We start from the raw sequence: 111,311 nt of genomic DNA, 5'->3' as shown, positions 1-111,311 counted from the left end.
CAATCTCGGCTCGCTCAACGGCGTCAACGCCCACATGTTCACCGCCGGCTACAACGCCAGCAAGGAAGCGCTGCGCGCGCTGACCCGCACCGCCGCCGTGGAATGGGGGCCGCACGGGATCACCTGCAACGTGATCTGCCCTTCCGCCACCAGCCCCCATGCGCGCGCCTATTTGGAAAGCAATCCCGACATGGCAGCAACGATCCTGACGCAAGTGCCGGTGGGCCGCTTCGGCCATGCCGAGGGTGACATCGGCCCCGTTGCCGTGTTCCTGGCAAGCGAGGGCGGTGGCTATACCACCGGCAACACCCTGTTCGTGGATGGCGGCGGGCACATCAACGGCGTGGCCTGGCGACCGGAGGTCGAAGCATGAACGCGGCCGGAGGTCGAAGCATGAAAACGAACGGGCGCGCTTCGACGGCAAGGCCCGCAATCGGCGTCCTGGGCCGCGCAGCGCTGATCGCCTTCGCGACGATGAGCGGCGTTGCCAACAGCACCCTCTCCCCCATCCTGCCCCAGATCGAACGTGAATTCGGCGCCGCGCAGGGGCACGTCACCGTGACCATGGTGCTGACCGTGCTGGGCCTGGGCGTGCTGATCGGCTCGCCCCTTGGCGGCTGGCTGGCAGACCGGTTGGGCCATCGCCGGGTAATGGTCGCATCCGCCCTCCTCTATGGCTTGGCCGGTTGCGCCGTGATGTTCGCGGGAACGCTGGAGCAGGCGGTGCTGGGCCGCCTTGTCGTCGGCATCGCGCTGGGATCGATGGGGGCGGCGGCATTCTCCGTGATCGGGGACTATTGGGATGAGGCCGGACGTAACTTCTGGTCGGGCATGATCCCCTCCGTCGGGGCGCTGGCGGGAATGGCGCTGTCGATCGTGGCCGGTGAGATGGCGGACGCGGCATGGCGGTCCTCCTTCCTGATCTACGGCGTGGGCTTCATCGCCGCATTGCTGGCGCTGGTCGGGATACCCGGGCGGGCGGCCACCACGCGCGAACGCTCCGCCACGGCGACGGGCATTCCCCTGCACGTGTTGCCCTCCATCCTCGGCTTCGGGCTGATCGTCGGCAGCATAGCCACCGGAACGTCCGCCTATCTGCCGCACCGGCTGGTCGACGTGGGCATCGTCAGCAGTTCGGGCCGCGCGATCGCCGCGCTGTCCGGCGCGGCAACGGTCGTGCTGACCGGCTTCGCCTATGGCCGGATCCGGCGGCTCATTTCGCTGGATCTGGCCTTCGTCTTCGGCGCCGCCTGCAGCGGGTTCGGACTGCTGATCATGGCTTACGCCCCCACCGCACCGATGGTTTCCTTCGGCATGGCGATCGAAGGCGTGGGGATCGGCGTGCTGATGCCCAGCCTGATGGTCTATGCCATCGGCCTGTCGGACGAGAGCAATCGCGGGCGCGTGATCGGCCTGATGAAAGGGGCGATTTTCGGCGGACCGTTCCTGGTCCAGTTCGCGCTCGATCCGATCCGCCTCCACGCCGGGGCATCGGCGGCGCTGGCGATCCTTTCCGCATCGGGCGGCGTACTGGCGCTCTGGTTCGCGGTGCGCTGGCTGGGTCGCCGGCCCAAACTCGCCTGAAACAGACCCTCAGCCCAGCCCGGCTGCCGCGTCGGCAATGCCGCTGGTGTCGAACGGGCGCAGCGCGCAGAGCATCGTGATCCATCGGCCCGGCCGCAGGCTGGTTTCCCGATCGTGGTCGCCCAGCGCCTGCACGTCGCGGCGCAACCGCTCCAGCAGTTCGGCCAATTGCCCCGCGCCCGCTTCGGACAGCTTGAGCAGTTCGGAGGTGTAGACCGCGTCGGGCGCGCCGAAATCCATCGCCATGAACTGCTGTTTCAGGTGCGTTTCGAACAGCTTGCGCAGCGGCAGCTTGCGAAAGATCAGCGCCCGGTCCACGCGCGGGCGCACTTTGTCCCCACGCAGCCGGTCAATCAGGGCCAGTCGCTCCAGCTTCAGCAATGCCGCGTCCAGCGTGGCGCGCGGCAGAGCGAAATCCTCCCCGATCTCATGCGGGCTGGCCCCCGCCAGAATCGCCATGAACAGGGTGGAGAGGAACACGTCGGCAGACAGCGCCCGTTCCTGCGCCAAGGTCAGTTCGCGGGCAAGGCCGGTGCGGGCCTGCTCCGCCTCTCGCGCCAGTTCGGCGATGCTGGTTCCACACAGTTCGGCCATGCGTTCCAGCCGGTCCAGCGTGAGCCCCTTGCCCACGATCCAGCGCTTCGCGGTGGCTTCGGAGACGCCCAGCGTTTCGGCCAGACGCGGCGCCGTCCAGCCCTCTTGCCGCAAGTGGCGGCGCAGCACGCCCAGCATGGCGTCGCTTGTGGAATCGTATCGCATTTCGATACGAAGGAGCGCAGATCATGACACGATTTTCAAGCCGTTTCTTCGGCCAAAAGGCACCTCATTCTATCATCCTTCCTGCGACAACGATCGCCCGGCGGCCTTCAGGGCCGGGACAAGAAACATCGTGGGAGATGCCCGAAAAATGGAAGACATCCTGATCCGGAACGGCACCGTCGTGGACGGCACCGGCGCCCCCGCCTTCGCAGCCGACGTGCGCGTGACCGGCGGCACGATTGCCGAAGTCGGCACCAGCCTTGAACCGCGCGGAGAGCGCGTGGTCGATGCCACCGGCTGCTACGTCACCCCCGGTTTCATCGAAAGCCACACCCACTATGACGGCACCATGTGGTGGCAGCCCGATCTCGATCCCCTGCCCGGCTATGGCGCGACGACGATGATCCTGGGCAACTGCGGCTTTTCCACCGCGCCGCTCCATCGCTATATGCCGGCGCAGAAGGAGATGATCGGCATCTTCTCCTTCTTCGAGGATATTCCCGAAGGCCCGTTCCTCCAGCACTTGCCGTGGGACTGGAACACATGGTCCGAATACCGCGCATCGGTGGAGCGCAACGTCACGGTGCCGCTGAACTATGCCGCCTATGTCGGCCATATCGCCATCCGCCTTGCCGCGATGGGCGTGGAGGCGTGGGACCGCGAGGCGACGCCCGAGGAAATCGAACGGATGTGCGAACTGCTGGACGATGCGCTGGCAGCCGGCGCGCTGGGCATGTCGGACAACCTGCACGATCATGACGGGCAGGACCGCCCGGTGCCTACGCTGAAGGCCAGCGATGCGGAATTCGCCGCGCTGTTCGACGTGATGGAGCGCTATCCCAACTGCTGCTACCAGGTGATCGTCGATACCTTCATGCGGATGACCGGCCCGGCCGACCTGGAACGACTGGCCAAGCTGCTGGGCGGTCGGAAGATCCGCGTGCAGATCGCGGGCGCGGTGCCGACGCTGGAATTCCAGAAGGCGATCCTGCCCGCCATGCAGGAAAGCCTGCGCACGATGCGGGAGGCGGATGTCGACATCTGGCCCGGGTTCGCCCACGTTTCGCCCACCAATGTGCTTTCCATCGTCAAGTCGCTGATCTTCGCGCAGTCCAACGACTATGTCTGGCACGAAATCGTCATGGCGGAAGATCATGGCGAGAAGGCCCGCCTGCTGGCCGATCCGGATTGGCGCGCCCGGGCGCGCAAGAGCTGGGACGAGAACGCCTGGGACCATTCGCCGCTGAAGAACCCGCAGGCACTGCACCTGATCGATAGCGAGAACGGAACCGGCCCGGTCAACGTCACGCTCAAGGCCTATGCCGACGAGCGCGGGCTGCACCGATCCGACGCGATGGCGGAGTGGATTCTGGCCAACGGCACCCGCTCCACCGTGCACATGGCGCCCTTCCCCAAGGACGAGGCGCTGACCATCGAACTGATGCGTGACCCGAAGACGGTGGGAAACATCTCCGACGCCGGGGCCCACTTGCAGATGCTCTGCGGCGGGGGCGAGAATGCGCTGCTGCTGACCCAATACGTGCGTGAGGAAGGCTCGCTTTCCATCGAGGAGGCGGTCCATGTGATGACCGGCAAGCTGGCCGGCCACTTCAACCTCGCCGACCGGGGCGTGATCGCCGAGGGCAAGCGCGCGGACATCGCCGTGTTCGATCTTGCCGAAGTGGAACGGCGCGAGATGGAAAAGGCGCATGACGTGCCGGATGGGCGCGGCGGCCATTCCTGGCGCTTCACCCGCAAGGCCATGCCCACGCGCCTGACGCTGGTGAACGGCGTGCCGACGTTCGAAAACGGCGCCTACACCGGCGCCAAGCCGGGGCATTTCCTGTCCCCCGCGATCCAGCCGCTGGGCAACATGGCGGAAGCTGCCGAATGACCTGATGACACCAACCGGGGCAGCGCTTCCGAAACAGAGAAGCGCGCCCCATCCAGGAAAGGATGTCCCGATGAACGAAGCCACGATCGGCGATGCCGACCGCGCCTATTTCAACGGCGCGATCAAGGCGATCGCCACGCAAAGCTCTGTGCTGGTCAGCTCCTCCCGCTATCTCAACCACGCGCCGCTGCGCGCGCTGATCGCGCAGGAAATGCTGCGCCGGAACGGCCCGGATCTTCCCAACACCGCCTATATCCCCGAAGTCGCGCAGATCTTCCACGATCTGGAAGACATGCCCCGCGTGATCCAGCTGTTCGAGATGGAGAAGGCCCGCCTGCCCGAATTCCGCCGCTGGCTGGAGGAAAAGCGGCTGGCGGATTTCACCATCGCCGAACTGGAACACTGCGCCCCCGGCACGCTGGGCGCGGCGATCCGCGATTTCATGGTGAATTCCGGCTATCAGTTGGACCTGTTCTTCCAGGAAGTGCAGGTGGTGAACGATTTCACCTACTACCTGCGGCAGACCGCGCTGACGCACGATATCGAGCATATGGTGACCGGCTTCGGCCCCAACCACGGCGGTGAAATCGCGCTGCTGACCGCCAACATGCATGCCAAGGCGCGTTACTTCCATCCGGAACTCTCCGCCTTCTTCTCGCGCATCGCCTTCTACCTGAAGGCCAAGACGATCCTGAAGGACGGGCTGCACTATCCCGAAGCGATGGTGGTCAATCTGGAAGCCGAATTCCGCGGCGCCGAGCAGGGGCGGAACTGGAAAATGCCGCTTATGCTGGTGAACTGGCGGGCACGTGTGGACCAGCAGATCGTCGATATCCGCCGCGAACTGGGCGTGACGCCTGCCGAGGAAGGCCTCTGGCTCGATACCAATCGCCTCTGCAACGAGGACGATCCAGACTACAGACCAGCTCTCCAGGCCGCCGAATAAGGCGGCCTCCTCCCAGGCCGGTCCCGTCTCCCGCGGGGCCGGCCGCCTTTGCGGACCTTCATCACCGAAGAACCGTGCGCTGCCTCTGCCTACCTCATGAAGGGGCCGGTGGGCGGAGGCGCGGGCCGCAGGGCAGCACGATTTCCCGAAATGTAATCCCACCAGGCAACGATCGGAACGATCGTCGGGCCGCGACCCGACAGGACCACGACACCAGAACAAAAAGCATCAAAAGCAAACTAGGGGAGGCACTTGCATGAAGAACCTGAACTTCGCCCGTTTCGCGGGCGGTTCGACGGGCTGTTCGACTTTGGCCCTGGCCGTGGCGCTGACGATCGCGACGCTGACGATCGCCGGACCCGCAACCGCCCAGACCACGCCCGCCTCCCCCGATGCTTCCGGCCCGCAACCGGTAACCACCATTCAGGAGATCATCGTCACCGCGCAGAAGCGGTCCGAAAACCTGCAAAGCGTGCCGGTCGCGGTCACCGCGATCACGTCCGACCAGATCGCCAATGCCCGGATCGAGAACATTGCCGATCTGCGCTCGGTCGCGCCGAACCTCTACGTCGTCACCCAACCGGGCGGCAACAACATCCCCTCCACCATGATGCGCGGGCAGGTTTCCGGCGCGGCGTCCAACCCCACGGTGGACAACGGCATCTCCTACTACATCGACGGGGTCTATCTCGGCTCGCTCAGCGGCATCATCTTCGACGTTGCCGATATCGAGCGGATCGAGGTCATTCGCGGCCCGGCCGGCACGCTGTTCGGCACCAACTCCACCGGCGGCGCGATCAACTACATCACCTCCGGCCCGCGCGGCGTGCTCTCCGCGAAGCAGGATTTCAGCTACGCGCGTTTCGGATCGTTCCGCAGCAAGACTCGCATCGACCTGCCCGAATGGCACGGCATCAGCGCCGCCGTCAGCTACCTGCACAATGAAAAGCGTAACAACGTCAAGAATTATGACCAGATCACGCTGGACTACACCAATGAAACCTCCGGCGAAGTCGGCCCGCTCACTTCGGTCAAACGGTTGGGCGAAAGCACCACCGATGCCGTCCATGCCACGGTGCGCTGGAAGCCGCTGGATGACTTGACGCTGGACTACAAGTTCGACTGGTCGCGGCAGGAATTCGCGCCACCGCCGGTCTACCTGCTGGGCTTCCCCGATACGCCGGGCGGGCTTGCGGCCTATCAGTTGGTCGCCTCGCAAGTCTATTTCGGCGGACCGACGCTGGACGACTATATCCAGACCGAGCGCGGGCGCGTAGCCTATAACGACACGACGACGAAAAGCGTGACCAAGACGATCTCTCACCTGATCGTCGGCACCTACCGCGCGAACGATCACCTGACGATCAAGAACACCACCAGCTGGCGATCGCTGGACCGCAACGCCTTCACCTCCAACCTGGACGGCACCGGCACGTTGACCATACCGATCGCCTATGGACCGGACGGCACGCCCGCCGCCTTCGCGCCGCTGTCACCGCTTTCCGTGCGTTGCTGCAACCAGTTGCGCCAGTTCAGCAACGAATTGCAGTTCAACGTCGATACCCGGCCGATCACGGCAACGGCCGGCCTGTTCTATTACGACCGGCACACGCCACCGGGCGAAAATCCATTCGGGCTGCCCGTGGTCGATACCTTCCAGGTCTTCCCCGGCAATGCCCATCCCGGCACGCCGATCACCGATTTCGATCGCAGCTTCTACTACAAGGTGCGGCAGGTGGCGGGCTATGGGCAGGCGACCTGGCACGCGACCGACCAGATCGATGTGACCGGCGGCATTCGCTACACGCAGGACGACAAGACGTTCTTCGACACGTCCGCCGGCGAACCGGGCACGACCTACACGTATTCCAAGGGCAATTTCAGCTATCTGGCGAACCTGACCTGGAAGCCCTCCAGCCAGATCCTGCTCTACGCCAAGTATGTCACCAGTGTCATTGCGCCGAACCGTTCAACCGATGCGGCAAGGCGATTTTTCGGTACTTTTCCGCCATTTTTTCCGAACGTGCGACGCGCACAATCTCGGCCGCAGTTTGGCTAGGAGCCAAATAAGAGCCATGCGAAAGAAAACCCAGGCGTGGTCTTGCGCAAAGGACCAAGGCACCTGCATTTGGCGCTCATCGCTGGCTCAGGCCGTCCCGCAATCGCCGGCTCTGGAGAGATGACCAAACTCTTTCCACCCCTCGTCCATGAATTCCATGCCCTGCATCGCGCTGGCACGAGTTTTGGGCTCGCCTAGGCATTTGCTCGCCTGGACACACCAAAATCCCGATCTTGTCGAGCTGACTGCATCGGAAAGGCGGCTTGGTGCACTCGAACGTATATTTCCCAAGTGCCTGTCCGGTGACAGCTTATCGGTTGATCCTGTTACGCGGAAGAAGGCTCTTGAACTATGACGAAACCAGCCAACGTGCATCTGACAAATTCCGAGGCCGCCGAGTATCTACGCCTTTCACCGCGCACGCTTGAAAAGCTGCGGGTTGTCGGTGGCGGCCCACCCTATCGGAAATTCGGACGGCGTGTCGTCTATACCTTCTCCGAACTTGAAGCATGGGCGAACGACCGATCATTTGACAATACGAGCCAAGTGCATCGACTCTTGAGCTCGCCCGGAGTGACGTGACCCCCGGATTTTCCTCCAAGCTTGATTAGAGTCTGGCCCGATGGAAGGACGGACGAATGAAGCGAGCAAGGTTCACAGAAGAGCAGATCATCGGCGTGCTGAAGGAGCAGGAGGCTGGCGCGAAGACTGCCGACCTAGCGCGTCGCCATGGGGTATCGGAAGCGACGATCTACAACTGGAAGGCCAAGTATGGCGGTCTGGAGGTCTCGGAGACCAAGCGGTTACGGTCGCTCGAGGACGAGAACGCCAAGCTGAAGCGACTGCTGGCGGAGGCGATGTTGGATAACGCCGGCCTGAAGGATCTTCTCGCAAAAAATTGGTAACGCCCGCTGCCAAGCGAGAGGCGATCGCTCGCCTCCAGGCAGTTCTGGGGATGAGCGAGCGGCGGGCGTGCCGTGTTATCGGCGCAGACCGGAAGAGCATGCGCTACCGGTCACAGCAGGAAGATGATGCCGACCTTCGGGCGAAGCTGCGCGAGCTTGCGCAACAGCGCCGCCGGTTTGGCTATCGTCGGCTGCACATTCTGCTGCGACGTGAGGGCGTGGTTATCAACCGCAAGAAGACGCAGCGGCTCTATAGCGAGGAGAAGCTGGCGGTCCGACGCAGGCGAAACCGGCGACGTGCCATCGGTGCACGGGCACCGGCTCCCGTGCTGGCGCTGCCCAACCAGCGATGGAGCCTGGACTTCGTCCATGATCAGCTGGCTACGGGACGCCGGTTCCGGGTGCTCAACATCGTAGACGATGTAACCCGCGAGTGTCTGCGCGCGGTGCCGGACACTTCGATCTCGGGGCGTCGGGTGGTGCGCGAGCTCACCGATCTAATCGCGGAGCGCGGCAAGCCCAGGATGATTGTCAGCGACAACGGCACCGAGCTAACCTCGAACGCCATCCTCGCCTGGTGCGGGGAGATCGGCGTGGAGTGGCACTATATCGCCCCGGGCAAACCGATGCAAAATGGCTACGTCGAGAGCTTCAACGGTCGCATGCGCGACGAACTGCTCAACGAGACCCTGTTCCTGAGCTTGGACCATGCCCGGGTGGTGATCTCCGCCTGGGCAGAGGATTACAATCCTGTTTCATAACACCCATCTGTCTATGTTGTTGTAGGGAATAAGGAATTCTGATCGGGATGCGATCCCGCGGGGTGTCTGGGGTTCTGCCGCGCCCGACAGAGAAGGTTTTGGACTTCAGGTTCTGCAAGATCTGACCGGCTGAATATCCAGGGACCGTCAGGCAATGGGTGCTGGCCCTTGATTTCCCCAGCCTCAGCAGCGAGGCGCAATGTCTTCGGGGCAACACCGATGAACCGTGCGGCTTTGTTCAGGTTGAGCCATGGCTCGTTTCCATCCGCTGCGGGCCGGAAGACCGGGATCTTGTGATGTGACCTGTGCGCTGTAACGCGCTCCCTGGTCCAGCGATTGCCATGACCGGTCAATAATCCATTGCGGTTGAGTACCCCGGCAATCAGATCGTCGCTGGCAATCAACACGAGTTGCCGGATGGCCGCGACAATGTCGCCAGAAGTGCTGTTGCGTTGGCCTCGCCGTCGCTTCGGCAGGCGCATTTCGGTATGGATGCCACCAATCCAATGAACCATCAGGACGATCTCGGAAGTCGAGTCGTCGATATCCGCGACGACTTCCTGAATGACGGTGCGCACGATGCGCTTCTTGAGCCGGGCATCTGTCGTGGGAGCCGCCCAAACCGTACGTAGATCCTGGGCGAGTGAAGCGATGCCGGTTTGCATCAGCAGTGACGGTTTCGGTGCCGTCCTATCGTGCGCGCTGATTTTGGCTTCAATTTCACCCACCAGTTCAAGAGCACGATTCCAACGCCCCTCAAGTTCCGCTGCAACAAGCCGGTTCTCAGGGTCTGCAGCATCAAATTGCTTGAAGGCTCGATTGGCAGCGTAACGAGCAGCTTCCAGATCACGGCCAAGCGCGTCACGCACCTGATCACGACGACTTGAGGCCTGGGCTTCAGCTTCGGCCGCTGCCGCGATCGCCCCCGGTTCGACGACGCGCAGTATTGCTCCCTCGATTGCATCATCTACGCGCAGCCCGCCAAAGGCGATGCATCGCGGCTCGCCATTGTCCAAATGGCCTCTCCAGCAAGAGTAGCGCGGAATGTTGTGCTTTGCCCCTGAGTAGCGAACCGTGAGCTTGCGCCCGCAGCGCCGACAACGGAAAAGCCCGGAGAGAAGGGCATCGCCATGCTTGGGGGCGCCGTGAAGGCGGCTCGTGACTGCGTTGTCGCTTACCATCTTGCGAATAGCCTCGGCCCGCTCCCAAGTGACATAGCCTTCATGCACGCCGGGAATGAGTGCCAACCATTCCTCCCTCGCATTGCGCCGGATCGTGGCGGATTGGCCAAATCCAGGCGTCGCGCTCGTCTTACCATAAGCATAGGCGCCGCCGTAAACCGGGTTCTCGATCATTCGGTGGATCGTCGCATAGGTTGGCCTGCGCCAGACCGTATCGCCGCCGTTGCGCTTGGCAGGCAAATCCAATTCGTGCTCCAGAAACCACATGAGGGCCTGACGAGCGCTGCCAAGTTCAACGACCTTATCGAATACCAGCGTGATGGCTTCCTGCACACGGCGGTCAGGATCCTTCTCGAGCCGATCTCCAGCCTTCACAAAACCGACAGGGGCGGCAACTACCAGTTCACCGCGCCGAGCTTTCTCGTAACGGGCCGAGAGTGAGCGCTGGCGCAGCAGGTCCAGTTCATATTCGTTGAGGCTACCCTTCAGGCCGAGCAGGAGGCGGTCGTTACCTTGTCGAGGAGCGTAGACGGTCTCCTGATCGATCAAAACGGTATCGATGACGCGGCACATCTCGATGAGCTGCTGCCAGTCCCGGCTGTTGCGGGCAAATCGAGACACCTCCCGTGCGGCTACAGCGCCAATCTTGCCAAGGCAAACCTCGGCAACCATCCGTTCGAAGCCGGCGCGTGTTACCGTGCCGGCTGCCGAGCGACCGAGATCGTCATCGATGATCTCGACGCAGGACCAACCCAGTGAGGTCAGGCGATCGCGCATGGCATATTGCAGAGCGCTGCTCTCCCGGTTGTGTAGAACCTGGTGGGCGGATGACTGCCTGACATACAGGATTGCCTTGCGCTCGAGATGATGCGGCCTGATCTTTTCATGCATCATGATCCGCGCCCTCCTGTGATTTTGTCGGTTCTCCCGCGACGTGATCGAGGATCAAGCGCGCCATCAGTTGCTTCAGCTTCCGGCGTGTCTCGTCCGGCAAGGCCTGCCACGGCGGCACGGGCGCCGTCTGTCCTTCGTTTGAAATTTGGAACAGGTCGAACTGGTAGGCTGTGGGCTGGCGAGGCATCGGCATCTCCCCGAATCGTGTCCTGAGAGTCCGATGCTGCGCCGATTTTCTCTGATTGCGATGTCGCTCCGCCGTCGATCAACAACGCTGAGAGGGCATCGATGGCAGCCAAAGAAACCTGGGGTGCGGAGGCGAGAAGCCAGCCTCCACTTGCCGCCCGGTCGAACATCCAACCGGGTACCTCCAGCAAACGGTCGCAATCACCGCCCGACTGGCTGCAGCGAAAGACCGCCACGCCATTCTTCTCAATCACTTCATGAACGTAAATCCGGCATCCGGTCCAAGGATGCCAAGGGTAAAGGAGCTCGCGCTCACAGGTCCCGTGGGTGTTTTGTCGTCGAGTTGTACAACACCGTCAGGCCGCACAGCTCGCTGGGCTACCGGCCGCCGGCCCCGGAAGTAGCGACGCCGCCATGGCCGCCCTCCGGTTCCGCTTCGCTCCACCTGCGGCCGGCCATGGCGCCGGAGGCAATCTTACACTAACAAATAACCCGGACCACTCGGCGGGGGCCGATCACTAATTTCCGCTTGCCAAGCTTGAGATGCAACTCAACCGCCCGGATCCTGTCTGCGTAGGAATTCATGAACTACCTCCATAGTAGTCCAAGATTTCATCCGCCCTCCCCCCGGGTCACCTCTCAGCGGCAATAAACATCTTCGCCTTGACGTGAGCCGGCGGCCTTTCCATCTGACTGGCGGAAATCTGAACCATGCGAGCGAAAGATACGATGACGACCGATTCCGCTATCGCCTCTGAATCCCGCGCCTTCGAGGCGGATGTCTCCAAACTGCTTCATATGATGGTCCACTCAGTCTATTCGGACCGGGACGTATTCCTGCGCGAGCTAATCTCGAATGCTGCCGACGCGTGCGAGAAACTGCGCTATGAAGCGATCGCCGACCCGTCGCTGCTGGTCGACGACCCGCAGCCAAAGATCACCATCACACTGGACAAGGACGCCGGCACGCTAACCGTGGCGGACAACGGCATCGGCATGACCGCTGTCGACATGGGCGAGACGCTCGGCACCATAGCCCGCTCCGGGACCAAGGCCTTCATGGACAGGCTCTCCGCGGACAAGAAAGGAGAAGGCCAGCAGCTAATTGGTCAGTTCGGCGTTGGTTTCTATTCTGCATTCATGGTGGCGCGCAAAGTGGACGTCGTGTCGCGACGAGCGGGCGAAATCGGCGCAGCCAGCTGGTCGTCCGATGGACTTGGCACTTATACTATTGCGCCCGTCGATCCGGCGCAGGCACCTGCACGTGGGACCAAAGTCACTCTCCATCTTCTTGATGATGCCAAATCCTATGCGGAGCGCTTCAACGTCGAGCGCATCGTCAAGGCCCAGTCGGGCCATGTCCCGGTCCCCATTTTCACCGAGGAATCTGGAGGCGACGAGGAAGCTCGGCAGCTCTCGGACGGCGCAGCGCTGTGGGCCAAACCAAAGTCCGAAATCAGCGAGGAAGACTACACCGACTTCTACCGCAGCGTGGCGGGACAATTCGATAAGCCCGCGCTGACGCTTCATTACCGAGCAGAGGGACGGCATGAGTATTCCGTGCTGACCTTCATTCCGGAGAGCAAGCCGTTCGACCTGTTCGATCCCGATCGTAGCGGGCGCATCAAGCTTTACGTCCGGCGCGTGTTTATCACCGATGAGGCGGAGATCCTGCCGCGCTACCTGCGCTTCGTGCGCGGCCTGGTCGATTCCGCCGACCTGCCGCTCAACATGTCGCGCGAGATGATCCAGGATAGCCCCGTCCTGTCCGCAATTCAGAAAGGCGTCAGCAACCGCGTACTTTCCGAGCTGGAAAGGCTCGCCGAGGCCGAGCCTGAACGCTATGCGGCGATCTGGGAAAACTTCGGGGCCGTGTTGAAGGAAGGGCTCTACGAAGAATATGCGCGGCGCGAGACCCTGCTCGGCCTTGCTCGCTTCAAGACCACCACGTCGAACGGTGAGTGGCGCTCGCTCAAGGATTACGTCTCTGCATTGAAGGAAAACCAGACGGCGATCTACTATGCGACCGGAACCGACCTCGAACGAATCGCAGGTTCGCCGCAGCTTGAGGGTTTCAAGGCACGCGGCATCGAAGTGCTGCTGCTGCCCGACCAGATCGACAACTTCTGGACCTCGATGGGCGCGGACTACGAAGGTAAGCCTTTCAAATCTGTCACGCAGGGTGCGGCAGATCTCAGTCTCATTCCCCTGGCCGAGGGTCGCGAGCCAACCAAGGCCGCCGAGGATGTGACGGGGTTCATCGATTTTGCAAGGAATGCCCTTGCAGACCATGTCTGCGACGTTCGGGTTTCGGACCGCCTGACCACGAGCGCCGTTTGCATTGTCGCCCCCGACAACGCGATGGACCTTCAGCTCGAGAAGATGCTGGCGTCTGCGGGCCGCGCACCGGAGCGCGCAAAGCCCATCTTGGAAGTCAACGCCGGGCACATGCTGATCGGGAAGCTGGCGCAATGCAGTGCCACGGACGATGAACGGCGCGACCTTTCGTTTCTTCTCCTCGACGAGGCCCGGATTTCCGAGGGCGAAGCGCCGGCCGACCCACGGGCATTCGTAGAGCGCCTTGAGCGGTTGATGGCAAAAAGTCTTTGAGGCCAGCGAGGGGAGCCATTTGGCTCCCCTCTTATCGCGCTCATTTACCGAGAAGCCAGGTGGCTGGCGGTACTGCGAGCGCGAAGTCACTCCCGCGTCTTCGTCAACCGCATAAAACTGCGTCATACTCATGGGGCGAGGATCGACTGGACATTGACGCCCCGGCATCAGGTAACGCCTCTCGCATGCATACCGTCAATGACGGTTCTGCGCGTCCCGAAAATCCAATGGCCGACGGATTGCGCCCCTCTAGGCCTGACGTCAGGCCTAGAGGGGCGGCCAAGCACCCCAAAAATCGGGTGATCGAGGTGCGCGGCCCCCTGAGCGACCATTCGTGCCCCTTTGCGCTACCCGTGCCGAGCAATCTGAGCGCTAGGAAATGTACTTTCTCGTTCGATCCGCTTCGCGGTGGGAACGAAATCGGACGCTAATTTCGGTGTCGGATCGACGGATCACGGAACATGGCGGTTCGAGCAGCCCCAGGGCAACGCCGCGTGAGAACCGCGTGAGTTCGTTGCTCGTCAGCGCATAGAGCGTCAGGTCCGAGGGATCAATCTGTCTCATCCTCTTTGTCTCCACCCTGCCCCCAAAAACGTCCGAAAAGCATGCGGAGCCGGCTCGGTCGGCTCTTACCCCAAGAATTGCCAATCCATTTGCACCATCGGCGGGACTGCTTCTCCTTAAGCACATCTGCGACAAAACCAGGCGTTTTCGGACACCGAGGCCCCAGAGCCTCCCTGGCGTTCGTGCGTTCAGCGACGGTAGCGATCACGTATGGCTTGCCGGCGCCGCGCGAAGGGTATTGGCAGAGATGCGGCACCGACAAGCCAGCAGACAGGCTCAGGCAGCTTTACTTACCTGATCCTTCGCCTCGCCAAGCGGGGCAGCGAGGGGGGCACCACGTCCGATCTCGATGCGCCGCGGCTTCATCGCCTCGGGCACGACGCGCTTCAGATCAACGGAAAGCAGGCCATTTTCGAACGTGGCATTTCCGGCTTCGACGAAATCAGCAAGCTGGAACCGCCGCTCGAAGGCGCGCGCCGCGATGCCGCGATGCAGATACTCGCATTCGCCGTCGTCTTCGGCGCGCTTGCCGGTGACAGTGAGCAAGTTCTGCTGCGCGACCAGTTCGATATCTTCGGCCCTGAACCCCGCTACCGCGAGCGTGATGCGGTAGCTGTCCTCGGCGAGCTTCAGAATATCGAAGGGCGGATATCCGTCCTCTTCACGTGCACCCGCCTCAAGCAAGTTGAACAATCGATCGAAACCGACGGTCGAGCGCCGGTAAGGCGCAAAGTCAAAGTTGGTTCTCATTTTTCCAAATCCTCTGTTGAGCGATCTGGGCATGAGCTACGCCGGTGACAAAAAGAGCCGGCGTCGTCCATGTCCCGCCGGGCCCGAACGCGGCGCCCGGCAATCGCTAGCTAATGTAGTCGAACTCCGCTTCAAGATGGGGCTCGAAGATTTTTTGCAGAACGGGATGCATCGGCGGCGGCGACGCTTCATCCCCGGCGCGACGGAATATCATTCCAACTGCAGGACATGGTTCACCGGCCGCCATTCGGTAGGTCGGATCAGACGGTCATGGCCGATCCGGACTGAATGGAGAGCGCCCTCGATCTCGCGCCGCCAATGGTCGAGAAAGTCGAACAGCACCGGAAAATCAGGCGCAAGATCGTATTCCTGCCAGATGAACAGTTGCAGGATCGAAGGCGCATCCGGAAGGTAGAAATGGATTTCCGCAGTCGTCAGCCCGTAACCTTCCAACTGCGCCAGAAAGCCGCGGTCCATCATTGTCGCGAGCGCATCGTGTCCTCGCCTCGATCAAGATCGCGCTTTGCGGCAAGGATGTCATCGATCGATACGACGCGTTTCGCACCTGGGGGTTTACGCAAGGCGGGTTCGTTTCGGACCGCGGACTGATCGGAAGCCCATGATGCGAGGATGGCACGCTTCACTTCCGGCTCCAGGCTCGGCCGATGTGCAACATCGAAGGGGTGAAGAAAACGCGAGAATGGCTGCGACATGGCCGTCTCTCCTTTCCTTGAGTCGCGATTTATCAAGTGCGCGGTGACGGCGCACACGAGATATTTTGTTGGTTCGTTGAGTCGCGTCAAGATGCAATGCAGCGGCTGCATGCCGCTCGAATCCGCGCCTTTGGCACTCGACGGGCGGGACTGCCAAAATTTTTTCGACACCCTCTTGAAGCCCAAAAGCGGTTTTCATAATTTGCCCGCACCTGTCGCGCAGAAGAGCGACAGGCCCATCACATCTTGTTTTGCATCTGGAGGTTTTGCCATGCATTTCCGCCCCTTGCACGACCGTGTGGTCGTCCGCCGCATTGAAGCCGCGGAGAAGACTTCAGGCGGCATCATCATCCCGGATACCGCCAAGGAAAAGCCGCAAGAAGGCGAAGTCCTCGCCGTTGGCCCAGGCACGCGCGACGATAGCGGGCAGCTCGCTGAGCTGGCCGTCAAGGTCGGAGACCGAATCCTGTTCGGCAAATGGTCGGGGACCGAGGTCAAGATCGATGACGAGGATCTGCTCATCATGAAAGAGAGTGATATCCTCGGCGTTGTTGAGACCCAGGCTCAGCTGAAGCAGGCGGCCTGAGCGCGCCTGCCGTCCCTCTAACCGTTCAGGAAGGAAAACCGGAAAGGAGTTTGGCAATGGCTGCCAAAGAAGTAAAGTTTGCGTCCGATGCGCGTGATCGCATGCTGCGCGGCGTGGATACGCTGGCCAACGCAGTGAAGGTGACGCTGGGGCCCAAGGGCCGCAACGTCGTGATCGAGAAGTCGTTCGGCGCGCCGCGCATCACCAAGGACGGCGTTACCGTCGCCAAGGAAATCGAACTCAAGGACAAGTTCGAGAACATGGGGGCGCAGATGCTGCGCGAGGTCGCCAACAAGCAGAACGACAAGGCCGGTGACGGCACCACCACCGCCACCGTTCTGGCGCAGGCGATTGTGCGCGAGGGCTCCAAGGCGGTCGCCGCCGGTATGAACCCGATGGACGTCAAGCGCGGCATCGATCTCGCCGTAAACGCCGTCGTCAAGGATCTCGAAAGCCACGCCAGGAAGGTAAGCGCCAACAGTGAAATCGCGCAGGTCGCAACCATCTCAGCTAATGGCGACGAGGAAGTCGGCCGCATCCTCGCTGAGGCGATGGAGAAGGTCGGCAACGAAGGCGTCATCACCGTCGAGGAGGCCAAGAGCCTTGCGACCGAACTCGAAACGGTCGAGGGCATGCAGTTCGACCGCGGCTATCTCTCGCCCTACTTCGTCACCGATGCCGAGAAGCTCAAGGTTGAGTTCGACGATCCCTATATCCTCATTCACGAGAAGAAGCTCTCAAACCTGCAAGCGCTTATCCCGCTGCTCGAGAAGGTAGTGCAGTCGGGGAAGCCGCTGCTCATCATCGCCGAGGACGTCGAAGGCGAGGCCTTGGCGACGCTCGTGGTCAACAGGCTGCGCGGCGGCCTCAAGGTCGCGGCAGTCAAGGCACCGGGCTTCGGCGATCGCCGCAAGGCGATGCTCGAGGACATCGCCGTCCTCACTGGCGGCAATCTGGTCAGTGAGGATCTCGGGATCAAGCTCGAGACTGTCACCGTCTCGATGCTGGGCCGTGCGAAGAAGATCATCATCGATAAGGATAACACGACCGTCGTCGATGGCGCTGGTTCGAGTTCCGACATCGATGCACGCGTCGCCCAAATCCGCGCGCAGATCGAGACCACCACCAGCGATTACGACCGCGAGAAACTGCAGGAGCGTGTGGCCAAGCTCGCGGGTGGTGTTGCAGTGATCCGCGTTGGCGGCGCTACAGAGGTCGAAGTCAAGGAGCGCAAGGACCGGGTCGACGACGCCCTTCATGCGACCAGAGCTGCCGTTGTTGATTGCCACTGAGATGTGACCCGGGGTTTCCATTAAGAATTGACCCGGGTGGGTGTGGGTTATGTGCTGCCGTTGAGGGGCAGGTTCAAGATGCTGGCTTCTCCTTTCTGGCTTTGGGGGCAGCGGTGCTGGCGCGGAAGCGGAAGCTGTCGTTCCCAGTTTCCAGGATGTGGCAGTGGTGGGTAAGCCGATCGAGCAGCGCGGTGGTCATCTTGGCATCGCCGAACACGCCAGCCCATTCGCTGAAGCTGAGGTTCGTGGTGATGATGACGCTGGTGCGCTCGTACAGCTTGCTGAGCAGGTGGAAGAGCATGGCTCCGCCCGATGGGCTGAAGGGCAGATAACCCAGCTCGTCGAGGATTAGCAGGTCGAGACGTAGCAGGCGTTCTGCCAGCTGGCCGGATCGGTTCATGGTCTTTTCCTGCTCAAGCGCATTGACCAGATCGACCGTGGAGAAGAAGCGGACCTTCTTGCGGTGATGCTCGACGGCCTGGACGCCCAGTGCAGTTGCGATATGGCTCTTGCCGGTTCCGGGCCCGCCAATCAGCACGACATTGTCGGCGTTTTCCATGAAGTCGCCTTGGTGAAGCTGGCGCACGAGGGCTTCGTTGATCTCGCTGGCGGCAAAGTCGAAGCCAGCCAGATCCTTGTAGGCCGGGAAGCGGGCCGCCTTGATCTGATAGGCGATGGACCTGACCTCGCGTTCGGCCATCTCTGCCTTCAGGAGTCCAGCGAGCATCGGCACGGCAGCATCGAAGGCAGGCGCGCCCTGCTCGATCAGTTCGTCGGCGGCCTGAGCCATGCCGAACATCTTGAGGCTGCGCAGCATGACGACGACCGCGGCACTGGCGGGGTCATGACGCATGGCGGATATCCCTCAGCCTGTCATAGCGAACGACATTGGCCTCGGGCTCCTGCGTTAGGCGCAGGGCCTGAGGCGCATCGATTGGCGACGCTGGAGGCGCCTTGCCGTCGATGAGACGATGCAACACGTTTAGAACGTGGGTCTTGGTGGCGACACCGGCCTCCAGAGCCAACTCGACCGCGCTCAACACAGCCTGTTCGTCGTGATGCAGAACGAGAGAAAGTATCTCGACCATCTCCCTGTCGCCACCAGAGCGCTTGAGCAGATGGCCTTGTAACTGCCGGAAGGCTTCGGGCATCTCGAGGAAGGGGGCGCCATTACGCAAGGCGCCGGGCTTGCGCTGGATCACCGCTAGATAATGCCGCCAGTCATAGATTGTGCGTCCCGGCTTGTGATGAGAGCGCTCGATGAGCCGGGCATGTTCGCACACGATCTGGCCTTCGGCCGCTATGACCAGACGATCTGGGTAGATCCGCAGGCTGACCGGGCGGTTCGCGAAGGAAGCGGGTACCGAATAGCGGTTGCGGTCAAAGGCGATGAGGCAGGTCGGCGACACGCGCTTGATCTGCTCGACAAAGCCATCGAAGGGCCGGCCCAGCGGCATCAGGCAGGAAACTTCCTCGGCATGCACATCGGCCACGGTGCCGGGCATGACACTATGCTGGATATCGCTCCATTGGGTGATGCATTGCTCTTCCAGCCAGGCGTTCAACTCAGCCAAGCCCGGAAAACTTGGCATCGGTTGCCACAACCGGCGCCGAGCGTCCTGGACGTTCTTCTCGACTTGCCCCTTCTCCCAGCCTGAAGCCGGATTGCAGAAATCCGTCTCGAACAGATAGTGGCTGGCCATGGCGGCAAATCTTGCGTTGATCTGCCGCGCCTTCCCGGTCCCGATCTTGTCGACAGCGGTCCTCATATTATCGAAGATCCCACGCTGGGGCACGCCGCCCAGCACTCGGAACGCCTGCGTCAGCGCGTCGAACAGCATCTCATGGGTCTGGAGCAGATAGGCGCGGACGATGAAGGCGCGGCTATGCGCCAGTTTGGTATGAGCGACCTGCAGCTTCGTGGGCTTGCCATCCAGCACGGCATAGTCCTCGCTCCAGTCGAACTGGAACGCCTCGCCAGGCTGGAAAACCAGGGGCACGAATGTTCCACGCCCGCTGGTCTGCTGCTCATATTGCAGCTCGGTCCGCCATCGTCGGGCAAAAGCGGCAACCCGGTTATAAGAGCCATCGTATCCCAGCTCGACCAGATCAGCATGCAACTGCTTGGCAGTCCGCCTTTGTTTACGGGACTTCTTGGATTCCACTCGCAACCAGGCCGTCAGCTTCTCGGCGTAAGGGTCGAGCTTGCTCGGCCGGATCGGAGCCTTGAAGCTCGGCTCAATCGCGTCAGAACGCAGATATTTGCGGATGGTATTGCGGGACAGGCCGGTCCGCCTCTTGATCTCCCGAATGGAGATCTTCTGCCGGAAATGCCACCGGCGGATCACACTGAGTAAGTCCATGTCGATCACTCCACGACCCTCCGACTGGCAGCCGGAGGCGAGGGAAACATGGGTCAATTCTCAATGGTAATTTATACGCCCACCGGGTCACATCTCAGTGGCAATCAACAGCTCGGGCCTCCCGCGCGTTCCCGCAACTTGACGAGCCTGCAAACGCGGCACCCATGGGTTAGGCCGTTGCGGGTGCCAAAGGCGAACCGCGCAGGTCGGACCATCGCAATCGGCGCCGTCTTTATCGGCCTCAGAGGTTGGGATTGATGCCCGCCCACGGCTGCGATGAGTACAAACCCGGGCAATCACGACTACTCACCGAGCGGGACGAGCGTTCCTCGCAGACCATCTGGATCGATGCGCCGGTTCGACCGACCAGCTGACTGCGTCCCCACTCAGACAGTCTGGATTTGCCATGACTTTGTACACGCTCAGATTTTCCGAACAGGGCCCCGTGCCTGCAAAAGTGGTGCCGTTCGAGGCAAGCACCCCCTCTGCGGCGCTGCCCATAGCCGCTCAGGAAAGACCTGACCGCCGTGCGGAAATTTGGGAGGGGAGGGGAGCGCAAGCTCTGCTCAATATGGAAGACTTTTGGCGATGTGGGGTAGGTCGACACGCATTAGTCTGCGCCGCCCCTCGTTCACGGGAAGCTCCGGCGGCACCAGGCTCAGTCTGCGGCGTTGACGGGCTGCCGCCAAATTGAATGCGGGAACCATTGAACGCAGACGCGCATTCACAGGCGGCAAATCACACAACCTAGGCCTGGAGGAGAATGATGAAGATCTATTCGCTGAGGTTTTCGGATGATGGGCACGGAGTGGCCAAGCGCCTGGAATTCAAAGCTGAAGATCTCACCGCCGCGCTGATCATCGCGCACCGGGAAGCCGCAAGAAGAAGCGCCGAGCTTTGGGAAGGAGCTAAAAAACTCTGTACCATCCGTAAGCCAAGGGAGCCTGCTCCAAGCCTCACGGCATTCGCCTTCTGAGGTCAGCGGAACTTTGCATGCCGCGCGGTGCAATACCAATTAGGCCCTATGGGGCCAGTCAGACAGATGCGGGCACAGTGCGCGGTTCCGTTACCGATCCCATGGACGCGGCTTTCGCGAGGTTCATTGAACCGGTGAAGGCTGCAGTCCCGTTGATGGGGCAACCACTTCGAAGTTACTGATGATGCAGGATGGGGATCGAACCTGTTCCAATCCGCTTGTCTTGTAATCCAGGCAGCTTATGGCTTCCTCGCCTACAACCGGCCTTGCCTCGTCCGTCACCATCTGGAGGGCCGCCCGGTTTGAAACCCCGACCGGCGGCCCTCCAATTTCTATTCAGCCATGGATCATGGAACGTTTAGCCTCCCTCCTGTGATAGCTTGGCATTGCATCTGTCGGCTGCGCAGCAAAATATCACTCGGCATCTGGCTCGTCTCGATCGAAGTCTTCGGACATCTCGTCTTCGAAATATTCGCCTGAAAGAAATTGAAGGGGGTCCAGATCGAGATAGGTGACCACTTCCTGACGGGTCGCCAGCACGGCTATTTCATCGCCGTCCTCCATTTCCAGGATCGTCACCTGATCGTCCCTGCCCTCGCTCAAGTCGACGACATCTACGGAGTTCACTGCAATCTCTTCGCCCTCTGGCGTCTCAAACGTGTACTTGGGCATGCGCTTGCTCCTTAGAGGATTCCCGCGCGCAACCCTCGATAGGCAGGTTCGGTTCCGTTCTCCGACAGACGTTAGCGATATAAGAGCGGCGCCGGAATGATGTCACCGCCGCACGACGGCAGTCTTTTGCAAAGCCGAGAACTACGGGCGCTGCGCTCACTAGAGCGTTTCTAATCAGGTGGAGTTACCTGATGGCGATGAAAACACGACAAACCAAGAGCTTAGAGCAGTTGATCCGATGCAATCGATTCTGAAACTGCTCCAGCCCCGGCGCGTGGCTCTGTAGATGAGGTTGCGATGGTGAACGGGAAGTCAATGTCGATAGAAAAGGACAATGTTCTTTTCTATAAGTAGGCTGCAGCAAACAAATCGCGAATTAATGTTTAAAGATGCACACATAACCAAAGTTATAAAATCATCAAGAATCGCCAACCCGAAAATAATTCCCGGAAACCACCGGGCCGCTTCTCTGTTTTCCCTTACAACGCGCAGCAATCCGTCGGACCGACGAGGACAACCGCAAGCGACAGGAGGCAAGCCTTGGCTAAGAAACCCGCTACCGAAAATTCTCGTAAACCCAACGACATCGCGCCGGACAAGCCGCTGCCCGGAGAATCCCCCGCCAAGGCATCTCCGATCCCGGCCGATGCGCAGATTTCCAACAGTTATGCGCAGCCCCAAGGCACCGGAGGCGAAACGCAGCAAGTCGCTGCGGAGGGCGAGACGGTCCTGACTTCCCAGCAGGGCGTGCCGATCGCCGATGACCAGAACAGCCTCAAACAGGGTCAGCGTGGACCCACGTTGCTCGAAGACTTTCATTTCCGCGAAAAGATCTTCCATTTCGATCATGAACGAATTCCCGAGCGGGTCGTCCACGCTCGCGGCTACGGCGCGCACGGCTTTTTCGAACTGACCGACAGCCTCGCCGACATCACCCGGGCCGACATCTTTCAGCGTGTCGGTGAGCGCACCCCTGCCTTCGTTCGTTTCTCGACCGTCGCCGGTTCGAAAGGCTCCTTCGACCTCGCGCGCGATGTCCGCGGCTTCGCGGTCAAACTCTACACGCGGGAAGGCAATTGGGATCTGGTGGGCAACAACATCCCGGTGTTCTTCATCCAGGACGCGATCAAGTTTCCTGATCTCATCCACGCCGCGAAGCCCGCGCCAGACCGGGCATTCCCGCAAGCGCAGACGGCGCACGACAATTTCTGGGACTTCATCAGCCTCACCCCGGAATCGATGCACATGGTCATGTGGATCATGTCCGATCGCGCAATTCCCCGATCCTTCCGCACGATGGAAGGCTTTGGCGTCCACACGTTCCGGTTGGTGAACGAAGCAGGCGTCTCGACGTTCGTCAAATTCCACTGGAAGCCGAAGCAAGGCTTGCAGTCCGTGGTCTGGAACGAGGCGGTTAAGATCAATGGCGCCGATCCCGACTTTCACCGACGCGATCTATGGGATGCTATCAATGGCGGCGACTTCCCGGAATGGGAACTGGGTGTCCAGATTTTCGATCAGGTTTTTGCGGACAGCTTCGACTTCGATGTCCTGGATGCGACCAAGATCATCCCGGAGGAAATCCTTCCCGTGCGGACGGTTGGTCGCCTTGTGCTGGACCGCGTCGTCGATAACTTCTTCGCTGAAACCGAACAAGTGGCGTTCTGCACGCAAAACATCGTCCCCGGAATCGACTTCACGAACGATCCGCTGCTGCAGGGACGCAATTTCTCCTATCTCGACACTCAACTGAAACGGCTGGGAGGCCCTAATTTCACGCATATTCCGATCAACGCGCCGAAGTGCCCGGTCGCTCATTTCCAGCAGGACGGTCACATGGCGATGGTCAATCCCGTCGGCCGCGTGAACTACGAGCCGAACTCATGGGGGCCCACGATCGGCGGCCCTCGCACCGATCCCTTGCGTGGTTTTGGCAGCTTTGCAGCTGAACCCGAAGGTGAGAAGCTGAGAATCCGGCCGGAAAGCTTTGCCGACCATTACAGTCAGGCCCGGCAATTCTACATCAGCCAACTGCCGATCGAGCAGAAACACGTCGCCGACGCCCTGGTTTTCGAGCTCTCCAAGGTAGAACGCCCGGACATCCGAGCTCGGATGGTCTCGCATCTTCGCAACATAGACGAGGAACTGGCGGCGAAGGTAGCTGAAGGCCTGGGATTGCCCGAGCTGCCCGAACCCGCGCAGGCCGCCAAACCGACCAGGACCGACCTCCCGCCTTCCGATGCGCTATCGATCGTCAAGAACGGACCCGCTACGTTCAAGGGGCGCAAGCTTGGCATCCTCCTGAGCGACGGCGCCGACGCAGCCGTTTACAATGCATTGGTGAAGGCGGTCGAGAAGGCAGGCGCGGTTTACGAGGTGATCGCGGCAAGGGTTGGCGGAGTCACCCTTGGCGATGGCACGCGGGTCGCGGCCAAGCAGAAAATCGACGGTGGCCCCTCTGTGCTGTACGATGCGGTTGCAATTCTCGTGTCGGAAGACGGCGGCCTGCTTTTGAGCACCGACGCTACCGCCCAGGACTTCGTTCGAGATGCCTTCAGGCATGGCAAGTTCATTGCCCTGTCGCCCGGAGCAGAACCTATCTTCATGAAGGGCGGCATCGCCGAGGACCTCGACGAAGCCTGCTTGAAACTGGGCTCCGCCAAGGACGCGGCCGCGTTCGTGGATGCCATCGCAGCGCTGCGTCACTGGCCCAGGGAATTGAAGGTGGATCTGGATGCGAAATGACCCGCAAAACCCGGCAACCGATGGAAGCCGGCTGCCGCCTCTCCCACTGCCCGAGCGCCTCCAGGAGTTGTTGTTCGAGGCGGCTCGCATCGGGCGAGCCGACATGATCGCGCCTCTGGTCGGCGCCGGAGCAAAGATCGACAGCTGCGATCCGAAGGGGTATACTCCTTTCATTCTGGCGTCGTACCATGGACACCGAGAAGCGAGTGGCGCGATCCTCCAATGTGGCGCCGGCGTCGACCTGCCCGACGGCTCGCGCGGCAATACAGCGCTGATGGGCGTGACCTTTAAAGGCCATTTGGCGATTGCCGGGATGCTGCTCGAGGAAGGAGCGAATCCCAACGCAACGAACTTCGCCGGGCAGACCGCGCTCATGATGGCGGCATTGTTTGGCCGCGAGGATTTCGTGGACCTCCTGCTCGCTCGAGGCGCCCTCGTCGATATGCTCGATCTGGCGGCAAACTCGGCGGCGAGCCTCGCGCTCCAACAAGGGAACGAGGGAATGGCGCGTCGATTGTCCCGTTCATGCCGCTGTAGTGCCCCGGCTCCGCTTCGACCCATGGTGAATCGAGGATCGCACGCAGAGAGTGCCGGCCTGCCATGAGAAAGAACTCGGACAAGCCTGATTCCCGCCGCCTTGGCCGTGCCGGCATCATGGTCGCGGTCATTATTCTCGTGGTCATGGTCGTGGTGTTTGCCGGCAGGAACCTTTGGCATGCCGAAAAGCTTGAGAAGGAAGAGCAGACAGGCGCCAAGGAACGCAGCGGTCTGAACTGAATCAATCGATCACGATAACCGGTACAAAGCGGAGAAGGAGGGCATGCGTGTTTTCCGAAGCTGAAGCTGCGCTCTGGAAAAAGCGCTTCATTGAATTCGTTTCGTCACCAGCGTTCCCCTGCGTCGGCGCCAAATCCGCGCTGGGGCGAGGAACGCTGGCGATAGAAATATGCCATTCGATCGGCAGCAGTTGGGACGATCTCATGATCTACGACCGTCTATACGACTGGTCGGCGGATTACCGGGAAGATCCATCGCTTTTTCGCAGCCTCGCCTTCGTGTTCGCGAATGATGAGCCGCTGAGCGAAAAGGATTACGAGCGGGCGCTCTGGGAGCGCGTGCAATCTCTTACGGAAAAGGACGCGTGGCTAGGCCTACCTTACGACGAGCGCGTCAGCAGCGATCCCTCTGATCCGCACTTCTCGCTGAGCTTTGGCGGTGAGGCCTTTTTCGTGGTCGGCATGCACCCACGCGCCAGCCGCCCTGCCCGCCGCTTCGCTAGGCCAGTGATGGTTTTCAATCTGCACGATCAATTTGAAAAATTGCGCGAACAGGGCCGATACGAGAAGATCCGAGAGACCATACTGGAACGAGACGTGAAGATCGCCGGCTCGATCAACCCCATGCTCGCGCGCCATGGCGACGCGAGCGAGGCCTCGCAATACAGCGGCAGGCACGTCGGGACCGATTGGCGCTGTCCATTCCATGACCCCAGAAATCCGGAGCATTCGACATCTTGAACGAACCACATCGCATCGGCCCGCGCTCGGGCGTTGCATTCCGTTTGGCGAAAGGTCAGCTCCTTTCCGTCATCGACGCAATGGGAACGCAGGTTTCGGATCTACTGGCGTTTTCCGCTCAAGACGTGCGCGAGGTGATCAGCAACGGCCGTACATTCGACTACGAGGAGACGTTGCGCCTGACACGGGGCAACCGCCTCTGGTCCAACAGGTCTAATGTGTTGCTGACAATCGAGGAGGACAGCGTGGGCTGCCACGATTTCCTCCTAACGCCCTGCAGTGTCGAGACGTTCCGGCATTTCTATCCAGACAAGCCGGAGCATCGCGGGTGCTTTGGCAACTTGCTCGAGGCGCTAACACCGTTCGGTGTCGCCGCGGACAATATTCCTGTTGCCTTCAATTGCTTCATGAATGTACCTGTCGGTGCCGATGGTTCGATTTCTGTGCTGCCACCCCCAAGCCGCGCCGGCGACCACATTGCCTTCCGCGCAGAGCAGGACCTGATCATTGGCCTGACGGCATGCTCGGCTTACGCGAGCAACGGCGGCAGCTTCAAACCGATTGACTATCGCATTGACGACTGAAACTTCACCCGCGAGCCATTGCGCTCCCGGATCCAATTTGCGGTATGGAACGGGTGCGGTGGCTTGCCAGCAGCTGGCAGATTTATTGTCTAATTCAATTTTGCATTGCTCATCCTTTTTCCCGTTCGCCAATGGTTGTCTTCGAGGTCATCGGACAGCTGAGGCACGCGGTGCTAGAGCGCGGAGTTACGGTGTGATTACTTCCTCCGCTTACGAATACCAATTTCCTCAAGTGTCCGGAACGTTACCGACCAGCGAGGGCTGTCCAGCTCAGCAATACTATGTTGCCAGTGATGGCGAGCCTCCCCGCTGAGAAGATAGCGACCGCGTTGCCGCGCTTCATGGGTGAAGCGCTCGAATCCCGTCTCGGTCCTGCGGCGAAACCGCAGCAGCGCGGATCGGCCCAGCGACAGCCCCGCGACAAGCTCGAACATCGGCCGGTCCTTGTGCCAGCCGATTACGGCACCCGGACCATAGCGGATCACAAGCGCCTGCTCGAAGCGCTCCGGGGAAAGACCGAGAAGGCCCGCGACGAGCGAACGCATCGGGATCAGCCAGTCCGGAATGGGCGGCCCCTGCTCCGCGCGTCCAGTATCGTGATCGTAGGTCCATCCGAACGAGCGGGTAAGCCTTTTGCCAAGCCATCCCTGGAAGCGAAACGGTTCGAGCTGCGATGCGTCGATCTGTGCTATGAGGCGTCTTTCCTCGGAAGGAGGAATGACCTCGTCCCAACTATCAAGGCCTTTGGGCATCAGGGCAGGTTCGACAGCCAATGCGCCGAACAGGTCAGCTTGCGCTGGCAGCCCGACCTCCTTGGCGGATCTTGCCATTGTTCCTCGACCTGTCACCTCAGCTGGCTGTCCTTGCTGCCCCGGCGATTGATGCTCGAGAAGACCGGACGCTGTTCGCGCCCCGACTTGCAACTCACGCAGGTGCGCACGCCCGGAATTGCCCGCCGCCTGCCGTCAGGAATTCGGTCGCCACAAACCTCGCATTCCGTCAGACCCTCGCCGCGAGGCATAGAGGCCCGGGCCGCTGCCACCGCATCCTTGAGACTGTCCTCGATCTGATCCTGTACCGCGCCGTCTGGCGCCCAGCCATTGGCCATGCCGTTTCTCCTCGTTCCTGAAAGTAGGAAGCGAAGATATCGATTTCACCCCCTGTATGTTCTTTTCGACGAGCTTGGGGGTGCTCGATTTTCCGCGTTCGCCGCATCCCCACCCAGAGACAGAGTGGGATAGCCAAGGAATCGGGAACGCGAAGGCAGATCTGTGATTTTAGAAGCAGAAACCGAGAAGGAGGACCCCATGGCAGAATCCTTTACCGATGCCATTGCACTACTGAAGGCAGACCATCGCAAGGTCGAAGACCTATTCGAGAAATTCGAGGGGGCGAGATCTTCCGATCAGAAGCAAAAGCTCGCGAAGGAAATCTGCACCGAGCTGAAAATCCATACGTTGATCGAAGAAGAGATCTTCTATCCCGCCTATCGAGGCAAGATAGAGGACGATACGCTCGACGAGGCTTACGTCGAGCACGACGGTGCCAAGATCCTGATCAACGACATCGAGGCAGCGTCGCCGGATGACGATTTCTTCGATGCCAAGGTCAAGGTGCTGTCCGAGGAAATCAAGCACCACGTGCACGAGGAGGAGATGCCGTCCGAAGGGATGTTCGCGCAATGCCGCAAGGCTGATGTCGATCTCGTCGAGCTGCGCGACCGCATGCTCGCCCGCAAGAGCGAACTACTTTCGCAGGCCAAGGCGTCCGGCCTCCCGCCGGCCCAGCCCAAGACAATCAATCTGTTGGCTGCTTGAGGATACGACCATGGATCAAGAGACGCAAAATACCGAGACCAAGCGCGGCCGGCTGGGTGATGCAAGGCCTGACGCTTTCGATGAGCACCAGCAGAACGAGGGCCCGCAAAAGCCTGAAGATATCGAGAACCGTCCAGGCGTCGGCGAGGTGATGCCCGAAGACTATCCAGATGACCAACGGGCAAAAACACCGGACTGATCGACCACGCGAGGCTCCGGGCAGATGAGCGCGGAGCCTCGGTGCAGACGGCGGGCCCACCGCCGCGACCTCATCGTGATCGGGGTGCCATCCCGCCGCCGAACAGGCGGGAACTGCGCCAAGAGCTTGCCGACTTGTTTCTCCACCTTTTCGAGATTGAGCCTAGTACACACATCGTGAACCGCCTGGCGCGAGACGCGGGTCTAAGTGTCCGTCGTCAGAACATTTGGCGCAACTCGCGGCGTAAATTATCGGAGTGCGGGCCTCGTCTGGGGGTTGATGTTAGGCGGCGAGCTTGCGGTGAAGCAAGCGCCGATGTTCGATGGTCTGCCGTTTGATCCTTTCGCGCTGTTGGATGATGGCGCTGGCCCTGCCGAAGTAGGCGTCGGCGGGCGTCACGTTGTTCAGGCTCTCGTGGTAACGCTGGTGGTTGTAGTGCTCGACGAAGGCCTCGATCTGGGCCTCGAGGTCACCGGGCAAGAAGTAGTTTTCCAGCAGGATGCGGTTTTTCAGCGTCTGGTGCCAACGCTCGATTTTGCCCTGGGTCTGCGGGTGCATCGGGGCGCCGCGCACGCGGCTCATCTTGTTGGCCTCGATGTATTCCGCCAGTTCGCCCGCGATGTAGCTGGGGCCGTTGTCGCTGAGCAGCCTTGGCTTGTGCAGCACCGTGGCGCTGTCGCAGCCAGACGCCGCAAGCGCGAGGTCCAGCGTGTCAGTCACGTCCTCGGCGCGCATGTTGGTGCACAACTTCCAGGCGATGATGTAGCGCGAGAAGTCGTCGAGCACGGTCGACAGATACATCCAGCCCCACCCGATGATCTTGAAGTAGGTAAAATCGGTCTGCCACATCTCGTTTGGCCGGGTAGTCCTGGTGTGGAACTGATCGGCGGCCTTGATCACAACATAGGCCGGGCTGGTGATCAGATCGTGGGCCTTGAGCAGGCGGTAAACCGTGGCTTCCGACACGAAGTAGCGCTTCTCGTCGGTGAACCGCACAGCCAGCTCGCGCGGTGATAACTCGCTGTAATCCAGCGCCATCTCGACGATCTGGTCCTGCACCTCGGGCGCGATGCGGTTCCACACCCCGGCTCGGCGCCGCCCCAGAGCTTGCCGAACAGTAGGAACAGGCCGAGCAGGACGAGACCGCCGCCAATCACCATCGCCATGTGCATCGATCAATCCCCCCTCAGGAAAACACGCTCAGGTTCTTCGCGATGTCCTTGCCCTCATAGGGCGGGAAGACATCCAGCTCGACATCGGGATTGCCGATCAGCATGGCCTTGGTGTTGCTCAGCGCGTCGAAGCCAGCCTTGCCATAGTATTTGCCGATGCCGCTGTTGCCGACGCCGCCGAAGGGCAGATTGTCGATCCAGCAATCCAGGTTGGTCTGATTGATACAGCCGCCGCCGAAGGAGAGGCTTGCCAGAACCAGGTCGATCGTCCTCTGATCCTTGCTGAAGATATAAGCCGCCAGCGGCTTGGCCTTGCGCTTGATGATGTCGATCGTCGCCCTGAGGTCGGAATAGACCAGCACCGACAGGACGGGGCCGAAAACCTCCTGTTGCAGAGCCGGGTCAGCCCAATCGGAGGGATAGAGGATGGTGGGCTCGACATAGCGCGCCTCAACATCGAAGCGGCCGCCATGCACCACCTTTTCGGGCAGGATGTAGGAGGCGACCCGCTCCGCATCATGCGCGCTGATCATCCGCGCGAAATCCGGGCTTCGGCTTGGATCATCGCCATACATCTTCACGATCGCAGTCTTGAGCTTGGCGATGAAGGCATCGGCGACGCTTTCATGCACGCAGACATAGCCCGGCGCGATGCACCATTGGCCGGAGATCGCGTTGTGCCCCCAAGCGATGCGGTCGGCGGCGATGTCGAGATTGGCGGTGGCATCGACGATGGTCGGGTTCTGTCCGCCGAGTTCGAGCAGGACCGGCGTCAGATGCTCGGCGGCGGCGCGCATCACCACCTTGCCGACCGCCGAGGAGCCAGTGAAGAAGATGAAGTCGAACGGCAGCTCCAGCAGCGCCGAAATCTGTTCGCGCCCGCCCGTGACGATGCTGACGTTCTCCAGAGTGAAATAGCGCGGCACGAGATCGGCCAGCAGCGCGGCCGTGCGCGGCGTGGTGTTGGCGGGCTTGAGGATCACGGTGTTGCCGGCGGCGAGCGCGGCGATGGCCGGGTCGAGCAGCAGCAGGATCGGCGCGTTGAACGGCCCGATCACCAGCGTGACGCCGTAAGGCTCCTTGTAGATGATGCCGCGATTGCCGGTTGCTTCGAGGCCGTCCGGAATCTTCACCGGCTCCGGCGCCATCAGCGCCTTCAGGTTCTCGCGATAATAGCGGATCACGCCCATCGGGACAGTGATCTCGAACAGTTGCTCGAAGGGAGGCTTGCCGAAATCCTCGTGCAGCGCCGCGCAGAGCGCATCCTTGTTGTCGGTGAGCATCCTCTCCATGCGATCGAGCTGGTCGATGCGCCATTCATAGCTCTTGGTCGCATTGCTCAGGAAATGTTCGCGCTGGGCGTCGAGCATGGACTGGAACGGATTGGTCATCGTGACCTCCCTTCAATTCCGACGTGAAGAGAAGCGCCCCAGCAATGGCAGGTCTGCCGGGGTGCTGCAGCTTCATTTCGTGGTGTAACCGCCGTTGACGAGGATGGTCTGACCGGTCATCCACCAGCCTTCGGAAACCATGAAGCGGATGTAGGGGACGATGTCCTCGATGTCGGTCAGCCCGGTCTTGGAGAACTTCGACAAGGCTGCCGCCGTCTTGTGATAGGCGACAGCATCTGCGCCTTCGGCCGGATAGAAGAAAGGTGTGTCCATCGGCCCGGGACCGATCGCCGTCACCGAGATGCCGCGCTCGCCGAACTCCTTGGACGCCGCCCGCGTGAAATGCTCGACCGGCGCCTTGGTGCCGGCATAAGCGGCGTAGAAAGGCGTGAAAGCGCCGAGCAGCGAGGTGACCACGGTCAAGACCTTGCCATTGTCGTTGACGTGCTTGCCGGCCTCCTTGAGGAAGAAAAAAGCCGCCTTGGAATTGACCGCACTCATCTCGTCATATTCGGCTTCCGAGATCTCGACCATCGGCTTCTTCAGCACCTTGCCGACGGTGTTGATGGCGATATCCGGTCGGCCGATCGCCGCGACGGCATCGGCGAACAGCTTCTCGGTCGCGCCGGCCGTCGTCAGGTTCGCTTGAAAAGCCACGGCCTCGGCTCCGGCTGCCTTCACCGCGGCGACAGTCGCGTCGGCATCGGCTTTGCTGGCTGCGCTGTTGTAGTGGATCGCGATCGCCTTTGCGCCGTGCGCGGCGAGGTCGCGGGCGATCAGTCCGCCAAGATTCTTCGCCCCGCCGGCGATGATGACGGTTTTGCCTTTGATGCTGTGATCGGTCATGGGCGGCCTCCTTTTGCCGGCTGCGCGACCTCATCGATGTCGGGGCCGCTTCCTGAAGACGACAATACCGTCTAGGATTACACGATAAAGACGATCATTCTGACATCACTTGTCAGAAAATCCGTGCAATTGGGGTGACGACCACTTGGATCGCATAGACCTGTTCCGCATCTTCTCCCGCGTCGTCGAATGCGCGAGCTTTACCCGTGCTGCCGACACGCTCGGCATTCCTCGATCATCGGTCTCGGCGGCGGTTCAGGAACTGGAAGGCCGTGTCGGTGCACGGCTGCTTCATCGCACGACGCGCAAAGTGTCTCCAACCCAGGACGGAGCAGCCTTCTATGCGCGATGTCAGCAGGTTATCGCTGATGTCGAGGACACGGAGAACCTGTTCCGCCAGACGGCGGCACAGCCATCGGGCCGGCTCAGGATCGATGTCCCCGGCCGGATCGGGCGGCTCATCATTGCCCCGGCGTTGCCTGAGTTCCTGGATCACTATCCGCAGATCGACATCGATCTCGGCGTGACCGATCGGGCCGTCAACCTGGTCGAGGACAGCGTCGACTGCGTGCTGCGCGTCGGCCCCTTAAGCGATTCCGGTCTGATCGCGCGGCCCATCGGCAAACTGGCATTGATCAATGTTGCAAGCCCTGCCTATCTGAAGCGGAACGGAACGCCACAATCGCCGGATGATCTGGGCGACCATTGCGCCGTCAACTATGCGTCACCCTCCAGCGGCCGGGTCGAGGATTGGGAGTGGATCGAAGACGGCGCTCTGCGCACTCTGCCGCTAAGAGGCCGCGTCACGGTCAACAGCGCCGAAGCCTACATCGCCTGCTGCCTCGCCGGCTTTGGCCTGATCCAAATCCCGGCTTACGACGTGCGACGACATCTCGATGCGGGGGAATTGGTCGAGATCATGCCGAAACATCGCGCCGAATCCATGCCAATGACGGTGCTCTACCCGCACAGGCAGCACCTCTCGCGCCGATTGCAGGTCTTCGCTGACTGGCTTGAGGAACTGCTCAAGCGGCAGCTTCTGGAACTGTAACGCTATAACCCAAGGGACATCCCCCACCGGTTCAGTGCGCGGCTTCATGGGGCCAAGGTTGCTACGCCCATTTGCGAGAGCAGCGTCAGATTGTCCTCGATGTGCCAGTTGTCAGTGATGCGCCCATCCGTCACCTTGAGCAGGTCAGTCGCGATGAAGTCTATAGCCTGTCCTTGGCCCTTCGTGGTGCCGAAGGTGCCGGTGAAATGACCTTTGAACTCCATGTGCACCGTTACATAATCGCCTGCGACGATCATCTTTTTCACCTCGACGCCGAGATCGGGAACCGCGGTGCGGAAATTCTTTGAGGCGAAGGACGGGCCCTCTGGTCCTTGGGGGCGGCCTGGCGGCAGCGTGTGATCGGTGAAGGTCGGCGCGATCGCGGCCTTAAGCACGGTTTCATCGCCGGTGTTCCAGAACTTATAGAAGGCTTTTGTAGCCTTCATCGTCGCTTCGTTCTGCGCGGTCGAGACGGTCTTTCCGATGACGGGATCTTCGCCCCTCACCTCTGCGGCATCCACTGGTGTCGAAAACAGCGCGCCGATGATGGTGGCTGTAGCAAGCAGGTGACGCACGATATTCAATCCTTTCAGGGTTGGTCGCTCCGTTGTCGTCGCGAGGACGTCTGGCCGGCAGCCGGGTTTCAGGTCGAGCGGGGTGCGTCTCAAGCGATGGTGCCTCCGCCGTCGACTACAATGGTGCTGCCGGTAGCGAAGGGGTTGGTCGCTGCGAAGAGGATCGCCTGCGCGACATCCTCAGGTTGACCGACCCGGCGTGCCGGCAGCCGTTCCCTCGTGCGGGCGAACATGGCCTCGCGCTCGGCTTTGCCCATGCCACCCCAGAGTGGCGTGTCGATCAGGCCGGGCGACACAGTGTTGACCCGGATGGGAGCCCGTTCCAGCGCCAGGCCGCGCCCGAGGGCTTCCAGGGCCGCATTAATCGCGCCCTGCAGCACCGAACTCGCGCTCGGCCGGCGGGAGAGAAAGCCCGAGACGAACGTGATCGAACCGCGATCCGCGATTCTGCAGGCTCGCGCGATGCGATAAGCGCCCCAGAACTTGCTTTCCATGGAGGCCTTGGCATCCTCAAGCGACAAGGCGTCGACGGTGCCGCCCTTGGTCGCGGCCGCTGTGATCACCACGTGATCGAAGGGCGATGCCTTATCGAAGAAGGCTTCGATTGCAGGGTTGTCAAGAATGTCGAGGGCGACGGGCTCGGCCGCGATCCGGGTTCCGAGCGCTTCCAGCTTGGGACCGGGCCGGCCAGCGGCAAGGACTGAGGCCCCCGCCGAGGCGAAGGCCTCAGCCGTCGCGGCGCCGATGCCACCGGCTGCGCCGACAATAAGGACGCGTTTGCCTTTCAGGGAAGGAGTCATGATTGAAGTTCTTCCTGCTGGGGTAAATAGACGGCTTTGTCAGGGATCAGGTGGCTGAGCCGGGCAACCCACTGACCGTCGGCGCGCCGCGGTCGAAAATGGGGGTTATCGTGCGCTGCTCGGTCGCCCATTTCGCGATCTCGTCTTTGCGAGCGAACCACACTCCGGGCTTTGATCTGGCATAAGCTAGAAAGCGATCGAGCGCGCGCACCCGGTTGGCGTGGCCGGAGATGCGATCGTGTAGCGACACAACCATCATCCGACGCCGGTGCGCACCTTCTTCGTAGAGTTGATCGAATTCGTCCTTTAGCGCCTGCTCATAGGCTGCAGGGTTGTAGTTTTCGAAGGGGAACGAAACAATGTCGTTCATGTGGAAGGTATATGGCACGGTGACGAAGTCACCGCCCTTGAGCCTGACGATGAACGGTTCGTCCATGCTTGGCTCATCAATATGGTACTGGAAGCCGAGTGACTGTAGGATATCGAGCGTGCGCGGCGAGTTGCGCATCCAGTAAGCGTTCCAGCCAATCGGTTGCTGGCCAGTGATCTTCTGAATACTTTCCACACTGTCGGCGATGAAACGCCGTTCGGCATCAGGGGCGAGGAAGTAGCTGTTTTCCCAGGTCCTTCCGTGGGCGGCAACCTCATGGCCGCGCCGAACGATTTCTCGCGCCAGGTCCGGCGCTTTTTCGACCGCCTGGCCGATCATGAAGGACGACAGCTTGATCCGATGCTTGTCCATCAAATCAAGAATGCGCGGTACGCCCTCATAGACGCCGTACTGGAAAAAGGCGTTGGTCGGCAAATCCGGCAGCCCCTTCTCAATGCGATCAGGGATGACGCCGCCCGCTCCGGAGATCGGTTGGCCGCCGGCCTCGAACATGAGCGAGAAGCTGACAGCAAGGCGCGCCTTGTCGGGCCAGAATGACTCAACGGCACTCATGGCGATCTCCTTTGCGTTCATGGGGGTGCCCATCGCGGATCCAGCCATTGCGGCAAGGCTGCTGCCGAGAAGCGTTCGACGGGTGATGGTGATGGCTTCATTCGTCATGAGCCCAATATCGACCATCGCGCATAAACTGATAATATATCCAGAAAGCGATGATTTATTGCACGAGGGTTGATAATTGATGCTGGACGACCTCAATGAATTGAAGACGTTTCGCGCCATCCTTGCGGAGGGGAGCCTGTCGGCCGCAGCGCGGCGGCTCGGTGTCACGCTGGCAGTGGTCAGCAAGCGGCTTGCGACTCTCGAAAGCCGCGTCGGCATTCGGCTGATACATCGCACCACGCGGGCACTCAGCCCAACGGACGAAGGCGTGCGTCTGTTGGCCGATGTTATGCAAGCTCTCGAAGCCCTGGAAGGGGCGGAAGGGCGACTGGCCGGGGCGCGCACCGAGCCGGCAGGAACCTTGCGGGTTAGTGCCCCGATCGCCTTCGGTCGGCGCTTCGTCGCGCCTGTCCTTGGACAACTTGCCGGGCGCTATCCGCGCCTTGCTGTCACGCTGGAACTCGATGACCGGGTAGTCGATCTCGTCGGCGAAGGGCTGGATGTCGCGATCCGCATCGGAGCGCTCGCCGACAGTTCGGCTATGATGCGAAAGCTTGCCAACAACCGGCGTATCCTGGTTGCGGCGCCCGCCTATCTTGATCATTTCGGTCGTCCGGCCACGCCGGAAGCGGTGAAGGCGCACACTTTCTTACGCTACGGCACATTGATGGAACCCTGGCGCCTGCATGGGCATAACGGAGCGACCGCAAATCTAACCGCCTTCGCCAGGCTACAGGTCGATGACGGCGATGTCGCGCATGGCTGGGCACGGGACGGCCTTGGCATCATGCTGAAATCGGAAGTTGATGTCGCTGAGGATATCGCGGCAGGCCGGCTCGAGCGAGTGCTACCGGATTGGGATGGCGGCGAAGCGCCTATTGTCGCCCTTTATCCAAGCGCTCAACATTTGTCGCTCAAAGTACGGATCCTGCTGGATGAGCTTGCAGATCATATCGACGCCGCGCTTAATGCGAATCCGTAATTGGCGACGAGGGAGGGCGATGGCGTGGAAAGGGCGATCATCGGCGGTAAGTCGTTCATAAATATTGAAAATTGATCAATGTGGCGGACCGCAGCCGATAGTGATGAGCACTACGTTTTCGCCATAGCCCTACGATGAACAATACTGCGCCATTTTCTTCCGGAAAGCCGGAAAGCACTTCCGGCAGAAATTGATCTGCCCCCTTCTGAGTGGTCCAAAATCTCTGTTATTTTGGATCATGAAGGAGTTTGGAAATGGGCAAGAGGCACAAGCCGGAATAGATTATCGGCAAGCTGCGTGAGGCGGAGATCGTTTTGGCGCAGGGCGGGACGACAGCGGATGCGTGTCGGCGGATCGCGGTTACCGAACAAACCTATTATCGCTGGCGCAAGGAATATGGCGGTCTGAAGACCGACCAGGCGCGGCGGATGAAGGATCTGGAGAAGGAGAATCTCCGGCTCAGGCGGGCGATCTCTGACCTGACGCTCGACAAGTTGATCTTGCAGGAGGCGGCCCGGGGAAACTTCTGAGCCCTGCGCGCCGGCGGCGCTGTATCGATCATGTGCGTGGCGAACTGCCGGTATCCGAGCGCAGGATATGCCGGGTGCTTGGCCAGCACCGATCAACGCAGCGCAAGGTCCCGCGCGGGGCAGATGACGAGGAAGCGCTCACCGACGACATCGTCGCACTGGCACGACAATATGGTCGCTACGGCTATCGCCGGGTTACGGCTTTGCTGCGTGATGCGGGCTGGGCGGTGAACCGCAAGCGGGTCGAGCGTATCTGGCGGCGTGAGGGCCTGAAGGTGCCGCAGAAGCAACCCAAGCGGGGCCGGTTATGGCTCAACGATGGTTCGTGTATCCGGCTGCGGCCTGAGTATCCGGGGCACGTCTGGGCATACGACTTCGTCGACCGGAAGCTATTAGCTGATAGGAGTGGCGCAGTTGTCTGCCCAAATTACCTTCTGCGGTCTGCCGGACCATGCGGTCATATTTCGAGTCCAAACTGGTGTGGTCCCAGTGGACGGCGCAATATTTCACGGCCTTGATTATATACAGGAAAGGAATTTTTCGACGCTCGCATTCGTAGAACCATGCATCTCTACCGGCGACGTCCCGCTTTTTGAACAATCTCCAGGCAGGCTCCGGCCACTCGATTGCCTTGTATAGGAACCGCAGGTACTCGGCCGATGTTCGATCGTAGCCAAGATGTATGGCGCGCTTCTCGAACGCATCGAAATTGGCCTCATAGACCGTCACTTCCGGCAAAGACTTGGATATCTTCAAGAACGATGTGTTTGACGCAAATCCAATGAGCGCGGCAATTGCTTCGGTCGCGTGCGCCGAGCGCATTTCAAAATCATCCATCAGGATCGATTTGAGCAAACGAACGTTCTGAGGTGTGGGCAACAAGATAGCCATTCCGAACTCCAGGGGGTCGTGTCGGTCGCCATTTAATCGATCTGACCGCTGGGTTCGCGGAAAAGCCGAGTTAACTCAACCTGTTTAGCTTGGCGACAGGCTTGGAGGTAAGGCCGTCAATGGAATGGCGGAATGTCACCCGGCTGTCAACGGCCGGTGCTGCGCGTCAGAATTGGGCCTCTCGGGAAGCCGGCCGCGACAACTCCACTGTGATCCTGTGACTTGGTGGGAAGCGGGCGCTCCGCTCAATGAAAGCCCTGTTCCTGAAACGTCGTTGACACGAGCGATGCGATGTCCACTTCCCTATGGCAGGCTTTGCGGCAATTGCCCGGCATCGCGACCCGTCATGATCGCGCATTGTGACCTGGATTTCGGCGCTGCCCACCGACTGCCCGTATCCGCGCCTTGCGGAACAGCATAGACAATGAGCCGAACGGGTCCGCCTCGAGCTTGAGGTCTCGAGTAACCGCAGGGGCTAGCGAACCGGGGGTGGGGGCCATTCAAATCCGGTTGGACAAGGCAGATACACCCCTTACCTGCCCGCAAGGTTATTTTAGATACACAATGTGTATCTAAAAAGCTATGAGATTGCTCGTAGGAGTAACCATGCCATCAATCAGCCCCTCACCCGACAGGGAAACCAAAGCCGTCAATTTGCGAGTCCGCAGTGACACGCGGGCGATCATCGATCGGGGCGCGGCCCTCCTGGGTCGCACGCGTTCGGATTTCATGATCGAAGCTGCTAGAGTCGCTGCTGAAAATGTCATTCTCGATCAGACCCTGATTTCAGTCGATCGTGAAACCTACGATCGTTTTCTGATGCTGCTCGATGCCCCGCCACAGTCGAACGGCAAGCTTCGCGAACTGATGCAGACAAAGGCTCCGTGGGAAACACGGTAATGCTCACGGCGCCGCAACCTCTGGGGCCTCATCACGATCTATCAGGCTTCAATTCGGGAACTCCGTCGCTGGACGATTGGCTGATACGACGAGCCCGAAGCAATCAGACTGCAAGAGCCAGCCGTACGTTCGTCGTTTGCGACGGCGAACGGGTCGTGGCGTACTATGCGCTCGCATCGGGAGCGATCACCTGCAACGACGCTGCGTCCCGCACGAGGCGGAACATGCCGGATCCCATTCCCGTGGTTGTACTTGGGCGGCTTGCGGTAACACAGGATTATCAGGGTCGGCAGCTAGGTCGCGGACTCGTTCGCGATGCGGCTAAGCGCGTCATTGCAGCAAGCGACGAAATCGGCATTCGCGCGATCGTTGTTCATGCCATCAGCGCCGAAGCGCGTTCGTTTTATCTCGCATTGGGCTTCCTGCCATCTCCGACCAATGACATGACCTTGATGATCTCGCTCGACGATTTGAAAGCGAGCCTTTGATCGCGCTCTGGCCAGACTTGCAATTCCCGGATTTGCCAGAGGGAAAAGGGGCAGCTCATCGTATCCCAGCTACCGCTACACTCCCACCTCTTGATCGCGCCTGATGGCGCATTCATGCAAGATACTCACCAAGCGGCGCTGATTACCCCTATCTCCTCGCCCCACCCCCAGCACCGGGAAGCAGAAAAGTCCTGAACGGGCCTCAAATTCCAGAGTATCTCGCCGCCGACCTGAACTCGGTAGGCTTGCCCGTCCTGACCATAGCCAGCGTTCGACGGCGAAGGCTGTCGCCATGACGAAGGCTTTCCCAGATCGAATTTGCGATCATCCATATGGGCATCTCGGCGGTCGCAACATTCGTCCTGCAGAGCCTCCGGCTCACCCGGGATCAGGGGTTGCCAAGTTGCGCGTTGCCGCCCGCAGCTCGTTCAGGCAAACGCGGGCGAAATTCGGCAATGCAAGCAATCGTTGCTCCTGCTCACGATCAAGCGGCAGAATGTCTTCCACTCTTTCCAGACCGGCGAATCTCAGAGCCTTCACTGCCCTGGAACTAATCGGCAGTTCTTCGATCGGCGTCAGCGGCGTGATCGTGCCCGCAATCGTTCGTTGTTGCTCGCGCAGCAGGACCCGTGCCCGGTTGTAGAGTTGGTTGGCTCGGAAGACGCTAACACCCAATGCGCCGGAGATTTCCCGAAATGTTAACCCCTGCGAGCGAAGATGCATTACGTGATTGCGTCGGTCTTCTGCAGCTGCAACCTGCGAATCATTGTGTTGGCCCATCAAGTTCTTCCACTATATTTTCACCAAACAGAATGCCTGAATGCCAGCTGTTGGCAATTCTTTCGCCTTGCCGGCTGTAATCTGTGCGTCTTGCCCGACGAAACGGAATCCGAACATTGCGCGCCACTAGAAGAATGCGACGGAAGTTCGAAACCCTCATGGCAGGCGGATTCTCAGAAATCCAAACGGCATTGGGTGAGTTCCTGGTCAAGAGCAAGCGGTTCGGCATCGGCTGGATCAAGCCGAGGCCGGATCCGAGCGCGCAACCTGACGTCAGCAAGGTCGCCTCGAAAGGCTCAAACAACGCCGTCAGGCGGGTTGTTCTGACGCCGTTTGCGCAAGAGGCATCACGTACCACGGGCCAGCGATGGTTCGGAACAGCAGCATGGGAGCGCCGCCGTCGATGCGCTGAAATCGATAGCGATCGTGATCGCCCTTGGTCTTCACCCATTCACGCGCCCATTCGGTTGCCTTGAACTCGCTAGTGAACTCCCCGCTTTGAGCGACCGGCTGACTGTGGTCGTCGTCTCGAAACAGCGTATAGCGCATGATATCAGGCTCCTTGTCCAAAGTGTTCAAAGGTGTGGAAGCAAGCGGATCGTCAATCAGGATGCGGGGAGCGTTGTTGCTCGCGCCAGATCCCGCGAATGCACCGCCTGGTCGAGCGCGCGCAGTACCCGGTCGAGCATCGCTGTGCTCCTTGCAGACCTGGGCAGCTCACGTGCCGCGAAACGCCGCAGGTGGTCGAGATCCCTGCGCGGTAGCGCAATCTCTATAGGCATCTCAGCAAGGTGGTCGGGATCAACACCCTGAACTGCACGGCCCGCTGCCAGGAAATGATCGAGTAAACGCTTACGGTCGGTCCGGGTCCACCCGAGCGCTGCGATCTGTTCCGGGCCCATCGAAGGCAGTGCAATCGCGAATTCCAGGATGACCTCCAAAGGCAATGTGACGCATACGCCTATCGCGTCACCGTCCGGGTTCACTGGTCCTTTGGTCATCGCATCGAGAAAATCCCGTCGACCGCGATCCATTCCGCCGGTCGGACCATCTGCTCATGGGCGATCCCGACGGAATGAAGCGCAGCGGTAATCTCGCGCCTCCAATAGTCCAGAAAGTTGAACAACACCGGAAAATCGGGCGCGAGATCATATTCCTGCCAAACGAACAGTTGCAGGAGCGAAGGCGCATCCGGGCGGCAATAGTGGATTTCCGCCGTGGCACGCCATGACCCTGCAACTGGGCCAGAAAGCCCCGGTCACTCGTTGCAGGCGCGCTTGGCCGGTCTTCCCTCGTCGACTGCGCGCATAGCGGCAAGCACCTCGTCGATCGGCACCGCGCGCCTGGCACCGGGGGGCTTACGCAATGCCAGCTTGTTCCGGACCGCCGTTCGGTCGGAGGCCCACGAGGCAAGGATGGCGCGCTTTACCTCCGGCTCGAGGTCGGGATGCTCCGCGACGTCGAAGGGGTGAAGAAAACGGGAAAATGGTCGCGACATCGTGAATCTCCTTTCTTCCTGTCGCTCCTGACTCTGCTTGCGGACTTTCGGCTCCGCCATCCCAGATTTTTGTAAAATCGCGAGTCGCGTCAAGAGGGAATTGGCGCTGCAAATCATGATGATCGGGCAGGGTTGGCACTCTTAAGCAGGGAGCGCTAAAAAATTTGTCCCCCTCTTGAAGGCGAAAATAGCGCTTCCTAGCTCCGCGAAACCTGTCGTTCGAAGGAACGGCGGGAGATCATCAATCTTGTTTTGCAACCGGAGGCTTTGCCCATGCATTTCCGCCCTTTGCACGACCGTGTGCTTGTTCGCCGCATTGAAGCCGAGGAGAAGACCTCGGGCGGCATCATCATCCCCGACACCGCCAAGGAAAAACCCCAGGAGGGCGAAGTCCTTGCGGTAGGACCGGGCTCCTACGATGAAAACGGCAAACGCACCGAACCCACAGTCAAGACCGGCAACCGCGTGCTGTTCGGCAAATGGTCGGGCAGCGAGGTTCGCATCGACGGCGAGGATCTGCTCATCATGAAAGAGAGCGATATCCTCGGCATCATCGAGCCTTTCGCCGAACTCGAGCAGGCGGCCTGACCGGCCGCCCTCATCCTCGAACATCAGGAAGGACCAAGGAAAGGAGTCAGGCAGATGGCTGCCAAGGAAGTGAAGTTCGCCTCGGACGCGCGCGATCGCATGTTGCGCGGCGTCGACACGCTGGCCAACGCCGTCAAGGTGACGCTGGGACCCAAGGGGCGCAATGTCCTCATCGAGAAGAGCTTCGGCGCTCCTCGCATCACCAAGGACGGCGTTACCGTCGCCAAGGAAATCGAACTGAAGGACAAGTTCGAGAATATGGGCGCGCAGATGTTGCGCGAAGTCGCCAATAAACAGAACGACAAGGCCGGGGACGGGACGACTACCGCCACCGTACTCGCTCAGTCTATCGTGCGCGAGGGCTCGAAGGCAGTGGCCGCGGGCATGAACCCGATGGACCTCAAGCGCGGCATCGATCTGGCCGTCGCCGCAGTGGTCGCGGACCTGAAATCGCACGCCAAGAAGGTCTCGGCCAATAGCGAGATCGCGCAGGTCGCGACCATCTCTGCCAATGGCGACGGCGAAGTCGGCACCATCCTCGCAGAAGCGATGGAAAAGGTCGGTAACGAAGGCGTCATCACCGTCGAGGAGGCGAAGAGCCTCGCCACCGAACTCGAGACGGTCGAGGGCATGCAATTCGACCGAGGCTATCTTTCACCCTATTTCGTGACCAATCCCGAAAAACTGAAGGTCGAGCTCGATGATCCCTATATTCTCATCCACGAGAAGAAGCTCTCCAACCTTCAGGCACTGGTCCCGCTGCTCGAGCAGGTAGTCCAGTCGGGCCGGCCGCTGCTCATCATCGCCGAGGACGTGGAAGGCGAGGCGCTCGCCGCGCTCGTAGTCAACAAACTGCGCGGGGGTCTCAAGGTCGCTGCGGTCAAGGCGCCGGGTTTCGGCGATCGCCGCAAGGCCATGCTCGAGGACATCGCCGTGCTGACCGCAGGCAACGTCGTCAGCGAGGAACTCGGCACCAAGCTCGAGAACGTCACGCCGGGCATGCTCGGCCGCGCGAAGAAGGTCATCATCGACAAGGACAACACGACTATCGTCGATGGGGCCGGTGTGCGCTCCGACATCGATGCGCACGTCGCCCAGATCCGCGCTCAGATCGAGATCACGACAAGCGACTATGACCGCGAAAAGCTCCATGAGCGCGTGGCCAAGCTCGCCGGCGGTGTCGCGATCATCCGTGTCGGCGGCGCGACCGAGGTCGAGGTCAAGGAGAAAAAGGACCGCGTCGACGACGCGCTCCACGCGACCCGCGCGGCGGTCGAGGAAGGCATCCTTCCCGGCGGCGGTATCGCGCTGCTTCGGGCGCTCAAGGCGCTCGACGGGTTGAAGGCAGACAATGACGACCAGCAGTCCGGCATCGACATCGTGCGCGGCGCGCTCCGCTCGCCGGCGCGCCAGATCGCCGACAATGCCGGCGAGGACGGAGCGTTCATCGTAGGCAAGCTGCTCGAGAGCAGCGACTACAACTGGGGCTTCAACGCGGCGAGCGGTAAATATGAAGACCTGGTGAAGTCCGGCGTGATCGATCCGGCGAAAGTGGTTCGCACTGCCCTGCAGGACGCAGCCTCCGTCGCTTCGCTGCTGATCACGACGGAAGCACTCGTCGCTGAACTGCCGAAAGATGAGAAGCCCGCGCCTATGCCGGCAATGGACTTTTGACGAGCGGGCGGGGCCGGCGAACACCGGCTCCGCCTCTTTCTTCATACCCGGCGACGCGTGAGAGTATTTGCGAGCGGATCGGCCAATCTCGCGCGCGGAGAGGTGCTTGCACCGAACAGTCTCAATGGCCTGTTCAAGAGCAGCGCGCCGTGCATTTCCGCGATCGACATTGCAGACCTCATTGTCGTGATAACAAACTACACCGTCATAATCGTGCGACACATGCGCTTGCGGGAGGTGCGGTGCCTCGCCGAAGGGCCGATGAAATTGTTGTACCTGCACGGCTACGACAGCGAAAAACCTTGACGATCGTTTAGGGTGGCCACCCGCCCCTGCCATAACTACCCCCAACCCAACTTGGACAGTGACTTTAGAAAATGCATATTTATTCAATGGCATGCGCGCACAGGCGCAAGTGTTACCACTACATTTTTGGGGTCGGTTGAGCTTGCAAAGGCTCAGGTTTGCGGTGGCAACTCGCTGATATTGGCCGGCAGCGCGATGCCGGTTGCCTTGAAGACATTCCCCACCTGGCCCGAGACGTGGGTACGGGTGGTAATGACCTTGCCGTCCTTTTCGATGGTGGCTTCCTGAAGACGATCGAGATCGTTGAGGAGCGGCTGCCATTCGGGCTGGAAGCCCTTTTCCTGACAAAGACGGGTGAGTTCCTTGGCCAGCGTCAGAGCGAGGAACGAGACAAACACATGGCCGCGGATAGCGGCATCGGACTGATGGAAGATGGGACGGGTATCGAAGCTCGCCTTGGCGACGCGGAACAGGGCTTCGACCTGAAGCAGGTCACGGTAGCGGATGACCGCCTGCAGCGGGGTGATCCGGGCATTGGTGCGCAGCACGCTGATACCATCGTAGCGGGCCTCGTCGGCAAGCTTGCCCATGTCGATCTCAAAGGTCTTGCCGCTGGCCTTGAGATAGCGGCGATAAGCTGAGTTACCAACCAGGGCCTTGTCACCCTTCTTCAGCTGGGTCTGGAGGCCATCGATGGTCGCTTGCCGATCGGCTTTGTCCTTCCTTGCCTCAGCTTCGTTGAGCGTGACGACGTAGCGTTGGGCATCTGCGCCTTTGCCAACGCGCACTTCCTTGACCCACAGCTGAGTGTCTCCTGCCTGCCGCTCGAGAACCAGGGGCACCATCGGGGCCGTGTCGTTCAGCACGACATCGCGGATGACGCTGCTGGTGCGCTCTCGCGCACCCAGGATGTATTCCATGCCCAGCTCTTCAAGGGAGGCGATTGTATCGGCGCTGATCATACCGCGATCGGCCACGACGCACGAGCGGGTGATGCCAAAGCGGGTGCGCAGGCGCGTGACGATCGGCATGAGCACCTTCACGTCGGCCGTGTTGCCGGGGACCATCTCTGTGCAGATCGGACGGCCCTGGGCGTCGATCACCACGGCCAGGATCATCTGGGCAAGCTCGGGCCGGTGGTCCTTGGAATGACCGCGCCGTCCCAGCGTGTCGCCGCCGGCGCCGTAGAACGAGAGCGACGTCGTATCCATGAATACAAGACTGAGGTCGGTGAACAGGTCCCGGCGGCGATCGAACAGCTTTTCCTCGATCACGTCCTTCACGCAGCGAGGTGCCAATGCGCCTTCGGCCTTCTCCTCGATCTCCTCGCCGAGCCAGGCCATGGCGCGATAGAAGTGATGGAGGGCAAGATCCTCGCTCCCGTCGATGGCGTAGCTCCCCATCCAGTCCAGGCAGGCCCGGTCCGAGCCGGAGACGAACAGGCGGTGCAGTGTGGCGACGAATACGGCGCGCTCCACGGCAAAGCCGAACTGGCGGCCCTCCAGCACCTCTTCCAGTACCGCATCGACACCAAGCCGCTGCCACAGGCGCCCGAACAGCAACGGGCCGCCAATCCTGCGAGCTGCGATCCGGCCTGCATCGATATCGGACAGAATGACGCTGCGTTCGGCGTGGCGGGCAATCGAGGCGGCCAGCCTGTCGAGTTCACCACTCGCGGCCAGCGCATCCTTGCGGCCCAGAGCCTTGATCGTGCGCTGACGGACGGTTTTGCCCTCGCGCACGCTCTCGACCAGGTAAAGATAGCGGTGCCCGCGAGCGACTCGTTCGACGACATACATGGTCAGGTTGTTACTACCTGAACCTGTGAAGATAAACCAAACCGCCAGCCACAGGCGAAATGTTGTTAGCACGACCCATTTTGCCGCCAAATCCACTGCCAGCAAAATCAGCTACTTAACGCCTGACGTTCCCCGCATGTTCTGCCAGCACTGTTCAACTTGGGCCCAACTGCGCCGAGCGGTCAGGACCAGAGCCCACTTCCCCAGTGACGATGCCATCGCCACGCGGCGCTATCTGATCTTGAACTGTTCGGAGAAAGAGAAAAATAGCGGGTATGTTCATCCGCCCGCCCACATACGGAATTCCTGACAATCCCAGCGAGATATCTCAGAAATAATCAGCGAGGGTCAGATGAAGAGACCGTCCGTCCGCCATCGTAAGGTCTATTTCCGTACCGGCGGTCCCGCCGCCCAAACGCAGCCCAAGGCGCGGATAAGTTGGATCTATCGAGCGTTTGTCAATGCAGGTAATCCTATCTCCGACTTTCAACCCTACATTTTCCGCCGGACTTCCGCAGGCGACATGGCGAATCAAAAGATGATCTGCATAGCGCTGTGCCCCGATGCCGGATCGATCGCGTGCCAGGGAGGACGTAAGCGCATCGTCACGGACACGTAGTCGAAGTTCGCGGTCATGGATGAAAGCAAGATCAAAGGCGGTGAAAGCCGGCCAGCCCAGATTGATTGGCACGGAGGATTGCCAGTCTGCAATAACGCAGGTTGGCACATTCCGTAGCTCATGACCGCCAATGAAGATGGAATGAAGCGTAATCATCTGAGCCACGACATCGCCTTCCAGTCCTGCCGAAAGCGTTGAGGATGTTCGACGATCGAGAAGCCCTTCCTGCTCGGCATATGAAGCCGAAATCGAACACGCTGCATCACTCCCGAGATCCAGTAACGCGCGCTGCCTCGCGCCCCCTTCGACTGACACAGCGATTTCCGGCAAACCATAGTCAGATCGTAACAGATCGATCGCACCGAGTTCGCTTAATGCATATTCACTGCAGCTGGGCCCTACCCGCATTCGCCTGTCGGGGAAGCTGCATTCCAATACCGCGCGGCTTAGGATATCCCGCCCGATTACCATTGCAGGTTCTCCAGGATACGCACGCTCGAGCGCTTCAAGCGGGTGGCAGCCGAGATCCAGCGGGCCGAATTCCATACTGCCTATTCGGATACTTCGCGGGCGGCACAACGATATCGAATATTGTTCGGTAAAAAAGGTCGCCAGTGTTTTGCCACTTCTTGCCAGACCCAGGCGATCGCGTGTCGCAGGCGTTACGATACTTCGCGTCGCACCCGTATCAATGATGCCCGTGAGGGTAGTTCCGTCAAGATGCAGTGGTATGCACAGGTACCTCAAGGTTTCTGGGTCAAACGAAACCCAATCATCCTCTTTTTCGGGTGGTACTCCGGCCGCGAAGCTGTAGGAAACCATCGTACTTTGCTTGACGTATCCCAAAAACACCTGCGAGCTAGCCTTTTCTTGCGATTTAGACCTAATGAATGCGCCCATAGATCGCGAAGGTATCTTGGTAATACAAATGAATAATCTTGTTTGATGATATAAAATTCTTTAATTTAATGAACGACTTTGCTTTCTTCGTGCACAACCAAACTCAGGCTCGGACCAATCCGTGAAATTCTCAAGCGATCACGCCGCCTCGCCCCTGCAATTACCGATTCTGAGTCTGGGACACTACCTGCTTAACTTTCCTTCTATGTATTCCGCCAGGACGACGGCATTGTTATGCGCTGCGTCCTTGGCCCCATAGAGCAGAGTGACGCTCCCCTCCTTTATAAATGCTTCCAACTTCGCAATGCCGTCGCCATTTCGGTCCAATTCGTCGTGATACCGCACCTTGAATTCGTCGAAGCGCGCGGGGTCGTGGGCGAACCATTTGCGAAGTGCCGTTGTCGGTGCCAGGTCCTTCATCCAGGTCGTCAGTTGTGCCTCATCCCGCCTGAGGCCGCGCGGCCAGATGCGATCGACCAGAATCCGCGCGCCATCGTCTTGCGAAGGCGGATCATAGACGCGCTTGATGTGCAACAGCCCGGGCATCACTGGTCCGAAAGCCCGTGCCCGATCCAACCGGGTGGATCGCTCGCCGGAAAGGACTCCATCGATGCCTCGTCGACGGGATCGACTGGCTCTGCTTGTGCAAGGATTTGTCTCGCACGCGCGACGATCATCGGCAGGAGCGCATCCAGATCCGTCGCATGTCCCGCAAGCTCGCGCACGAGTTCGTCGAGACTACGATTTTCGGTCGCGTAATGGTCGGCGACAGTGTGCGCCAATGCTTCGGCACGTCCCTGCACGGACGGATTCGAGCTTTCAGACATCATTTTAGTGATCTCCCGTTGGGTGGGACGGAACGGCATGTCCGCTCCCACGTGCATATCGTCATCGATGACGAAGCTATGCTTTCGCATTCTTCCGCTGGCGCCAGTCACGACTATGGCAACCCGGACCATATCGACGGTGCGAGCAAAACGCTGTGCCTGCGGTAAACCCGAATGGACGCAGTCCGGGTTCAGCATTTCAAACACATGGAGCGCAACGACCGGTTCGCGAAAATCCGCAAGGCCGAGCGGGCGATCAGGTTTGAGCCATTGCCTAGTCCATAAGGCCGGGCCGGGACCAGAAACAGCAAGCTTCGCCGAGGTGTCCACGGCCGGCGTTACTGAAGATTGAAGAGCGTCACCATGCCGGCGATGACGATGCCAAAGACCATGATCATTACGCCCGCGATGCGCAGCCCATAGGTGAGCGGATCCTCGTTGTCCGGGGCCTGGCGGGTATCCGGGCGTATCGGCCGGCCGAGGATCCTGCGGGCGACATGCTGGCGAAAGGCCATGGTGAAGCCGATCACGGCAAGTAGCAACCCGAAGACGTCAACGAGAATGACGGAGCCGGTCATCGAAGCACACTCCCCTGGGCTAGACTGCAGATGATCACGAGCGGCACGCCGAAAGTCCCTTCTCCAGCCCCGCGATGAGATCCTGTTCCGCTTCAAGGCCGACCGAGACACGCAAGAGACTGTCGCTGATGCCGGCGAAGCCGCGTGCTTCCTCGCCCATGTCGGCGTGGGTCATCGTCGCCGGGTGGGAGACGAGGCTTTCGACCCCGCCAAGCGATTCCGCGAGCGTGAAAAACTCGACGCTTTCGATGAAGCGGCGGACGGCTGGCACGCCGCCGACGATCTCGAAGCTCAGCATCGCACCGAAACCTCTCTGTTGGCGCGTCGCGATGGCGTGCCCTGAATGCGAGGCCAGGCCCGGATAGAAGACGGCACTGACCGCCGGATGGCGTTCAAGATAATTCGCGACCGCCATGGCGTTGGCCTGCTGTTGCTCCATCCGGGGAAACAGGCTGCGCAGTCCCCGCAGCGTGAGCCATGAATCGAACGGCGCCCCGGCTGAACCGACGACGTTCGCCCAGTGCCGCAACTCCTCGATCGGGCCCCGATCGGCGGCGACGACGGCCCCGCCGATGACGTCGGAATGGCCGTTGAGATATTTGGTGGTCGAGTGGATGACATAGTCGGCGCCGAGCGAGATCGGCTGCTGGATTGCCGGCGACAGGAAGGTGTTGTCGACAGCGACCTCGGCACCAGCTCTGTGCGCCTGCGCAACGAGTGCCTCGATATCGACGACGCGCATGAGCGGGTTGCTGGGCGTCTCGATCAGCACGAGAGCCGGCCGGTCGGCAAGCGCCGCCTCGAATGCCTCTTCATCGCCCTGATCGACGAAGCGCACCGAGCAATGCCCGCGTTCCGCCCGAGCCTTCAGCAGGCGCATGGTGCCACCATAACAATCGTGCGGCGCGAGGATCAGATCGTCGGGTCGGCAACGACCGGCCAGCAGATCGAGCGCCGCCATTCCGCTCGCTGTGATAACGGCGCCTGCCCCGCCTTCGAGCCTGGCGAGGGCTTCGGCCAAAAGATCACGCGTCGGATTTCCGCTGCGGCCATAATCGTAGCGCCGCGGCTGGTCATAGCCCGCGAACTCGTAAGTGCTCGAAAGATAAATGGGAGGTGCAACCGCCCCAAACCCCGCGTCGATCGCGACACCGTAAGCCGCCGAGATGGTCTGGGGATATGGCCCATTTTTGGGTCCGTTTTTGCCCCGGTCATTAGGATCAGTCATTGAAGAAGCGCCCTTCCGTTACCGGCCGGACAATGCCGACACGAATGGTGAAGTCCCCGAAATGCTCACCAGCCTGACGCTCACGGGCAAAGCGCCCGAGAGCATCGGTCAGCACTTCGAGGATTACCGTCTCGCCAACATTCTCGCGCACCATGCGATTGAGGCGCTCGCCATGGAATCCGGCTCCAAGATACAGATTATACTTGCCCGGTGCGCGGCCGGTAAGTCCGATCTCGCCGATGTAAGGCCGCGAGCAGCCATTGGGGCAGCCGCTCATGCGAATGGTGATCGGCTCTTCTGCAAGACCATGGTCGGCCAGGATCCTCTCGATCTTGCCGAGCAGCGTGGGTATGTAGCGTTCGCTTTCGGCCATGGCGAGGCCGCAGGTCGGAAACGCGACGCAGGCGATGGCATTGCGACGCAGCACCGACACGCTGTCGATGTCCGGCCAATGTTCGGCAAGGATCGCGTCGATCGCAGGGCGCTGGTTGCTCGTGACCCCGGCGACGACCACATTCTGGTTGGGGGTCAACCGGAACGTGCCTTGGTGGATCCGAGCGATATCTCGCAGCATGTCGAGCAGCTTGAGGTCGAGCGGGCCATTCTCGATGTGGATCGTACGGTGCTGCCGGCCATCGGGCGTCGTGTTCCAACCATAACTGTCGCCGTTCGAGATAAACGTCACCGGCCGCGCCGGCTCGAAAACGAATCCCATGTTCCGCTCGATTTCAGCCGCGATCCAGTCGAGCCCCTTATCGTCGATCGTATATTTGAACCGTGCATGCTGGCGATCCTTGCGGTCGCCATAGTCTCGCTGGAGCGCCATGACCGCATCTGCGCAGGCGATGACCTTTTCGACCGGCACAAAGCCGATGATGCTCGCGAGCCGGGGATAGGTCGCGGGCGCTTGGTCCGTGCGTCCCATGCCGCCGCCGATGGCGACGTTGAACCCGGCAAGCCCCTCCTCACCGCCAATGGCGATGAAACCCAGATCCTGGGCGTAGACGTCAATATCGTTGGATGGCGGAAGCGCGAAGCCGATCTTGAACTTCCGGGGCATGTAAGTGCGCCCGTAGAAAGGCTCTTCGGATCCGGACCCCGCCACGCGCTCGCTGCCGTACCAGATCTCGTGATAGGCCCGGGTCTTCGGGATCACATGGTCGCTCACCTGTTTCGCCATGGCGGCAACCTCGGCGTGAAAGCGCGAGCTTTGGGGGTCGACGGTGCACATAACGCCGCGGCTGTCGTCGCCGCAGGCTGCCACTGTATCGAGCAGCGTCTCGTGAAGTCCCTGGATGACGGGACGCAGGCTGTCCTTGAGCACCCAGTGAAACTGGAATGTCTGGCGCGTGGTGATCCGCAAGGTTTCGCCGCCGTGGGCCCGGGCGAGTTCGTCGAGCTTCAGCCACTGCTGGGGCGTGCAGATGCCGCCGGGCAGGCGCACGCGGATCATGAACTGGAAGGCAGGTTCGAGCTTCTGTCTGCGGCGCTCGTCGCGCAGGTCGCGGTCATCCTGTTGGTAGATGCCATGGAATTTCATGAGTTTCACGTCATCGGCGGAAGGCACGGCGCCGGTGATCCGGTCAAGCAGGCCGATGGCGATCGTCCCGCGCAGATAGTCGCTCTCGTCCTTCATCCGCTCGTCCGCGCTCAGCTTGTCGAGTGGTTGGGAAAGGTCGCGGCTCCTGTCGGTCACGGTGTGTTCGGTCATCGTCGAGCCCTCAATAGACGTCGCGCTGGTAACGATGGTCCGCCTGCAGCGAGCGGACATAGTCTTCGGCCGCGTCGCGGCTGGTGTGCGCCTCGCTCGCGACGATATCGATCAGCGCCTGGTGGACGTCGGGCGCGAGGTTTGCAGCGCCCCCACATACGTAGACGTGCGCGCCTTCCTCCAGCCAGGCGAAGACATCACGCGCCTGATCCTTCATGCGATGCTGCACATAGGTCTTGTCGGCACGATCCCGCGAAAAGGCGACGTCCATGCGGTTCAGTGTCCGGTCCTTGAGCCAGGCCTGCCATTCCGTCTGGTAAAGGAAGTCGGTGCGGAAATTGCGCTCGCCAAAGAAGAGCCAGCTCCGGCCGCCGACACCGCGTACCTCGCGATCCTGCAGGAAGGCGCGGTAGGGTGCGATCCCCGTTCCGGCACCGATCATAATGATGGGTGCGTCGTCGTCCGGCAGCCGGAAGTGCGGATTGCTCTGGATGTAGACCGGGAGGGTCGTGTCGAGTTCGACCCGGTCCGCGACGTGGCCCGAGGCGACGCCGCTCCGCTGCGACCCGTGCAGATCATAACGGAGCGGTGCGAGGGTCAGATGTGCCTCCTCCGGCACGGCCGCCAGGCTCGAGGCCAGAGAATAAAGCCGGGGCTGGAGCGGCCGGAGCGCGGTCACGAACTCCTGCGGCGTAACCCCCTTAACCGGGAAACGACTGACAATGTCCTGGATATGATGTGTCCGCAGGAACACAGAACGCTCACCCGTACGGTCGTCCTGTTGGAGCTGTTTTAGGACGTCCGCTTCGCTGAGCATTGCCCAATAATCGAGGAAACGCGGTGTCGCGGCGGTGATCTCATAACGATCGGTCAGCGCTTCGTGGATCGACAGGCTTTGGCCTTTCAATTCGAGCTGAGCGTCTGGGAAGACATCAAGGGTTTCGAGCAAGGTCGCGACCAGAGCAGGATCGTTGGGCGCTACGATGCCGAGCGCATCGCCGGGCTCATAGAGGAGACCCGACCCCCTGAGCGAAAATTCGACATGGCGGGTTTCTCTGGAGGAGCCGCGGCCGACGATCACGACATTCTCGATGATCGTTGCCGGAAAGGGATTGCGCTTGTCGTAGGTGATCGCTGGCTGGTGCCCACCGACGCTCGGCGTAACGCAGGGCGTAGCCGAAGTCGCCTGTGCATGGTCCGCGAGCGTTCCGGTGATCGCCTCGATCCAGGTTTGAGCGAGATCGTGATAGTCCACGTCGCAATCAACGCGGGGAACGAGGCGCTCGGCGCCAAGTTCCTCGAACCGCCGATCGAGACGCTTTCCAGCTTCGCAGTAGAATTCATAAGTGGAGTCGCCCAGGGCGAGGATAGCAAAGCGTATCTGATCCAGTCTGGGCGCCTTGCGGCCTTCGACGAACTCGAAGAATCCCGTTGCCGGTTGGGGAGGATCGCCTTCGCCATAGGTGCTGACGATGACGAGGAGGTCCTGCTCATGCGTCAGTTGTCGAGGCTTGTAGTCCGCCATGTCGGCAAGTGTGCAGCCCAGTCCTGCATTGACGATCGCCGACTGCAGTTCTCGCGCGAGTTCGGCCGCATTTCCCGTCTCCGTTCCATAGAGAATGGTGAGCGACCGGGCCGCTGTCGGTGGTAACGACGCCGGCAGCGGTTGGGGATACCGCAAGCCGGCGTCGAGTCCGGCGAAATAACCGCTGAGCCAGCGAACTTGCATCGGACCAAGAGATTGGGTCAGGGCTTCGACGTGTCGCCATTGCTCCAGCGACAGGGGATTCCCCGGCAGATCCGGTGCGGTCATGCGCTTGGCGTCCTCGGGTTCCGCTCCTTCCCGTGCTCCGGCCTGCATATGCAGGATCCTCTCCGGGCACTTTTTGACGAGCATCTCTTCAACTCGGGTCCCAATTTGCCGTTCAGCCACCCATAACACAAACGACTATTATTGAAGGTTTATAACAATATTTATGCACAAAGAGGCTGGCGCTCGCGACGGGAAGCCGCCTTCGATCCCAATCACGATACTCACGACACCGGTATTGTTCTCGCGGGCTGAAGCGTGCCGATTCCCGCGATGCGCAACTATGATCGCGAACGCGACCGGTCTGGGCACCATCATCGCCCAAAATACTTTGCAAACTGTCGCAGAAGGGCTCGCAAACAAAATAGAGGCATTGCCAATGCCCTGCACGCGTGCTGCCTCGGTGTAGGCTGTCAGAGGCGAGACGCCGCTGAGGCAGCAGGCGATGCTCAGTTCCTGGGCTTGAGAATGCCGGAAACCACGCGCCGAACCTCCCCGGAGTCGTGTAACCGCCCATCGGAACAAGCAAGGTCACACTTGATCCGACGAGCGAGATGGCGCAGCTCCGCAAAATCCGGAGGCCGATCGTGCCCGATAACGGCGATCAGCGCAGGATAAGACCAGAGGCTTCTTGGCATCACGGCTTTTCCTTGTTGACGGTGGGAAGGCGCGCCCCTCTCTCCTTGGAAGGAGCACCTTCATCCGGCGCGGCAAAAAACAACATGACAGCGCATAGCGCAGCGAAAAGGCAGACCATCTTCACGAAGTCACTTTTCCCTACGCCGCTCACCAGAGCCGCCGCCGCAGCTCCAACGAGGAATACCGTGGCAAGGCGTGGGTGGTGAAAATACTCGGCGACCCGATACGCAGCCATCGCCAATGCTATGGCGAGCAGAAGGCTTCCTAGGCTGAGTCCAAGCGCTTCAACGGCAATCGAGAGCATCACCATGGCATTCGTCCATTGTAAGCCTGTGGGGCGCACTGTTGTCCCCGCCAGTAATATATATCGCATTGCGATATATATTACATCCACTTTTTCCCGTGTCGCCTTAGATCACGAGCGCATCGGGAAACCGAAGGCAGCCCCGTCCTATTCTCGGTTGCCCCAAGCACCGTTTTTCACTCATCAGAGGCGACATCAGCGGCTGCCGCGGACTCGTAACGAGCAAGATGCGATCAGCCGGTTCGAACTGGGGGCGATCTCGGCCATATGTCGAGACTCTTAACATGCGTCCAAAATACAGGTATATGATGCCGTTTCCTCCTGGGAGAGGCTCGTGCGGCTTACCCGATATACCGATTATTCCTTAAGGGTGCTCATTCACCTTGCGCTGCACGATGATCGCATCTGCTCTATCGCTGAAATCGCAAGAACCTACGACGTATCGCAGAACCACCTCATGAAAGTCGTCAATGCTCTGGCGCATGAGGGATTTATCGAGACACTCCGTGGCCGCCGCGGCGGCATGCGCCTCGCCCGAGCTGCGGCAGACATCACGGTGGGAGAGGTCGTTCGCCGGACCGAGGAAGGTTTCCAGCTGGCCGACTGTTCAGGATGTGCCCTGTCGCCCGCCTGTGGACTGACGGGGGTTCTGCAGCAGGGTGTCCAAGCTATGCTGGCGGTATTCGATACCTATACCATCGCCGATCTCGTGACCGACAAGGCGACCATGTTGCGTATGGCTAGCGGACAATCTCCCATCGGGATCGGAATCTAGCTCAATTGTGATCAGGCGTCGCGAACGGAAGAGTCGAGTTCGGCCTCCGCCTGCGCGATATTGGCCCGGTGGCTATCCAACATCTCTCGCAGATCGCGATGCAGCCCCTCCTCCCGAATACGCGGCAATAGCGCCTCGAGCTTGCGCACGACCCAGCCCTGCCCGCGATTGAGGAACGCGAGACGTTTGGCCGGGTCAGTTATTGCGAGAGCTTTCTCACGAAAGGCGCCTGTCTTGCGCGATGGCACGCCGCCGAGCCGCCTGATCTGCGCTGAAAGCATCGCGCACCATTTCGCTTCATCGCTGTGCACCCGCCGCATCAGGGACAGATAGGTCGCGGCTGCGTCCAATCTGGTGCTGGCAAGCGCGACCTTGGCGCCGGCGCGCTCTGCTTCGAGGAGTTCGCCCAGCGACGTCAGGATCTCGTCAAGGCCTGCATAGCCCATATAGACGTCGTCGGCATCAGCACCGTAGCACACCGGCGAGGAAGGCTCGGTCGTCATGTTGCTATCCTCGCTGATTCGCGCAGCCCTGCACGGATTCGATCCATCACGCCAGGATCGGCTTTCCCCGAATGCACGACATAGGCGGAATAGGAAAATTCAGGACTGCTCGGCACGAGCATGAGACGGCCCTCTTCCAGATAGGAGCGAATAAAGCCCTTGCGAAAATAGCCGCTGCCTCCGGCCGCGAGGATATATTCCAGCGCGAGCGGGCCATAGCTGATCGAAACGACCGCGTTGGGCTGATCCGGAAATGCGGCTTGATAGCTCGCTGCAAATTCGTCGCCCCAATCTATCTGGACATGGTCCTCCGGCTCGAGTGGCTCCGCCGCGGGTGTCGTCCGGACGAGGACCAGCTTCTCCTCGAAGAGGAGTTCGGCGATGACACCCGGACGGCTGGGGGCCGCATAGAGGATGGCGACGTCGAGCGTGCCGTCCTGGACCTGCTCCATCAGGCGCTCTGATGTATCAATGGTCGTGCTGACGGCTATCTCCGGACACTCGCGGCGCATCCAGAGCAGCCAGTGCCGCAAGAGCGGGCTCCACAAAGACAGTTCGGCGCCGACCGTCACCACGGTCTCGCGGCCGGGCGGCAAGGCCACCGCCCGTTTCGCCCGTGCCCAGACCTGCACCATGGTCGTGGCGAAACGCAGGAACTGCTCGCCGGCGGGGGTGAGCCTGGCACCCGCCTTGTTGCGGATGAACACCGGACGATCGAGCTGATCTTCGAGGACGCGGATGCGCGCACTGACCGCGGTCTGCGTCAAGTTGAGGTTGGATGCGGCACCCACGAAACTGCCGGTCTTCACGACTTCGAGGAACGTCCGAGCGACGCTGATATCCATCCAACAATTTCCCTGCGCTTAACTGCATATAATATTCACTTGATTGATGGATACTAACGAGAGGATGATCGCTGCACAAGGAAAGACCGCAAGGCGTCTTCCCACCAAACCATAGAGCGACCAGCCCGCCTGGCCGAACAGGCATGAAACACCCGCTCCTTTCAGGCGAGAGCACCACGGCCACGACCACCGATCTATTCCCTCTTGTGCTGACAGTCGCAGCTTTGGATCCTTCTGGGCTTTACAGCCTGATGCCTGCGCGACGTCGGCATCATTTAGACGCTGCTTATTGCCCCGATATCTATCTCGTCTAGCCGTCAACGAACCGGCGCGCGTCCGACGATGATACGCCGCCTGCTGCGACCCACGAGCATGAACTACCCGAGAGGAAACGCCCATGAAAACCAAGATCAATGGTCGAGGCCATGAGAAACTGCCCTCAGGACCGGAACCCTCCGGTACGCTCTACTGGATCCTGGCCGTCGGAGTTGCGCTGCTTTCGATCCGGCTGTTCCTGTGGCTTCTCGCCAATGCCGGAGTCATCGCCGAGAAAGATATCAATGTGATGCTGGTGATCGCCGCCCCGATCGCGCTGCTCATCATCGGCAGGATGGCGCCGGATAGGATCAGGCGAGATTAAGATCAATAATATTGCCGCCAAAGAGAAATATCATTCGTTTGTTCGATGCCCGCTCCTTGTTCAAAGTGCCAGCCAGCCAGCGAGGATCTCCGTTCATGACCATTCAAATTGGGCAGATCGCCCCCGACTTCGAGCAGGATACCACGCAGGGCCGGATACGCTTTCATGAATGGCTGGGCCCCAGCTGGGGTATCCTCTTCAGCCATCCGAAAAACTTCACGCCCGTCTGCACGACGGAACTCGGCGAGGTTGCGAGGCTGCGGTCTGAATGGGACAAGCGCAATGTCAAGCCCATCGGTCTGTCCGTCGATCCGGTCGAGGCGCATTACAAGTGGGAGCTCGACATCGAGGAGACACAAGGTGCGAAGCTCGACTTTCCGATGATCGCGGATCCCGACGGGCGGGTTTCGAAACTCTACGACATGATCCATCCCGAGAGCGACCCGACGGTGACGGTGCGGTCGGTGTTTGTAATCGATCCGTCGCGCAAGGTACGCCTCATTCTGACCTATCCGCCGTCCACCGGGCGCAACTTCGCCGAAGTGCTGCGCGCGATCGACAGTCTTCAGTTGACCGACGCCCGGAGCATCGCGACGCCGGTGAACTGGTCGCCGGGTGAGCCCGTCGTGATCTCGCCCAAATTGTCCGACGAGGAGGCCGCGCGCCAGTTCCCGCAAGGGTACAAGACGCTGAAGCCTTATCTGCGGATCGTTGACCTGCAGACGACAGGCCAATGAGCGGGGCGCGGGCGAGCGGGGAGGAAGCGGCCGTCACCATCCCGCACGGTGGTGACGATCTTGCCTCCTTGTTCGCCCGTAACCGCGCCTGGGCGAGCGCAAAGATCGATGCCGACCCCGGGTTCTTCAGCCGGCTGGTCGGACAGCAGCGGCCGCGCTATTTCTGGATCGGCTGTTCGGACAGCCGGGTGCCGGCGACCGAGATCGTCGACCTCGATCCGGGCGAGATGTTCGTCCATCGTAATGTCGCCAATCTGGCAGTCGCTTCAGACCCCAATTTCTCGGCTGCACTTCAATTCGCCATCGAGGCGCTCGAAGTCCAGCATATCATCGTCGTCGGCCATTATGACTGCGGGGGTATCCAGGCGGCGATGGCGCCCAGAACCGAGGACGCGATCGGCGCATGGCTCGATCCGGTGCGTGCGCTCTATCGTGGGCAAGCAGGGGGCGCCGCCAGCGACGATCCACGTCATCTCTGTGAGTGCAACGTCGTCGCGCAGGTTGAAGCGCTCGCGCGCAACCCGATCGTGCGGAACGCATGGGAGCGCGGGGCCGCGCTCGCGCTTCATGGCTGGGTCTATGCGATCGGAGACGGATTGCTGCGTTCGGTTTGCGATCCGGTCACGAACGGCGAAGGAAGCGAAGGCCCGGTCCAGGCGGCTTCTTCATGACGGCGAGCCTGTAGTGCGTGGATGCTTATGCCCAGCACGACATTCTCGAGGCTGCCATCCGTGCCTGCAAGCACGCGCGGCAACCGGCAAGAGACCTCGATGCGGAGATCGCACTCGCGCTGTTTCCGTCGCTGCGGGAGCTCTCGCCGGTCGAACCGGGCATCTGGCGGTAGGAGGACGGCGGCCATGTCCAGGCCCTACGCTATTCCCATTCGTGGAACGCGGCCGCAACGATCGTTCCGCCCGGTTGCTGGATCGAGAGCGGGCCGGTTGGACCGCGGATCGCTGGTCCGAGCGACGAGTGGGAAGGTATTCATGAAATGCGGGCGATCGCGCTCTGCATCGCGGCGCTCCGGGCCCGCATCGGAGAGGACACCCATGACAATGACTTCACACGACAAGGCCGGGATGCCGACCTTCACCGTGCCGCTCTTCCCTGCGGCTTGAGCGACCCATCACCGGTACTTTCGACCGAAGCTCTCCAGATCCATCACCGCCGAGACCATGCCCGCTATGTCCGGGCTCTCAACCGCCTCCTTTCCGAACAGAATTCTCGACCCGCACGCTTGAGCAGCCCATTCGCATCGCTGCGGCAAGCGGTGCGCAGGGATTATTCAACAACGCGGCCCAAGCCTGGAATCACACCTTTTTCTGGGAAAGGCTGACCACGACGCTCGCGCTTCCGACCGATGCGCTCGTATCGGCGTTCGACGGTGTCGACAACTTGGAACGCCGCATCCTCGCCGAGGGCACCGGGCATTTCGGGTCAGGTATGGCTGATCGCCAGAGGCGGCAGGCTGGAGGTCACACCGGCACAGGACGCGGCGAGCCCTGGCGCTACCCGTCCCTCAGACATGAAAGAAAACGACCCCATGTTGGTTGAGGGACTGACCGGAGAGGACCAAGCGTCGGCGGTGTCCGCCGGGAATTTCTACTTCGCGCGTAGCCCGAAGGTGGTGAGGAGATCGAAATCGAAGGGAAGCGCATCAAAGTCAGGCGTGCCTGGTATCGCCCTTTCGAATATTTTGCCGGTCCCAATTTCGCAATGCTGGTCGGCGCCTGGGAGGGCGCGGAGACGACGGCCTATGACGGTGCAGACTCAGTGATCTAGTTCGCCGAGCCCTGCGCGAGCGGAGTCCATCCGCCGCCGAGCGCGAGAAACAGCGCGATCTGATCGTCGCTCATCGCCACACGTCCATCCGCGGCCGCCTGCTCGGCCGTCACCAGATCGCGCTCTGCCTCGATCGCCGGGAGCTCGGCGATCTTGCCGCCGCGCCGCAGCCGGGCTGTTTGCCTCGCGACCTGCGCGGCCTCGTCACGGGCACGGTTAAGACTCTCCTGCTGTTCGATTCCGGCCGCGTAGGAGTTGAGCGCACTTTCGACTTCTCGCAGAGCTTTCAACACGACGCCATCGAACGAGGCGAGTTCAATGCGGCTTTGCGCCTCCGCCGCATTGATGCGTGCTCGCACCGCATGGCGATTGAGCGCCCAGCCGATCGAGGGGCCGATGCCGAAGCGGTTGGTAAGCGGCGACAGGAAGTCAGCGGCCGCCCCCGTTGAGCCGAGCGAGGCGCCGAAGCGGATGTCGGGATAGAGCTGGGCGGTTTCGACGCCTATGCGGGCTGTCGCGGCGGCAAGGCGCCGTTCGGCCATGCGAACGTCTGGCCTGCGTTTCAGAAGCGCCTGACCATCACCGACCGGGACGAGCTCCGCAAGTTCGAGCGGGTGATGGCAGGCGAGAAGACCTCTATCCGCCTCGGCCGGCGTCTTTCCAAGCAGAGCGGTCAACCGCAGCAGCGCGTTCTCCTGTCGCGCCACGATACGCGGCAGGCGGGCCCGGCTGGCATCCAGAACTCCCTGCCGGCGATCGAGCTCATAAGCGACCGCCCGGCCGTAGCGGATCAGGGTTCGCGTGAGCGCGATCCCGCGCTCCTGCAAGGCGATCGAACGTCCCAGCACGTCCTGCTGGAAGCCGGCATTGCAGATATCCAAGTAAGCGCGTGTCGTCTCGGCCGCCACGTTGACCCGTACTAGGTCGCGCGCGGCAATCGCCGCCTCGGTATCGGCACCGGCGGCTTCAATGCCCCGGCGCAACCCTCCGAACAGGTCGAGGTCGTAGCTGACCGTAATCCCCGCGTTATAGATTTCGCGGGTGGGCGGCTTCACATGGTTGAGTTCGGCCTCCGCAGAGCGCTGGGCGTAGCTGGTGTCGGCCGCGAGACTGCCTTGCAGCTCGCGGCTGGCCCCGCGCGCGTCCAGGAAGGCATAGCTGCGCTCCAGACTGGCCTCTGCCACCCGAAGGTCCGTGTTGGCGTCGAGCGCGCGACCGACGAGACCGTCCAGCACCGGATCATTGAAGAGCTTCCACCAATGGTCTGGCAGAGGCTGCGCGGAAGTCACCGCGTTTCCAGCGACGAACGCGCCCTGCGCCGTCGGCGAGCGAACGAGCGCTGCGTCGGGAACGTGGTAGTCCGGCCCGACGGTGGTGCAACCGGCCAGCAAGATCGCGAGCAGACCTGCGATGCGCAGCTTCACCACGGCAGGCTCCTGTGGATGGCGCGTCCGTCATTCTTCGGATGGATGATGACGGTTGCGGTCTGGCCCGGGATCATTCGGACATTGGCCGGAATCCGATCGATCGCGATGCGAACCGGGATGCGCTGGGCAAGGCGAACCCAGGTGAAGGAGGGATTGACGTTCGCAAGCTGGCCGTCGGCCCCGCCACGCTCGCGGTCCTCGACCCCGCCGGCGATGCTCTGGACATGACCCTGAATTTCGTCGGCGACGCCCATGAGGTAGATGCTCGCCTTGTCTCCGACCCTGATGGCGGGCAATTTGGTCTCCTCGAAATAACCCTCCACTCGCATCGAATGGTTGTAGACGAGCGCGAGTGCCGGCTTGCCGGCGGTGAGGTATACCCCGGGCTGGAGCGAGACGTTGGACACCGTGCCGTCGAAAGGCGCGCGCACGACCGTGCGCTCGAGATTGAATCGGGCGAGGTCACGCGCGGCCAGGACCTGTCCCATACTCGCCCGAAGGCCTTCGGCTTTCGCGCGCCCCTGTTCGATCAGTTCGGCGGCGATCACGTCAGGCATGGCGCGGTTGCGCCGGTCCTCGCGGTCCGCCTGAGCGAGCGCCGTCTCCTGGGCCGCGACGTTGGCACTCGCTTGCTCCAGCGCGAGCCGGTAGCGGGGCTGGTCGATGACGAAGAGGATGTCGCCCTTTCTGACCGGCTGGTTGTCGGTCACCCGGACGTCGGAAACGAGACCGCTGACGTCGGGCGCTATCGGTACCAGGTCGGCGCGGATCTTGCCGTCCCGGGTCACCGGCTCGACCTGATAGCGCATCCATAGCGCGTAGATCCCGCCAAGGATGACAAGAACGGCGATCAAGGTCGCCAGCGAGCGAGCGAGATTGTGTCGATGCAGCATGATCAGGGGGCCAACCAGGGCAAGAGGAACGCATCGGCGAAGAGACTAAGTCCCCACCACAGCAGGATGAACAGCGCGAGCTCGACGAGACTCGGATGCCAGAGAATTCGTTCGGTCGGCAGCCGCTGGAGGAGTGGCCGCAGCAAATAGACCAACACGACCGCGAGCACGCCCCAGGCAAGGGCAGCAGGCACATAGACGCCGAGGATATGAAGTTCTTCGATCACATCGCCCCTCCCTTCTCGAACGGCTTCGCCGCCGGGAACAGGTTGCAACGCATGCCGACCAGCGCGCGCAGCGCCCGCCGTCTTGCTTCGTCCATGGGCAGGGCGAGGAGTGCGCTGAGCGCATGATCAATCGGCTCCAGAAGGGTGATCGGCGGGGGATCCGCATGAGCGCGACGCCAACGCGCATCGTAGAACGCTGCGAGGCCTGACAATACTGCACCCACCGCGCGTCGTTCGTCGTGCGGTACGTGAGACAAGGATCGGCGGATGGGGATGATGTTGCGGCCGATGCGCAGGTCCGCAAGTCCATCGGCGGCATGCAGGGCATCGCCGGGGGTCGCCACCGCCATTCTTGCGGCAACCTGCCCAAGCCGATCGACTGCAGTCGCAGTCCATCGCTCAGGTGCAAAAGGACGTCTGATGTCGGCCAACTGAGCAAGTTCAGCCCAATTTGCACGAAGAATCCGGCGCGCCGTCCAGAGCACATTGGCCGAGCGAAACATCCGCGTGACAGCAAGCGTGACGACGATCCCGCCTAGCTGGGCGAGCCCGGTATTGATGAACAGGGCGAAGTCGGCCTGGAAGCGCGCGAGAAATCCCATGGCGACGATGAAACAGGAGAACATCGGCAGCGCCTGCGGCGATCGCTTTGGATCGGCCTGGATGTAACCCATCCAGAGCAGAACTGGCGCAAGCGTGATAATCAGCATCTCGTAACCATCGACGCGCGGCAGGATGACGAATAGGTACAGCGCAGCGACCGGAAAGGTCTTGAGTGTCGCCATCAGATAACGGCCAATGACCGGCGCGGGATCGTCCTGTGCGGCAAAGGAGCAGGTTATGAGCGCGGCAAAGGCAGCGGTGGCCGAACCATTGGGCCAAGCGAGCAGGATCCAGATCGCGCAATACAGGCAGATCGCCGTGGCGGTCGCAATGCCGGCCAGCATTGCCAGGCCATGATCGCGTGCAAGAGCGAAAGCCTCCGTCGGCATCGCCTTGAGGTTTGGACGACCAGGTGAACCCAACCGACCAAGCAGCCTGCGGCTCCCAGCGATGGCGGAAAGAAACTCGGCCATCCGTATGCAAGCACTCGCCGTCAGCAGACCTTCCCAGTCACCCCGCGCCTCGGCCACTTCTGCCATTGCTTCACAGCGGTGCTTCAGCGGACGTGCCTGATCGAGACGACTCTCATCGTCTTGAAGCCAGTCCGAGACATCACCCAACAACTCTTCCAGATCGGCTGAGAGTGCGCCGTTCTCACGGAGCAGATCGAGGCGGTTCGCAGCTGCCGATGCGAGAGGAAGTGTGCTCGCCAGCAATTGCTGCATTGCCTGGACACGGCGTTTGGTGGCAGGCGCCCAGCGCTGATCGAAAGGGAGGTGGATCGCAATCATGCCAAGCTCGGTCACATCGGCCGCGAGCCGGCGGCGATGCTCGTCTTCGAGCCGCGTATGCTGTGTTCCCAGCGCTTCAGCAGCCCATTGCCGGGCGTGAGAAAGAAATGACTTCGCACGATCCCGAATGACGGGTGTCGCGCTCCATGGCTGCAGCACGGCGTGAACGGCGGTGACGCACAGGATCGCGACGGTCATTTCCTGAACGCGCGCGATGGTGGTATCGAAGATGTTCGCGGGATCGTCGAGATAGGGGAAGCTGATCACCGCTGCGCTGAAGGCGGCCATCTGGAACAGGAACGCACGCGGTGTCCGGTCGAGAACCGCGAGATAGATGCAGAATCCTGTCCATGTGGCAAGGCACACAACGAGCAGTTCAGGCGAGTTCTGGAGGTTTGGAACGAGCAGGAGCGTGACGATCGCACCGGTGGCGATCCCCCCTAGACGATAGAGGACTTTGGGCCGAAAGGCGCCCGCCATCGGCTGCGCAGTGACGTAGACCGTGAGAAGTGCCCACCAGGGCCGCGGAAGGCTTGCCGAGAAGGCGATGCCAAGCGTCATGGCAGCAGCAATCAGACTGCTAAGAGAAAAGAGCAGCTTTTGCGGGTCGATGTGAAACGAGAAGTATGGCAGGCGCGCTGGGCCTGTCGGTGAAAGGATCATCGCTGGCAACCGTGACAATTAGCGGGATATGTCACGACCGACAGTAAATGCGGTCACTTCCCCCTATGGCTATGCGCGGCTGCATAGACGAAGTGACCAAGTTAGCTATAGATCAAAATATTGATAGGAAATCGCAATAATTTTGTTGGAAGCAAGACGCGATGTCTATGCACTACCGTGACGATCTTTCATCCGTGTCGGAAGATTCCACTTCTTGTGTCCGGACCTGACCCGCTCCCGAGAGCAGGAATGCCGCAGTTGGAACGAGAACCAGAATCAGCAATGCGAGCTGCTCCTCGCTCAGGATGCGGTATTTCTGCAGCAGGATGCATCCATACGTCGCGAGCGCGATCAACACGGTCCATGCCGCAGCAGGCCAGGTAAACCCTGACCCTCGCGGGCGACGTTCGGGTGTTCGGCCCGGCATGCGGTATCCTCTCCTATCCGGCTGGCCATTCCGGTTTGTTGTGTCAAGACCAGTCGTGGAAGCGTGAAAGAACCCGCTTCGCCCGGCAAATGAATGTTTTTGCTGGCAAAGAGCAAAAAATATGCGGATCAGTCGAACTGCGCGAATATCTCGCCGAAAAGCGGTCGGATACGCTGGATCTCTTCACGATGGACGAGCGACAGCGCATCGAGCATCGCGAAGGCCTTGGGCGTGAGGCGGAGCAGCGCCCGCCGTCTGTCGGCGGCGGCGACCTCGCGGACGATGAGCGCGAGTGCTTCCAGACGGTTGACGAGGCCGGTCGCGCTGTGCGGCTTGAGAATCAAGCGTTCCGCGACATGCCCGACCGTCGCTTCCTCCGGACTGCAGCCTCGGATCGCGAGAAGCGCCTGGTGCTGCTGCGGGGTCAGGCCAACCTCGATCGCGCGCTGCTCGCTGAAAGCCTGAAACTGCCGGATAGCATGCCGGAATTCGGCCAGCGCCGCATAGTCAGCGTCCTGCAATGGCTTGGTCTTCGATCTCAATGTTGCCTCACTGTATTGAACTATATCGCATCACGACATAAGGGGGCTGCCACCACAACAGGGTTGCCTTCCACTCATGTCTCTTACGCCGCCACGTGCCATCGAAAATCATCAACTCGCCGATCATAGCGTCGATCGCCGTATGATCATGTTGGCCCTCATGGCCACAGTGGTCGGAACGGGCGGTGCGCTGGGAGCCTGGGCGCTCGTAAAGCTCATTGCAATCGCAACCAACCTCTTCTGGTTCGGCCGCCTGTCCATCGACCCGTCAGTCATCACGGATGCTTCGGTCGGTTGGCTGGTAGTGATCATCCCCATCATCGGCAGCCTCATCGTTGGTCTGATGGCGCGGTTCGGATCGGATAAGATCAGGGGGCACGGCATTCCGGAGGCGATCGAGACGATCCTGTTCGGGGAGAGCCGGCTCTCTCTGAAAGTGGCTCTGCTGAAACCCTTGTCCTCGGCAATCTCGATCGGCAGCGGTGGGCCCTTCGGCGCTGAAGGGCCGATCATCATGACAGGCGGTGCCATCGGCTCGTTGTTCGCGCAGTGCTTCCATCTGAGCGCCGCCGAGCGAAAGACCCTGCTCGTGGCGGGCGCGGCAGCCGGCATGACCGCGATCTTCGGGACGCCGCTCGCGGCGATCCTCCTCGCGGTCGAGGTGCTTTTGTTCGAGTGGAAGCCGCGTAGCTTCGTGCCGGTTCTCGTTGCCGCGCTGGTAGCTCTGGCATGGCGCCCCTGGCTCATCGGATCTGGCCCGATGTTTCCCATGACGGCATCTATGCCCGACACAGGCTGGGCCCTTTTCGCCTCAGCCGGGATCGGGGTGATCGTCGGGCTCGAGGCTTCGTTGCTCTCGACCGCGCTCTACCGGATCGAGGATCTCTTCCACCGGCTACCCTGCCACTGGATGTGGTGGCCTGCGATCGGTGCGATCGTCGTGGGCCTGGGCGGTTTGATCGACGCTCACGTACTCGGCGCGGGATATGCCAGCATCGAGGCGATCCTGAACGGCTCGCTGACGCTCAGGGTGATCGCGGCCCTTCTCGTGGTGAAGGCGATTGTCTGGCTGGTTGCGCTGGGATCGGGGACGTCAGGCGGCGTACTTGCCCCGTTGCTCATTCTCGGTGGGGCCGCCGGCTTCCTGCTCGGCCAGTTTCTCCCGGGCGATCCGGGATTCTGGGCGATGATCGGCATGGCGGGAATCATGAGCGGCGCCATGCGCGCGCCGATGACAGGAGCGATCTTCGCCGTAGAACTCACCGGCCATTTCAATGCCGTGCCTTGCACGATTGCTGCGGCGGGCGGCGCCTATGCGATCAGTGTGCTACTGATGCGCCGGTCGATCCTCACCGAAAAGATCGCACGTCGTGGCCGTCATATTCTCCAGGAATATACCGTCGATCCCCTCGATCTGCTTCAGGCGGGACAGATCATGACCCGGGACCCGGAGACATTGCCGGGAGAGATGACGGTGGATGCAACAGTCTCCTTCTTTGCGACAGAGGCCGTTCATCGCAGCTATCCCGTCGTTGATGCCGAGAGGCGTCTACTGGGCCTGGTGTCCCGTACCGATGCCCTGCGGTGGCAGAGTGATCGACAGGCGGATCAGACGTCTCTCGCCGATGCAATATCCGACGCAATGCAGCCGGTCGCCTATCCCGACACGCCGAGCGGGGTTGTCGCCGATCTGATCATTGAATCCGGCGTAGGTCGAATACCCATCATCGAGCCGGGGTCAAGGCGTGTGCTGGGTATCTTGTCGCGCCAGGACCTGTTGAAGACACGAAGCGCAAATCGCCATGCCGAGACCGGACGGGCGCGTTATGTCGGCCCCGGAGCGGGGACCAGTCCACAAGCGCAGTCCACCTGATTTGCGTGCAGATCCCTTTAAGGATGATGGCATTCACCTTTCATCCACGACGCGATCCACCGAGGGAAACTGTCGCTGAAGGATGGACCTGAGCCTTGAGGCGTTTTTCACATGAGGCGAAGCAGCGACGGCCATGTTCGGCTGAGAGTGCCCCTAGACACTGGCAATGACAGCGTCTGTTCATGCTCACGGTGCCGCCCGCCTTCAATTTCGCCCCCATGGAGGACAACTCCTCGCGGGCAATTAACCCCGGGTCCCGGCACGCGACGCCCCGGACTCGGGGCAGGTCTTTTCGAGAACGCGCACGTCATCGCCCGATCGCGCTTTGCTCATCGCCAGCGGCAAGCCGGAAACTCATGACGAACCAGGCAGCGGCCGGCGGGCCGCCCATTCAAACGATCGATACCGAAGCCGATGCGCTTGCGGATCTCACCATGCATGTCGTTAATCGTTGGGCAGAGGTGAGTGCCTGCTTTGGAAGAGAGTTAACGCACGACCGTTCACGGGCGAAGCGCGATTCTTGCCGTTGTCATGACGTTGGTATCCATCGTCTAGTTCATTGACGAGCCGAGCGGCGGCGACCGGACAGTCGAACTCGTCTATCCCGGTCAGGCCGGCATTGCCGCCGGACACATCTCGACCCTAACACCAGTGGGAGCCGACCTCATTGGTCCGCAGATGGGCCAATACATCTGATGGCCTGATCGGTCCGGACATGAGCGGCGGCTGATCATCGTGAAGGTCGCTCGGGCTCATCACAGCAAACGCAGCGCGATGCCTGCCTTGCCGAACTGACCAGAGGTTATGCGAACTGAAGGTGCGCCTGTTGCGGGGAGATTCCCAATGCGGCGAAAGTCAATCGTTATCGGCGCAAGCTGAACGGGTCCAGGGAGGCTTTGCGGAATTTTGCGCCGGCCCTCCCCATCCTGGCGTCTTAGGAAGCCAGACGCTGCGCTAACGGCCTGCAACACGAGGCTCTTCGCTTGGTGAGGTAACTTGCCTCCCGCTTGCCTGCGGCAATTTAACATGCATTCCGCTTGCATATTTCACGACGGCGCGATAGATGCATATTTATTGCATCATTGGAGTCTGAGTCGTGGACTATGGGCACGGGATCGACGAAGCTGGTCTGGAAAGGCTTGTTGAACGCTTCTACGCGCAGGTGCGCGCGGACGCCGAGCTTGGTCCTGTCTTCAACGACGCGATAGCCGATTGGCCCGAGCATCTTCATAAGCTGACCGCCTTCTGGTCCTCGGTGATGTTGACCAGCGGACGGTATAAAGGCCAGCCTGTGCCGGCTCACATGAAGCATCTCGACCGAATCACGCCTGAGCTTTTCGAACGATGGCTTGGCCTCTGGAACGAGACTACTGCGGAGTTGATGCAGCCGGAAGCCGCCATGGCACTTCAAGCCAAAGCTGCCCGTATAGCCGAAAGCCTGCAACTGGCCCTTTTCTTCACGCTCGACCACGCGAAGCCGCAGACGGCCGGCTGAGGAGGCGTGCAGGATGACCGAACCCTATCGTTCCACTCCGATATTCGACGAAGCTACAATCCCAGCAGCGCTTCGCGCCGAACACCGGACCAAGTCAGGGGTCTGGGGGCTGATCAAGGTGATCGAGGGCGAGCTTAATCTTACCGATGTCGATCCGCATGTCCAAAAAGTCCTGAGCCCCCGAAATCCCGGCTTGGTCGAGCCAGAACAGACGCATTTCGTGACCCCGCTCGGCAAGGTCCGGATGCAGGTGGACTTCTATACAGAGCCGCCCGAACCGTAAGCCGGTCGGCACGCCACCCTTTCATCACAGCCTGGAGATTATGATGTCGCAGCCCTTAAGCGACGAGACCATTGCGCTCGTCAAAGCCACAGTCCCCGCCCTCGAAGCCCATGGTCTCGACATCGTCCACGAGATGTACTCGCGGATGTTTCAGAACCCGGAAATCCGCGATCTGTTCAATCAGTCCCATCATGGCGACAGCGGCTCCCAGCCACGAGCCCTGACCTCGGCCATCCTCGCCTACGCCAGCAATATCGACAATCTCGGCGCGCTCGCGCCGGCGGTCGAGCGGATCGCGCAAAAGCACGTCGGTCTGCAGATTCTACCCGAGCACTATCCGCACGTGGCGGAAGCCCTGCTGGGTGCGATCAAGGCCGTGCTGGGAGATGCTGCGACCGACGAGATCCTCACCGCATGGGGTGAAGCCTACTGGTTCCTCGCTCACATTCTCATCGCGCGCGAGGAACATATCTACCGCGATCTCGCGGATGCCGATGGCGGCTGGACAGGCTGGCGCGAATTCAAGGTGGAAGAGGTTCACCGGGAAAGCAGCATCATCAGTTCGTTTATCCTGCGTCCAGTCGACGGTGGTCCGGTCATCCTGCACAAGCCTGGGCAGTATCTTACCTTCTGGTTCGAAATTCCCGGCCATCCCCCGGTCAAGCGTAACTATTCGATCTCGGATGCGCCGAATGGCAGCACCTACCGCATTTCGGTGAAACGCGAGCCGCAGGGCCTCGCCTCCAGTTGGCTGCACGATCAAGTCATTCCGGGGACAGTTCTTAAGGTCGCTCCGCCGGCGGGCGAGTTCTTCCTCGCGGCCAATCCCGAGCGGCCGGTCGTTCTCCTTTCGGGTGGCGTCGGCCTGACCCCAATGGTGTCCATGCTCGAGACGATCACGAGAGCCCATCCTGAGATCCCGGTTCACTTCGCACACGGAACGCTTGACGGCTCGACCCACGCTATGGGCGCGCACGTCCGCGAACTCACGCAGGAGCACCACAACGGACAGACCACGATCTTTTACCAGACGCCGCGTTCCGATGATGTTGCAGGGCGCGACTATGATGTCGCGGGCCTGATCGATGCCGACTGGCTTACAGCGAACACACCGGTGGATGAGGCCGATTATTTCCTGTGCGGGCCGCGTCCATTCTTGCGCGCGCTCGTCGCCGCACTTTCGCTGAGCGGCGTCGCTAGCGATCGTATCCACTATGAGTTCTTCGGACCAGCGGATGAACTGCTAGCAGCCTGAAGGATGCACACGAGGTAGCGAGACGGAGGACATGACATTGGCGCCGGTCCTCCACTCATATCCATCGTTCCCTGGATCGATGGCATCGCCTTTGTGATGACTGTTCTCATGCCAGAGATCCGGCGGCGTAACCCGCCGGATCAACGTTTAGCGGCCTTTCGCCGCTTCGAAAGTGGATTCTGACCTCCGCTTGTCGGATCGCCGTGCTCGCCTCGACATCCACGATCACGGCGTTTTCGACATCGATCAGGTAGTTGGTGGAATAGCAGAAATCAGCGCGTCCGCCGTATACCAAGGTATAGCGTGCCGCCGGATCGACAGGCGAGACGCGCTTGGGTTCAACCGGAGTTGCGCCACCAAAGACCGCATTGTCGAGAACGACAAGATACTCCTCGACGGCACGCCTTGGCAGATTGGTCGGAAGACCCGGCGGTCCTTCAACGTAGGTTTGTCGATTGGCCTCGGCGCGGATTAGGCTGGCATCGACCGCAAAGCCGTCGGGGTCGACCGATCTCGCTGTAGAACCCTCGCAGATGTTCACGCATGGCCGACAAATCCACGAACCGGTCGATCGCCCGAAGCAGATGATCGGCAGGCACGTGCCGATCCAGACTGAACTCGTAAAACAAGGCGTCCTGCGCCACTCGGCGCTCGCCCATCGTCGCTTCAAACCCATCAACATCGAAATATTGAATCAGAGGCTCACCGCGACTTCAAGGCCGACTGTCTCAGCGGGACAGCCTCGACGGTGTTTCCCGACATCCCCGGATACAACTATCGGCTCGACGACCTGGAAGGCGAGGAAACCGGTCATCCAAGAGGATCGTCTACGCGTCAGAGACTTTCGCGCCCGACCTGTGGGACTACAAGGCGCTCACGAACAAGGAGCCGTTGTTTCTGGGCGAGTTTCTCTGGACCGCGGTGGATTACGCATCCCAATCGTGCTGACAGAGTCACCTCAAAGTTTGAATGCCAGGGCGCCAAGCGCCTGGGGATATTGCGGTTTTTCCGCTGGCGTTCCCGCTCATCGCGGGTCCGGGCAGCCTATCAGCGGTCGTGCTGCCGACGGAGAGCACCAGGAGCTGGATCGACGGCACCGGCGTGATGACGATGATCGCGATCTGTCTCGGTCTCACCTACGCGGCCATGCGCGTCTCCGACCATCTGGTGCTGGTGTGTTGATTGCCACTGAGATGTGACCCGGGGGACGTATAAATTACCATTGAGAATTGACCCATGTTTCCCTCGCCTCCGGCTGCCAGTCGGAGGGTCGTGGAGTGATCGACATGGACTTACTCAGTGTGATCCGAGGTGGCATTTCCGGCAGAAGATCTCCATTCGGGAGATCAAGAGGCGGACCGGCCTGTCCCGCAATACCATCCGCAAGTATCTGCGTTCTGACGCGTGTAGCGCGACAAACAGGATGAGGATTCGTGTTGCCTCACGAAGGAACCTTCCCGAACGACGCGACCGTTGCCTCACGTAATTGTTCCTTACAGGTCCTCGCGCATCAATGCCATTGCATGTGACGGATTGCCGTGCAGCTGAGCCGTAGGCGAGGCGGAACGGTAATCCGTCACATGGCCGTAAGGATGGTTTCCGTGTCGCCTGGCGCGGCACTGGCCAGCCCGGAAGAGTGGCTGAATACCAGCGCTCGCGCGTGTTCGGTGCGCCAGCCTTTCAGACGGCGCTGGATAGTCCGCAGGAGGCCGTCCGGGTAGATGTTCGGCTGCTCGGCTAGCAATTTCTCCAGTAACTCCCGCCCGGTACGCCAAGGCTCGTCTTCGAACCAAGCCTTTAATTGGTCGGTAACCTGAAGCAGTGGATCCGGTCGACGCCGTTCTCGCTTGCGCGGCGCTTTATCAACCGCCGTGGGCCGCGCCTCACCATTGTGCTATAAAACTTTCAGGCTCGAGAGGAACGCCCCCAGCGGTGGGGGGGACGTTTCGGTGGAATCTGCCACGACGACGGCGTCGGCCAGGACCACCAGTTTCTGCTGCGCGGTGCGGATGTCTCGCAGCAGTCGAACGGGATCCAGCCTGGCGGCGAGGTCCCGTAGCCGTTCGCGTGTTTGCTCGCTGGTCCGCGGGTCATCCATCAAACGCTGGAACGGCGTCGCGGGAGCGTGATAGCGCTTGTGGACTTTGGCGCCGTCGCGGCGCTTTTCCGCCAACTTGAATGAGGGCTGGAAGAAGTTCACGAACAGGCGCGCCGCCGCATACAATTCGGCGAGCAGCCCAGCTGCTTCCAGTCCCTCGAACCGGCGATAGCCCACCAGACGGCGCACAACCGAACCGTTCTTCTGCTCGACCCAGGCCTGATCGTTCTTGCGATAGGGGCGGCAGCGGGTAAAGGCGATTTCCGTCGCCGCGCAGTAATCGCGCACGGTTTCATTGATGAACACGCTGTCATTGTCGGAATCGAATTCCAGCAACGGGAACGGCATCAGCTTGCGCAGCTCCTTGAGTACCTCCACCAACAACGTTTGCTCGCGCACTCCAGCCCGTCGCAATGTCGGTCAGCGTAAGCGTCCACGCCCAACTCCCCTTCGCCACCGGGCCGCTGTGCGACACCAAGTCTGCTTCCATATGCCCCGGCGCCGGATCGCCCCAGTCATTGAACGTCCGGATCGGGACGCTACGCCGCAGTTCCGATCCGCCCACACCGCGCCGCCGGACCTTCTGACTGTTCCCTTTCGCAGTCTGCAGAGCACGGTCGATCGTTGCCGGGCTCATCTGCAACAACCTCGCCTTGATCGCCGGATCGAGATCAAGGTGGCCATGACCCTCCATCGCCTCGACCAGAACCGGAATAAGCGGCCGCAGTCGCTTGCCGCACAGGCGGTCGCTAGCTTCCCACAACACGAGCAACGCTTCGCGCACCGCCTCGTTGTAAAGCCTGCGCTCCGGTCGCGTCGTTTCCCTGACCAACGGCTCCGAGCCCAATAGTCGCATTGCATGCTTCCGGTGGAAACCTGTGATCGCGACGAATTCGTCGAGAACCTTGCTCTTGCTCGCGCGATCGGCCGAGCGATACCGCTCGCCGACTGCTTCAATCAATTCCCTTCGCGTCGTCATGCTCACCTTCCGCATCGTTCCCTCCCGGCATTGGCCGGGAGCAGTTTAGTTGAGGCAACGGCAGGTTTGCCGGGAGCAATTCAGGCGAGGCAATGCGCAAGATGATCCGGGTGTCGCCCAGGTCAAATTCGTAGCTCTGAGTGGCTTGGGTGAAATCCGGGCGGCCGTCACCGACGATGCCCCCGTCGGCAACTTCCAGCAGCTGGGCCATAAGGCGTTTGCGGTTATGCAAATCCTCCGTTGCTTTCCCGGCCTCGGCGTTCGCGGCGCTCAATTCACCCATCAAGGCGACGATTTCCGACTGATGCCGTTCGCCTTCGGCCAAAATATTAGCCGCCACGAGCTGAACCGCGGCATCTTCGGCAGGAAGCTTGATTTTGGCCCAAAGCTTCTTCCACCAGGGGCGAGCGTTTCGGGCCAGAAGCGCTGCGTGTTCCGCAGTTGCCTGTTCCGCCTCCAGCGAGGCCAGCGTTATGGCAAACGCCGCTTCCCGTTCGTCACGTTTTGCGGACGCCGCGGCACCCCTGCGCCAAGCTACGCCGATTGCGGCCTGCAATTCGTCCAGATCCAAGTCCCTCAAACCGAATTCGGAGGTGAGCGCTTGAAACTTTCGGCGCTGTTCCTGCTTGGCTGTTTCGCCCAGCAGGATGCGCAGAGTTTCGATGATGGTGGATTTGCCCGCGTTGGTTTCCCCATAGAGGGCAATGGTATAGTCGTTCCACTCAGCCGTTGCCTGCAATTCACGCTGCTTTTCCGCCACATGATCCTGAACGGTGACGAGGCTTGCGACGATCTGGCTGCTAACCTCGGCGTCTTCCGCCTCTTCGGTGTGTTCATCCATCGCCGCGATGACTTGTCGCACGCCTTCGGTGACTCGCGTATAGATAGCCTCTGGTGACGTCCTGCTAACTATTAATGCGTCGCCAATGTCGTAGAGCGCGGCCACTACAACGCTTTCCTGCGGCTCGAAAGTTCCGAGTATTCAGGCCAAATCATGATTAATTACACCCCTCATTTTGTACGCTGGGACGCTTCGCGGAGATAACTTCAGGGGAATTGGTAAATAACTGCGTCAAAAACGAGCAAAACCGCGCATTAATTCGGGAAATATCGCGGTGGGTACGCCGCACTTGCCGCTTCTGGGACACCGCGTAATTGATGTAGTCACCCTCCTGGATGGTACGAAGTCGGACGACCGCTTCAATGCAGGAGGGTGACCGATGCCGATCTATGCTGGACTGGATGTGAGTGACAAGGCCACGCATGTTTGCGTGGTGGACGCCGAAGGCGCTGTGCTTAGGCGCGAGGTGATGGCCAGCGATCCTGCCATTCTCGCCAAATGGCTTGACCGATATTGCCCGGATCTGGTCCGGGTCGTGATGGAGACGGGACCGCTGTCGACGTTCCTCTATCATGGCATGGTGGCCCGCGATGTTCCGATCGAATGCATCTGCGCCCGTCACGCCAAGGGCGTGCTTTCCGCGCGGGTCAACAAAAGCGATGTTCATGACGCCGAGGGGCTCGCCCAGATGGCTCGGACAGGCTGGTTCAAGCGCATCCACATGAAGGCGTCGGCCACGCATTTCGACCGTGCCGCAATCCGCATTCGGGCGCAGCTGATCACGGCACGGACTGCCATGATCAACCAGCTTCGTGGCTTGCTGAAGCTGTTCGGCCTCCAGCTTGGTTCGGCCAGAGCACCCGGCAAACGCACCGAGCGCCTTGTCGTGCTGTATTCTCAGCGTCCTGATCTCGAGGCGTTGTTCGCGCCGCTTCTGGCATCCATCGAAGCGATCGAAGAGCAGTTGCGGAACTTGAACCGCAATTTGGAGAAGCGCGCTGCGTCTGACCCGGTTTGCGCACGACTGATGACATTTCCAGGCGTAGGTCCGATTACGGCGCTCACCTACACCATGAGCATCGAAGACCCTCGTCGTTTCGCCAGAGGCGACGATGTAGGCGCCTATGCTGGCCTGGTTCCGCGACGAAGCCAGTCAGGTGAGCGGGATACGCAGGGGCACATTTCAAAGGCTGGCGATCCGATGTTGCGACACTCGTTATATGAAGCGGCCAATATCCTCCTTACCCGGCTCAAGAGGCCTTGTGCTCTTCAAACCTGGGGTAGAAAAATGGCAGAAACCAAAGGCCCCAAGCGCGCCAGAGTCGCAGTCGCACGGAAGCTGGCCATATTGCTCCATTCCCTTTGGTTGAACGAGACCGAGTTCCGCTGGGTTTGACCCGGCTTCCCGATCCCGATCAGCCATGCCCGGATGATCTCGTCACAAAAGTGGAGGGCTAACCTCGTTTGGGACCCAGAGACGTCCACCTACTACCGCTAGGCCGCGATCATGAGGCACAGACGATCAGCTCTTCCAGCTGTCTGGTGACCTCGAAGACAACCATTGGCAATCGGGCGGGGAATGAGCTGCCATGCGAATATCAATTAGACAACTTTGTGCTCGGTCCGCTTCGGAGGATCGGAGTGGGGAAACAGGACATTCGAAGATGCTGGCCTTGATGGCGGTACATGCCCTCGAAGCCGACATCCAAGCGCTAATGCGGTTCAGCTAAGTTGGCTTTGTATGAAGGTACGCGTGAAGGCTCAAATCCCCAGCTTATGGAAGAAGACCTTGTTGCGCATCTCTGCATCGGCGAGCACCTTGGTCCAGCTCAATACCTCCATGTACAAACGGATGTTTGGGAACCACTGAAAATAGCCTAGCCCGTCCGGCATGACAGTGAACTGCTTCTCCCGGTGGAGCCAATCCGACACCTTCCGGGGTAGATCACAAACCACGTAGCCGTAAAAGGTCGTGTTGTCGGAGACGAGGATGTCACGGCCTTTCGGCGTTCTGAACTTCCCATCCCGGAACTGATTGACGTAGCGAATGATCTGCTGAACCGGATCATCGTCTGACGAGGGGTTGGCGAAGTCGTGACGCTGCGGTTTCTTGAACTCGAAGATCGTGATGGGGTTGCTCGGCACGTTGTCGCCGCGGAAAGCGATCCGACGGTTGAAGATGGAGATGTCGCTGCGGTCGGTCCGCGCGCCGTCGATCGGGATGTCGGAAGCCACATAATCGGCGAAATTGAGGCGCTCGTCGAGAATCCACAGGTTGTGCTGCTCATAGTCGAGCGCATCAGAATCCCTCCGCCTAGGCATGATGATGTCGTGGACATCGCCTTCGGACTGGTACTTGCCGTCGTCGTCCGTCTCTAGCGCCTTTCCGAACAGGTCGAGCACGCATTTCCGCATCGAAACGTAATGGATTAGGTCGTTTTTGCTCGTCTGGGAGATGCTCGCCACAACATCGGCCACCTGCTGGTGCAGGGTGTTCGGGTCGTCGCAGGACAGTATCTGCTGGACTTGGGCCCGCGTCTCCATTTCGCGCGCGAACTTGGCCGTCTGAAGATGCAGCTCGATGTCCTGCGGCGTGGGTTTCATTGGCAATGATGCAAAGTCGGTTTCGCGGCTCAGCGCGCGATGCCAAGGTGCTTGGGTGGCGATATAGTCTTCGATCCTGGCGGCTTTGCGCTCTTTACGGATCAGAATCTCTGGTCCCATCGCTTCGCGTGCCACTTCAGCCGCGCGCGCCTCGATCTGAGTCTGCGAGATCCCGTAGAATATGTCTGTTTCTCGCTGGAAGTTAAAAGCGCCACGCTCGAGGGACACGTTTCGGTCAAGATAGTCGCCGAACACGTACGCTTTGATCACGTAGTTGCGGTCGCGCCGGGCCCCGTTGCTTTCACTGCTGTCGTAGAACTCATCCGCGAATTCCGGGATGTGCGTTTGGATCGCGACATCGGTCACCTCCCGCCGGTGCGCGACCAGTGCTATCTTGCTCTTGTTCATGCGGGGGGCATAGAATTTGAAGACCCGCACGCTAAAGGTCTCGGTCTCGTCGTTAGCGGCGATGACGATCTCCGGCTCGCCGACCTCAAGCTCAACGATCTGCCGGTTCTCCTGCGTCAGATAGTCGTTGAGCACGATCGGAACGCCGTCATTCTCCTCAACGATTACGATCCGCGGGCATTCCGCCTTGGGGTCGATAAAATAGGGCAGCAGACGCTCGACCAGCACGCGCGCAATGACATCGAGGGACTTGTCGGAGAATTTCACCGACTTCAAACCGCTGATGGTGATCTTCGAACCGGTCGATGTCGACTCGGTGTCGCAGACCCGCTCGTTGATGATAATGTCGGTCCGCATCCCCATCTCGAAGGATCGCGCACGCAGCCTATCGCGGTCGCGAAATACACTTTCCACATCAAACCGTTCGAAATACTTCAGGCAGGTGAAGCGACCGAAGCCTTTGCCTCCCTGTCCGGCTTTCATTCCACTGTAGAGCGTGTCGAACGAATCCCTGTGGTCTTGGTCAAAGCCAACGCCGTCGTCCTCCACAGAGAAGCCATTTACGGAGGCAGTCCGTTCGATGAGGTCGACCTGGCCGTCACGAAGGATAGTGACTGTAACCTGACCGCCCACGGGTTTCGTGACACGAATCGCCTGAATGGCGTTAACGATGAGCTCGATCACGGGCGTGTAAACTGTGGTGCCAGAGCGGATGTTTTCCACGGCCCGCTTGATGTTGATGCTGCTCAAATGCCCTCCCCCTATCCCGGTCTGTCCTAACAAACCGGCACTAATCTGCAAGTCAGGTCTGGCTCGAAGCCGGGACACCGCGGTTTGGGCAGCGTGGGAAAAATTGAACTATTATGCGCAATTCTTAGGAAGCTATTGGCCAGTTAGTGGGATGGGTCGCGGTGCACGGGACTTATGCATGACCGCGCCTTTCACGCAACCGGACGGTCTGGTCGTTAGGATCCATAATTTGGCGCTGAACGGCCGGGAAGGGTCGATCTCCGAAGGCGTGGCCGGAGAGATCGAATGTCGGCTATCCGCTTTTCGTGCCTCCGAAGCTGCCGTTCCGGATCGTCCAACGAAGCGGCCGAGATCGATGCGGCTGCCCGCTCTTCAGGAGCGCGCCCCGATATGACGAGTTCGTCTTGACCCAACAAATTCTCGCAAGCTGGACGCAATGATGACGGTAGATCGGCCGATCTTTGCGACCTCCAGATCACCATGCGAGATGAGCTGATAGATTTTCGTGCGGCTGAGCCCGGTCAACCGCACTGCATCTGAGATCCGAACGCTAATCTGTTCCATCCCCGCGGACGGGCCTCTCGCGTCATACTCTTGCTCGATCATGACTTACCCTTCCGTTGCTGCTGAAACCCACGATCTCCATCGAGAAAGGCGGCCAGGATAGCTGGCACCAGTTCCGGGATTGGCACATCCGCGCCGTAGGTAGCGGCGTACATTTGCGCATAGTCTTGCAGGCTCTGATGCAGATCAGGGGTCACCACAACGGCTAGTTTCACCGGGGTCTTGTCGGGCAGCTTGGCCAGCTTAATCGTAGTCATCGGGGGTTGCCTCCTTTCCAGGGTTCAAGAACGAGGTCCTGGCGCACTAACAGCCTGACCGGCGCCCCGGGCCTAACGGTGATCGTTGGCTGGATGTCGAGATTGCGCTGGGTGATCTGGTCGCCTGCCCGTGAAGCGCTGGTCTGCGCAGATTCACGAATTGCCTGCACCAGATCGCTCTCGCCGTTGATCGATAGCTCCGTACCGACGCCAAGCAGTGTCGCGATCGCCACACCTTTCAGCAGCCGGCCGGTGTGGTAGTCGACCTTGTCGACGAGACCCGCATATCCCGACGAGTCCGTCGCCGGCATATTGTCGAGGCGCAGCGACGAACCGTCGGGCATTACCAGTCGCTGCCACACAACCAGCGCCCGGCTCTGTCCGTAGGCAACGACGCTGTCGTAATTGCCGATCAGGCGCGCACCCTGCGGTATGAGCAGGACCTGTCCGGTCGCGCTGTCGAAGACGCTCTGCGTCACTTGAGCAACCACCATGCCAGGAACGTCGGAATTGAGCCCGGTGATCAGGCTTGCAGCAATGATACTTCCAGCCATCAGCACATTCGGCGAGGGCGACCGGCTCACGCTATGGGGATTGATGTCCCCCTTCCCGTCGAGCTTTTCGGCGAACTGGACCTTCCGATCCGTGGCCTGCGGGTCCGGTGTGGGTGAGCTGCCGCTACCGGTTGCCCCTAGCGCCGTTTGCGAAACTTCACTCGTGGCCGATGTTGCCGGGGCAGATCGAACACCTTGAGCAAGCAGCGCCGACTGGCGCGCATTTTTGACGGCGTCGGCACGCCTCTGCCGTTCCTGATCGATTGCAGCCGGATGCTGACTTTCGACCGCCAGATTTGTGCCCAGATCCCGCTCCTGTGCCCGCAGGATCGGGCGCCCGAGATCGCCGGGCAGTGGAGGCCCCAGCTTGGGCACATCGCCGTATCCCTTCGGCAAAGCGTTCAGCGCATCGTTGGCGGCCTGTTTGCCGGGCTGGGCTAGATCGCTTGGGCGCACCGTATGCCCCGTCAGCCGCGGGGACAGCGCAAACCACGCGATGCCAAGAAGGGCGAAGGTAGCTACGGCCGTGCCGCCGATAATTACCTCTTTTCTAAAACGTGTCGCGCGTGGAGGCCTGGCACGAATGGCGAGCGTTTCCGGGTCGACTTTCCGGGCCGAGCGTGCGGGAGCTTGCGCTGCAGGCTCGTTCGCCGGTTGGCCATTGGGGTTCCGCTGGGGCGAGGGCTCGGTTCGCGCGCCGTCATTCATCTCCTCGCTCATGACCGCACCCTCCCCTTTCCGCTTCCACGTGTGATCCGCACGACCTGCTGCTTCCTGGTTCCGAGCCGCAGTTCGGCCACATCGAAGATGCGATCGACGACGTAGAACCGCCCGCGCATGCGGTAATTGACCAGTTCCGCCGCACCGTCGGTTCCGATCAGGAACAACGGCGGCGCCTCGTCGACGCCGATCGTCGCCGGAAACTCGATGAAGGTCTGGCGACCGTCGTCGAACGCCCGCAAAGGCCTCCAGGTCGGTTGATCGCCCGTGATCTGGTAGCCGAAGTACATCTGCTCGATGCCGAGACCGGCAGTGACGGGCTTTGCCGCCTCGGCCGCGGCCTCGGCGCGCTTGACCGCGACCAGCTCATCGAGCGGATAGTTCCACGCCAGCGCCGCCATGCCACCCGTCGGGCCGCTGGACAGCTGGAGATGATACGTCCGCTTGTCGGTGGTGATGACGAGATTGGTCGACAGCCCTGTGCTGAACGGCTTCACAAGCACGTGCGTGCGCTTGTCCTCGCCACTTCCGCTCGTGGTATCGCCAATCACCCACCGGGCGGTGTCGCCCGCGGCGACCGCGATCAGCCCTTCGCTCGGTTGCAGGGCGATGTCGGTGATCATCCCGGGCTCGGTATAGATGTGGTAGATCGCCCCGTCCGACCAGAGGAACACCTGCCGGGCGTTGACCCACGAAGACGGCGAAGGTTCGATCGAGCCACGCTGGGCGGGCGAAGCATTCGGGCTCGACCTCACAGCATGGGCCGGCGGTAGTATCGGATGGGCGCCGACGGCAAAAGCCGCGGCAGTCAGGAGCAACGGGTTCATGGCAGGACCTCCTTGGATGTGAGGGGATCGGAAAACGGGACGGTTACGGCGTCGCTCGCGGCGGGCGCGCTTGCCGATGCTGGTGGGGTGTTGCCCTGCCCCGATTGCGCAGCGGCAGGCGGACTGGCGGATGACTGGACCTGAGGCTCGAGCTCCCGGCTCCAGTCGATGGCATCGACGTAGATGCCGAGCGGGTTCTTTCGCAGCGTGTCGGCGTCGCGCGGCGCCTTCTCAACGAGGGTTATGATCGCAGTCCATTGGGTGGTCCCCGCCGCGCTGCCGCGTTCGAACGCGCTCTCGATCCATTTGACCTGGAAGCTGGTGTCCGAAGCGCGGACGACACTTGTCACCTGCACGGAAACGGTACGCTCGCCGATCTCGCTGAGAGCACCCGAGGCGCGTGCATATTCGCTAAGGAAGCGCGATCCGCGCTGTGTCGCGAAGTCATACGCCTCGAGCCAGCCTTCCCGCATCGCCACCGGATCGAGCGAGACGCCGCGGACATGGCCGATGAACTTGGCGAGAGCCCAAGCAATCTGGGGATCGGTCGGCTGATAGCCCATTTCCGCTTTGGATAGCGCGCGCGGCTCCCCAAGCTTGTCGACCGCTACGACGTAGGGCACGACACGGCTCTGGAGCGATTGCCACAAGAGCCCGCTCGCCATCGCGCCAGCAAGCCCAAGGCAGCCAAAGGCCATGATCCGCCAGTTGCGGGCCTGGACGCGGGCGGAGCCGATCCGATCGTCCCAGAGTTGCCCTGCCCGCTGGAAGGGCGTCTCCGGTTCGGGTGTGCGTCCGTAAGCCTGGACGCTGCGTTTAAATCGCATGGGTCAGTCGTTCCTTTCGCTTATGTCGGGGGAAGCGCCGCCGCCACCGCCGTCGCCTTGCTGGATAGTATGGATCGCAAGTTGCTGGCGATGGCGTGCGGTCTGCTCGGCGCGCAGAGCTTTCGCCCAGGCCGGTGGTCCGTCGCTGTCGGCAATTTCGCCGCCGTGAGCCGATTGTGTTTCAGAGGTGGCCTCGTGGGTAGGCCGCGCATGGCTTATCCCCCCACTGGATGGGTGCGTGGCATTATCGGTATGGGGAGCCGCACCGGCGCCGCCCGAACCGCCCTGCCCGCCGCCGCTGCCACCGCTTCCGGGCGATGGATGGCCGCCATGACCGCCAAGACCTTCGGCAGCCGAAGCTCCGCCACCCAACGAGCTTCCGGCGCGAACACTGCCAAGCGCAGTTCCGGCAAGACGCGCACCGCCGATCGCAGCTCCACCGACCAGCATCGCCGCGCCGCCGGCTCCAACTGCAGTGCCGAGCGCGGCTCCCGCACCGAGCTGCGGCGCGCCCGACCCAAGGCCGCTGGCGACCGAAGGCGCAAAGATGCCGAGCCCGAGTAGCGCAAGACTGGCCAGCACCAGGCTCATGGCCTGGCCGACATCCGGCTCCTGGCCCTGCAGCGCGGCGATGAACTGGTCGAAGAAGTTCGATCCGATGCCGACAATGACCGCGAGCACCATGACCTTGATGCCTGAACTCACGACATGGCCCAACACACGCTCGGCAAGGAAACTGGTTCGGTTCCACAGCGCAAAGGGCACGAGGATGAAGCCGGCAAGGCTGACGAGCTTGAACTCGATGATGCAGACGAACATCTGCACGGCGAGGATGAAGAATGCGAGGATCACCAGCAGCCAGGCGATCAGCAGCACCGTGATCTGCAGGGCATTCTGGAAGAAGCTGGTGACCGTAAGCAGCTTGCCCGCCTGATCGAGCAACGGCCACGCCGCCGAGAAACCGGTGCCGGCCAGGCGCCCGGGCTTGAGTAAATCGTCAGCCGTGAGGACACCGCCTCCGGCGGTCAGGCCCGCCTGGGCAAACGATCGATAGATGATGTCAGCGAGCGTCTGGAAGCTGTTGATGATGAACGCGAAGGCACCGACGTACAGGATCTTGCGGATGAAGCGGCCGAGAATGTTATCCTCGCCGGCAAGGGTCCAGAACAACGCCGCCAACGTCACATCGATCGCGATGAGCGTCGCCGTCAGGAAACGCACATCGCCGCCCAGAAGGCCGAAGCCACTGTCGATGTAGCGGATGAAGGCGGTCATGAACTGATCGATGATGTTGAGGTCGCTCATGTACGGGTTCCTCGAAAACAGACGCGCGTCAGGGTGCCGCGGGGCACGGCCGGGGATGGAGCACGTGCCCCGCGGCGCGGCGGCCGGGTGACCAGTCCGCCGCCGCAAGCCGCCTCGAAGAGACAAAACCCGAGGCGGAAGCGATTGAGTGAAGCTAGTTCGGCGTGTAAGCCGTTCCGGTGCCGAGGAATTTGGCGGTTGCCGCCTGCGCTTCGGCAGCGGCCTGCGCACGATTGGCCTCGGTAATCGCCTGCGCGCGGTACTGCGCGGCCATCAGCTGCTGGATCTGGAACTGCTGCTTGGCCGTCAGCGCCAGGAGCTGGTTGGTAGCCTGCTGGGCCTGGAGTGATCCCTCGGCCCCCTGGCTGCGCTCGACGAGCGCGCTGAGCGTCGTCATGTCCGTCTCGACGTTCTCGGCGATCTGCGCCTGCATCGTCACTGTATGATGGTAGGAAGAAACTTCGGTATCGAGCCGCGTGCGCGCAGCGGTGACTTGGCTGTCGAGTTTGAGCGATTGGCTGAAGGCGTCGGGATAAAGCGATGCGTACTGCTGGCTTGCGCTTGAGACCTTGAACTGGATCCCTTGCGCCTGCCCCATCAGCACATCGATCTTCTGCAGCGTCTGCGTCAGCGCCTGCAGCTCGGGGAAGCTCACTTTCGTGAGGTTCTTCGCCTGATTGGCCAAGCTGGTCGCCTGGTTCTGCAGCGACTGGATCTGGTTGTTGATCTGCTGGAGCGCCCTTGCTGCTGTCAGCACGTTCTGCGCGTAGTTCGAGGGATCATAGACGATGAGGGCCTGCGCCGGCTGGCTGCCGAGCGTCAGGTCTGCTGCGATCCCGCCGGCAGCCAGGACGGCAAATGCCGCCAAGCCGGGCATGGATTTACGAAACTTCTCCTTCATGGTGCTTCTCCTCGAGTTGAGAGGGTTCATCAAACGGTGAACTGCGGCGCGACGCCCGGGAATGAGCCGATGAAATCACTCGCCCATTCGGCCGGCGTGCCGGCGAGGAAGCGGGTGAGAAAATCGTCCGGCCCAGGCTCGGCCAGGATCGCGTCGATCCGCTTCTGGGCCGCAGGATCGGACGATCCACACAGCGCCAAGGCAAGCGGGCCCAGGCCAAGCTCGAACAGCCGGTTCCCGCGCGCGGATTGCAGGTAGTAATCGCGCTTGGGCGTCGCCCGGCTGATCAGCTCGACCTGACGGGCATTGAGACCGAAACGCTCGTAGATCTCTCGGCTCTGCGGCTCGATCGCGCGATCGTTGGGGAGCAGGATTCTCTGGGGGCAGCTTTCGAGGATGGCCGGCGCGATGGGAGAATTGGCAATGTCGGACAGGCTCTGGGTGGCAAACAGCACCGATACATTGCGCTTGCGCAGGACCTTGAGCCATTCGCGGATGCGTGCAGCGAACAGCGGATGGTCGAGGAAGATCCAGGCCTCGTCGAGCACCAGCAGAGTCGGCCGGCCATCGAAACGCTCTTCGAGCCGATGGAACAGGTAGGTCAGCACCGGGGCGATAACACCGGCATGGCCCATCAGCGCCTCGGTCTCGAAGCACTGGACATCGGCGAAATGGAGCGGGCTTTCCGAGGCATCGAGCAGGCGGCCGTACGGTCCCTCGATCGTGTAGGGCGAAAGCGCCGTGCGCAGCGCATTGGATTGCAGCAGCAGGACGAGGCCGGTGATCGTCCGCTCGCCGGCCGGCGCGGTCGAGAGGCTGGTGAGCGCAGACCAGACCTGATCCTTGATGTCGGGGGTGACGATGACATTTTCCTGCCCGAGCAGCGCCACGATCCATTCCGCCGCCCAGGCGCGCTTGGACACGTCATCGATTTCGCGCAGCGGCTGGAAAGCGAGACCCTGCCCGGCATCGGCACCAAGCCCCAGCGCATGGTGCGCGCCGCCGCAGGCCAGCACCGCGGCACGGGCCGATAGCCCTTTGTCGAAGATGTAGACTTGCGATCCGGCATAGCGGCGGAACTGGAGGATCATCAGCGCCAGCAGCACGGATTTTCCGGCGCCGGTGGGCCCGGCAACGAACATGTGGCCGACATCGCCGACATGGGTGGAGAGCCGGAACGGGGTCGAGCCCGATGTCCGCGCATGGAGCAGCGGGCTGCCGCGCAGATGCGCATTCTCCGCGGGTCCTGCCCAGACCGAGGAGAGCGGCATCAGATGGGCGAGGTTGAGCGTATGGACGAGCGGCTGACGCACATTGGCGTAGACCTGGCCCGGCAGCGAAGAGAGCCAGGCCTCGACCGCATTTACCCGCTCGCGGATCGTGGTGAAGCCGAGGCCGCCGAGGATCCGCTCGATCTGCCGCATGCGACCCTCGACCACATCGCGCCGCACGTCACTGACCGTGATCGTTGTGGTGAGATAACCGAAGGCGACATGATCGCCGCCGAGCGCCTGGAGCGCGAGATCGGCATCGACGACCTTGTTGTCGGCATCACTGTCGAGGAGCTGGGCCGGGCTGTTGTAGAGCACCTCGCGGAGCATCGCCGTCAGCGACTTGCGCTTGTTGAACCATTGCCGGCGCAGCGAGGTCAGGACCTTGGTCGCCTCGGCCTTGTCCATCGCGATGAAACGGCTGACCCAGCGGTAGGGAAAGCTCTGTTGATTGAGGGCATCGAGCAATCCCGGGCGACTGAGCGGGGGAAAGCCCAGCACCGAGATCGTGCGCAAGTGGCGATCGCCGAGCAGCGGCTCGAGCCCGCCGGTGAGCGGCGTGTCGACGATCAGGCCATCGAGATACATCGGCGTGTCGGGTACCCGGACCGGATGCGGGCGATCCGAGATCGTGGCGTGGAGGAAGGTCAGCAACTCACCGGAGTCCAGAGCGCGGACCTCAGGCATGAAGCCGGCAAAGAGGTCGAGCGCGCGATCGGTCTCGGCGATGAAACCGCCGAGCGCCTCGCGCCAGTCGCGCCCTTTGGCCTCGTCAGCGCGGTCGACGAGCCGCCGACCGGTGGCGTCCTGACTATCCGCGGGCGGCATCCAGGTAAGTGTCAGGTAAAAGGCGCTCTCGAAATGCTGGCCCTCGGCAAGCAAGGCCGCGCGGCGCTCGCGATCGACCAGCCAGGAGGCGGGGTCCGGGAAAGTATCGTCGGGGTAGGCCATCGCCTCGCGGCGCTCGGCCTCGAAGAACAGCGCCCAGCCCGATCCGAAGCGGCGCAGCACATTGTTGGCCCGTGCCGCGATTCCAACGAGCCCGGCTTCGGTCGAGGATTCGAGATCGGGTCCGCGAAAGGCCAGCACCCGCAGGAAGCTGCCGTCCTTGTTGAGCATCACGCCGGGCGCGACGAGCGCGGCCCAGGGCAGATGGTCGGCCAGGCGCCCTGCCCGGTTGCGGTATTCGGAAAGGTTCAGCATGAAAGGTATCCCCGCTGGCGCAGATGGCGCAGGAGTACGGGCGCGAAATCGGGATCGCGCCGGGCTGCAAGGACGGCGAGGCTGTGCCCCGCCGCCCAGATGACCAGGCCGGCCAGCCATTGCTGGAGCCCGAGACCGACCGCCATCGCGAGCGTGCCGTTGACGATGGCGATCCCGCGCGGCGCACCGCCAAGCAGGATTGGCGCGCCAAGGCTGGCATGGATCGGAACCTCGAAGCCCTCGATGTGCTGGCCGGCCCCGTTCATGCGATCAGGGCTCCGCCGCCGAAGCTGAAGAACGAGAGGAAAAAGCTCGAGGCGGCAAAGGCAATCGAGAGACCGAAGACGATCTGGATAAGCCGCCGGAACCCGCCGGCGGTTTCACCAAAGGCCAGAGTGAGGCCGGTGACGATAATGATGATGACCGCGACGATCTTGGCGACGGGGCCCTGCACCGATTCCAGCACCTGCTCAAGCGGCTGCTCCCAGGGCATGCCCGACCCCGAGGCCCAGGCCGATGTGGTGACCGAAAGCGAGGCCGCGACCAACACCGCGGCGACGAGCGGGGTATCCTTCGGAAATCGGCTAATCTGAAACGACTTCATGGCGGCATTCTCCTTCTGGCAGTGAGGGGGCAAGAAGCTGGGTGAGCCGGTATTCGCCGCTGGCGGCATCGAAGCCTTCGACGCGGGCGATCTCGGCAATGCGGCGGGCAAGGCCGCGCCCGGAAATGAAGACGAGGAGATCGATGGCCTCGGCAATCAGCCGGTGCGGGACGGTGACGACCGCCTCCTGGATGAGGCTCTCGAGGCGGTGCAGCCCGGCCGCCGCGCCATTGGCGTGGATTGTCGCTATCCCGCCGGGATGGCCGGTATTCCAGGCCTTGAGCATGTCGAGCGCTTCGGGCCCGCGCACTTCGCCGACGATGATCCGATCAGGTCGGAGGCGCAGGGTCGAGCGCACGAGATCGCCGATCGTCACGTGCCCGGCGCGCGTGCGTAGCGCCACGGTATCGGACACAGGGCTCTGGAGTTCGCGCGTGTCCTCGATCAGCACCACGCGTTCGTCGAGCTCGGCCATCTCCGCGAGGAGCGCATTTGCGAGGGTGGTCTTGCCGGACGAAGTTCCGCCGACGATCAGGATATTGAGCCGGCCCAGGACCGCCCCGCGCAGCAACCTCGCGCCGCCCTCATCCATGATGCCGTCGGCGACATAGTCGGCGAGCGTATGGATGCGGGCAGCAGGCTTGCGGATAGCAAAGCATGGGGCATGCGACACCGGCGGGAGCACGCCCTCAAAGCGCTCGCCGCCGCCCCCTTCGTGCGTCGGCAGCTCCGCCGAGACGATCGGCCGGTCGCCATGGACTTCGGCGCGCGTGTGGCTGGCCACCAAACGGACGATCCGCTCGATCTGATCAGCGGGCAGATGGATCTCGGTGTCCACCCTGCCCTCCCCCAGGACATCGACACGGAGCTTGCCGTCGGGATTGACCATGATCTCGATGACACGCGGATCGCCGAGCGCTGCCTCGATCGCGGGGCCAAGCGCGGTGCGCAACATCGCACGCTTGCGGGCGGCAGCCTCTGCGCCAAGCGCATGCCCGCTCACAGCACGCTGTCCTTGTCGAGCGTACGCTTACCAAGCGCCAACTGACGGGCGACCTGCGAGAGGAAAGCCTCGAAGCGCGCAGCGGCGGCAGCCCGGCCTGTAGCATCATTGTCGGCAAGGGGCGGATTGATCGCCAGTTCGTAGCGAATGAAAAGCGCGAGCGTCTCGAGCTCGATATGGCTGTCGCGCAGGAGCCGATCGAGCAGCTCGGCGATCCGATCCAGGCGCCGCGCGAAACGGTCCTCGAGTACGCCTCTTCCGCGTTTGTCGAGCCAGGCCGTCAGTGCCTGCACGAGGATATCGGATTTGGTGACGCCGGGCCGGCTTGCCTCTTCCAGGAGGCGCGCGCTGAGCGGTTGCGGCAGGAACAGCTGATAGCGAACTTTGGCCGTCATGATCAGAGCTCCAGATCGAACTGGTCGGCGCGCTGGACTGAACCCAGGGCATAAGTGACGCGCACGAGGCGTTGCTGTGCGGCCTGGTCGATCACGCGCTTGTCCGCAGCAGGATCGTCGACATCGGCAACCAGACCCAGCGGATCGGTGGCGACCTGAGGCTCCTGCGCGGGGACGTCGCCCTGGACGTCGGCTTCGACGGCGGGGGCCTGATCCATTCCGCCCGTAGCAACCGGCTTGCCCGCCGTCTCATCGTCCTCGGCCTCAAGATCGGCCGCCGGCGACGCCAGCCTGTCGTCGACTCCGCGAACCTGACCGGACCAGTCGTTCTTGCGGGGAGGCGGCGCATCGGCGTAGCCCTTGGTGCTGAGCTTCGGCGGCGCGATCGCCCGTTCTGCGAAGACCGGCTCTTCGAAATAGCGCAGCTTCGTTGCCCTGATCGGCGGCGCGCCGGATGCGAGCACCAGTTCTTCGGCGGGATTGAGCTGCATGACTTCACCTGGTGTCAGCAAGGCGCGGGCCGTTTCCTGGCGGCTGACCATGACGTGCGACAGCCACGGCGCGAGGCGGTGCCCTGCATAGTTGCGCATCGCGCGCTGCTCGGTCGCCGTACCGAGAGCATCGGAGAGCCGCTTGGCCGTCCGTTCGTCGTTGGTGGCGAACGCCACACGCACGTGGCAATTGTCGAGGATCGAATTGTGCTCGCCGTACGCCTTCTCGATCTGGTTGAGGCTCTGGGCGATGAGGAAGGCACGCACCCCGTAGCCGGCGAGGAATGCGAGGCTGGTCTCGAAGAAATCCAGACGACCGAGCGCGGGAAACTCGTCGAGCATCATCAGCAACCGATGGCGACCTGCGCCCGCTTGGTCGGCGCCGTGCTCGAAGCGCAATTCCTCGGTGAGCCGCCGGCCGATCTGATTGAGGATCAGGCGGATCAGCGGCTTGGTGCGGCTGATGTCCGATGGCGGCACAACCAGATAAAGCGAAGCCGGGTACTTCCCGTCTACCAGATCGGCAATGCGCCAGTCGGATGCAGACGTTACGGCGGACACCGTTGGATCGCGGTAAAGGCCGAGGAACGACATCGCCGTCGAGAGCACGCCCGATCGTTCGTTGACCGACTTGTTCAGAACCTCGCGGGCGGCCGAGGCCACGACCGGATGAACCTGCGGCGCTTCCACCGTGCCGAGGTGGTTCGTCGACATCATGACATGGAGCGTGTTGGCAAAGCTGCGCGCCGGATCGGACAGGAAGGTCGCGACCCGAGCGAGCGTCTTTTCTTCCTCGGCATAGAGAATGTGCAGGATCGCTCCGACCAGCAGCGAATGGCTGGTCTTCTCCCAATGGCTGCGCCGCTCCAGCGCGCCTTCGGGATCGACGAGGATGTCGGCGATATTCTGGACGTCGCGCACTTCATGAACGCCGCGGCGCACTTCGAGGAGCGGATTGTAGCGCGCCGACCGGGCATCGGTAGGGTTGAAGAGCAGGCAATGCGAAAAGCGCGCGCGCCAGCCGGCGGTCAGTTGCCAGTTCTCACCCTTGATGTCGTGGATGACTGCGGAGCCGGACCAGCCGAGAAGCGTCGGGATGACGAGGCCGACGCCCTTGCCCGATCGTGTCGGCGCAAATGCCATGATGTGCTCGGGACCATCGTGGCGCAGGTAAGCTTCGCCGACCCGGCCGAGGAAAACTCCTTGCTCCGCCATCAGGCCCGCTTGGCGAATGTCCTTGCGCGCTGCCCAACGGGCAGAGCCGTACGTCGTGACATTGCTGCGCTGGCGGGCTCGCCAGACCGAACCCGCGATGGCAGCGCCGCATCCAACCAGGCCACTGGTCGCGGCGATGCCGCCGGCCTCATCGAAAATGATCGGCGCATAGGCGTCGAATTCGAACCACCAGACGAAGATCGCCCAAGGCGCGTAAATGCGAAGCCCTCCAACTTCAGCCCACGGATTTCCCAGTTCAGGCTGATACGCGAGTTCGGCCGCAGCCCACTGCGTTGCCAGCCAGACACCGGCGAGGACGATCGCAAACACGATCGCCATCTGCCCGATGAGAAGTTTCGTGGGTGTCATGAAGGTCTCCGCCCGCCCCAGGACGCATCCTCGGGCGCTCAGCGAAGACTCCCTGAAAAGGACGCCGGTTCACAGACCCTGTCTGGTGCACCGAGGTGTCTATCGGGTGCATTTCGAATTGGCGGACAGGCCTTTTTCTTCCCTATTGCTCGCTAGACGGCCCGTTAATGGCGGCCAAACTCCAACAACATCGGACGGTTCGTTGGATGGGCGATTGATTACTCCATTTTAATCATGACAATGCCGGCCTCCGAAGGCATGCGGCACATCATGACGAGCGACACTCAGAAGGTTACGAAGTACTGGCGCAACTCGCTGGCGGATGGAGAACTGGGCCGAGGCACCTTCCGCCTGGACGATCTGAACAAGTTCCCAACCGTCAATCACGATTGCCTCAATACGGGCCATCTGCCCCATGGGCTCGCCTCGGCATTGTTTCCGCGCGATGCCGGCCCCGACGACACCCGCACCATTATCCTGCGTCCTTTCGCCTTTGCCTCGCGTACGGAACGGGGCCAGAAGCGCGGCAGCCTTCCCGAAATCGTAACGCCGATCGCAACACGCATGACCGTCACCCGCGATGGTCGCCTCATCCGGCCCGTCAGCAGCGTGGTCCCGCGCGACATTCTCGAACCGCTCCATCGCATGGCCTTCACGGTGGGGACAGTCGATGCGCTCGACACGTTCATCACGACGAACCCGCTCGCCGACGATTGCCAATGGCAGGACTATGTCGCGCACTGCGAAGCCCTCATGGAAACCGTGGCGTCCGCTCTGGAGGAAGATCCGCGCTTCGAGCTGTTGCCGCATGGTTATGTCCAGGAGACGAATGGGCACGCGGGCATGTCGGCCAATGTCCTGGCGCTCTATGACCAGATCGAGCTCGACGGTGCGCACGGACCACTTCTTGCCACTTTTGCCGGGCAGAAGGACCAGCGAACCGAGCCGTGCCTTCCAGAGAACATGCGCTTTGCCGAGCGGCTAGGACATTCCAGCGATACGTATGCATTGGCGGCCGCGCAGCGTGAAGCGCTCGCGCATCTGACGGTAGCTCGGGACGGCGAAGTTCTCGCGGTCAACGGTCCGCCCGGAACGGGCAAGACCACAATGCTGCTCTCGGTCATCGCCACGCTCTGGGCAAAGGCCGCGCTCGAACAGGGTGACGCGCCGCTGATCGTCGCGACCTCGACCAACAACCAGGCGGTGACCAACATCCTCGACGCCTTTGGCACCGACTATGCCAAGGGCGTCGGACCATTCGCCGGCCGTTGGCTGCCGGCCCTTCGCAGCTTCGGAAGCTACTTTCCTTCGCAATTTCGCGAGGCGGAAGCCGCCAGGACTTATCAGACCGCAGCATTCTTCGACCGCCTCGAGGAAGGCGATCAGGTCGAGCAGTGCCGCCTTGCCTATCTCGACGCGGCAGCGAAGGCCTTCCCGCATCTGCAGAACGTGGCGGTCAAGACTGTGGTCGCGGCACTGCACCAGCGCTTGGTCGAACAGGCAAGCAAGCTGACCCAAATCGAGCAGGCATGGCAAGATCTCGTCGAGAAGCGAGCGGCGCTGCATGCCGAACTGGGAACCGATCCCCGCCAAACCCGCGCCGATCGCGCCAGCGCGCTCGAAGTCGCGGAAGGTGATCTGCACAGCGCGGAAGCCCTTTCGCGCCTCTGGGACCAACATCAGGCAACCGAATCCGTGCTCCATGCCCTGTTGGGCTGGCTACCGGCGATCGCAAAGCGCAGGCTCGCCGCAGCCAGAGCCGCTCTGGCTCCGGCTTGGCCCGGCCCGCTGCCGGAATGGGCTAGCCTCGCCGGAATCTCCGCATCGGTGAAGGAGCAGGTCGGCGAGGCGCAGTCCGCCGTGAGCGACAGGCTTGCATTGCTCAACCATGCCGATGGCTTGATCTCGCAGGAGACTTCCGCGCTCGGCAGCTGGGCCGAGGCACTATCCGTTCTCTCCGTCACCGCGGAAACAGCGACGAGCATGACGCTTGCCGATGCGGACGAGGCTGCGGACCGATTGCTCCGTTTCCCGATCTTCCTGACAACGACGCACTACTGGGAAGGCCGCTGGCTGCTCGACATGGCCGCCGATCCGGATATTCCGGCAAAGCAGAAGAAGACCGGCAGGATCCCGATGACGGCGCGGTGGGCGCGCCGCATGAAGCTGACACCCTGCGCCGTCTCCACTTTCTACATGCTGCCAAGGATTCTGCGCGCAAGCCGCTTCCAGGACGGCGATTTTCTGCCGGACTACCTCTACGGCCAAATCGATCTGCTGATCGTGGACGAGGCCGGCCAGGTCACTCCCGAAATTGCCGGGGCATCGTTTGCCCTTGCCAAGCGCGCCCTCATCATTGGCGATACGGCGCAGATCGAACCGATCTGGAGCGTGCCGAGCCGGATAGACGTCGGCAACTTGCGCCAGGTCGGGCTCATCGGCGCCGATGACAACGGAGCGGATGTCACAGCGTTTTTCGAGACCGGCCGTGCCGCCTCGTCGGGCAGCGTGATGCGGATCGCCCAGCACACGTCCCGCTACCACCAGGATGACGACCTCGAGCGCGGGTTGATGCTTTATGAGCATCGACGGTGTTTCGATGAGATCGTCGGCTACTGCAACGACCTGTGTTACCGCGGCAAACTGCAGCCCAAGCGCGGGCTGAAATCGGACGCACGCTCAAACGACGGCCTGCCCGCCATGGGATACCTCCATATCGACGGGCGCTGCGATGCCATTCCCGGTGGCAGCCGGCGCAATGCTCTCGAGGCCGAAACGATCGCCCGCTGGCTGGCCGAGCGTCATGCGGAACTGTTGGCGTCATACCCAGGCAAGCGTCTCGGCGAGATCGTCGGCATCGTAACGCCCTTTGCGGGACAGGCCCGGGCGATCACATCCGCGCTGGGACGTCAGGAAAGCCTGGCCGGAGCCAATCTGACGATCGGCACGATCAATACCTTTCAGGGTGGTCAGCGACCGGTGATCCTGTTTTCGCCAACATACTCGAAGCATGCCGATGGCAATTTCATCGATGGCAAGGCCAGCATGCTCAACGTCGCGGTATCGCGGGCCATGAACAGTTTCCTCGTGTTCGGCGACATGGATTGCTTCTCCTCCGCGGCGCCTGGAAGCCCGCGCGGCCGGCTGCGGCACCGACTTCTCGCCCACGACGGCAATCGCCTGTTCTTTGACGCGCCCGCGCGGCCCGATCTTTCGCGTGAGGCCGGGCTCGTCCACCTCACCGATCTCGATGCGCACGATGGCTTCCTCCGCGATGTTCTCGAAGAATGCCGCAAGGACATTCACATCGTTACGCCCTGGCTGACCGACCGCGGCCTGCAGGGCGCGCGGATCGCGCCCCTCATCGAAGCGGCGGCAAACTCGGGGATTGCCGTCACGGTCTACACCGACCGCGCTTTGAACGAATGGCGCGGCAAACAGGACAAGGGCGCTCTGGCCAGCTTTGCCAATGCCAAGCAGTACCTCGAAGGAGCCGGTGCTACAGTCATCGAGGTGAAGGACGTGCACAGCAAGATCGTGATGGCCGACAACAACGTCTATTGTGTCGGCTCCTTCAACTGGCTGAGCGCCGCTCGTGAAGGAAGTTTTGTCCGGCACGAAACCTCGCTCGCCTATCGCGGTTCCAGCGTCTCATCTGAAATCGAGACCATGAAGGACAGCTTGAGGAAACGCGCGATCACGTAATCACTCAGCAAGCGTATCCGACTTCATATTAGCGCAGCGAAAATGGTCCCAACAGGCCCCGATAATCCGCTTTACTTGGCTCAAATTTGGGAAGACAAGGTCTTCCCCTCCTAAAAGTCCAAAAGGGACCTCCCATGCCCGAGAACGAGCAGTCAGAGCTCGCCCGCCTCACAGTCGAACTGCTGAGCGCCTTTGTCTCCAAAAATGCTGTTGCCAGCGAAGATCTGCCAGGCCTGATCGAGACCACGCGTGCCGCGCTGGCGGGAAAGAGCACCGCAGCGGTTGAGACGCCAGAATACAAGCCGGCGGTATCGATCGAGGAAAGCCTCGCCTCACGCGATCATATCCTCAGCTTGATCGACGGCAAACCCTACCGGGCACTGAAGCGACACCTGACCAACAACGGCCTTACTCCGGAAGAGTACCGTGCACGGTACAACCTTCCGGCGAGCTACCCAATGGTTTCGCCAAGCTATTCAGAAAAGCGCCGGGCCTTTGCAAAGGCAGCGGGGCTTGGTGGCAGCGGTGCCGCGGCCAGCAAGGCTCCAGCCGCATCCAAGGCCCCGGAACCCGCTGCTCCGGCAGCTGCGAAAGCTGGAAAGCCCGCCGCCAAGAAGGCCGCTAAGAGTGCAAGCAAGGCAGCGCCCGCAGCAAGTCCTGCGGTAGCGGCTTCTGCTGCCAAGGCTCCTGCCAAAGCACCGACCTCGACGCCGAAGAAGGCCGCGAAGGCAGCAGCGAAGCCCGCTGCCAAGCCGGCGTCCAAGGCTGCCGTCAACCTTGCCGTTGCCGAGGACGTAAAGGCCGGCGCTGAGAAGGCCACCGAGACGAAGGGCAAGCCGTCCACCTCGGTAAAGGCTGAAGGCAAGCCTGCTCGCCGTATGGCGCGCATGCCTGCCAGCGCTGCCCCGAAAGCCGCCGCCAAGGACGCCAGCCCAGCGAAGGCTGCAGCCTCTGCCAAGGCGCCCGCCAAGCCACGCGCCGCAAAGACCGAAAAGAAGGCGGCGAGCACGCTCGCTGAAGCCGCGGAAACGATCACGGCTATCGAACCCACCGTGAGCGCTCCGGCGGCAAGCAAGCCTGCGGCAGCCAAGACGGCAAAGCCAGCCTCGGCCAAGCCCAAGGCAGCAACTGCGGCCAAGGCAAAGTCGGCGGCACCGAAGAAGGGCCGCGCGAAGCTGGGAATCAAGGTTCCGGAGGCCGATAAGCCCGCGGATGCGCCGGCAGCGACCGCCCCTGTTGTATCGGCAGAGCCGAGCACTGCAGACACGCAGGCCTGAAGTCCAATCCAGACTGACACTCGGTTGTCGGTCTGCAACATAGTCGGGGCGGCCATCCATTGGGTGGTCGCCCCGGTCATTTCCGCTATCGGAATTCCACCTACCCGCAGATCATGAAATTTCCGGCCCCGATCGCCCTCTACCGAACTGCCAGTTGATGCCGGCCTCGCGCATGATCCCGCCCGCCTGCTGCCCGAGGTGCTTTTCGAGGACGGGTCGCCAGGGAACCAGGGTGAATTCATGACTGCGTTCGATAAGAGCGAAGCGACCCGAAACGCCTTCGATCCGCCGGCTTATCTTTCCTTCGATGCGGTCTCCTGACTTCGCTTCCAAGAACTCCTTGCCAAGTTCATCGGTGAGGCGCGCGGCAATACGGAGCAGTTCGCGTCTTTGCAGCAAGGCGAGCGTATTCTGCCGTAACCGGACACTGCCTGGTGAAACCTCGGCCAGATCCTGCTCGACCAGCCATTGCCTGCGCTGGTCCAGCCCCGCGCGCACCTCGCGTCCAAACCCCGCATCGCGCAGCGCCAGACCGGATGGTGCCGCGAGTTCCCGATCGAGCCAGGTCGCACCCTCTGTTCCCGCCATTCTCCCGATATCGCCAGCGCCCAGCACTTCGATAGCGACGGGCCGCCCACGCACATCGCGCTCTTCGAAGCGCTCGGCAATCGCCAGATGGTCGGGCGAGATGCGCCATGATCCATCGAGCTCGCGGCTGACGTCGAGCCCTGCCCGCCGCATGGCTTCAAGCCTGCGTACATGGGTTTCTGCGAATGCAGGGCTTGCGCTGCGATCCTGGCGCTGGTGCAAGGCAGGCGAGTATCGCCCATCATTTGCCCGTGAAACCTCGAGCACGGTCCGATCGATATCGCGCACTTCGGCAAATCGCGGCATCACGCGAACGATCGCCTGCCGGGGCAACTGCTCGACCGCATTCGCCATGCCAATGTCAACATAGTGCGAGCGCCCGTCGACACCGTCGACAAGCAGGTAGTGGCGATCGCGGTGTTCATCCGCCAGCCCTCGGCAGATCACTCTCCCCACAATGAGCCCGGCTTCGGGCGAATAGATGCGCTGCTCGCTGCGCTCGAGCTTCGCGCGCGTGACCTCACGCTGCATCAGGCGGATGATATCGCCGCGTTCACCCATCGCGCGCAGAGTTTCCTCCATCCCGCCGGCCAGTCGCCAGCGGCCATCGCCGAGGTCCTCGGCCAGATCCATCCGCTTCAGCGTCTGAAGACGCCCGGTTTCCAGCGCCTGGAACAGCGGATCGCGATCATGGGCCGAAACGCATCGATCGAGATCCATCCGGCCAACAAGGCGCCGATCAAGACCGGTAAAGCGCTCCTGCTCCATTTCCTGGCGGAGGCGAGCCTCGATTTCATGCGTGGTACGAGGGCCCAGATCGAGCGACATCAATTCGACCGCGCGCTCGCGAAACCCATGCGAAATGTAGTCGCGCCCAATGACCAGGTCCTTGCCCTTATCGTCGATCCCGCGCAGCACGATATGGGTATGCGGATGACCCGTGTTGTGGTGATCAACGGCGACCCACTCGAGCTTTGTTCCGAGGTCTTTTTCCACCTGGTTCATCAGCCGGCGAACGAACGGTTTGAGATCGCCGTACTGATCGCCGTCCTCAGCGGAAACGATGAAGCGGAACTGGTGGCGATCGTCTTTCGAGCGTTCCAGAAATTCACTGCCGTCGGCGCGATCTGTTTCAGGGCCGTAGAGTTCGCCGCGTGCTCCATCCTTCGTGACCCCGTCGCGCTGGATATAGCGCAGGTGTGCCTTCAGCGCCCGCGCGCTGCCGCCGCGCACTTTGACCAGCCTTGTCTTTACGACCACGCGCCGGGCTCGATATCCAGCAAGCCGGTCCCGGCTCGACAGGGCCCTGCCGACGGCAGATCCTCGCCCGATCCTGCTGCCAACGAACTTGCGGCCTCCCTTCGCGCCGCCGATCAGTCCGGCGGCGATCGCCACGCGGCTCGCATAACGCACTGCCTGCTTGCCCGCCTTCTTGCCGCGAGCGTTGCCCTGCCGGCCCAGGCGCGGCTCGAAATCATCGTCGAAGTCCATGAAAGGCCTCCTCCAGCGACCGTCTCGCAGCAGTCTCGCCGCCAAGACGACTGTCTCGTGATAAAATGATGTGCAGACAGATAGTTAAGCGTGGCGCGAGACACGCCTTCTATCTTGTTGTCCGCCCCCACCCTCCTAATCCGCTCTCCTCCACCCACCTCAGCCCAGGAAAAACAAGGGCAGCGCCGCAGCGACGCCGCCCTCGAAAAGCCGGGCCTCAATGCACCCCGGCACTCGCGCGTTCGGCAAGGCAGCGTCTGGCAAAATTGCGCCGCGCGATGACCCCGACCGGGTCACCGTCACCATCGACAATGAGCGTCGCTGCAAACCAGCGCTGCCCCAGCCGCCCGATGATGGCGACCCGATCCAGTTCGATGTCATTCTCCGCCTCGAGGCTATCGTACCGCCCGAGCCAGCGTTCCGAGACGCGCGCATCCCAGAGAAAATCGCATTCCTCCGCTTCGATGAAACGGTCTGCCAGTGCGTGACCTGCACCTTCTCCGAACTCGACCTCGAGCCCATGAACGAGTGCTGCGTAGACGCTGCGATGGCAGCCCGAATTGGTGCGATCGATCTGCATGTGAAGCTCCTCACGTGACCGTTCTCCTTCGATGAGAACGATCCTCGCGAAGATGGGCAGCGGGCGGTCTGTCAGGGCCGCAGGGCTTTAGCCCTGCGCCGCGAAGCGGACGTGGGGGGAACCGATTTGCGAAGCAAATTGGGGGGTACCCGCGGGCCTTGATAGACCGTTCGCCGCCCGTCACACTTGGAATTCTCAGACGAGCATACACCCTCTCGTCTGGGCACTTCATCTCAACGGGGGTCTTTCCGGACCGCGAAGAGAGGGTCGCGCATGGCTTCTCGCGGCGCAGTTTTGCCGCCTTCGTTCACCGCCTCCCCACCGGTTTGTACCAGCTTGTTCGCAGGGTTCTCCACAGGGGTTTGAACAGCCTGTGGCTGCGTAACGAACAAAGGAGACGGTGCCTCGCGCGCGGGGCTGTCGCTGCCGCTCATCGCGGCAAGATAGGCCACGGTTTCCGATGGCAGGGCCGTGCCCGACAGGTACTTTTCGTAGCGCGCGGGCCCTGCATTGTAGGCAGCGAAGAGGCCGGGATAGCCGAAACGATCGTAGAGCGTTCGGAGGTAAAATGTGCCCGCAAGAATATTGTCGCGCGGGTCGTCAGGGTCGCTACCGAGCGAGAGCCGGGCACGCATCTCGCCCCAAGTGCCCGGCATGAGTTGCATGAGCCCTATCGCGCCCTTTGCGCTGCGAATGGGCCTTCCGTCGATCTCAGTTCGGCCACGACTTTCCGCCCACATGACCTTGCGGATCCAGGCCGATGGAACGCCGAAGCGGGCAGAGGCTTCGTCGATGAAGGACTGCCAGCGTTCGACCTCGCTGGCGTGGGCAGGGCTTGCCGCGAAGATCGCCGCTACTGCGATCGTCGCCCTCAGCGCGCCCATACCAACCTCGCTGGTCCGAGGATATCGGCGCTACCCGTGACGCCAAAGTAGCGCCCGTCGAAGGAGTCCGGATTCCTCTTCATGAGAAGGAAGAACTGGCCATGGCTGAGCCGCCAGCACCCTTCCCACCATGGCAATGGGCGGCCGTGCCCATCGTGCAATTTCCGCTCGACGACGGGGACGCCGTCGATGAAAATCCGGCTGCCGAGAGCACACACCTCCTGCCCTTCGGACGCGGCAATACGCTTCACCAGCGGGACATTGCTGGGCAGGTAGCGACGCGTGGCGGCGAATTCCCGCCAGGCCTGCGGCATGCGAGCGATGACGGTATCACCCAGCTGTGCGTGTCGGTCCGGGAACACCTCATAAAGCCCGAGCGGCGCAGAGGCGCTGGAGTTCCAGACGAAGAGGATAGGCGGCTGGATGACGGCCGATTGGCCGAGCGCGCCGACCCAGAAGCCTCCCACTGCGGCTATTGCCAGCCGTTTCATGAAACGGCGCTTTTCGGCGCGCGCCTGTGTGCCCGATGCTTGCAGCGATACCGCGCTGCTCGGGGTCCGAAGCCCGCTCACGGACGGAACGCCCGGCCTGAGTTTGCTTCGCTCCAGGCATTGAGATCGTCGATATGGTATTGGATGAAGCGGCAGTGCCGACGGAAGATCGGGCCACCGCCGTTACGCCGCAGCGTCAGCAGAAGGCGGATCGAAATGCCGAGATAGGCGGCGGCTTGCGCGGTGTTGAGGAAAGGCGAGCCGCGCTTTGCGCGCTGCGCGCGTTCGATGTCGTCGGAGCTGTCCATGACATGTCCCTTGCGAGCAGCGAACGACACAGTGTCGTCCGCGAGGGACACTCAATTGAGGGAGAATTCACCGGCCGGGCAGAGTCGTTTTTGACTATAGCCAAATTCGACTCTTCGAAGGCGCGGACCGGCCTTTCAATCCGGGGCCAGGTTGACGGCGAAGAGCTTTCCGTTTCGGGCGACTAGCACCGGGAAACAGATCAAAGTTTGGAAAATCGCATTTCCGCGATGGCCTCGACCTCGCTCTGGAGCAGTTCGATCCGCGCGGCGATCCACGCCAGTTCGCCGCCGCCTATGGTGTAGTCGCGTGAATAGCGCCCCTTGATGTAGGCGTGGTGCAGGAGCTCGAAGCAGCGCCGGGCGAACTTGTCCTCGCGCGGCCAGATCGGGATCAGATCGCGTGCCATGCTCTCGGCGCGGCCGCGCAGGAACTTGAGGTTGTGCGAGAGCGGGCAGTGCAGCGTCTTGACCGCCAGAACCGCCTGATAGGATTGCTCGGCGGCCTGGTGCAGCTGGAACGCGGCATTGTTGTTCGCCCCGCAGGAAATCGCGAACTTCGCCATCTTGAGGAAGGTTGCGGCAGTGCCGAACCACTGGTCGAAAAGCTCTCGGGTTTCCTGCCGGAGGTCCTCGCGAGAGAGCCGTCTCGGGGTGGGGAACGGTGACGAACCAAGCTGGTAGAGCGCTATGCCCTTGCGCAGCAGGTCCACGAAAAACGGACGTCCCCGCAGGAGCTGTGCGTTGAAATCCTCGAGCGAATGGACGACCAGATTGGGGAGTGCCGAGATACGCTGCGTGATGGCAAATTCGCGCGCAAGCGCGTCCTTGGCCTTCCTCCAGTGCTCGACTTCGTCGGCCAATCGCTCGTTGTTGACGACGACGAGAATGTCGTAGTCCCAAGCGCATCCGTTTGGATGGGAAGCGTCCCAGTCGGCGCGCGCATAAGCGCCGTAAAGGATCACATTGAGGATCCGACCTTTCTTTTTCCACGCCTGCGTCGCGATCGCGATCACGTCCTCGAATTCGGAAAAGATGATCTGGACTATCCGCTCGAGGTCGCGCCTTTTCTCGTCGGGCAAATGGTCGAGATCGGTCTTCATGTTCGCCTGGCTCCAGAAAAATCCGGGGTGGAGACGTCACTCGCGGATGAACACCCTACGCAGGGAATTTCATCAATTCAGTCACTTGCCGAGCCGCTGCTCGCAGATCGCCTTGACCTCGGCCTCCAGCAGCTCGATGCGCTCGACCAGCCACTCAAGCTCGACGTCGCGGATGACGTAGTGCGGCGAGTACCGGCCTTTGACATAGGCCTGATAGAGCAGTTCCCAGCAGCGGTTGCCGAACTTGGTATCGCGCGGCCAGATCGGGATCAGGTCCCGCGCGATGTCCTCGGCTCGGCCGCGCAGGTATTTGAGGTTATGCGACTTGGGGCTGTAGAGTTTCAGCACCAGCAGCACAGTGTGGTAGAAGTGCTCTGTCGATTGATGCAGAATGAAGGCAGCTTCATTCTGCATGCCGTTAGAGAGGGCAAATTTGCCCATCTTGAGAAAGTTCGCAGCGCTCCCAAACCACTTCTTGAAATGGTTCTCCGCTTCGACATGCGCGAGGCCGGTATCCAGCGGTTTGGGCAATTCGAACTGCTGCGCTTCCAGCTCGTACAGCACGATGCCTTCGCGCACGATGTCCACGAAAAACGGCCGCCCGCGCGAGAGCTGGAAGTTCGCATCCGCCATGGAATGGACGGTCAGGCCGACCGGCGCCGAGATGACATGCATGATGTCATACGCGCGATTGAGGTGATCCTTGGCCTTGCCCCAGTACTCTGCCTCGTCGGCAAGGCGCTCGTCGTTTACCACGACGAGGATGTCGTAGTCGGAATAGTACCGGCCGACCGGATCGGCGACCCAGTCGCCGCGCGCGTGGGAGCCGTAGAGGATCACTTTCATGATCCGCCCCTGCTTCTTCCAGCCTTGCATCGCGAGCGAGAGAACGTCCTCGAACTCGGAGAAGACGATCTCCACCACGCGCTTGAGGTCAGCGCGCTTTTCTTCGGGAAGATGGTCGAGATCGGTCTTCATAATCACCTGATTTTAGACGAGTTCGGGGCGAGAACAACACTCGTTTTGGCTGCGATCGAAGAAATCCCCGCGCCGTTTCCGGCGCGGGGATCGGAGCGGACCGGGGCGTCAGTCGGCCGGATTCCAGATGATGGCGAAGCTATCCTCGTCGTCCTGCCCGGCGGCGCGGCCTAGGTTTGCGTAGATGCGGCGAGGCCCGAATTCCGGTGCCGCGAGGGTCAGCGACACGTAGTCGTTTCCGGAAGCTTCGCTGCGGCGCATCCAGCCGGCGCCGACTTCGACGCCCGAGGAGGTGACCCGAAAGTCGGGGTGCGTATCGGCGGACTTGCGCGGGTTGGGGGAAATCTCGATCTCGGCGCGGATCGAGAGGGTGCGAAGCTGGCCCTTGAAGCTGCGGCCATCGCGGGTGACGTATCCGATTGCAGGCATGATATTTCTCCTTCGATCTTTCGCCGCAAGAACCATTTCCGGGCGATGGGCAGACCGAAGGATCAGTCCGGCAGCGCGCCGCGAACCGCCAGGCCGAAGCGACAGCGAAGGACCGGAGCCGGAGGCTTATTTGCAAGCGAAGCGACCGCGAGGAGCCCGCCTTGGCGGGCGGGGAAATAAGCCGGCAGGCGATGGTTTCGTCGGAGGGCCCGACTGGTCCAGGTCATTGCCTCGCCGCTGGAATGGTATGCACGCTCGATCGAGGAAATCCCTTTCCGACATCGGTAAGTCAGCTCCGCAACGCGCCGCCCTTCAGGGCCGTCATTGCCTAAGAGCCGGATTCGGAAGTTTCTCAATTTTGACAAAGCCTTGCGGTTCTGCGCGTGAGCATGCGGATTGAGGCGATGAGGGCCCAAGCGGTGGACGAGGCGATAGACCGCTCCCAATCTTTTGCGAGCCGACGGCAGCGCCCGAGCCAGGCAAAAGTCCGTTCGACCACCCACCTGCGGGGCAGCACTTGAAAGCCTTTTGCCTTGTCCGATCGCTTGATGATTTCGATCGTCCATTTGCCCATGCCAACCAGGGCGGATCGCAGCTTGTCGCCTGCGTAACCGCCATCGGCAAAGATGTGTCGCAGCCAGGGAAACCGCTTGCGAATGGCTACCAGCACATCGACGACCCCATCTCGGTCCTGAATATCGGCGGCATGTACTAGGATGAAGATGAGGAAGCCGCAGGTGTCCGTCAGGATATGTCGCTTGCGGCCTTTCACCTTTTTGCCCGCGTCATAGCCTGAAATTCCGCCACTTTCGGTGGTCTTGACCGATTGGCTGTCGATCACTCCGGCGCTGGGCGAAGCTTCACGCCCTTCGATTTCCCGCAGGTTCATGACCAGCACCGTGTTGATCGCGTCGAACAGACCGGCATCGCGCCAGGCATAGAAATAGCGCCGCACCGTCGATACCGGAGGAAAGCACTTCGGCAGAAGCCGCCACGCACACCCGCTCGCCGCGATGTACAGCATCGCGTTCAGAACTTCGCGCATGTCTGCCGTTCGAGGTCGGCCTCCACGCCTTGCCGGAGGCACGAATGGCGCTGCCAGCGCCCACTCCGTGTCCGTCATATCCGATGGATATCGCAAACCTTCCCGACTATGCTCCCGCCGGGCAATACCAGTCCATGTCACCATCCACTCCATCTTGTCGCAAAGACGGCGTGAATCACAACATACTGGTATTGCTCAACAACTTTCGGATCGGGCTCTAAGGTCCTAGCCGTAAGACGTTCGTCCCGGGGCCTTGCTATTCGCCTCCAACCCGGTCGCTGCCGGGATGCCGTGGGCATGCCTGCGGAGCGGGCTGCATTTCGTCGCAGTAGGGCGACGACCTATCGCAGCGGGTATGGATCGTGACATCGGTCAAAACGAGATTTCCGGGATCGTTTAGTGAAGCGGGACAAACCCCGCGAATGGAGACCGCTATGACGATCTACACGCTGAAGTTCCTCGAAAGCCGCGATTGGCCCGCCAGGGAAATCCGGTTTGAAGCTGCGGATCCGGGCGGCGCCCTCCTCCTTGTACAACGCGAGCCGCCTGACCGCCCAGCCGAACTCTGGGACGGCGTGCGAAAGCTCTGCACGCTCACCCAGACAATGGGGGGCACCTGGCAGATCGAACGATAATGACCCAGCCCAGCGGGTAGCGAGCGCCGCCCAATCGTGCCGGGAACTCTTTTCCCGTCATTGCTGTTTGTCAGTCCGCGAGGGTTCGGAAGAACCATGGAGGAGAGACATGAAGATTTACACGCTGAGGTTTTCCGACGATGGCGAGGGGGTCGCCAGGCGTCTCGAGTTCAAGGCCGAGGATCTAACTGCCGCGCTAATCATCGCGCACCGCGAAGCCACAAGGCGAACTGCCGAGCTCTGGGAAAGAGCGCGCAAACTGTGCACAGTGCGCCGCGAGGTCGAGGAGAACGACGCTCGAACTCGCTCTCAACGTTTCCAGATGGCCTGAACGGACATCATCGACAGGGCCCGACGCTCTAACGGGGGCAGGATGTCAGTTCGTTCGGCGCAAGTCCTGCCAGATGAGATGTTCAGGCGCGACGTGCAATGACCGAACGGGTTTCTCCGCACAGGCTGCACACGTCCTTGCTCCGCTGAAATCCGTTCGCGCCTGCCAGTTCGTGGGTCGCCTGCTCGGCGTGATCGAACGGCGAAAGACCGAGAGTCTGGGTAATGCATTCATCGCAGACGGGCCCCGGCGCGAGGCGCGATACGAGCTTTTCGATGGTGTGGAATGCGTCGGTCTGAAGTGCAGTCATGGCCTTTTCCCCTGGGACCGATCCCGTGCCACCGGCATTGCCCCAAACAATGAACTTTTGGTGTTAGCCGCGAGGCCGCGCCTATCAAGGCGCGGCCTCGCGGCGCAAATTTTCAAGCCTCAGAACAAGTTGACGGGAGGCGGATGGTTCCGCCTCCCGTCCATTTTTCAAGCCGCCAGCCGATCCGCCCCACCTGCGGCGTCGTCATCGGGCTCGTCATCCCTGCCCTCAGCGATAGACGAATCGAAGTCCTCCACATCTGCACTGGGATCGGCACCTTCACCATCGTCCGGCTGTGGGTCGGCCTGAACGGTGGCGCGGCGGTGCGCCTCGACGGTTCCGACCCCGCCGCGTGTCGTGTAGGCGCCAGGCGGGAAGGCCATCCAGCGCGGCACCCAGCCCTCGCGCTTGGTTCGCCCGCCAGCGCCAGCCAGATGATCGCGAACGATGCGGCGTAGTGTCTTGGCCTTTTCGTTCGCATTGGCCTCGGCCACTATCGGTCCGGCCACTTCCGCTACCATTGCGAGCAGTACCTCGCGGTCGCGCAGCGTTTCGAGGAAGGCCTCGTCCGCCTCCCACCAATCCGCCATCGGAACACCCACAGCGAGCCCGACCGCCTCGACGGCGGGACTGCCCGCCTCGAGCGCCTCCCCCATGACGAGGGTCAGGATGTCCATGACCCTGTCATCGGCAAGTTCGAGCAGCCGTGCGAACAGGCCGCACAGGGCGCGCTGCCCTCCCCGCATTCCATAGCCGGTCCCGCCGATTACAGTGGACTCGTCGTCCGGTAGGCTCAGCAGCGCGAGAACACAGCGCCGACGTTCATCGAAGACGGCCTCGGCCCGGCAAGTCTCGACGCTTTCCTTGACCGCATCGCTCTTGGCCATCTGCGGCTCGACGACGATCCGCCAGAGCGGCGAGCCTGCAATCACGTGCGCGACCATGAGCCTGAGGGCCACGCCGGGACGCCCGAGCAATTCCGTGCGCACGGCGGCATGGCGGTGCAGGTCGACATAGGTCTGGGTTATCGATGTCAGTTCGGGACGGATGGCCTTGCGCAAGACCGCGTCGTCCGTCTCGCCGCCGGACTTGGCAAGGCGCACGGCTTCCCGGTGCGAGAGATAGCCTTCGTGGATGACAACCTCGCCGTTGCCGCGAACGTCCAGATAGACGCGGCCGCCTTTACGCTTGGGTGTCTTCTCATGTTCCCACGAATGGAAATGGGTTTCGGGGGGAAGGACAATGGCATCGGCCCAGCCCGCCTCGAGGAAGCCTGCGCGCTCCGCTTCGATAGCCGCATTCTGCTGGTCCCAGAAAGCGTCGGTCTCGGCAAAATAGGCATCCTCTCCGAACAGGTCCGCGACGGTGGCGAGCCCGCTGGCCTCGACATCGAACAGGGCATGGCCCACCGGAACCGATTGCCCGCCGAACAGCCATGCCTTCGTCTGGAATCCGCGCGGCGCATAGCTGTCGGGATCATCGAGAAGCCCCAGCCACGCCTTCTGCTGCGACTTGGTCGCGAGGGTCAGATGCCGGACCGTCGCAGCATCGATTTCCTCGGCCCGGTACAACTGGCGGATGCGGGGCAGGAGATTGCCGAGCGCGAGCGTGCGCTTCACGGCAAGTTCGGGCAGACCGAAGGTATGCGCGATGTCCTCGATTGTGCGCCCTTCCTTGATGAGACGGACGAAACATTCCCAGCGCGAAACTTCGTCGGGATCTAGCCGGGCAAGGTTTTCGATCAGCGAGGCCTCGACGGCGCTGGCATCGTCGGCCTCGTCGAGCACAGCGCAAGGCACCGCGTAGGCTTCCGCATCCGGCTCACCGGCAGCGGCGCTTGCTGCCTGCCGTTCGGCCGCGACGATCTGCGCGGCATGAAAGCGGCGGCACCCGGCGACGATTTCGTAGTGCCCTTCCTGACAATTGGGACGAACGATGAGCGACTGGATCACGCCGCGCGCACGCACGGTCGGCAGGATGTCGTCAACATCCGGAGACTTGCGCGCATAGCGCATATTGGATTTGCTGACAGAGAGCTTGTCGAGAGCGATATATTCGAGTTTCATGGGTAGCACTCCTGATGTGAGTGCCGGTCCACCGACTTGGTGATGCGATAAGGTGGACCGGCTTAGGTTCGGCGGGAACACGCGCCGCCTCGCGTCATCGGCCCCTCAGCGGGGCAGAAGCCTGATTGCGCCGGGGTCCTCGCGGGTGAGGCGGTCCAGCAGAAGCGCGGCATCGGGGATCGATCCGGCCATGCGCGATGCCTCCGCCCAGACCGAGAGCCGGTGCCAGGTACTGAAACCGAGGTCGCGCTCGATGGCGAGGCCCATCGGCAGCCGGACCGCCTCGATTTCGCGAAGCGAGAAGATGCCGAGTTCCGGGCATCCGAAACCGAGGTCCGCAAGGCCGAACAGGGTGTCGTCGTCGGCATAGAGTTCGGTCACCAGCCAGACCGCGCGGCCCATCGGATTGAACAGACGGACCAGCGGCAACGGATCGAACTTGGGATGAACCATGCAATGCTCGAAATTGGCACTGAGCATGGCGCGGGTTGCGCGAGAGATCAGGCTCATGGTTCGGCCCTCCCCCCGTCCATATGGTCTGCGCGCGCGAGGTCCGGTTCCCCCCTTTCGGGAAGGGATGCCTCATAGCGGGTCAGGAGCCAATCGGCCGCCTTGCTGGCCATGCTGGCCGCGCGAAAGATCGCGCGGTTATCCTCGCGCAGCACTTCCAGCCATGCACCAATGTAGTCGGCATGGCGCACGGTCGGAACGATCCCGAGCGAGGCACAGAGGAAGGCTGAACCCATTTCGGCGATGAGTTCCTCGCGGGCATAGTCCTTGGAACCGAACCCGTTCGTCAGGTTCCGGCCAAGGCGCGAGGCATGACCTGTGGCGTGCGAAAGTTCGTGCAGGCACGTCCTGTAGAAATTGATCTGATCGTGGAAAGCCTGCTGCGGCGGTACCTGAACGAAATCGTGCCCCGGCGAGTAGAAGGCCTTGTCCCCGCCGACGCGAAACGCGATCCCGCTTGCGGCAATGACGGCTTCGGCCAGTGGCACGATCTCGCGTTCGGGCAGCGGGACCGGATCGGGCACGAAGCCTTCGGGCAGGCCCTCGCACTGGGCGACGTTGAAGACAGTGAAGCGCTTGAGGAAGGCAACCGAGCGCGCATCGCCACCGTTCTCGCGCGCCCGCGCCTTTTCCGCTTCGGGCGTGAAGCGGTCGGCATAGACGACACATGTGCCATGCTCGCCCTTGCGGACGTTTCCACCCGCCGCCAATGCCTGCCGGAAGGTCAGCCAGCCCTGCGAGGCCCAGCCGCGCGCGATGACTTCGGCCCACAGGATGAGAACGTTGATGCCTGAATAGGCCCGCCGCGTGAGGGCATTGACCGGAAGCCCCGCCACCGGAAGGCCCGCCCCCAGAGGCCCGCCTGCCGCCGCCTCGCTGCTCCAAGGCTGGACCCACGGCACGCGTCCCTGCTCCAGTTCGGCAATGATCCGGGCCGTCACCTCGTCATAGAGCGAAGCCCGATCAACACCGTTTGCCTTCCGCCGCCCGGTTTCCGGCTCTATTCCCCTCCCTCGGGCCCGCGCGCCTCCCGGTTCGACGTCGGGTCCGGCCCCCGGGTCCACGCCCTGCGCCGTTTCCCGCGCGTCGGCAGCGGCATTGCCATCAAGTCCACCCGATGGATGCGAACCAGCTTTGCCGGCATGTTCCAATTGCGACCCCTCGAACCCGGAGCCCTTGCGATTGCTGCGCATGTCTCACCTCCAGAACCCGCCCCAAAACCACCATGGCCTCCCCCGGCGAAGGCGGGGGGTGGGCGGCCCGGACGACCGCAAGGCCCGCTTCAGGGCGGGGCCTGCACCGTTTGCGGCCGGAACGTCAGTGGAGGAGCCGCGCGCATGCGCGGCTTGCAGGGCTCGCCTGCGGGCCTAGACGGGCGTCGAGCCCACCCGCCGGCTTCGCAAGGGGACAGGCTCACGAAAACGCCGCGCGCATGAGTGCGCGTCACTATCCAGGTCAGCCATGGCTGGCCGATCCCCGCGCCAGCGATCGAAACCGCAGGACGAGACCCCGACGCTATGAAGGGGGCTCGGTGCCTAGAACGCGAAATCGACGGCGATCAGCCCTTTCGCGGATGGGCATAGAGCGCGGTTCCGCCCGAAGGCGGCAAGGCGCCCGCTCCCAATCCGAAAATCCGAGGCCGCCAGGATCACATCGACATCACACTCTGCCGGTATCGTAAACTCCAGCAATCCCCTCGTTACGTCCCAGCAAGGGCAGGACCCGGTCCCACTCGCGCATTACTGCCTTTCGTGCTGGCCAGGCGATCAGCATCGCCATCCGCCTGCCCAGATAGCCTCCCGCCTGCGCCTTCATCATGATCCGGCGCACGTCTTCTTCCCTCTAGACCGTCCATTCGCCGGCAACGGCAAGAAGATTGGGACCGAAGGCAGGCAGAGCCTCTTCGACCAGAATGCGCTCCAGAACGCGGGCATCGTAAGGCGAAGCGTTCAGAACATCCGCAATCCGCACGATGTCATCCAACGAAAGCTCGGTATAGAGGAAGAGTTCGCTGAGGGCCATCCAGACGGGCAGGCGCGCATCGAGAAGGATCTTCGGCATCATTCCATGAATATGCCTGCCGGGAATTGCGCGCGCCAGAGCGAACCCGCAGAAAGATCAGGCATCACTCACCCAAATTGAGGATTGCCGACGAGTTACACTCGTTCATAGTGGCGATCTTCGTCAGAAGGGAAAAGGGGGCCGGAAGGTGCGACCCGATCCCGGCAGCGGCGAGCAGCCAATCCACCCCCGGCTGCCGCCGTCCCTACCTTCTTCGAACGGAGCAAACGAGTGTCCGCCACAGCCTGGATCGTTCGCGTGAAGCACAACAAGGTGTCGGTCGGCATCTTTGCCTGTGCCGCCGGTGAGCTTGTCGCCCTGGTCGAAGAAGTCTGCGATCCGGGTGTCTGCGAGTTCAAACCGCTTCCGTCCGGCGGTTTCGTATTCGGGGGCGCGGTGGTGCTACACGAGGTCGAGAAGGAAACCAGCGACAGGACGAGCGAAGGCGAGCCCACCCATTTCAGCGACGGTTATCTGACCGAAGGCTGGGCGGAAGCAGCCTACGAAGACGAAGGCCAATGGTGGCCGATCCTGATTGCCGAGAACGATTGACGCAGAGCAGCGCGGGCCACGCACAGCAACAACACCCGCCGATCCACCGGTGTTCTCATATCGCGGCGCCCTCATCCAAAAGTCTGATCGACCTTATAGCAGGGCCGCATCCGCTCGCCTGTTTCCTATAAGACGGCAGGGGACACGGGGGGATTCAATGCTGGACAGGCGGGAGGCACTGCGAAGGCAGTGCGAGACTATCAATGCAATTGCCGAGGCGGTCGGCCTGGCTTCGATCGAACCCGGCGTTCGCGCACACCTCACCGACCTTATCGCAAGGGCAAGGATCGTGGCGTCGCCGCATGCGCCGGGCAAGTTGCGCTGGCTGTCGATCGCATCGACCAGGCAACTCTACCGCGACATCCAGTTCCTGCTGGAGCCCCCGGTGCTTTCCTGGTCGCTGCTGACGCAGATCGCCCGGGCCGATCTTGCGCTCTCGGCGCTTTCGGCAAAGCCGAAGCGTTAATCGCTGACCTGAAGACGCCGACCGGAGAACCGAGCGCCCATCGAACGACCACAGCTCCCAACCAGGCGCAAGTCTGATCAAGGGGGCATCAAGGAAACAGCCTGAACTGATCGGGATCCGGAATGGCGGGATAATCGGTGAGCCGCTCCACGATCGACTGGGCGAGTTCGGCGGCCGCCTTCTCCCGCATGCGCTCATCGCGCATCGTGATACCGACCCGCGCCCAGGCCGGCGCGCTCAGGATGGCATCCGATAGCTGCTGAGGGTCGATTCTATCCATGGCTCCAATATGGAACAAACAAAGAACATATGTAAGCGTCCGGTCTCCGCGAATGGAACATGCTTTTGGGTTTCGTTCCGGAAGACAACGGGCGTTCAGTGTGGGGAGTTGCTGAGAGGTCATCCCGGAGCCACGATTTTCGTTGCGCTGTTGATTGGATCGGAGGCAAGCAGTGGAAATGCGGCCTGCGATTTTATTGTTGATGCTTATGGCGATCAGCGGATGCAGCCATCCCGCCGATCGCTACGCGAAAAGATTTGTTGAGTGGGACGCGCGTTCTGATGCCGAGAATGTTGCCGGTGCGCGATGCAATAACGAGTATAAGCTGATTCCTGGCCGATCTGGCTTGCTCGCGGAGGACTATGAGTGCCTGACCACGTCGTTAGGATCGGTGGCGCGCTGGCGTCGTCTGTCTGAAACAGATCAGGGGCCGCGCTTTATCGATCTCTCCTCAACGCAGCGGCATGGCGACGTTGCATCCGTCGACACCGAGTTGAGGATGGAACCCGTTATAAAGCGACGCGAACACTTCGATTGCGCTAGGCGGATGATGCTCGTCGACACCTATATCGTGACGGATTTGCACGACCCCAAACTTGTCCCATCAGGTCAAGATTGGACGCCAGTTACTCAAACTGGAGACGGCGTAACGATGCTGGAAATTGCATGCGGCAACGATCAGACCATGAACCACCATTAGGTCCGTCACCGGATAATTGGCGGCCTCATCTCAAGTGACTCGATCCGTTGCCTTCCACGCCCAAGGCAACAGTTCATCGATC

The 111,311-nt window shown here is 61.5% G+C and carries 111 protein-coding genes and 9 pseudogenes (2 of these 120 only partly in view); 47 read left to right on the top strand and 73 right to left on the bottom strand.

The window, feature by feature from the left end:
* Positions 1–373 carry the 3' end of an SDR family NAD(P)-dependent oxidoreductase gene (locus WBP06_RS21255; protein WP_395337002.1) on the top strand. 428 nt of this gene lie to the left of the window's left edge, so the window shows 373 of its 801 coding nt (coding positions 429–801); the start codon falls outside the window, past its left edge; the stop codon is at positions 371–373.
* Positions 374–393: 20 nt separating this feature from the next.
* Complete coding sequence (locus WBP06_RS21250) at positions 394–1,584, top strand: MFS transporter (RefSeq protein WP_395337000.1); 1,191 nt, start codon at positions 394–396, stop codon at positions 1,582–1,584.
* Between the two features lie 9 nt (positions 1,585–1,593).
* Here WBP06_RS21250 and WBP06_RS21245 read toward each other — a convergent pair whose 3' ends face one another.
* The gene (locus WBP06_RS21245; protein WP_395336998.1) at positions 1,594–2,343 is read right to left on the bottom strand and encodes a helix-turn-helix domain-containing protein; all 750 of its coding nucleotides are present in this window, start codon (positions 2,341–2,343) and stop codon (positions 1,594–1,596) included.
* Positions 2,344–2,491: 148 nt separating this feature from the next.
* On the opposite strand from WBP06_RS21245, the gene WBP06_RS21240 reads away from it, so the two are divergent.
* The 5 genes and pseudogenes from WBP06_RS21240 to WBP06_RS21220 form a co-directional block, all read left to right on the top strand.
* Entirely contained in the window at positions 2,492–4,237 is a 1,746-nt protein-coding gene (locus WBP06_RS21240) for an amidohydrolase family protein (RefSeq protein ID WP_395336996.1), read from the top strand.
* 70 nt (positions 4,238–4,307) lie between these two features.
* Entirely contained in the window at positions 4,308–5,183 is an 876-nt protein-coding gene (locus WBP06_RS21235) for a Coq4 family protein (RefSeq protein WP_395336994.1), read from the top strand.
* Between the two features lie 256 nt (positions 5,184–5,439).
* Positions 5,440–7,242 carry a TonB-dependent receptor gene (locus WBP06_RS21230; protein WP_395336992.1) on the top strand — a complete coding sequence of 601 codons (1,803 nt, stop codon included), beginning with the start codon at positions 5,440–5,442 and terminating at the stop codon, positions 7,240–7,242.
* Positions 7,243–7,593: 351 nt separating this feature from the next.
* Positions 7,594–7,824 carry a helix-turn-helix transcriptional regulator gene (locus WBP06_RS21225; protein ID WP_395336990.1) on the top strand — a complete coding sequence of 77 codons (231 nt, stop codon included), beginning with the start codon at positions 7,594–7,596 and terminating at the stop codon, positions 7,822–7,824.
* A 56-nt stretch (positions 7,825–7,880) separates the two neighbouring features.
* Positions 7,881–8,896 (top strand): annotated as a pseudogene (locus tag WBP06_RS21220) (IS3 family transposase); the annotation flags it as partial.
* A 23-nt stretch (positions 8,897–8,919) separates the two neighbouring features.
* Here WBP06_RS21220 and WBP06_RS21215 read toward each other — a convergent pair.
* Positions 8,920–10,983: a recombinase family protein gene (locus WBP06_RS21215; RefSeq protein WP_395336988.1), complete on the bottom strand. Its 2,064-nt coding sequence runs from the start codon at positions 10,981–10,983 to the stop codon at positions 8,920–8,922.
* Entirely contained in the window at positions 10,973–11,170 is a 198-nt protein-coding gene (locus tag WBP06_RS21210) for a hypothetical protein (RefSeq protein WP_395336985.1), read from the bottom strand. Before WBP06_RS21210 ends, WBP06_RS21215 begins: the two co-directional genes overlap by 11 nt.
* Positions 11,171–11,515: 345 nt before the next feature.
* On the opposite strand from WBP06_RS21210, the pseudogene WBP06_RS21205 reads away from it, so the two are divergent.
* Positions 11,516–11,653, top strand: a pseudogene (locus tag WBP06_RS21205) (integrase catalytic subunit); the annotation flags it as partial.
* Between the two features lie 245 nt (positions 11,654–11,898).
* The gene (gene htpG / locus WBP06_RS21200) at positions 11,899–13,779 is read left to right on the top strand and encodes a molecular chaperone HtpG (RefSeq protein ID WP_395336983.1); all 1,881 of its coding nucleotides are present in this window, start codon (positions 11,899–11,901) and stop codon (positions 13,777–13,779) included.
* A gap of 840 nt (positions 13,780–14,619) precedes the next feature.
* On the opposite strand, the gene WBP06_RS21195 is transcribed toward htpG, so the two are convergent.
* The 3 genes from WBP06_RS21195 to WBP06_RS21185 form a co-directional block, all read right to left on the bottom strand.
* A complete protein-coding gene (locus tag WBP06_RS21195; RefSeq protein WP_395337556.1) occupies positions 14,620–15,093 on the bottom strand; it encodes an Hsp20 family protein in 474 nt (157 codons plus the stop codon).
* A gap of 210 nt (positions 15,094–15,303) precedes the next feature.
* Positions 15,304–15,573 carry an usg protein gene (locus WBP06_RS21190; protein ID WP_395336981.1) on the bottom strand — a complete coding sequence of 90 codons (270 nt, stop codon included), beginning with the start codon at positions 15,571–15,573 and terminating at the stop codon, positions 15,304–15,306.
* Positions 15,570–15,806, bottom strand: coding sequence for a hypothetical protein (locus tag WBP06_RS21185; RefSeq protein ID WP_395336978.1), 237 nt, complete (start codon positions 15,804–15,806; stop codon positions 15,570–15,572). Before WBP06_RS21185 ends, WBP06_RS21190 begins: the two co-directional genes overlap by 4 nt.
* A 271-nt stretch (positions 15,807–16,077) precedes the next feature.
* On the opposite strand from WBP06_RS21185, the gene groES (WBP06_RS21180) reads away from it, so the two are divergent.
* Together groES (WBP06_RS21180) and groL (WBP06_RS21175) are read left to right on the top strand one after the other, a co-directional pair.
* Positions 16,078–16,392, top strand: a complete 315-nt coding sequence (groES, locus tag WBP06_RS21180; protein ID WP_395337555.1) for a co-chaperone GroES — start codon at positions 16,078–16,080, stop codon at positions 16,390–16,392.
* A gap of 56 nt (positions 16,393–16,448) precedes the next feature.
* Positions 16,449–17,669: pseudogene (gene groL, locus WBP06_RS21175) on the top strand (chaperonin GroEL); the annotation flags it as partial.
* Between the two features lie 88 nt (positions 17,670–17,757).
* On the opposite strand, the gene istB reads toward groL (WBP06_RS21175), so the two are convergent.
* Positions 17,758–18,537, bottom strand: a complete 780-nt coding sequence (gene istB, locus WBP06_RS21170; RefSeq protein WP_395329209.1) for an IS21-like element helper ATPase IstB — start codon at positions 18,535–18,537, stop codon at positions 17,758–17,760.
* Positions 18,527–20,047 (bottom strand): IS21 family transposase, encoded by a 1,521-nt coding sequence (gene istA / locus WBP06_RS21165; protein ID WP_395334184.1) that lies wholly within the window; start codon positions 20,045–20,047, stop codon positions 18,527–18,529. The genes istB and istA overlap by 11 nt, the downstream gene beginning before the upstream one ends.
* 766 nt (positions 20,048–20,813) lie before the next feature.
* Between istA and WBP06_RS21160 the strand changes: the two genes are divergently transcribed.
* Positions 20,814–21,023: a hypothetical protein gene (locus tag WBP06_RS21160; RefSeq protein ID WP_395336976.1), complete on the top strand. Its 210-nt coding sequence runs from the start codon at positions 20,814–20,816 to the stop codon at positions 21,021–21,023.
* A 414-nt stretch (positions 21,024–21,437) separates the two neighbouring features.
* On the opposite strand, the gene WBP06_RS21155 is transcribed toward WBP06_RS21160, so the two are convergent.
* Complete coding sequence (locus WBP06_RS21155; protein ID WP_395336974.1) at positions 21,438–21,695, bottom strand: hypothetical protein; 258 nt, start codon at positions 21,693–21,695, stop codon at positions 21,438–21,440.
* Between the two features lie 636 nt (positions 21,696–22,331).
* Here WBP06_RS21155 and WBP06_RS21150 point away from each other — a divergent pair.
* Genes WBP06_RS21150 through WBP06_RS21130 form a run of 5 tightly spaced genes read left to right on the top strand, consistent with a single transcriptional unit; the run spans position 22,332 to position 26,541 of the window.
* The gene (locus tag WBP06_RS21150; protein WP_395337554.1) at positions 22,332–24,440 is read left to right on the top strand and encodes a catalase; all 2,109 of its coding nucleotides are present in this window, start codon (positions 22,332–22,334) and stop codon (positions 24,438–24,440) included.
* Positions 24,430–25,044 carry an ankyrin repeat domain-containing protein gene (locus WBP06_RS21145; RefSeq protein ID WP_395336972.1) on the top strand — a complete coding sequence of 205 codons (615 nt, stop codon included), beginning with the start codon at positions 24,430–24,432 and terminating at the stop codon, positions 25,042–25,044. Before WBP06_RS21150 ends, WBP06_RS21145 begins: the two co-directional genes overlap by 11 nt.
* Positions 25,041–25,217: a hypothetical protein gene (locus WBP06_RS21140; RefSeq protein WP_395336969.1), complete on the top strand. Its 177-nt coding sequence runs from the start codon at positions 25,041–25,043 to the stop codon at positions 25,215–25,217. Before WBP06_RS21145 ends, WBP06_RS21140 begins: the two co-directional genes overlap by 4 nt.
* A gap of 47 nt (positions 25,218–25,264) precedes the next feature.
* Positions 25,265–25,957: a guanitoxin biosynthesis heme-dependent pre-guanitoxin N-hydroxylase GntA gene (gene gntA / locus WBP06_RS21135; protein WP_395336967.1), complete on the top strand. Its 693-nt coding sequence runs from the start codon at positions 25,265–25,267 to the stop codon at positions 25,955–25,957.
* Positions 25,954–26,541: a DUF1989 domain-containing protein gene (locus WBP06_RS21130; RefSeq protein WP_395336964.1), complete on the top strand. Its 588-nt coding sequence runs from the start codon at positions 25,954–25,956 to the stop codon at positions 26,539–26,541. Before gntA ends, WBP06_RS21130 begins: the two co-directional genes overlap by 4 nt.
* Before the next feature lie 197 nt (positions 26,542–26,738).
* On the opposite strand, the gene WBP06_RS21125 is transcribed toward WBP06_RS21130, so the two are convergent.
* The gene (locus WBP06_RS21125) at positions 26,739–27,371 is read right to left on the bottom strand and encodes an alpha-ketoglutarate-dependent dioxygenase AlkB (protein ID WP_395336962.1); all 633 of its coding nucleotides are present in this window, start codon (positions 27,369–27,371) and stop codon (positions 26,739–26,741) included.
* A 14-nt stretch (positions 27,372–27,385) separates the two neighbouring features.
* Positions 27,386–27,649, bottom strand: coding sequence for a DksA/TraR family C4-type zinc finger protein (locus WBP06_RS21120; RefSeq protein ID WP_395336959.1), 264 nt, complete (start codon positions 27,647–27,649; stop codon positions 27,386–27,388).
* 199 nt (positions 27,650–27,848) lie between these two features.
* Here WBP06_RS21120 and WBP06_RS21115 point away from each other — a divergent pair, with 199 nt between their 5' ends.
* Both WBP06_RS21115 and WBP06_RS21110 read left to right on the top strand, forming a co-directional pair.
* On the top strand, positions 27,849–28,358 hold the full coding sequence (locus tag WBP06_RS21115; protein ID WP_395336957.1) for a hemerythrin domain-containing protein: 510 nt from the start codon (positions 27,849–27,851) through the stop codon (positions 28,356–28,358).
* 10 nt (positions 28,359–28,368) lie between these two features.
* The gene (locus WBP06_RS21110; protein WP_395336954.1) at positions 28,369–28,557 is read left to right on the top strand and encodes a hypothetical protein; all 189 of its coding nucleotides are present in this window, start codon (positions 28,369–28,371) and stop codon (positions 28,555–28,557) included.
* Positions 28,558–28,839: 282 nt separating this feature from the next.
* Here the strand turns inward: WBP06_RS21110 and WBP06_RS21105 are convergent.
* The 3 genes and pseudogenes from WBP06_RS21105 to WBP06_RS21095 form a co-directional block, all read right to left on the bottom strand.
* Positions 28,840–29,640: pseudogene (locus WBP06_RS21105) on the bottom strand (IS3 family transposase); the annotation flags it as partial.
* Positions 29,641–29,743: 103 nt separating this feature from the next.
* Entirely contained in the window at positions 29,744–31,120 is a 1,377-nt protein-coding gene (locus tag WBP06_RS21100) for an aldehyde dehydrogenase family protein (RefSeq protein ID WP_395336952.1), read from the bottom strand.
* Positions 31,121–31,192: 72 nt separating this feature from the next.
* Complete coding sequence (locus tag WBP06_RS21095; protein WP_395336949.1) at positions 31,193–31,966, bottom strand: SDR family oxidoreductase; 774 nt, start codon at positions 31,964–31,966, stop codon at positions 31,193–31,195.
* 145 nt (positions 31,967–32,111) lie between these two features.
* Between WBP06_RS21095 and WBP06_RS21090 the strand changes: the two genes are divergently transcribed.
* Positions 32,112–33,017 (top strand): LysR family transcriptional regulator, encoded by a 906-nt coding sequence (locus WBP06_RS21090; protein WP_395336947.1) that lies wholly within the window; start codon positions 32,112–32,114, stop codon positions 33,015–33,017.
* A gap of 44 nt (positions 33,018–33,061) precedes the next feature.
* Here the strand turns inward: WBP06_RS21090 and WBP06_RS21085 are convergent, their stop codons facing one another.
* Genes WBP06_RS21085 through WBP06_RS21075 form a run of 3 tightly spaced genes read right to left on the bottom strand, consistent with a single transcriptional unit; the run spans position 33,062 to position 35,443 of the window.
* A complete protein-coding gene (locus WBP06_RS21085; RefSeq protein WP_395336945.1) occupies positions 33,062–33,685 on the bottom strand; it encodes an ester cyclase in 624 nt (207 codons plus the stop codon).
* Positions 33,682–34,392, bottom strand: a complete 711-nt coding sequence (locus WBP06_RS21080; RefSeq protein WP_395336943.1) for an SDR family oxidoreductase — start codon at positions 34,390–34,392, stop codon at positions 33,682–33,684. The genes WBP06_RS21085 and WBP06_RS21080 overlap by 4 nt, the downstream gene beginning before the upstream one ends.
* 46 nt (positions 34,393–34,438) lie before the next feature.
* On the bottom strand, positions 34,439–35,443 hold the full coding sequence (locus tag WBP06_RS21075; RefSeq protein ID WP_395336941.1) for a polysaccharide deacetylase family protein: 1,005 nt from the start codon (positions 35,441–35,443) through the stop codon (positions 34,439–34,441).
* A 79-nt stretch (positions 35,444–35,522) separates the two neighbouring features.
* On the opposite strand from WBP06_RS21075, the gene WBP06_RS21070 reads away from it, so the two are divergent.
* Positions 35,523–36,425: a LysR family transcriptional regulator gene (locus tag WBP06_RS21070; protein WP_395336939.1), complete on the top strand. Its 903-nt coding sequence runs from the start codon at positions 35,523–35,525 to the stop codon at positions 36,423–36,425.
* A gap of 281 nt (positions 36,426–36,706) precedes the next feature.
* Positions 36,707–37,344 (top strand): annotated as a pseudogene (locus WBP06_RS21065) (IS3 family transposase); the annotation flags it as partial.
* Here WBP06_RS21065 and WBP06_RS21060 read toward each other — a convergent pair.
* Complete coding sequence (locus tag WBP06_RS21060; RefSeq protein ID WP_395337599.1) at positions 37,268–37,846, bottom strand: hypothetical protein; 579 nt, start codon at positions 37,844–37,846, stop codon at positions 37,268–37,270. The pseudogene WBP06_RS21065 and the gene WBP06_RS21060 overlap by 77 nt on opposite strands.
* 606 nt (positions 37,847–38,452) lie before the next feature.
* Between WBP06_RS21060 and WBP06_RS21055 the strand changes: the two genes are divergently transcribed.
* Both WBP06_RS21055 and WBP06_RS21050 read left to right on the top strand, forming a co-directional pair.
* Positions 38,453–38,746 (top strand): DUF1778 domain-containing protein, encoded by a 294-nt coding sequence (locus tag WBP06_RS21055; protein WP_395336936.1) that lies wholly within the window; start codon positions 38,453–38,455, stop codon positions 38,744–38,746.
* Positions 38,746–39,234 carry a GNAT family N-acetyltransferase gene (locus tag WBP06_RS21050; RefSeq protein ID WP_395336934.1) on the top strand — a complete coding sequence of 163 codons (489 nt, stop codon included), beginning with the start codon at positions 38,746–38,748 and terminating at the stop codon, positions 39,232–39,234. Before WBP06_RS21055 ends, WBP06_RS21050 begins: the two co-directional genes overlap by 1 nt.
* Before the next feature lie 378 nt (positions 39,235–39,612).
* On the opposite strand, the gene WBP06_RS21045 is transcribed toward WBP06_RS21050, so the two are convergent.
* The 5 genes and pseudogenes from WBP06_RS21045 to WBP06_RS21025 form a co-directional block, all read right to left on the bottom strand.
* Entirely contained in the window at positions 39,613–40,014 is a 402-nt protein-coding gene (locus WBP06_RS21045) for a DNA-directed RNA polymerase subunit alpha C-terminal domain-containing protein (protein WP_395336932.1), read from the bottom strand.
* Positions 40,015–40,323: 309 nt separating this feature from the next.
* Complete coding sequence (locus tag WBP06_RS21040; protein ID WP_395336930.1) at positions 40,324–40,563, bottom strand: hypothetical protein; 240 nt, start codon at positions 40,561–40,563, stop codon at positions 40,324–40,326.
* 56 nt (positions 40,564–40,619) lie between these two features.
* A complete protein-coding gene (locus tag WBP06_RS21035; protein ID WP_395336928.1) occupies positions 40,620–41,015 on the bottom strand; it encodes a hypothetical protein in 396 nt (131 codons plus the stop codon).
* Positions 41,012–41,262 (bottom strand): annotated as a pseudogene (locus tag WBP06_RS21030) (protein usg). The gene WBP06_RS21035 and the pseudogene WBP06_RS21030 overlap by 4 nt, the downstream one beginning before the upstream one ends.
* 10 nt (positions 41,263–41,272) lie before the next feature.
* Positions 41,273–41,512 (bottom strand): hypothetical protein, encoded by a 240-nt coding sequence (locus WBP06_RS21025; protein WP_395336926.1) that lies wholly within the window; start codon positions 41,510–41,512, stop codon positions 41,273–41,275.
* Positions 41,513–41,785: 273 nt separating this feature from the next.
* Between WBP06_RS21025 and groES (WBP06_RS21020) the strand changes: the two genes are divergently transcribed.
* From groES (WBP06_RS21020) to WBP06_RS21010, 3 genes are all read left to right on the top strand, one after another.
* Positions 41,786–42,100: a co-chaperone GroES gene (gene groES, locus WBP06_RS21020; RefSeq protein ID WP_395336923.1), complete on the top strand. Its 315-nt coding sequence runs from the start codon at positions 41,786–41,788 to the stop codon at positions 42,098–42,100.
* A 54-nt stretch (positions 42,101–42,154) separates the two neighbouring features.
* A complete protein-coding gene (groL, locus tag WBP06_RS21015; RefSeq protein ID WP_395336921.1) occupies positions 42,155–43,774 on the top strand; it encodes a chaperonin GroEL in 1,620 nt (539 codons plus the stop codon).
* A 102-nt stretch (positions 43,775–43,876) separates the two neighbouring features.
* Entirely contained in the window at positions 43,877–44,080 is a 204-nt protein-coding gene (locus WBP06_RS21010; protein ID WP_395336919.1) for a hypothetical protein, read from the top strand.
* A gap of 152 nt (positions 44,081–44,232) precedes the next feature.
* Here the strand turns inward: WBP06_RS21010 and WBP06_RS21005 are convergent, their stop codons facing one another.
* From WBP06_RS21005 to WBP06_RS20965, 9 genes are all read right to left on the bottom strand, one after another.
* A complete protein-coding gene (locus WBP06_RS21005) occupies positions 44,233–45,975 on the bottom strand; it encodes an IS1634 family transposase (RefSeq protein WP_395337553.1) in 1,743 nt (580 codons plus the stop codon).
* Positions 45,976–46,207: 232 nt separating this feature from the next.
* Positions 46,208–47,320, bottom strand: a complete 1,113-nt coding sequence (locus WBP06_RS21000) for an aspartyl protease family protein (RefSeq protein WP_395336917.1) — start codon at positions 47,318–47,320, stop codon at positions 46,208–46,210.
* 261 nt (positions 47,321–47,581) lie between these two features.
* Positions 47,582–47,944: a DUF488 domain-containing protein gene (locus tag WBP06_RS20995; RefSeq protein ID WP_395336915.1), complete on the bottom strand. Its 363-nt coding sequence runs from the start codon at positions 47,942–47,944 to the stop codon at positions 47,582–47,584.
* Positions 47,944–48,555, bottom strand: coding sequence for a hypothetical protein (locus WBP06_RS20990; RefSeq protein WP_395336912.1), 612 nt, complete (start codon positions 48,553–48,555; stop codon positions 47,944–47,946). The genes WBP06_RS20995 and WBP06_RS20990 overlap by 1 nt, the downstream gene beginning before the upstream one ends.
* Before the next feature lie 8 nt (positions 48,556–48,563).
* Entirely contained in the window at positions 48,564–48,803 is a 240-nt protein-coding gene (locus WBP06_RS20985) for a hypothetical protein (RefSeq protein ID WP_395336910.1), read from the bottom strand.
* 34 nt (positions 48,804–48,837) lie between these two features.
* Complete coding sequence (metB, locus tag WBP06_RS20980; RefSeq protein WP_395336907.1) at positions 48,838–50,031, bottom strand: cystathionine gamma-synthase; 1,194 nt, start codon at positions 50,029–50,031, stop codon at positions 48,838–48,840.
* Positions 50,024–51,742, bottom strand: coding sequence for an NADPH-dependent assimilatory sulfite reductase hemoprotein subunit (locus WBP06_RS20975; protein WP_395337552.1), 1,719 nt, complete (start codon positions 51,740–51,742; stop codon positions 50,024–50,026). Before WBP06_RS20975 ends, metB begins: the two co-directional genes overlap by 8 nt.
* A gap of 10 nt (positions 51,743–51,752) precedes the next feature.
* Complete coding sequence (locus tag WBP06_RS20970) at positions 51,753–53,603, bottom strand: assimilatory sulfite reductase (NADPH) flavoprotein subunit (protein WP_395336905.1); 1,851 nt, start codon at positions 53,601–53,603, stop codon at positions 51,753–51,755.
* A gap of 586 nt (positions 53,604–54,189) precedes the next feature.
* On the bottom strand, positions 54,190–54,501 hold the full coding sequence (locus WBP06_RS20965) for a hypothetical protein (RefSeq protein ID WP_395336903.1): 312 nt from the start codon (positions 54,499–54,501) through the stop codon (positions 54,190–54,192).
* Between the two features lie 328 nt (positions 54,502–54,829).
* On the opposite strand from WBP06_RS20965, the gene WBP06_RS20960 reads away from it, so the two are divergent.
* On the top strand, positions 54,830–55,270 hold the full coding sequence (locus WBP06_RS20960) for an Rrf2 family transcriptional regulator (RefSeq protein WP_395336900.1): 441 nt from the start codon (positions 54,830–54,832) through the stop codon (positions 55,268–55,270).
* A gap of 11 nt (positions 55,271–55,281) precedes the next feature.
* Here WBP06_RS20960 and WBP06_RS20955 read toward each other — a convergent pair whose 3' ends face one another.
* The gene (locus WBP06_RS20955) at positions 55,282–55,773 is read right to left on the bottom strand and encodes a DUF6306 domain-containing protein (RefSeq protein WP_395336898.1); all 492 of its coding nucleotides are present in this window, start codon (positions 55,771–55,773) and stop codon (positions 55,282–55,284) included.
* Positions 55,770–56,618 (bottom strand): LysR family transcriptional regulator, encoded by an 849-nt coding sequence (locus WBP06_RS20950; protein ID WP_395336895.1) that lies wholly within the window; start codon positions 56,616–56,618, stop codon positions 55,770–55,772. The genes WBP06_RS20955 and WBP06_RS20950 overlap by 4 nt, the downstream gene beginning before the upstream one ends.
* 397 nt (positions 56,619–57,015) lie before the next feature.
* On the opposite strand from WBP06_RS20950, the gene WBP06_RS20945 reads away from it, so the two are divergent.
* From WBP06_RS20945 to WBP06_RS20930, 4 genes are all read left to right on the top strand, one after another.
* The gene (locus WBP06_RS20945; RefSeq protein ID WP_395336893.1) at positions 57,016–57,258 is read left to right on the top strand and encodes a hypothetical protein; all 243 of its coding nucleotides are present in this window, start codon (positions 57,016–57,018) and stop codon (positions 57,256–57,258) included.
* A 95-nt stretch (positions 57,259–57,353) separates the two neighbouring features.
* Positions 57,354–57,995, top strand: coding sequence for a peroxiredoxin (locus tag WBP06_RS20940; protein ID WP_395336890.1), 642 nt, complete (start codon positions 57,354–57,356; stop codon positions 57,993–57,995).
* Positions 57,992–58,666, top strand: a complete 675-nt coding sequence (locus WBP06_RS20935; protein ID WP_395336888.1) for a carbonic anhydrase — start codon at positions 57,992–57,994, stop codon at positions 58,664–58,666. Before WBP06_RS20940 ends, WBP06_RS20935 begins: the two co-directional genes overlap by 4 nt.
* Before the next feature lie 17 nt (positions 58,667–58,683).
* Positions 58,684–58,839, top strand: coding sequence for a hypothetical protein (locus WBP06_RS20930; protein WP_395336886.1), 156 nt, complete (start codon positions 58,684–58,686; stop codon positions 58,837–58,839).
* Between the two features lie 934 nt (positions 58,840–59,773).
* Here the strand turns inward: WBP06_RS20930 and WBP06_RS20925 are convergent.
* The 5 genes from WBP06_RS20925 to WBP06_RS20905 all read right to left on the bottom strand — a co-directional run bounded on the left by WBP06_RS20925 (position 59,774) and on the right by WBP06_RS20905 (position 65,350).
* Positions 59,774–61,201, bottom strand: coding sequence for an efflux transporter outer membrane subunit (locus tag WBP06_RS20925; RefSeq protein WP_395336883.1), 1,428 nt, complete (start codon positions 61,199–61,201; stop codon positions 59,774–59,776).
* A complete protein-coding gene (locus WBP06_RS20920; protein WP_395336881.1) occupies positions 61,198–62,097 on the bottom strand; it encodes an efflux RND transporter periplasmic adaptor subunit in 900 nt (299 codons plus the stop codon). The genes WBP06_RS20925 and WBP06_RS20920 overlap by 4 nt, the downstream gene beginning before the upstream one ends.
* Positions 62,098–62,099: 2 nt before the next feature.
* Positions 62,100–62,324 carry a DUF1656 domain-containing protein gene (locus WBP06_RS20915; RefSeq protein WP_395336879.1) on the bottom strand — a complete coding sequence of 75 codons (225 nt, stop codon included), beginning with the start codon at positions 62,322–62,324 and terminating at the stop codon, positions 62,100–62,102.
* Positions 62,321–64,381, bottom strand: coding sequence for an FUSC family protein (locus WBP06_RS20910; protein WP_395336876.1), 2,061 nt, complete (start codon positions 64,379–64,381; stop codon positions 62,321–62,323). Before WBP06_RS20910 ends, WBP06_RS20915 begins: the two co-directional genes overlap by 4 nt.
* A gap of 555 nt (positions 64,382–64,936) precedes the next feature.
* Positions 64,937–65,350 (bottom strand): MarR family winged helix-turn-helix transcriptional regulator, encoded by a 414-nt coding sequence (locus tag WBP06_RS20905; protein ID WP_395336873.1) that lies wholly within the window; start codon positions 65,348–65,350, stop codon positions 64,937–64,939.
* A gap of 76 nt (positions 65,351–65,426) precedes the next feature.
* Here WBP06_RS20905 and WBP06_RS20900 point away from each other — a divergent pair, with 76 nt between their 5' ends.
* The 5 genes from WBP06_RS20900 to hmpA all read left to right on the top strand — a co-directional run bounded on the left by WBP06_RS20900 (position 65,427) and on the right by hmpA (position 70,256).
* The gene (locus WBP06_RS20900; protein WP_395336871.1) at positions 65,427–67,223 is read left to right on the top strand and encodes a chloride channel protein; all 1,797 of its coding nucleotides are present in this window, start codon (positions 65,427–65,429) and stop codon (positions 67,221–67,223) included.
* 558 nt (positions 67,224–67,781) lie between these two features.
* Positions 67,782–67,919, top strand: coding sequence for a GreA/GreB family elongation factor (locus WBP06_RS20895; RefSeq protein ID WP_395337551.1), 138 nt, complete (start codon positions 67,782–67,784; stop codon positions 67,917–67,919).
* Positions 67,920–68,319: 400 nt separating this feature from the next.
* Complete coding sequence (locus WBP06_RS20890; protein ID WP_395336869.1) at positions 68,320–68,718, top strand: group III truncated hemoglobin; 399 nt, start codon at positions 68,320–68,322, stop codon at positions 68,716–68,718.
* 13 nt (positions 68,719–68,731) lie between these two features.
* Positions 68,732–69,001, top strand: coding sequence for a DUF1971 domain-containing protein (locus WBP06_RS20885; protein ID WP_395336867.1), 270 nt, complete (start codon positions 68,732–68,734; stop codon positions 68,999–69,001).
* A gap of 43 nt (positions 69,002–69,044) precedes the next feature.
* Complete coding sequence (hmpA, locus tag WBP06_RS20880) at positions 69,045–70,256, top strand: NO-inducible flavohemoprotein (protein WP_395337550.1); 1,212 nt, start codon at positions 69,045–69,047, stop codon at positions 70,254–70,256.
* A gap of 154 nt (positions 70,257–70,410) precedes the next feature.
* Here hmpA and WBP06_RS20875 read toward each other — a convergent pair.
* A pseudogene (locus tag WBP06_RS20875) lies at positions 70,411–70,915 on the bottom strand (IS5/IS1182 family transposase); the annotation flags it as partial.
* Positions 70,916–71,225: 310 nt separating this feature from the next.
* Here WBP06_RS20875 and WBP06_RS20870 point away from each other — a divergent pair.
* Together WBP06_RS20870 and WBP06_RS20865 are read left to right on the top strand one after the other, a co-directional pair.
* Complete coding sequence (locus tag WBP06_RS20870) at positions 71,226–71,438, top strand: MarC family protein (RefSeq protein WP_395336864.1); 213 nt, start codon at positions 71,226–71,228, stop codon at positions 71,436–71,438.
* A 104-nt stretch (positions 71,439–71,542) separates the two neighbouring features.
* Positions 71,543–71,721: pseudogene (locus tag WBP06_RS20865) on the top strand (IS21 family transposase); the annotation flags it as partial.
* 111 nt (positions 71,722–71,832) lie between these two features.
* Here the strand turns inward: WBP06_RS20865 and WBP06_RS20860 are convergent.
* Both WBP06_RS20860 and WBP06_RS20855 read right to left on the bottom strand, forming a co-directional pair.
* A pseudogene (locus tag WBP06_RS20860) lies at positions 71,833–73,348 on the bottom strand (transposase family protein).
* Positions 73,308–74,279, bottom strand: coding sequence for a hypothetical protein (locus WBP06_RS20855; protein ID WP_395336862.1), 972 nt, complete (start codon positions 74,277–74,279; stop codon positions 73,308–73,310). The pseudogene WBP06_RS20860 and the gene WBP06_RS20855 overlap by 41 nt, the downstream one beginning before the upstream one ends.
* A gap of 274 nt (positions 74,280–74,553) precedes the next feature.
* On the opposite strand from WBP06_RS20855, the gene WBP06_RS20850 reads away from it, so the two are divergent.
* Positions 74,554–75,570 (top strand): IS110 family transposase, encoded by a 1,017-nt coding sequence (locus WBP06_RS20850; protein ID WP_395336860.1) that lies wholly within the window; start codon positions 74,554–74,556, stop codon positions 75,568–75,570.
* A 365-nt stretch (positions 75,571–75,935) separates the two neighbouring features.
* Here the strand turns inward: WBP06_RS20850 and WBP06_RS20845 are convergent, their stop codons facing one another.
* From WBP06_RS20845 to WBP06_RS20780, 14 genes are all read right to left on the bottom strand, one after another.
* Positions 75,936–77,936 (bottom strand): ATP-binding protein, encoded by a 2,001-nt coding sequence (locus tag WBP06_RS20845; RefSeq protein WP_395336857.1) that lies wholly within the window; start codon positions 77,934–77,936, stop codon positions 75,936–75,938.
* Positions 77,937–78,308: 372 nt separating this feature from the next.
* Complete coding sequence (locus WBP06_RS20840) at positions 78,309–78,500, bottom strand: helix-turn-helix domain-containing protein (RefSeq protein ID WP_395337549.1); 192 nt, start codon at positions 78,498–78,500, stop codon at positions 78,309–78,311.
* Between the two features lie 38 nt (positions 78,501–78,538).
* Positions 78,539–78,757, bottom strand: a complete 219-nt coding sequence (locus WBP06_RS20835) for a DUF2274 domain-containing protein (protein WP_395336855.1) — start codon at positions 78,755–78,757, stop codon at positions 78,539–78,541.
* Entirely contained in the window at positions 78,754–80,031 is a 1,278-nt protein-coding gene (locus tag WBP06_RS20830; protein WP_395336853.1) for a TrbI/VirB10 family protein, read from the bottom strand. Before WBP06_RS20830 ends, WBP06_RS20835 begins: the two co-directional genes overlap by 4 nt.
* Positions 80,028–80,858: a P-type conjugative transfer protein TrbG gene (gene trbG / locus WBP06_RS20825; protein ID WP_395336851.1), complete on the bottom strand. Its 831-nt coding sequence runs from the start codon at positions 80,856–80,858 to the stop codon at positions 80,028–80,030. Before trbG ends, WBP06_RS20830 begins: the two co-directional genes overlap by 4 nt.
* Positions 80,855–81,685, bottom strand: coding sequence for a conjugal transfer protein TrbF (gene trbF / locus WBP06_RS20820; protein WP_395336849.1), 831 nt, complete (start codon positions 81,683–81,685; stop codon positions 80,855–80,857). Before trbF ends, trbG begins: the two co-directional genes overlap by 4 nt.
* A 3-nt stretch (positions 81,686–81,688) precedes the next feature.
* Positions 81,689–82,990 carry a P-type conjugative transfer protein TrbL gene (trbL, locus tag WBP06_RS20815; RefSeq protein WP_395337548.1) on the bottom strand — a complete coding sequence of 434 codons (1,302 nt, stop codon included), beginning with the start codon at positions 82,988–82,990 and terminating at the stop codon, positions 81,689–81,691.
* A 154-nt stretch (positions 82,991–83,144) separates the two neighbouring features.
* Positions 83,145–83,891 carry a P-type conjugative transfer protein TrbJ gene (trbJ, locus tag WBP06_RS20810; RefSeq protein WP_395336847.1) on the bottom strand — a complete coding sequence of 249 codons (747 nt, stop codon included), beginning with the start codon at positions 83,889–83,891 and terminating at the stop codon, positions 83,145–83,147.
* Positions 83,892–83,920: 29 nt separating this feature from the next.
* Complete coding sequence (gene trbE / locus WBP06_RS20805; RefSeq protein ID WP_395336845.1) at positions 83,921–86,365, bottom strand: conjugal transfer protein TrbE; 2,445 nt, start codon at positions 86,363–86,365, stop codon at positions 83,921–83,923.
* Positions 86,359–86,631, bottom strand: coding sequence for a VirB3 family type IV secretion system protein (locus WBP06_RS20800; RefSeq protein WP_395336843.1), 273 nt, complete (start codon positions 86,629–86,631; stop codon positions 86,359–86,361). Before WBP06_RS20800 ends, trbE begins: the two co-directional genes overlap by 7 nt.
* Positions 86,628–86,969, bottom strand: a complete 342-nt coding sequence (locus WBP06_RS20795) for a TrbC/VirB2 family protein (RefSeq protein ID WP_395336841.1) — start codon at positions 86,967–86,969, stop codon at positions 86,628–86,630. The genes WBP06_RS20800 and WBP06_RS20795 overlap by 4 nt, the downstream gene beginning before the upstream one ends.
* Positions 86,950–87,924, bottom strand: a complete 975-nt coding sequence (gene trbB / locus WBP06_RS20790) for a P-type conjugative transfer ATPase TrbB (RefSeq protein ID WP_395337547.1) — start codon at positions 87,922–87,924, stop codon at positions 86,950–86,952. The genes WBP06_RS20795 and trbB overlap by 20 nt, the downstream gene beginning before the upstream one ends.
* Before the next feature lie 44 nt (positions 87,925–87,968).
* Positions 87,969–88,367: a CopG family transcriptional regulator gene (locus WBP06_RS20785; RefSeq protein ID WP_395336839.1), complete on the bottom strand. Its 399-nt coding sequence runs from the start codon at positions 88,365–88,367 to the stop codon at positions 87,969–87,971.
* A gap of 2 nt (positions 88,368–88,369) precedes the next feature.
* On the bottom strand, positions 88,370–90,442 hold the full coding sequence (locus WBP06_RS20780) for a conjugal transfer protein TraG (RefSeq protein ID WP_395336837.1): 2,073 nt from the start codon (positions 90,440–90,442) through the stop codon (positions 88,370–88,372).
* Positions 90,443–90,712: 270 nt separating this feature from the next.
* Between WBP06_RS20780 and WBP06_RS20775 the strand changes: the two genes are divergently transcribed.
* Positions 90,713–94,147: an AAA domain-containing protein gene (locus WBP06_RS20775; protein WP_395336834.1), complete on the top strand. Its 3,435-nt coding sequence runs from the start codon at positions 90,713–90,715 to the stop codon at positions 94,145–94,147.
* Positions 94,148–94,281: 134 nt separating this feature from the next.
* Positions 94,282–95,424 (top strand): MucR family transcriptional regulator, encoded by a 1,143-nt coding sequence (locus WBP06_RS20770; RefSeq protein ID WP_395336832.1) that lies wholly within the window; start codon positions 94,282–94,284, stop codon positions 95,422–95,424.
* A gap of 111 nt (positions 95,425–95,535) precedes the next feature.
* Here the strand turns inward: WBP06_RS20770 and rlxS are convergent, their stop codons facing one another.
* The 9 genes from rlxS to WBP06_RS20725 all read right to left on the bottom strand — a co-directional run bounded on the left by rlxS (position 95,536) and on the right by WBP06_RS20725 (position 103,462).
* Entirely contained in the window at positions 95,536–97,503 is a 1,968-nt protein-coding gene (gene rlxS, locus WBP06_RS20765) for a relaxase/mobilization nuclease RlxS (RefSeq protein WP_395336830.1), read from the bottom strand.
* Positions 97,504–97,720: 217 nt separating this feature from the next.
* Positions 97,721–98,083, bottom strand: coding sequence for a hypothetical protein (locus WBP06_RS20760; RefSeq protein ID WP_395336828.1), 363 nt, complete (start codon positions 98,081–98,083; stop codon positions 97,721–97,723).
* Positions 98,084–98,316: 233 nt separating this feature from the next.
* On the bottom strand, positions 98,317–98,967 hold the full coding sequence (locus WBP06_RS20755; RefSeq protein ID WP_395336825.1) for a lytic transglycosylase domain-containing protein: 651 nt from the start codon (positions 98,965–98,967) through the stop codon (positions 98,317–98,319).
* A complete protein-coding gene (locus WBP06_RS20750) occupies positions 98,955–99,458 on the bottom strand; it encodes a S26 family signal peptidase (RefSeq protein WP_395336822.1) in 504 nt (167 codons plus the stop codon). Before WBP06_RS20750 ends, WBP06_RS20755 begins: the two co-directional genes overlap by 13 nt.
* Positions 99,459–99,535: 77 nt before the next feature.
* Complete coding sequence (locus WBP06_RS20745; protein ID WP_395336820.1) at positions 99,536–99,766, bottom strand: helix-turn-helix domain-containing protein; 231 nt, start codon at positions 99,764–99,766, stop codon at positions 99,536–99,538.
* Positions 99,767–99,966: 200 nt separating this feature from the next.
* The gene (locus WBP06_RS20740; protein ID WP_395336818.1) at positions 99,967–100,866 is read right to left on the bottom strand and encodes a nucleotidyltransferase and HEPN domain-containing protein; all 900 of its coding nucleotides are present in this window, start codon (positions 100,864–100,866) and stop codon (positions 99,967–99,969) included.
* Positions 100,867–100,947: 81 nt separating this feature from the next.
* A complete protein-coding gene (locus WBP06_RS20735) occupies positions 100,948–101,844 on the bottom strand; it encodes a HEPN domain-containing protein (RefSeq protein ID WP_395336815.1) in 897 nt (298 codons plus the stop codon).
* A 108-nt stretch (positions 101,845–101,952) separates the two neighbouring features.
* A complete protein-coding gene (locus WBP06_RS20730) occupies positions 101,953–102,273 on the bottom strand; it encodes a DUF736 domain-containing protein (RefSeq protein ID WP_395336812.1) in 321 nt (106 codons plus the stop codon).
* Between the two features lie 352 nt (positions 102,274–102,625).
* Positions 102,626–103,462 carry an IS5 family transposase gene (locus WBP06_RS20725; RefSeq protein WP_395336810.1) on the bottom strand — a complete coding sequence of 279 codons (837 nt, stop codon included), beginning with the start codon at positions 103,460–103,462 and terminating at the stop codon, positions 102,626–102,628.
* 290 nt (positions 103,463–103,752) lie between these two features.
* Here WBP06_RS20725 and WBP06_RS20720 point away from each other — a divergent pair, with 290 nt between their 5' ends.
* Together WBP06_RS20720 and WBP06_RS20715 are read left to right on the top strand one after the other, a co-directional pair.
* The gene (locus tag WBP06_RS20720) at positions 103,753–103,953 is read left to right on the top strand and encodes a hypothetical protein (protein ID WP_395336807.1); all 201 of its coding nucleotides are present in this window, start codon (positions 103,753–103,755) and stop codon (positions 103,951–103,953) included.
* 109 nt (positions 103,954–104,062) lie between these two features.
* Entirely contained in the window at positions 104,063–104,284 is a 222-nt protein-coding gene (locus tag WBP06_RS20715) for a hypothetical protein (RefSeq protein WP_395336805.1), read from the top strand.
* Between the two features lie 82 nt (positions 104,285–104,366).
* On the opposite strand, the gene WBP06_RS20710 is transcribed toward WBP06_RS20715, so the two are convergent.
* The 6 genes from WBP06_RS20710 to WBP06_RS20685 all read right to left on the bottom strand — a co-directional run bounded on the left by WBP06_RS20710 (position 104,367) and on the right by WBP06_RS20685 (position 109,234).
* On the bottom strand, positions 104,367–104,594 hold the full coding sequence (locus WBP06_RS20710) for a hypothetical protein (RefSeq protein WP_395336802.1): 228 nt from the start codon (positions 104,592–104,594) through the stop codon (positions 104,367–104,369).
* A gap of 167 nt (positions 104,595–104,761) precedes the next feature.
* A complete protein-coding gene (locus WBP06_RS20705) occupies positions 104,762–106,660 on the bottom strand; it encodes a ParB/RepB/Spo0J family partition protein (RefSeq protein ID WP_395337546.1) in 1,899 nt (632 codons plus the stop codon).
* 105 nt (positions 106,661–106,765) lie between these two features.
* Complete coding sequence (locus tag WBP06_RS20700) at positions 106,766–107,170, bottom strand: DUF2958 domain-containing protein (protein WP_395336800.1); 405 nt, start codon at positions 107,168–107,170, stop codon at positions 106,766–106,768.
* Positions 107,167–108,363, bottom strand: coding sequence for an ArdC family protein (locus WBP06_RS20695; protein ID WP_395336798.1), 1,197 nt, complete (start codon positions 108,361–108,363; stop codon positions 107,167–107,169). Before WBP06_RS20695 ends, WBP06_RS20700 begins: the two co-directional genes overlap by 4 nt.
* Before the next feature lie 466 nt (positions 108,364–108,829).
* Entirely contained in the window at positions 108,830–109,000 is a 171-nt protein-coding gene (locus WBP06_RS20690) for a hypothetical protein (RefSeq protein WP_395336796.1), read from the bottom strand.
* A gap of 12 nt (positions 109,001–109,012) precedes the next feature.
* Complete coding sequence (locus WBP06_RS20685) at positions 109,013–109,234, bottom strand: hypothetical protein (protein WP_395336794.1); 222 nt, start codon at positions 109,232–109,234, stop codon at positions 109,013–109,015.
* 228 nt (positions 109,235–109,462) lie between these two features.
* On the opposite strand from WBP06_RS20685, the gene WBP06_RS20680 reads away from it, so the two are divergent.
* Together WBP06_RS20680 and WBP06_RS20675 are read left to right on the top strand one after the other, a co-directional pair.
* Positions 109,463–109,783 carry a hypothetical protein gene (locus WBP06_RS20680; RefSeq protein WP_395336791.1) on the top strand — a complete coding sequence of 107 codons (321 nt, stop codon included), beginning with the start codon at positions 109,463–109,465 and terminating at the stop codon, positions 109,781–109,783.
* Between the two features lie 157 nt (positions 109,784–109,940).
* Complete coding sequence (locus WBP06_RS20675) at positions 109,941–110,249, top strand: hypothetical protein (protein ID WP_395336789.1); 309 nt, start codon at positions 109,941–109,943, stop codon at positions 110,247–110,249.
* Positions 110,250–110,337: 88 nt separating this feature from the next.
* On the opposite strand, the gene WBP06_RS20670 is transcribed toward WBP06_RS20675, so the two are convergent.
* Entirely contained in the window at positions 110,338–110,529 is a 192-nt protein-coding gene (locus tag WBP06_RS20670; protein WP_395336787.1) for a DUF6771 family protein, read from the bottom strand.
* A 172-nt stretch (positions 110,530–110,701) separates the two neighbouring features.
* On the opposite strand from WBP06_RS20670, the gene WBP06_RS20665 reads away from it, so the two are divergent.
* The gene (locus WBP06_RS20665; RefSeq protein ID WP_395335106.1) at positions 110,702–111,229 is read left to right on the top strand and encodes a hypothetical protein; all 528 of its coding nucleotides are present in this window, start codon (positions 110,702–110,704) and stop codon (positions 111,227–111,229) included.
* A gap of 30 nt (positions 111,230–111,259) precedes the next feature.
* Here the strand turns inward: WBP06_RS20665 and tnpC are convergent, their stop codons facing one another.
* Positions 111,260–111,311: the final stretch of an IS66 family transposase gene (tnpC, locus tag WBP06_RS20660; protein ID WP_395337545.1), read on the bottom strand. 1,529 nt of this gene lie beyond the right edge of the window; the window shows 52 of its 1,581 coding nt (coding positions 1,530–1,581); the start codon falls outside the window, past its right edge; it ends in the stop codon at positions 111,260–111,262.

This window comes from Novosphingobium mississippiense (assembly GCF_044029535.1).
Taxonomy (GTDB): domain Bacteria; phylum Pseudomonadota; class Alphaproteobacteria; order Sphingomonadales; family Sphingomonadaceae; genus Novosphingobium.
This window is presented reverse-complemented; position numbering and strand designations above follow the sequence as displayed.

What these genes read in the sequence shown, in the direction of transcription:
- WBP06_RS21250 (WP_395337000.1), top strand. Translation starts at nt 394, where the DNA reads ATGAAAACGAACGGGCGCGCTTCGACGGCAAGGCCCGCAATCGGCGTC.
- WBP06_RS21245 (WP_395336998.1), bottom strand. Translation starts at nt 2,343, where the DNA reads ATGCGATACGATTCCACAAGCGACGCCATGCTGGGCGTGCTGCGCCGC.
- WBP06_RS21240 (WP_395336996.1), top strand. Translation starts at nt 2,492, where the DNA reads ATGGAAGACATCCTGATCCGGAACGGCACCGTCGTGGACGGCACCGGC.
- WBP06_RS21235 (WP_395336994.1), top strand. Translation starts at nt 4,308, where the DNA reads ATGAACGAAGCCACGATCGGCGATGCCGACCGCGCCTATTTCAACGGC.
- WBP06_RS21230 (WP_395336992.1), top strand. Translation starts at nt 5,440, where the DNA reads ATGAAGAACCTGAACTTCGCCCGTTTCGCGGGCGGTTCGACGGGCTGT.
- WBP06_RS21225 (WP_395336990.1), top strand. Translation starts at nt 7,594, where the DNA reads ATGACGAAACCAGCCAACGTGCATCTGACAAATTCCGAGGCCGCCGAG.
- WBP06_RS21215 (WP_395336988.1), bottom strand. Translation starts at nt 10,983, where the DNA reads ATGATGCATGAAAAGATCAGGCCGCATCATCTCGAGCGCAAGGCAATC.
- WBP06_RS21210 (WP_395336985.1), bottom strand. Translation starts at nt 11,170, where the DNA reads ATGCCTCGCCAGCCCACAGCCTACCAGTTCGACCTGTTCCAAATTTCA.
- htpG (WP_395336983.1), top strand. Translation starts at nt 11,899, where the DNA reads ATGACGACCGATTCCGCTATCGCCTCTGAATCCCGCGCCTTCGAGGCG.
- WBP06_RS21195 (WP_395337556.1), bottom strand. Translation starts at nt 15,093, where the DNA reads ATGAGAACCAACTTTGACTTTGCGCCTTACCGGCGCTCGACCGTCGGT.
- WBP06_RS21190 (WP_395336981.1), bottom strand. Translation starts at nt 15,573, where the DNA reads ATGATGGACCGCGGCTTTCTGGCGCAGTTGGAAGGTTACGGGCTGACG.
- WBP06_RS21185 (WP_395336978.1), bottom strand. Translation starts at nt 15,806, where the DNA reads ATGTCGCAGCCATTCTCGCGTTTTCTTCACCCCTTCGATGTTGCACAT.
- groES (WP_395337555.1), top strand. Translation starts at nt 16,078, where the DNA reads ATGCATTTCCGCCCCTTGCACGACCGTGTGGTCGTCCGCCGCATTGAA.
- istB (WP_395329209.1), bottom strand. Translation starts at nt 18,537, where the DNA reads ATGCGTCATGACCCCGCCAGTGCCGCGGTCGTCGTCATGCTGCGCAGC.
- istA (WP_395334184.1), bottom strand. Translation starts at nt 20,047, where the DNA reads ATGGACTTACTCAGTGTGATCCGCCGGTGGCATTTCCGGCAGAAGATC.
- WBP06_RS21160 (WP_395336976.1), top strand. Translation starts at nt 20,814, where the DNA reads ATGAAGATCTATTCGCTGAGGTTTTCGGATGATGGGCACGGAGTGGCC.
- WBP06_RS21155 (WP_395336974.1), bottom strand. Translation starts at nt 21,695, where the DNA reads ATGCCCAAGTACACGTTTGAGACGCCAGAGGGCGAAGAGATTGCAGTG.
- WBP06_RS21145 (WP_395336972.1), top strand. Translation starts at nt 24,430, where the DNA reads ATGCGAAATGACCCGCAAAACCCGGCAACCGATGGAAGCCGGCTGCCG.
- WBP06_RS21140 (WP_395336969.1), top strand. Translation starts at nt 25,041, where the DNA reads ATGAGAAAGAACTCGGACAAGCCTGATTCCCGCCGCCTTGGCCGTGCC.
- WBP06_RS21125 (WP_395336962.1), bottom strand. Translation starts at nt 27,371, where the DNA reads ATGGCAAGATCCGCCAAGGAGGTCGGGCTGCCAGCGCAAGCTGACCTG.
- WBP06_RS21120 (WP_395336959.1), bottom strand. Translation starts at nt 27,649, where the DNA reads ATGGCCAATGGCTGGGCGCCAGACGGCGCGGTACAGGATCAGATCGAG.
- WBP06_RS21115 (WP_395336957.1), top strand. Translation starts at nt 27,849, where the DNA reads ATGGCAGAATCCTTTACCGATGCCATTGCACTACTGAAGGCAGACCAT.
- WBP06_RS21110 (WP_395336954.1), top strand. Translation starts at nt 28,369, where the DNA reads ATGGATCAAGAGACGCAAAATACCGAGACCAAGCGCGGCCGGCTGGGT.
- WBP06_RS21100 (WP_395336952.1), bottom strand. Translation starts at nt 31,120, where the DNA reads ATGACCAATCCGTTCCAGTCCATGCTCGACGCCCAGCGCGAACATTTC.
- WBP06_RS21095 (WP_395336949.1), bottom strand. Translation starts at nt 31,966, where the DNA reads ATGACCGATCACAGCATCAAAGGCAAAACCGTCATCATCGCCGGCGGG.
- WBP06_RS21080 (WP_395336943.1), bottom strand. Translation starts at nt 34,392, where the DNA reads ATGACTCCTTCCCTGAAAGGCAAACGCGTCCTTATTGTCGGCGCAGCC.
- WBP06_RS21075 (WP_395336941.1), bottom strand. Translation starts at nt 35,443, where the DNA reads ATGACGAATGAAGCCATCACCATCACCCGTCGAACGCTTCTCGGCAGC.
- WBP06_RS21070 (WP_395336939.1), top strand. Translation starts at nt 35,523, where the DNA reads ATGCTGGACGACCTCAATGAATTGAAGACGTTTCGCGCCATCCTTGCG.
- WBP06_RS21060 (WP_395337599.1), bottom strand. Translation starts at nt 37,846, where the DNA reads ATGGCTATCTTGTTGCCCACACCTCAGAACGTTCGTTTGCTCAAATCG.
- WBP06_RS21055 (WP_395336936.1), top strand. Translation starts at nt 38,453, where the DNA reads ATGCCATCAATCAGCCCCTCACCCGACAGGGAAACCAAAGCCGTCAAT.
- WBP06_RS21050 (WP_395336934.1), top strand. Translation starts at nt 38,746, where the DNA reads ATGCTCACGGCGCCGCAACCTCTGGGGCCTCATCACGATCTATCAGGC.
- WBP06_RS21045 (WP_395336932.1), bottom strand. Translation starts at nt 40,014, where the DNA reads ATGGGCCAACACAATGATTCGCAGGTTGCAGCTGCAGAAGACCGACGC.
- WBP06_RS21040 (WP_395336930.1), bottom strand. Translation starts at nt 40,563, where the DNA reads ATGCGCTATACGCTGTTTCGAGACGACGACCACAGTCAGCCGGTCGCT.
- WBP06_RS21035 (WP_395336928.1), bottom strand. Translation starts at nt 41,015, where the DNA reads ATGACCAAAGGACCAGTGAACCCGGACGGTGACGCGATAGGCGTATGC.
- WBP06_RS21025 (WP_395336926.1), bottom strand. Translation starts at nt 41,512, where the DNA reads ATGTCGCGACCATTTTCCCGTTTTCTTCACCCCTTCGACGTCGCGGAG.
- groES (WP_395336923.1), top strand. Translation starts at nt 41,786, where the DNA reads ATGCATTTCCGCCCTTTGCACGACCGTGTGCTTGTTCGCCGCATTGAA.
- groL (WP_395336921.1), top strand. Translation starts at nt 42,155, where the DNA reads ATGGCTGCCAAGGAAGTGAAGTTCGCCTCGGACGCGCGCGATCGCATG.
- WBP06_RS21000 (WP_395336917.1), bottom strand. Translation starts at nt 47,320, where the DNA reads ATGGTTTCCTACAGCTTCGCGGCCGGAGTACCACCCGAAAAAGAGGAT.
- WBP06_RS20995 (WP_395336915.1), bottom strand. Translation starts at nt 47,944, where the DNA reads ATGCCCGGGCTGTTGCACATCAAGCGCGTCTATGATCCGCCTTCGCAA.
- WBP06_RS20985 (WP_395336910.1), bottom strand. Translation starts at nt 48,803, where the DNA reads ATGACCGGCTCCGTCATTCTCGTTGACGTCTTCGGGTTGCTACTTGCC.
- metB (WP_395336907.1), bottom strand. Translation starts at nt 50,031, where the DNA reads ATGACTGATCCTAATGACCGGGGCAAAAACGGACCCAAAAATGGGCCA.
- WBP06_RS20975 (WP_395337552.1), bottom strand. Translation starts at nt 51,742, where the DNA reads ATGACCGAACACACCGTGACCGACAGGAGCCGCGACCTTTCCCAACCA.
- WBP06_RS20970 (WP_395336905.1), bottom strand. Translation starts at nt 53,603, where the DNA reads ATGCAGGCCGGAGCACGGGAAGGAGCGGAACCCGAGGACGCCAAGCGC.
- WBP06_RS20965 (WP_395336903.1), bottom strand. Translation starts at nt 54,501, where the DNA reads ATGGTGATGCTCTCGATTGCCGTTGAAGCGCTTGGACTCAGCCTAGGA.
- WBP06_RS20955 (WP_395336898.1), bottom strand. Translation starts at nt 55,773, where the DNA reads ATGACGACCGAGCCTTCCTCGCCGGTGTGCTACGGTGCTGATGCCGAC.
- WBP06_RS20950 (WP_395336895.1), bottom strand. Translation starts at nt 56,618, where the DNA reads ATGGATATCAGCGTCGCTCGGACGTTCCTCGAAGTCGTGAAGACCGGC.
- WBP06_RS20945 (WP_395336893.1), top strand. Translation starts at nt 57,016, where the DNA reads ATGAAAACCAAGATCAATGGTCGAGGCCATGAGAAACTGCCCTCAGGA.
- WBP06_RS20940 (WP_395336890.1), top strand. Translation starts at nt 57,354, where the DNA reads ATGACCATTCAAATTGGGCAGATCGCCCCCGACTTCGAGCAGGATACC.
- WBP06_RS20935 (WP_395336888.1), top strand. Translation starts at nt 57,992, where the DNA reads ATGAGCGGGGCGCGGGCGAGCGGGGAGGAAGCGGCCGTCACCATCCCG.
- WBP06_RS20920 (WP_395336881.1), bottom strand. Translation starts at nt 62,097, where the DNA reads ATGCTGCATCGACACAATCTCGCTCGCTCGCTGGCGACCTTGATCGCC.
- WBP06_RS20910 (WP_395336876.1), bottom strand. Translation starts at nt 64,381, where the DNA reads ATGATCCTTTCACCGACAGGCCCAGCGCGCCTGCCATACTTCTCGTTT.
- WBP06_RS20900 (WP_395336871.1), top strand. Translation starts at nt 65,427, where the DNA reads ATGTCTCTTACGCCGCCACGTGCCATCGAAAATCATCAACTCGCCGAT.
- WBP06_RS20885 (WP_395336867.1), top strand. Translation starts at nt 68,732, where the DNA reads ATGACCGAACCCTATCGTTCCACTCCGATATTCGACGAAGCTACAATC.
- hmpA (WP_395337550.1), top strand. Translation starts at nt 69,045, where the DNA reads ATGTCGCAGCCCTTAAGCGACGAGACCATTGCGCTCGTCAAAGCCACA.
- WBP06_RS20870 (WP_395336864.1), top strand. Translation starts at nt 71,226, where the DNA reads ATGCCAGGGCGCCAAGCGCCTGGGGATATTGCGGTTTTTCCGCTGGCG.
- WBP06_RS20850 (WP_395336860.1), top strand. Translation starts at nt 74,554, where the DNA reads ATGCCGATCTATGCTGGACTGGATGTGAGTGACAAGGCCACGCATGTT.
- WBP06_RS20840 (WP_395337549.1), bottom strand. Translation starts at nt 78,500, where the DNA reads ATGGAACAGATTAGCGTTCGGATCTCAGATGCAGTGCGGTTGACCGGG.
- WBP06_RS20835 (WP_395336855.1), bottom strand. Translation starts at nt 78,757, where the DNA reads ATGACTACGATTAAGCTGGCCAAGCTGCCCGACAAGACCCCGGTGAAA.
- WBP06_RS20830 (WP_395336853.1), bottom strand. Translation starts at nt 80,031, where the DNA reads ATGAGCGAGGAGATGAATGACGGCGCGCGAACCGAGCCCTCGCCCCAG.
- trbG (WP_395336851.1), bottom strand. Translation starts at nt 80,858, where the DNA reads ATGAACCCGTTGCTCCTGACTGCCGCGGCTTTTGCCGTCGGCGCCCAT.
- trbF (WP_395336849.1), bottom strand. Translation starts at nt 81,685, where the DNA reads ATGCGATTTAAACGCAGCGTCCAGGCTTACGGACGCACACCCGAACCG.
- trbL (WP_395337548.1), bottom strand. Translation starts at nt 82,990, where the DNA reads ATGAGCGACCTCAACATCATCGATCAGTTCATGACCGCCTTCATCCGC.
- trbJ (WP_395336847.1), bottom strand. Translation starts at nt 83,891, where the DNA reads ATGAAGGAGAAGTTTCGTAAATCCATGCCCGGCTTGGCGGCATTTGCC.
- trbE (WP_395336845.1), bottom strand. Translation starts at nt 86,365, where the DNA reads ATGCTGAACCTTTCCGAATACCGCAACCGGGCAGGGCGCCTGGCCGAC.
- WBP06_RS20800 (WP_395336843.1), bottom strand. Translation starts at nt 86,631, where the DNA reads ATGAACGGGGCCGGCCAGCACATCGAGGGCTTCGAGGTTCCGATCCAT.
- WBP06_RS20795 (WP_395336841.1), bottom strand. Translation starts at nt 86,969, where the DNA reads ATGAAGTCGTTTCAGATTAGCCGATTTCCGAAGGATACCCCGCTCGTC.
- trbB (WP_395337547.1), bottom strand. Translation starts at nt 87,924, where the DNA reads ATGTTGCGCACCGCGCTTGGCCCCGCGATCGAGGCAGCGCTCGGCGAT.
- WBP06_RS20785 (WP_395336839.1), bottom strand. Translation starts at nt 88,367, where the DNA reads ATGACGGCCAAAGTTCGCTATCAGCTGTTCCTGCCGCAACCGCTCAGC.
- WBP06_RS20780 (WP_395336837.1), bottom strand. Translation starts at nt 90,442, where the DNA reads ATGACACCCACGAAACTTCTCATCGGGCAGATGGCGATCGTGTTTGCG.
- WBP06_RS20775 (WP_395336834.1), top strand. Translation starts at nt 90,713, where the DNA reads ATGACGAGCGACACTCAGAAGGTTACGAAGTACTGGCGCAACTCGCTG.
- WBP06_RS20770 (WP_395336832.1), top strand. Translation starts at nt 94,282, where the DNA reads ATGCCCGAGAACGAGCAGTCAGAGCTCGCCCGCCTCACAGTCGAACTG.
- rlxS (WP_395336830.1), bottom strand. Translation starts at nt 97,503, where the DNA reads ATGGACTTCGACGATGATTTCGAGCCGCGCCTGGGCCGGCAGGGCAAC.
- WBP06_RS20760 (WP_395336828.1), bottom strand. Translation starts at nt 98,083, where the DNA reads ATGCAGATCGATCGCACCAATTCGGGCTGCCATCGCAGCGTCTACGCA.
- WBP06_RS20755 (WP_395336825.1), bottom strand. Translation starts at nt 98,967, where the DNA reads ATGGGCGCGCTGAGGGCGACGATCGCAGTAGCGGCGATCTTCGCGGCA.
- WBP06_RS20750 (WP_395336822.1), bottom strand. Translation starts at nt 99,458, where the DNA reads ATGAAACGGCTGGCAATAGCCGCAGTGGGAGGCTTCTGGGTCGGCGCG.
- WBP06_RS20745 (WP_395336820.1), bottom strand. Translation starts at nt 99,766, where the DNA reads ATGGACAGCTCCGACGACATCGAACGCGCGCAGCGCGCAAAGCGCGGC.
- WBP06_RS20740 (WP_395336818.1), bottom strand. Translation starts at nt 100,866, where the DNA reads ATGAAGACCGATCTCGACCATTTGCCCGACGAGAAAAGGCGCGACCTC.
- WBP06_RS20735 (WP_395336815.1), bottom strand. Translation starts at nt 101,844, where the DNA reads ATGAAGACCGATCTCGACCATCTTCCCGAAGAAAAGCGCGCTGACCTC.
- WBP06_RS20730 (WP_395336812.1), bottom strand. Translation starts at nt 102,273, where the DNA reads ATGCCTGCAATCGGATACGTCACCCGCGATGGCCGCAGCTTCAAGGGC.
- WBP06_RS20725 (WP_395336810.1), bottom strand. Translation starts at nt 103,462, where the DNA reads ATGGTGACATGGACTGGTATTGCCCGGCGGGAGCATAGTCGGGAAGGT.
- WBP06_RS20720 (WP_395336807.1), top strand. Translation starts at nt 103,753, where the DNA reads ATGACGATCTACACGCTGAAGTTCCTCGAAAGCCGCGATTGGCCCGCC.
- WBP06_RS20715 (WP_395336805.1), top strand. Translation starts at nt 104,063, where the DNA reads ATGAAGATTTACACGCTGAGGTTTTCCGACGATGGCGAGGGGGTCGCC.
- WBP06_RS20710 (WP_395336802.1), bottom strand. Translation starts at nt 104,594, where the DNA reads ATGACTGCACTTCAGACCGACGCATTCCACACCATCGAAAAGCTCGTA.
- WBP06_RS20705 (WP_395337546.1), bottom strand. Translation starts at nt 106,660, where the DNA reads ATGAAACTCGAATATATCGCTCTCGACAAGCTCTCTGTCAGCAAATCC.
- WBP06_RS20700 (WP_395336800.1), bottom strand. Translation starts at nt 107,170, where the DNA reads ATGAGCCTGATCTCTCGCGCAACCCGCGCCATGCTCAGTGCCAATTTC.
- WBP06_RS20695 (WP_395336798.1), bottom strand. Translation starts at nt 108,363, where the DNA reads ATGCGCAGCAATCGCAAGGGCTCCGGGTTCGAGGGGTCGCAATTGGAA.
- WBP06_RS20685 (WP_395336794.1), bottom strand. Translation starts at nt 109,234, where the DNA reads ATGATGCCGAAGATCCTTCTCGATGCGCGCCTGCCCGTCTGGATGGCC.
- WBP06_RS20675 (WP_395336789.1), top strand. Translation starts at nt 109,941, where the DNA reads ATGCTGGACAGGCGGGAGGCACTGCGAAGGCAGTGCGAGACTATCAAT.
- WBP06_RS20670 (WP_395336787.1), bottom strand. Translation starts at nt 110,529, where the DNA reads ATGGATAGAATCGACCCTCAGCAGCTATCGGATGCCATCCTGAGCGCG.